Origin of the sequence: Lelliottia sp. CFBP8978 (assembly GCF_034046055.2) — a bacterium.
Taxonomy (GTDB): domain Bacteria; phylum Pseudomonadota; class Gammaproteobacteria; order Enterobacterales; family Enterobacteriaceae; genus Enterobacter.
This window is the reverse complement of the sequence record NZ_CM188253.1, coordinates 977,838-1,093,180: the sequence shown is the minus strand read 5'-3', so window position 1 is coordinate 1,093,180 and position 115,343 is coordinate 977,838. Positions and strand designations below refer to the sequence as shown.

The 115,343-nt window shown below is 53.3% G+C and carries 109 protein-coding genes and 1 other RNA gene (2 of these 110 cut by a window edge); 45 read left to right on the top strand and 65 right to left on the bottom strand.

Going from position 1 to position 115,343, the window contains the following annotated elements:
- Positions 1–949, bottom strand: the 5' portion of a protein-coding gene (locus SOM82_RS05065) for a PTS transporter subunit EIIC (RefSeq protein WP_320460158.1). Its footprint begins 431 nt before the window's first position; only the first 949 of its 1,380 coding nucleotides appear in the window; the start codon lies at positions 947–949; the stop codon falls past the left edge of the window.
- Positions 950–1,227: 278 nt separating this feature from the next.
- Between SOM82_RS05065 and SOM82_RS05060 the strand changes: the two genes are divergently transcribed.
- Entirely contained in the window at positions 1,228–2,427 is a 1,200-nt protein-coding gene (locus tag SOM82_RS05060; RefSeq protein WP_320460159.1) for an enolase C-terminal domain-like protein, read from the top strand.
- Here the strand turns inward: SOM82_RS05060 and SOM82_RS05055 are convergent.
- Complete coding sequence (locus SOM82_RS05055; RefSeq protein ID WP_154127662.1) at positions 2,415–3,134, bottom strand: GntR family transcriptional regulator; 720 nt, start codon at positions 3,132–3,134, stop codon at positions 2,415–2,417. The two genes, SOM82_RS05060 and SOM82_RS05055, sit on opposite strands and share 13 nt — an antisense overlap.
- A gap of 94 nt (positions 3,135–3,228) precedes the next feature.
- Here SOM82_RS05055 and pdeB point away from each other — a divergent pair, with 94 nt between their 5' ends.
- Entirely contained in the window at positions 3,229–4,788 is a 1,560-nt protein-coding gene (gene pdeB / locus SOM82_RS05050) for a cyclic di-3',5'-guanosine monophosphate phosphodiesterase PdeB (RefSeq protein WP_320460160.1), read from the top strand.
- Between the two features lie 30 nt (positions 4,789–4,818).
- On the opposite strand, the gene SOM82_RS05045 is transcribed toward pdeB, so the two are convergent.
- The 4 genes from SOM82_RS05045 to yczE form a co-directional block, all read right to left on the bottom strand.
- Positions 4,819–5,172: a DUF1428 domain-containing protein gene (locus SOM82_RS05045; protein ID WP_154127660.1), complete on the bottom strand. Its 354-nt coding sequence runs from the start codon at positions 5,170–5,172 to the stop codon at positions 4,819–4,821.
- Positions 5,173–5,234: 62 nt separating this feature from the next.
- Positions 5,235–8,321: a beta-galactosidase gene (locus SOM82_RS05040; RefSeq protein WP_320460161.1), complete on the bottom strand. Its 3,087-nt coding sequence runs from the start codon at positions 8,319–8,321 to the stop codon at positions 5,235–5,237.
- Between the two features lie 106 nt (positions 8,322–8,427).
- On the bottom strand, positions 8,428–9,492 hold the full coding sequence (locus tag SOM82_RS05035; RefSeq protein WP_320460162.1) for a LacI family DNA-binding transcriptional regulator: 1,065 nt from the start codon (positions 9,490–9,492) through the stop codon (positions 8,428–8,430).
- 76 nt (positions 9,493–9,568) lie between these two features.
- Positions 9,569–10,180: a membrane protein YczE gene (yczE, locus tag SOM82_RS05030; RefSeq protein ID WP_154127710.1), complete on the bottom strand. Its 612-nt coding sequence runs from the start codon at positions 10,178–10,180 to the stop codon at positions 9,569–9,571.
- Between the two features lie 84 nt (positions 10,181–10,264).
- Here yczE and yczR point away from each other — a divergent pair, with 84 nt between their 5' ends.
- Positions 10,265–11,686, top strand: a complete 1,422-nt coding sequence (gene yczR, locus SOM82_RS05025) for a MocR-like transcription factor YczR (RefSeq protein WP_320460163.1) — start codon at positions 10,265–10,267, stop codon at positions 11,684–11,686.
- Positions 11,687–11,749: 63 nt separating this feature from the next.
- Here yczR and SOM82_RS05020 read toward each other — a convergent pair whose 3' ends face one another.
- Together SOM82_RS05020 and SOM82_RS05015 are read right to left on the bottom strand one after the other, a co-directional pair.
- On the bottom strand, positions 11,750–11,965 hold the full coding sequence (locus SOM82_RS05020) for a hypothetical protein (protein ID WP_154127656.1): 216 nt from the start codon (positions 11,963–11,965) through the stop codon (positions 11,750–11,752).
- Positions 11,962–12,213, bottom strand: a complete 252-nt coding sequence (locus SOM82_RS05015; RefSeq protein ID WP_154127655.1) for a hypothetical protein — start codon at positions 12,211–12,213, stop codon at positions 11,962–11,964. The genes SOM82_RS05020 and SOM82_RS05015 overlap by 4 nt, the downstream gene beginning before the upstream one ends.
- A 228-nt stretch (positions 12,214–12,441) precedes the next feature.
- Here SOM82_RS05015 and SOM82_RS05010 point away from each other — a divergent pair, with 228 nt between their 5' ends.
- The 7 genes from SOM82_RS05010 to SOM82_RS04980 all read left to right on the top strand — a co-directional run bounded on the left by SOM82_RS05010 (position 12,442) and on the right by SOM82_RS04980 (position 19,565).
- Positions 12,442–12,831: a hypothetical protein gene (locus tag SOM82_RS05010; RefSeq protein ID WP_320460164.1), complete on the top strand. Its 390-nt coding sequence runs from the start codon at positions 12,442–12,444 to the stop codon at positions 12,829–12,831.
- Positions 12,832–13,000: 169 nt separating this feature from the next.
- On the top strand, positions 13,001–13,579 hold the full coding sequence (locus SOM82_RS05005; protein ID WP_320460165.1) for a fimbrial protein: 579 nt from the start codon (positions 13,001–13,003) through the stop codon (positions 13,577–13,579).
- The gene (locus SOM82_RS05000) at positions 13,566–14,150 is read left to right on the top strand and encodes a fimbrial protein (RefSeq protein ID WP_320460166.1); all 585 of its coding nucleotides are present in this window, start codon (positions 13,566–13,568) and stop codon (positions 14,148–14,150) included. The genes SOM82_RS05005 and SOM82_RS05000 overlap by 14 nt, the downstream gene beginning before the upstream one ends.
- A gap of 41 nt (positions 14,151–14,191) precedes the next feature.
- Positions 14,192–14,908 (top strand): fimbrial biogenesis chaperone, encoded by a 717-nt coding sequence (locus SOM82_RS04995; protein WP_320460167.1) that lies wholly within the window; start codon positions 14,192–14,194, stop codon positions 14,906–14,908.
- 7 nt (positions 14,909–14,915) lie between these two features.
- Positions 14,916–17,510: a fimbria/pilus outer membrane usher protein gene (locus SOM82_RS04990; protein WP_320460168.1), complete on the top strand. Its 2,595-nt coding sequence runs from the start codon at positions 14,916–14,918 to the stop codon at positions 17,508–17,510.
- Between the two features lies 1 nt (position 17,511).
- Positions 17,512–18,480, top strand: coding sequence for a fimbrial protein (locus tag SOM82_RS04985; RefSeq protein ID WP_501083554.1), 969 nt, complete (start codon positions 17,512–17,514; stop codon positions 18,478–18,480).
- Positions 18,481–18,758: 278 nt separating this feature from the next.
- On the top strand, positions 18,759–19,565 hold the full coding sequence (locus SOM82_RS04980) for a DUF4225 domain-containing protein (RefSeq protein ID WP_320460170.1): 807 nt from the start codon (positions 18,759–18,761) through the stop codon (positions 19,563–19,565).
- On the opposite strand, the gene SOM82_RS04975 is transcribed toward SOM82_RS04980, so the two are convergent.
- The 3 genes from SOM82_RS04975 to ffs form a co-directional block, all read right to left on the bottom strand.
- Entirely contained in the window at positions 19,562–19,876 is a 315-nt protein-coding gene (locus SOM82_RS04975) for a hypothetical protein (protein WP_320460171.1), read from the bottom strand. The two genes, SOM82_RS04980 and SOM82_RS04975, sit on opposite strands and share 4 nt — an antisense overlap.
- A 168-nt stretch (positions 19,877–20,044) precedes the next feature.
- Complete coding sequence (locus tag SOM82_RS04970) at positions 20,045–20,863, bottom strand: integrase (RefSeq protein WP_320460172.1); 819 nt, start codon at positions 20,861–20,863, stop codon at positions 20,045–20,047.
- Between the two features lie 107 nt (positions 20,864–20,970).
- An RNA gene (ffs, locus tag SOM82_RS04965) (signal recognition particle sRNA small type) lies at positions 20,971–21,067 on the bottom strand.
- A gap of 361 nt (positions 21,068–21,428) precedes the next feature.
- Here ffs and SOM82_RS04960 point away from each other — a divergent pair.
- Positions 21,429–21,740: an MGMT family protein gene (locus SOM82_RS04960; protein WP_320460173.1), complete on the top strand. Its 312-nt coding sequence runs from the start codon at positions 21,429–21,431 to the stop codon at positions 21,738–21,740.
- Positions 21,741–21,775: 35 nt separating this feature from the next.
- On the opposite strand, the gene SOM82_RS04955 is transcribed toward SOM82_RS04960, so the two are convergent.
- Positions 21,776–22,345: a YbaY family lipoprotein gene (locus SOM82_RS04955; RefSeq protein WP_154127645.1), complete on the bottom strand. Its 570-nt coding sequence runs from the start codon at positions 22,343–22,345 to the stop codon at positions 21,776–21,778.
- 205 nt (positions 22,346–22,550) lie between these two features.
- On the opposite strand from SOM82_RS04955, the gene tesB reads away from it, so the two are divergent.
- A complete protein-coding gene (gene tesB, locus SOM82_RS04950; RefSeq protein ID WP_320460174.1) occupies positions 22,551–23,411 on the top strand; it encodes an acyl-CoA thioesterase II in 861 nt (286 codons plus the stop codon).
- A gap of 104 nt (positions 23,412–23,515) precedes the next feature.
- Here tesB and amtB read toward each other — a convergent pair whose 3' ends face one another.
- The 5 genes from amtB to SOM82_RS04925 all read right to left on the bottom strand — a co-directional run bounded on the left by amtB (position 23,516) and on the right by SOM82_RS04925 (position 29,445).
- Positions 23,516–24,802, bottom strand: coding sequence for an ammonium transporter AmtB (gene amtB / locus SOM82_RS04945; RefSeq protein ID WP_154127643.1), 1,287 nt, complete (start codon positions 24,800–24,802; stop codon positions 23,516–23,518).
- A 35-nt stretch (positions 24,803–24,837) separates the two neighbouring features.
- Entirely contained in the window at positions 24,838–25,176 is a 339-nt protein-coding gene (glnK, locus tag SOM82_RS04940; RefSeq protein ID WP_012016323.1) for a P-II family nitrogen regulator, read from the bottom strand.
- Between the two features lie 221 nt (positions 25,177–25,397).
- On the bottom strand, positions 25,398–27,179 hold the full coding sequence (locus tag SOM82_RS04935; RefSeq protein ID WP_154127642.1) for a SmdB family multidrug efflux ABC transporter permease/ATP-binding protein: 1,782 nt from the start codon (positions 27,177–27,179) through the stop codon (positions 25,398–25,400).
- A complete protein-coding gene (locus SOM82_RS04930; RefSeq protein ID WP_320460175.1) occupies positions 27,172–28,944 on the bottom strand; it encodes a SmdA family multidrug ABC transporter permease/ATP-binding protein in 1,773 nt (590 codons plus the stop codon). The genes SOM82_RS04935 and SOM82_RS04930 overlap by 8 nt, the downstream gene beginning before the upstream one ends.
- A 42-nt stretch (positions 28,945–28,986) precedes the next feature.
- Positions 28,987–29,445 carry an Lrp/AsnC family transcriptional regulator gene (locus tag SOM82_RS04925; RefSeq protein WP_320460176.1) on the bottom strand — a complete coding sequence of 153 codons (459 nt, stop codon included), beginning with the start codon at positions 29,443–29,445 and terminating at the stop codon, positions 28,987–28,989.
- A 115-nt stretch (positions 29,446–29,560) separates the two neighbouring features.
- Here SOM82_RS04925 and SOM82_RS04920 point away from each other — a divergent pair, with 115 nt between their 5' ends.
- A complete protein-coding gene (locus tag SOM82_RS04920; protein WP_320460177.1) occupies positions 29,561–30,616 on the top strand; it encodes a PLP-dependent cysteine synthase family protein in 1,056 nt (351 codons plus the stop codon).
- A 72-nt stretch (positions 30,617–30,688) separates the two neighbouring features.
- Here the strand turns inward: SOM82_RS04920 and cof are convergent, their stop codons facing one another.
- A complete protein-coding gene (cof, locus tag SOM82_RS04915) occupies positions 30,689–31,507 on the bottom strand; it encodes an HMP-PP phosphatase (protein ID WP_320460178.1) in 819 nt (272 codons plus the stop codon).
- A 101-nt stretch (positions 31,508–31,608) separates the two neighbouring features.
- Here cof and SOM82_RS04910 point away from each other — a divergent pair, with 101 nt between their 5' ends.
- Together SOM82_RS04910 and queC are read left to right on the top strand one after the other, a co-directional pair.
- Positions 31,609–33,309, top strand: a complete 1,701-nt coding sequence (locus SOM82_RS04910; protein ID WP_320460179.1) for an SgrR family transcriptional regulator — start codon at positions 31,609–31,611, stop codon at positions 33,307–33,309.
- A 66-nt stretch (positions 33,310–33,375) separates the two neighbouring features.
- A complete protein-coding gene (gene queC / locus SOM82_RS04905) occupies positions 33,376–34,071 on the top strand; it encodes a 7-cyano-7-deazaguanine synthase QueC (protein ID WP_320460180.1) in 696 nt (231 codons plus the stop codon).
- Positions 34,072–34,178: 107 nt separating this feature from the next.
- Here queC and SOM82_RS04900 read toward each other — a convergent pair whose 3' ends face one another.
- The 9 genes from SOM82_RS04900 to bolA form a co-directional block, all read right to left on the bottom strand.
- The gene (locus SOM82_RS04900) at positions 34,179–34,577 is read right to left on the bottom strand and encodes a YbgC/FadM family acyl-CoA thioesterase (protein ID WP_320460181.1); all 399 of its coding nucleotides are present in this window, start codon (positions 34,575–34,577) and stop codon (positions 34,179–34,181) included.
- A 99-nt stretch (positions 34,578–34,676) separates the two neighbouring features.
- On the bottom strand, positions 34,677–35,063 hold the full coding sequence (locus SOM82_RS04895; RefSeq protein ID WP_320460182.1) for a helix-hairpin-helix domain-containing protein: 387 nt from the start codon (positions 35,061–35,063) through the stop codon (positions 34,677–34,679).
- 148 nt (positions 35,064–35,211) lie between these two features.
- The gene (gene ppiD, locus SOM82_RS04890; RefSeq protein WP_320460183.1) at positions 35,212–37,086 is read right to left on the bottom strand and encodes a peptidylprolyl isomerase; all 1,875 of its coding nucleotides are present in this window, start codon (positions 37,084–37,086) and stop codon (positions 35,212–35,214) included.
- A gap of 211 nt (positions 37,087–37,297) precedes the next feature.
- Entirely contained in the window at positions 37,298–37,570 is a 273-nt protein-coding gene (gene hupB / locus SOM82_RS04885) for a nucleoid-associated protein HU-beta (RefSeq protein WP_010428111.1), read from the bottom strand.
- A 210-nt stretch (positions 37,571–37,780) separates the two neighbouring features.
- The gene (gene lon / locus SOM82_RS04880) at positions 37,781–40,135 is read right to left on the bottom strand and encodes an endopeptidase La (protein ID WP_320460184.1); all 2,355 of its coding nucleotides are present in this window, start codon (positions 40,133–40,135) and stop codon (positions 37,781–37,783) included.
- 183 nt (positions 40,136–40,318) lie between these two features.
- Positions 40,319–41,593: an ATP-dependent protease ATP-binding subunit ClpX gene (gene clpX, locus SOM82_RS04875; protein WP_154127633.1), complete on the bottom strand. Its 1,275-nt coding sequence runs from the start codon at positions 41,591–41,593 to the stop codon at positions 40,319–40,321.
- Positions 41,594–41,720: 127 nt separating this feature from the next.
- Positions 41,721–42,344 carry an ATP-dependent Clp endopeptidase proteolytic subunit ClpP gene (gene clpP, locus SOM82_RS04870; RefSeq protein WP_154127632.1) on the bottom strand — a complete coding sequence of 208 codons (624 nt, stop codon included), beginning with the start codon at positions 42,342–42,344 and terminating at the stop codon, positions 41,721–41,723.
- Positions 42,345–42,603: 259 nt separating this feature from the next.
- Positions 42,604–43,902 carry a trigger factor gene (gene tig, locus SOM82_RS04865; protein ID WP_154127631.1) on the bottom strand — a complete coding sequence of 433 codons (1,299 nt, stop codon included), beginning with the start codon at positions 43,900–43,902 and terminating at the stop codon, positions 42,604–42,606.
- Positions 43,903–44,234: 332 nt separating this feature from the next.
- Positions 44,235–44,552 (bottom strand): transcriptional regulator BolA, encoded by a 318-nt coding sequence (gene bolA / locus SOM82_RS04860; RefSeq protein WP_154127630.1) that lies wholly within the window; start codon positions 44,550–44,552, stop codon positions 44,235–44,237.
- Positions 44,553–44,856: 304 nt separating this feature from the next.
- Here bolA and SOM82_RS04855 point away from each other — a divergent pair, with 304 nt between their 5' ends.
- The 8 genes from SOM82_RS04855 (at position 44,857) to SOM82_RS04820 (ending at position 53,732) form a co-directional block, all read left to right on the top strand.
- On the top strand, positions 44,857–45,435 hold the full coding sequence (locus SOM82_RS04855; protein ID WP_154127629.1) for a lipoprotein: 579 nt from the start codon (positions 44,857–44,859) through the stop codon (positions 45,433–45,435).
- 46 nt (positions 45,436–45,481) lie between these two features.
- Entirely contained in the window at positions 45,482–46,957 is a 1,476-nt protein-coding gene (ampG, locus tag SOM82_RS04850) for a muropeptide MFS transporter AmpG (protein ID WP_320460185.1), read from the top strand.
- A 479-nt stretch (positions 46,958–47,436) separates the two neighbouring features.
- Complete coding sequence (gene cyoA / locus SOM82_RS04845; RefSeq protein WP_154127627.1) at positions 47,437–48,384, top strand: cytochrome o ubiquinol oxidase subunit II; 948 nt, start codon at positions 47,437–47,439, stop codon at positions 48,382–48,384.
- Between the two features lie 16 nt (positions 48,385–48,400).
- Complete coding sequence (gene cyoB / locus SOM82_RS04840) at positions 48,401–50,392, top strand: cytochrome o ubiquinol oxidase subunit I (protein ID WP_100777409.1); 1,992 nt, start codon at positions 48,401–48,403, stop codon at positions 50,390–50,392.
- Complete coding sequence (locus SOM82_RS04835) at positions 50,382–50,996, top strand: cytochrome o ubiquinol oxidase subunit III (RefSeq protein WP_154127626.1); 615 nt, start codon at positions 50,382–50,384, stop codon at positions 50,994–50,996. The genes cyoB and SOM82_RS04835 overlap by 11 nt, the downstream gene beginning before the upstream one ends.
- Positions 50,996–51,322: a cytochrome o ubiquinol oxidase subunit IV gene (locus SOM82_RS04830; RefSeq protein ID WP_154127625.1), complete on the top strand. Its 327-nt coding sequence runs from the start codon at positions 50,996–50,998 to the stop codon at positions 51,320–51,322. The genes SOM82_RS04835 and SOM82_RS04830 overlap by 1 nt, the downstream gene beginning before the upstream one ends.
- Positions 51,323–51,333: 11 nt before the next feature.
- Positions 51,334–52,221, top strand: coding sequence for a heme o synthase (gene cyoE, locus SOM82_RS04825; protein ID WP_320460186.1), 888 nt, complete (start codon positions 51,334–51,336; stop codon positions 52,219–52,221).
- 149 nt (positions 52,222–52,370) lie between these two features.
- On the top strand, positions 52,371–53,732 hold the full coding sequence (locus SOM82_RS04820) for an MFS transporter (RefSeq protein WP_320460187.1): 1,362 nt from the start codon (positions 52,371–52,373) through the stop codon (positions 53,730–53,732).
- Between the two features lie 32 nt (positions 53,733–53,764).
- Here SOM82_RS04820 and SOM82_RS04815 read toward each other — a convergent pair whose 3' ends face one another.
- A complete protein-coding gene (locus tag SOM82_RS04815; protein ID WP_320460188.1) occupies positions 53,765–54,256 on the bottom strand; it encodes a YajQ family cyclic di-GMP-binding protein in 492 nt (163 codons plus the stop codon).
- 127 nt (positions 54,257–54,383) lie between these two features.
- On the opposite strand from SOM82_RS04815, the gene panE reads away from it, so the two are divergent.
- The 5 genes from panE to SOM82_RS04790 all read left to right on the top strand — a co-directional run bounded on the left by panE (position 54,384) and on the right by SOM82_RS04790 (position 59,489).
- Positions 54,384–55,295: a 2-dehydropantoate 2-reductase gene (gene panE / locus SOM82_RS04810; RefSeq protein ID WP_320460189.1), complete on the top strand. Its 912-nt coding sequence runs from the start codon at positions 54,384–54,386 to the stop codon at positions 55,293–55,295.
- Positions 55,258–55,851, top strand: a complete 594-nt coding sequence (gene yajL / locus SOM82_RS04805) for a protein deglycase YajL (protein WP_154127620.1) — start codon at positions 55,258–55,260, stop codon at positions 55,849–55,851. The genes panE and yajL overlap by 38 nt, the downstream gene beginning before the upstream one ends.
- Before the next feature lie 311 nt (positions 55,852–56,162).
- Complete coding sequence (locus SOM82_RS04800) at positions 56,163–57,431, top strand: PTS sugar transporter subunit IIC (protein WP_320460190.1); 1,269 nt, start codon at positions 56,163–56,165, stop codon at positions 57,429–57,431.
- A gap of 12 nt (positions 57,432–57,443) precedes the next feature.
- Positions 57,444–58,757, top strand: coding sequence for a 6-phospho-beta-glucosidase (locus SOM82_RS04795; RefSeq protein WP_320460191.1), 1,314 nt, complete (start codon positions 57,444–57,446; stop codon positions 58,755–58,757).
- Positions 58,758–58,766: 9 nt separating this feature from the next.
- Positions 58,767–59,489, top strand: a complete 723-nt coding sequence (locus SOM82_RS04790; RefSeq protein WP_320460192.1) for a glucosamine-6-phosphate deaminase — start codon at positions 58,767–58,769, stop codon at positions 59,487–59,489.
- Between the two features lie 27 nt (positions 59,490–59,516).
- Here SOM82_RS04790 and SOM82_RS04785 read toward each other — a convergent pair whose 3' ends face one another.
- Both SOM82_RS04785 and thiI read right to left on the bottom strand, forming a co-directional pair.
- Entirely contained in the window at positions 59,517–60,242 is a 726-nt protein-coding gene (locus SOM82_RS04785) for a GntR family transcriptional regulator (protein ID WP_320460193.1), read from the bottom strand.
- A gap of 128 nt (positions 60,243–60,370) precedes the next feature.
- Positions 60,371–61,819 carry a tRNA uracil 4-sulfurtransferase ThiI gene (gene thiI, locus SOM82_RS04780; RefSeq protein ID WP_154127616.1) on the bottom strand — a complete coding sequence of 483 codons (1,449 nt, stop codon included), beginning with the start codon at positions 61,817–61,819 and terminating at the stop codon, positions 60,371–60,373.
- Between the two features lie 193 nt (positions 61,820–62,012).
- Between thiI and xseB the strand changes: the two genes are divergently transcribed.
- The 4 genes from xseB (at position 62,013) to SOM82_RS04760 (ending at position 66,086) form a co-directional block, all read left to right on the top strand.
- Complete coding sequence (gene xseB, locus SOM82_RS04775; protein WP_320460194.1) at positions 62,013–62,255, top strand: exodeoxyribonuclease VII small subunit; 243 nt, start codon at positions 62,013–62,015, stop codon at positions 62,253–62,255.
- Entirely contained in the window at positions 62,256–63,155 is a 900-nt protein-coding gene (ispA, locus tag SOM82_RS04770) for a (2E,6E)-farnesyl diphosphate synthase (RefSeq protein WP_320460195.1), read from the top strand.
- Between the two features lie 24 nt (positions 63,156–63,179).
- A complete protein-coding gene (dxs, locus tag SOM82_RS04765; protein ID WP_320460196.1) occupies positions 63,180–65,042 on the top strand; it encodes a 1-deoxy-D-xylulose-5-phosphate synthase in 1,863 nt (620 codons plus the stop codon).
- Between the two features lie 69 nt (positions 65,043–65,111).
- Positions 65,112–66,086: an aldo/keto reductase gene (locus SOM82_RS04760; protein ID WP_320460197.1), complete on the top strand. Its 975-nt coding sequence runs from the start codon at positions 65,112–65,114 to the stop codon at positions 66,084–66,086.
- Positions 66,087–66,636: 550 nt separating this feature from the next.
- On the opposite strand, the gene thiL is transcribed toward SOM82_RS04760, so the two are convergent.
- The 5 genes from thiL to nrdR form a co-directional block, all read right to left on the bottom strand.
- The gene (thiL, locus tag SOM82_RS04755) at positions 66,637–67,608 is read right to left on the bottom strand and encodes a thiamine-phosphate kinase (protein WP_320460198.1); all 972 of its coding nucleotides are present in this window, start codon (positions 67,606–67,608) and stop codon (positions 66,637–66,639) included.
- A 75-nt stretch (positions 67,609–67,683) separates the two neighbouring features.
- On the bottom strand, positions 67,684–68,103 hold the full coding sequence (nusB, locus tag SOM82_RS04750) for a transcription antitermination factor NusB (RefSeq protein WP_100777425.1): 420 nt from the start codon (positions 68,101–68,103) through the stop codon (positions 67,684–67,686).
- A gap of 21 nt (positions 68,104–68,124) precedes the next feature.
- Positions 68,125–68,595 (bottom strand): 6,7-dimethyl-8-ribityllumazine synthase, encoded by a 471-nt coding sequence (gene ribH, locus SOM82_RS04745; RefSeq protein WP_154127610.1) that lies wholly within the window; start codon positions 68,593–68,595, stop codon positions 68,125–68,127.
- Positions 68,596–68,682: 87 nt separating this feature from the next.
- Positions 68,683–69,786, bottom strand: coding sequence for a bifunctional diaminohydroxyphosphoribosylaminopyrimidine deaminase/5-amino-6-(5-phosphoribosylamino)uracil reductase RibD (gene ribD, locus SOM82_RS04740; RefSeq protein ID WP_320460199.1), 1,104 nt, complete (start codon positions 69,784–69,786; stop codon positions 68,683–68,685).
- A 4-nt stretch (positions 69,787–69,790) separates the two neighbouring features.
- Positions 69,791–70,240 (bottom strand): transcriptional regulator NrdR, encoded by a 450-nt coding sequence (nrdR, locus tag SOM82_RS04735; protein WP_064325018.1) that lies wholly within the window; start codon positions 70,238–70,240, stop codon positions 69,791–69,793.
- 153 nt (positions 70,241–70,393) lie between these two features.
- Here nrdR and SOM82_RS04730 point away from each other — a divergent pair, with 153 nt between their 5' ends.
- Both SOM82_RS04730 and SOM82_RS04725 read left to right on the top strand, forming a co-directional pair.
- The gene (locus SOM82_RS04730; protein ID WP_320460200.1) at positions 70,394–70,933 is read left to right on the top strand and encodes a SadB/YajI family lipoprotein; all 540 of its coding nucleotides are present in this window, start codon (positions 70,394–70,396) and stop codon (positions 70,931–70,933) included.
- 266 nt (positions 70,934–71,199) lie between these two features.
- A complete protein-coding gene (locus tag SOM82_RS04725) occupies positions 71,200–72,078 on the top strand; it encodes a nucleoside-specific channel-forming protein Tsx (RefSeq protein ID WP_154127607.1) in 879 nt (292 codons plus the stop codon).
- Between the two features lie 49 nt (positions 72,079–72,127).
- Here the strand turns inward: SOM82_RS04725 and SOM82_RS04720 are convergent, their stop codons facing one another.
- The 6 genes from SOM82_RS04720 to queA all read right to left on the bottom strand — a co-directional run bounded on the left by SOM82_RS04720 (position 72,128) and on the right by queA (position 79,093).
- Positions 72,128–73,513 carry a M24 family metallopeptidase gene (locus SOM82_RS04720; RefSeq protein ID WP_320460201.1) on the bottom strand — a complete coding sequence of 462 codons (1,386 nt, stop codon included), beginning with the start codon at positions 73,511–73,513 and terminating at the stop codon, positions 72,128–72,130.
- 116 nt (positions 73,514–73,629) lie between these two features.
- Positions 73,630–74,601, bottom strand: a complete 972-nt coding sequence (secF, locus tag SOM82_RS04715) for a protein translocase subunit SecF (RefSeq protein ID WP_320460202.1) — start codon at positions 74,599–74,601, stop codon at positions 73,630–73,632.
- A gap of 10 nt (positions 74,602–74,611) precedes the next feature.
- Entirely contained in the window at positions 74,612–76,459 is a 1,848-nt protein-coding gene (gene secD / locus SOM82_RS04710) for a protein translocase subunit SecD (protein ID WP_320460203.1), read from the bottom strand.
- Positions 76,460–76,485: 26 nt separating this feature from the next.
- Positions 76,486–76,818 (bottom strand): preprotein translocase subunit YajC, encoded by a 333-nt coding sequence (gene yajC / locus SOM82_RS04705; protein WP_064325012.1) that lies wholly within the window; start codon positions 76,816–76,818, stop codon positions 76,486–76,488.
- A gap of 22 nt (positions 76,819–76,840) precedes the next feature.
- Positions 76,841–77,968: a tRNA guanosine(34) transglycosylase Tgt gene (gene tgt, locus SOM82_RS04700; RefSeq protein WP_154127604.1), complete on the bottom strand. Its 1,128-nt coding sequence runs from the start codon at positions 77,966–77,968 to the stop codon at positions 76,841–76,843.
- Between the two features lie 54 nt (positions 77,969–78,022).
- On the bottom strand, positions 78,023–79,093 hold the full coding sequence (gene queA / locus SOM82_RS04695; RefSeq protein ID WP_154127603.1) for a tRNA preQ1(34) S-adenosylmethionine ribosyltransferase-isomerase QueA: 1,071 nt from the start codon (positions 79,091–79,093) through the stop codon (positions 78,023–78,025).
- Between the two features lie 91 nt (positions 79,094–79,184).
- Here queA and acpH point away from each other — a divergent pair, with 91 nt between their 5' ends.
- Together acpH and SOM82_RS04685 are read left to right on the top strand one after the other, a co-directional pair.
- A complete protein-coding gene (gene acpH / locus SOM82_RS04690) occupies positions 79,185–79,766 on the top strand; it encodes an ACP phosphodiesterase (protein ID WP_320460204.1) in 582 nt (193 codons plus the stop codon).
- Between the two features lie 252 nt (positions 79,767–80,018).
- Positions 80,019–80,621, top strand: a complete 603-nt coding sequence (locus tag SOM82_RS04685) for a peroxiredoxin (RefSeq protein WP_282492647.1) — start codon at positions 80,019–80,021, stop codon at positions 80,619–80,621.
- A gap of 109 nt (positions 80,622–80,730) precedes the next feature.
- Here SOM82_RS04685 and malZ read toward each other — a convergent pair whose 3' ends face one another.
- From malZ to phoB, 5 genes are all read right to left on the bottom strand, one after another.
- Positions 80,731–82,545, bottom strand: a complete 1,815-nt coding sequence (malZ, locus tag SOM82_RS04680) for a maltodextrin glucosidase (protein WP_320460205.1) — start codon at positions 82,543–82,545, stop codon at positions 80,731–80,733.
- Between the two features lie 144 nt (positions 82,546–82,689).
- Positions 82,690–84,063 (bottom strand): proline-specific permease ProY, encoded by a 1,374-nt coding sequence (gene proY / locus SOM82_RS04675; RefSeq protein ID WP_154127600.1) that lies wholly within the window; start codon positions 84,061–84,063, stop codon positions 82,690–82,692.
- A 77-nt stretch (positions 84,064–84,140) separates the two neighbouring features.
- Positions 84,141–85,460: a branched-chain amino acid transporter carrier protein BrnQ gene (brnQ, locus tag SOM82_RS04670; protein ID WP_154127599.1), complete on the bottom strand. Its 1,320-nt coding sequence runs from the start codon at positions 85,458–85,460 to the stop codon at positions 84,141–84,143.
- A gap of 409 nt (positions 85,461–85,869) precedes the next feature.
- Complete coding sequence (phoR, locus tag SOM82_RS04665) at positions 85,870–87,165, bottom strand: phosphate regulon sensor histidine kinase PhoR (RefSeq protein WP_320460206.1); 1,296 nt, start codon at positions 87,163–87,165, stop codon at positions 85,870–85,872.
- Between the two features lie 21 nt (positions 87,166–87,186).
- Positions 87,187–87,876 carry a phosphate response regulator transcription factor PhoB gene (phoB, locus tag SOM82_RS04660; RefSeq protein ID WP_095280962.1) on the bottom strand — a complete coding sequence of 230 codons (690 nt, stop codon included), beginning with the start codon at positions 87,874–87,876 and terminating at the stop codon, positions 87,187–87,189.
- A gap of 304 nt (positions 87,877–88,180) precedes the next feature.
- On the opposite strand from phoB, the gene sbcD reads away from it, so the two are divergent.
- Together sbcD and sbcC are read left to right on the top strand one after the other, a co-directional pair.
- Positions 88,181–89,386, top strand: a complete 1,206-nt coding sequence (gene sbcD, locus SOM82_RS04655; RefSeq protein WP_320460207.1) for an exonuclease subunit SbcD — start codon at positions 88,181–88,183, stop codon at positions 89,384–89,386.
- Positions 89,383–92,520, top strand: coding sequence for an exonuclease subunit SbcC (gene sbcC, locus SOM82_RS04650; protein WP_320460208.1), 3,138 nt, complete (start codon positions 89,383–89,385; stop codon positions 92,518–92,520). The genes sbcD and sbcC overlap by 4 nt, the downstream gene beginning before the upstream one ends.
- Positions 92,521–92,621: 101 nt before the next feature.
- On the opposite strand, the gene mak is transcribed toward sbcC, so the two are convergent.
- Positions 92,622–93,527, bottom strand: coding sequence for a fructokinase (gene mak, locus SOM82_RS04645; RefSeq protein ID WP_320460209.1), 906 nt, complete (start codon positions 93,525–93,527; stop codon positions 92,622–92,624).
- A 123-nt stretch (positions 93,528–93,650) separates the two neighbouring features.
- Here mak and rdgC point away from each other — a divergent pair, with 123 nt between their 5' ends.
- A complete protein-coding gene (gene rdgC / locus SOM82_RS04640; RefSeq protein WP_320460210.1) occupies positions 93,651–94,565 on the top strand; it encodes a recombination-associated protein RdgC in 915 nt (304 codons plus the stop codon).
- 38 nt (positions 94,566–94,603) lie between these two features.
- Here the strand turns inward: rdgC and ppnP are convergent, their stop codons facing one another.
- The 5 genes from ppnP to SOM82_RS04615 all read right to left on the bottom strand — a co-directional run bounded on the left by ppnP (position 94,604) and on the right by SOM82_RS04615 (position 97,366).
- Entirely contained in the window at positions 94,604–94,888 is a 285-nt protein-coding gene (gene ppnP, locus SOM82_RS04635) for a pyrimidine/purine nucleoside phosphorylase (RefSeq protein WP_154127594.1), read from the bottom strand.
- A gap of 71 nt (positions 94,889–94,959) precedes the next feature.
- Positions 94,960–95,637 carry an AroM family protein gene (locus tag SOM82_RS04630; RefSeq protein ID WP_320460211.1) on the bottom strand — a complete coding sequence of 226 codons (678 nt, stop codon included), beginning with the start codon at positions 95,635–95,637 and terminating at the stop codon, positions 94,960–94,962.
- A gap of 238 nt (positions 95,638–95,875) precedes the next feature.
- A complete protein-coding gene (gene yaiA, locus SOM82_RS04625; protein WP_154127592.1) occupies positions 95,876–96,067 on the bottom strand; it encodes a protein YaiA in 192 nt (63 codons plus the stop codon).
- Positions 96,068–96,112: 45 nt separating this feature from the next.
- Positions 96,113–96,637 (bottom strand): shikimate kinase AroL, encoded by a 525-nt coding sequence (gene aroL / locus SOM82_RS04620; protein ID WP_320460212.1) that lies wholly within the window; start codon positions 96,635–96,637, stop codon positions 96,113–96,115.
- Positions 96,638–96,907: 270 nt separating this feature from the next.
- Positions 96,908–97,366: a YaiI/YqxD family protein gene (locus SOM82_RS04615; RefSeq protein ID WP_154127590.1), complete on the bottom strand. Its 459-nt coding sequence runs from the start codon at positions 97,364–97,366 to the stop codon at positions 96,908–96,910.
- Positions 97,367–97,522: 156 nt separating this feature from the next.
- Here SOM82_RS04615 and proC point away from each other — a divergent pair, with 156 nt between their 5' ends.
- Positions 97,523–98,332, top strand: a complete 810-nt coding sequence (proC, locus tag SOM82_RS04610; RefSeq protein ID WP_320460270.1) for a pyrroline-5-carboxylate reductase — start codon at positions 97,523–97,525, stop codon at positions 98,330–98,332.
- Between the two features lie 16 nt (positions 98,333–98,348).
- On the opposite strand, the gene adrA is transcribed toward proC, so the two are convergent.
- The 5 genes from adrA to SOM82_RS04585 form a co-directional block, all read right to left on the bottom strand.
- Entirely contained in the window at positions 98,349–99,464 is a 1,116-nt protein-coding gene (adrA, locus tag SOM82_RS04605) for a diguanylate cyclase AdrA (protein WP_320460213.1), read from the bottom strand.
- A gap of 89 nt (positions 99,465–99,553) precedes the next feature.
- Positions 99,554–99,874 (bottom strand): phosphate starvation-inducible protein PsiF, encoded by a 321-nt coding sequence (gene psiF, locus SOM82_RS04600; protein WP_320460214.1) that lies wholly within the window; start codon positions 99,872–99,874, stop codon positions 99,554–99,556.
- A 91-nt stretch (positions 99,875–99,965) separates the two neighbouring features.
- A complete protein-coding gene (phoA, locus tag SOM82_RS04595; protein WP_320460215.1) occupies positions 99,966–101,381 on the bottom strand; it encodes an alkaline phosphatase in 1,416 nt (471 codons plus the stop codon).
- Between the two features lie 98 nt (positions 101,382–101,479).
- Positions 101,480–101,740 (bottom strand): anti-adapter protein IraP, encoded by a 261-nt coding sequence (gene iraP / locus SOM82_RS04590; protein WP_154127587.1) that lies wholly within the window; start codon positions 101,738–101,740, stop codon positions 101,480–101,482.
- 247 nt (positions 101,741–101,987) lie between these two features.
- Positions 101,988–103,199, bottom strand: coding sequence for a multidrug efflux MFS transporter (locus tag SOM82_RS04585; protein ID WP_320460216.1), 1,212 nt, complete (start codon positions 103,197–103,199; stop codon positions 101,988–101,990).
- 283 nt (positions 103,200–103,482) lie between these two features.
- Between SOM82_RS04585 and SOM82_RS04580 the strand changes: the two genes are divergently transcribed.
- Both SOM82_RS04580 and SOM82_RS04575 read left to right on the top strand, forming a co-directional pair.
- A complete protein-coding gene (locus SOM82_RS04580; RefSeq protein WP_320460217.1) occupies positions 103,483–103,665 on the top strand; it encodes a hypothetical protein in 183 nt (60 codons plus the stop codon).
- Positions 103,666–103,951: 286 nt separating this feature from the next.
- A complete protein-coding gene (locus tag SOM82_RS04575) occupies positions 103,952–104,278 on the top strand; it encodes a hypothetical protein (RefSeq protein WP_320460218.1) in 327 nt (108 codons plus the stop codon).
- On the opposite strand, the gene SOM82_RS04570 is transcribed toward SOM82_RS04575, so the two are convergent.
- Together SOM82_RS04570 and SOM82_RS04565 are read right to left on the bottom strand one after the other, a co-directional pair.
- The gene (locus SOM82_RS04570) at positions 104,275–105,084 is read right to left on the bottom strand and encodes a DUF4225 domain-containing protein (RefSeq protein ID WP_320460219.1); all 810 of its coding nucleotides are present in this window, start codon (positions 105,082–105,084) and stop codon (positions 104,275–104,277) included. The genes SOM82_RS04575 and SOM82_RS04570 overlap by 4 nt on opposite strands.
- A gap of 361 nt (positions 105,085–105,445) precedes the next feature.
- Positions 105,446–106,129, bottom strand: a complete 684-nt coding sequence (locus SOM82_RS04565) for an extensin-like domain-containing protein (RefSeq protein WP_320460220.1) — start codon at positions 106,127–106,129, stop codon at positions 105,446–105,448.
- Between the two features lie 104 nt (positions 106,130–106,233).
- Between SOM82_RS04565 and ddlA the strand changes: the two genes are divergently transcribed.
- A complete protein-coding gene (ddlA, locus tag SOM82_RS04560) occupies positions 106,234–107,334 on the top strand; it encodes a D-alanine--D-alanine ligase (protein ID WP_154127585.1) in 1,101 nt (366 codons plus the stop codon).
- Here ddlA and SOM82_RS04555 read toward each other — a convergent pair.
- Complete coding sequence (locus tag SOM82_RS04555) at positions 107,331–107,567, bottom strand: DUF2754 domain-containing protein (RefSeq protein WP_154127584.1); 237 nt, start codon at positions 107,565–107,567, stop codon at positions 107,331–107,333. The two genes, ddlA and SOM82_RS04555, sit on opposite strands and share 4 nt — an antisense overlap.
- Positions 107,568–107,815: 248 nt before the next feature.
- Between SOM82_RS04555 and SOM82_RS04550 the strand changes: the two genes are divergently transcribed.
- On the top strand, positions 107,816–108,118 hold the full coding sequence (locus SOM82_RS04550) for a DUF2755 family protein (protein ID WP_154127583.1): 303 nt from the start codon (positions 107,816–107,818) through the stop codon (positions 108,116–108,118).
- A gap of 3 nt (positions 108,119–108,121) precedes the next feature.
- Here the strand turns inward: SOM82_RS04550 and SOM82_RS04545 are convergent, their stop codons facing one another.
- The 3 genes from SOM82_RS04545 to SOM82_RS04535 form a co-directional block, all read right to left on the bottom strand.
- Positions 108,122–109,222 (bottom strand): DUF1615 domain-containing protein, encoded by a 1,101-nt coding sequence (locus SOM82_RS04545; protein ID WP_320460221.1) that lies wholly within the window; start codon positions 109,220–109,222, stop codon positions 108,122–108,124.
- A 14-nt stretch (positions 109,223–109,236) separates the two neighbouring features.
- Positions 109,237–110,457, bottom strand: coding sequence for a peptide antibiotic transporter SbmA (gene sbmA, locus SOM82_RS04540; protein ID WP_320460222.1), 1,221 nt, complete (start codon positions 110,455–110,457; stop codon positions 109,237–109,239).
- A gap of 113 nt (positions 110,458–110,570) precedes the next feature.
- The gene (locus SOM82_RS04535) at positions 110,571–111,104 is read right to left on the bottom strand and encodes an isochorismatase family protein (protein WP_320460223.1); all 534 of its coding nucleotides are present in this window, start codon (positions 111,102–111,104) and stop codon (positions 110,571–110,573) included.
- A gap of 202 nt (positions 111,105–111,306) precedes the next feature.
- On the opposite strand from SOM82_RS04535, the gene ampH reads away from it, so the two are divergent.
- Positions 111,307–112,464, top strand: a complete 1,158-nt coding sequence (ampH, locus tag SOM82_RS04530; RefSeq protein WP_154127579.1) for a D-alanyl-D-alanine-carboxypeptidase/endopeptidase AmpH — start codon at positions 111,307–111,309, stop codon at positions 112,462–112,464.
- A 5-nt stretch (positions 112,465–112,469) separates the two neighbouring features.
- Here the strand turns inward: ampH and SOM82_RS04525 are convergent, their stop codons facing one another.
- Positions 112,470–113,096 (bottom strand): helix-turn-helix domain-containing protein, encoded by a 627-nt coding sequence (locus SOM82_RS04525; protein WP_154127578.1) that lies wholly within the window; start codon positions 113,094–113,096, stop codon positions 112,470–112,472.
- 92 nt (positions 113,097–113,188) lie between these two features.
- Positions 113,189–115,343, bottom strand: partial view of an autotransporter YaiT-related protein gene (locus SOM82_RS04520; protein WP_320460224.1) — the 3' portion only. The gene runs 620 nt beyond the window's last position; only the last 2,155 of its 2,775 coding nucleotides appear in the window; the start codon falls outside the window, past its right edge; its stop codon occupies positions 113,189–113,191.

Here is a 115,343-nt window from a genome sequence, read left to right as displayed (position 1 = left end):
GCGTCATCGCGTGGTGCATACCGGTCAGAATCGCGACCGGACGAATGGCACCGACCACCAGACCGGCAAAACTGGCCGACACGCTAAACAGCCCTTCGATAAATAGCGCCAGTCCTTTGCCTAACCAGATACCAATCGGGCCAATCACCACCAGCGCTGCCAGGGCGCCTAAAAACAGCGTTAGCGTTGGCGTAAAGACGGTTTTTAACACCTCAGGCATAATGCTATCCACCCAGCGATGGATATAGCTCAGAGCCAGAACAGAGAAGATCACCGGGATCACGCTGGAGGCGTAGTTAAACACCGACACCGGAATCACATCCAGTAACCAGATGGCGCTCACCGCGCCCTCCTGATGCGTGGCCAGCGCTTTGGCTGCCTCGATCAGTGACGGATACATCAGGCACGCCGCGACGGCCGCCGCCAGATATTCATTGGTTTTAAAGATCTTCGCCGCAGAGACCGCCAGGAAAAACGGCAGGAAATAAAACACGCCGCTGGCGATCAGATCGATCACCATCACCGTATCGCTTTTGGCGGAAACCACTTTTAGCGCAATCAGGCCGGCCAACAACCCTTTGATCATTCCCGCGCCCGCGATTGCCGGAACAATCGGACCAAACACGCCCGAAACGGTATCCATAAACAGTGATACCAGACTCTTGCGCCCTTTCGGCGCCACCGCTGCCGTCGCGTCGTCTTTGTCGCCCAACACGCTGAGCATTTGCTCATACCAGCTGTTTACTTTAGGTCCGATAATCACCTGAAACTGATCGCTCTGGAGCTGCGCGCCCAGCACGCCAGGCAGTTTTTTTATCTCCGTTTGATCAACTTTATTATCGTCAATTAAATCAAAGCGAAGTCGCGTCATGCAGTGCCAGACTTTATTAATATTCCCCTGGCCGCCAACCAGACGAATAATATTATTAATGGCTTCTTGCGTGCCCATAAATCTCCTGCCGAGTGATGTTGTCGTTTTAATGTTGCCATGAAGCATAATTAAACCCAGACCACAAAACAAACCAATAAAATTTGATATCGCTCACAGTTAGCCAACTATAAGGCGCTAAAAGGCGAGCGATAGTAAAATTGGTATGGTTTTTAATTACATTATCATGAAATAACTGACCAAAATAAATAGTAAAAAAAACGGTTTACCCGCCCCCTTTTTTAGGGCGATGATATTCGCCATAACCTATTCCCACAGTGCAGCAAAGGAGTTATTTCGTGACGCCTGTGATTATCAAAAATATCGAGTGTTTTATTACTCGCCCGGACCGACACAATCTGGTGACCGTCCGTGTCACGACTGAACAGGGCATCACCGGCCACGGCTGCGCCACTTTCCAGCAACGTCCGCTGGCGGTTAAAACGTTAGTCGATGAGTATCTCAAACCGTTGCTCATCGGGCGCGATGCCAACAACATTGAAGACCTGTGGCAGATGATGAACGTGAACGCCTACTGGCGTAACGGCCCGGTGATGAACAATGCGATATCGGGCGTCGATATGGCACTCTGGGACATTAAAGGCCAGCTCGCCGGAATGCCGCTGTATCAGCTGTTGGGCGGAAAATCCCGTGATGCGATTGCTGCCTACAGCCACGCCAGCGGCGAAACACTGGAGGAGCTGTTCGCCTCAGTGGATGCCCTCATTGCCCGGGGATATCGCCATATTCGCTGCCAGCTCGGCTTTTACGGCGGCACGCCGTCGGAGCTTCACTCGCCGGATAATCCAACGCCCGGCGCGTGGTTCGATCAGCATGAATACATGAATAATACCGTTGAGATGTTCCGCGCCCTGCGCGAAAAATATGGCTGGAAACTGCATATTCTTCACGACGTCCATGAGCGATTATTTCCCCAGCAAGCGCTTCAACTGGCTAAACAACTCGAACCCTTCCAGCCCTATTTCATCGAAGATATTTTGCCGCCCCAGCAAAGCGGCTGGCTGGAACAAATCCGTCAGCAAAGCTGTGTTCCGCTGGCGATGGGCGAATTATTCAATAATCCTGCCGAATGGCACGATCTGATCGTTAACCGCCGCATTGATTTTATTCGCTGCCACGTTTCACAGATCGGGGGGATTACACCGGCACTGAAGCTGGCGCATCTGTGTCAGGCCTTTGGGATCCGTCTGGCGTGGCATGGACCGGGCGATATGACCCCAATTGGCGTGGCGGTAAATACGCATCTGAATATTCATCTGCACAATGCCGCCATCCAGGAGTTTATTCCCCGCTCGGCCACCACGGATAGCGTCTTCCCGGGTGCGCCTGAAGTGAAAGAGGGATTTGTCTATCCACCCGCCGGGGCGGGAATTGGCGTCGGATTCAACGAAGCGTTGGCACTCGCGCATCCTGTTCTCTATCGCCCGCACGAATGGACGCAGAGCCGCCTGCCCGATGGCGCGATTCATACGCCCTGATTTTGCCGCCACGCCAGATTATCGCGGTTGTAGGGAATAACGTAGGTGCAGGTATAGTTGATGTCGATGATGTCACTCACTTCAAACACGCGTCCGCCGTCCAGAATACCGCGATTATTAATGTGCATTGCCGGGCTGCCCTTTTTGCAGCCCAGTATCACCGCCTGTTCACGGCTCACGCTTACGGCGCGATAGGTGGTCAACATATGCGAAATAGTTAACCCTTTACTCAGCACATATTGCTGGATCGAACGCTCAATCGCCTGTTGGTTGAGATCGGGAAAATCCGTTACCGGCATACTGGATACCTCAAGCTGCACCGGTACATCATCCACGTAGCGAAGACGGCAAAAGTGCCAGATAAAGCTCTCCTCCGGGATGCCAAAAATCTGCTGCGCAGCGCGGTCGGGACGTTTTTTATGCAGGCTGATCATCCGGTAGCGGATCTGATCGAAGCGTTTTTCCGTGATCGAGTTATAAACCAGAGGGTTATTACGCGCCTGCTCATTGATCCAGATCCCCGACCCCTGCACAATCCTCACCACACCAATGCTCACCAGCTTTTCCAGCGCCTGGCGAATGGTAAACCGCGACACACCGTACTCTTCGGCGAGCTGCCTTTCCGGCGACAGTTTACGCGGCCCCGGCGTGGTCTCCTGGTAAATTTTGCTCAGCAGATCTTGCGTAACAAATTCTTTTTTTTTCATTGGCCTTACCTGAATCAAATCAACCCTCGCCGCATGCTATAAGATTATCATTCTCCGATAATTTAATTCAGCACATCAGAAAGGAAACCGTAGCATGACAACTCGCCATCTGGTTAGCCTGGTGACTGGTGTTCTGATCTTTGCCGTGCTGATCCCGATATGTCTGAGCGTCTGGCTGGCGCATCGTCAGGCAGAAGACCGGTTTGTTCAGGATCTGGACCGCTATTCATCGCGGGTGCTGATTCGCACCAATATAGTGATTGCTCAGGCTAAAGAGGCGTTAGCCCAGATCGACGCCTGGAAAGGGGTTCCCTGTAGCCACGATCATCTGCTGGCGATGCGCCGTGTCTCGTTTTCTCATCGTTACGTGCAGGAAGTCACCTACATTGAAAACCAGAAGCCTGTTTGTTCCTCGCTCGAACAGGTCAGTAACGCCGCCCCCCTTCCACCGCCGATGCGCGTCACGCGTGAAGGCTATAACGCCTGGCTGACACAGCAGAACGATCTCGGTATTCATCGTTATATGATGGTGCTGGGGTCGGAGCATTACCTCGTCATGGTCGATCCGTCATCCCTCATTGACGTGATCCCGTTCGGTTCCTGGCCGATTGACGCTGCGCTGGTGGGCAATGACAGCAATTTTATTTTCGCCAGCAGCACTCCGCTCGCGCAATCCATCTGGACGCGATTACAGCAGCAAAATCTGGCCCCTTTGCAATACGAAGGTTCAATGTACGTGGCTAAAGAGGTGCCCGAACTGCGCTTCTCGGTTGTCGCCTGGGCCGCGCTCAAACCGCTGAAAGAGAGCTGGCATCAACAGCTGCTTTTCTGGCTACCGTTTGGCGCTCTGGTCAGCTTCCTTGCCGCGCTCTTCGTCCTGCGTATTCTGCATCGTCTGCAATCTCCGCGTAATCGCCTGCTGGACGCGATTAATGCGCGTGAATTCGTCGTCCATTATCAGCCCATTGTGGCACTGGACAGCGATAAAATAACCGGTGCCGAAGCCCTCGTCCGCTGGCCGCAGCCGGACGGTAGCCTGCTTTCACCGGAAATTTTTATCCCTCTCGCAGAGCAGACCGGGCTGATAACCCTCTTAACCAGACTGGTCATCGAAAAGGTATTTGAGGACATGGGAGAGTGGTTACACCATCATCCTGAACAGCATATTTCAGTGAACCTCTCGCCAGCAGATCTGTTTTGCGATGAGCTACCGCCGCTGCTGGGTCGCCTTCTGAATCAGTGGCAGATTCAGCCGCAGCAGATTGCACTGGAGTTAACCGAGCGAGGGTTTGCCGATCCGCAGTTCAGCGCACCGGCTATTGCCAGTTTCCGCCGCGCAGGGCATCCCGTTTATATCGACGATTTCGGCACCGGTTACTCAAGCCTCAGTTATCTGCAGGACCTTGATGTCGATACACTCAAGATTGATAAGTCGTTCGTGGATGCTCTGGAATACAAAAACGTGACGCCGCACATTATCGAAATGGCGAAATCGTTGAATATGGCGATGGTCGCGGAAGGGATTGAAACCGAAGGACAACTGGAGTGGCTGCGCCGCCACGGGGTCCAGTACGGGCAGGGCTGGCTTTACAGCAAGGCACTGCCCAAAGCGGAGTTTATCTTCTGGGCGGAGAATAATCTCGACCCGGATTAAGGCCCGGCCAGTCTCGCCGGGCGCGGATCGTCACTCGTCGAGCAGCGGAGAAAATCCGCCATAGATCATCCGTTTGCCATCAAAAGGCATCGACTCGCCAAACTCTTTCATGCGTGGATCGGACATCAGCTTTTGGTTGGCCGCATCGCGAACCTCTTTCGACGGGTACTCTATCCAGCTGAAGACGACCTGTTCCCCCTCTTCTGCTTTCACCGCCATGCGAAAGTCGGTGACTTTTCCATCCGGAACATCATCAGCCCAGCACTCGACAATGCGTAGCGCACCAAATTCTTTAAACAGCGGGGCCGCTTTTGCCGCCATTTCGCGATAAGCCTCCTTATTTTCCGCGGGAACGGCAACGACAAAACCATCGACATACTTCATGAGTCAAACCTCCGAAGTGAGCGTGCGGCCACCTGTTGTGACCGCATCTGACGAGGTTAAGTTTAGTCCTGACGCCAGCTAAACGCGTAACGCAGTTCTCTTTGCGGCAGGATAAACTCCGGCGATACGCTCGGACTCCACGAATCATCACCGCCGACCCCCATATGGAATGCGTCGATGTTCAGCCAGCAGCCCGGCTCTTCCTCCAGCAGATGATGATGCGTGGTATCACGCAGCTGCTGCTGGCTATAGCGGCTCAGGGAGAAGTGGAAATGCCCCTGCAACTGATGCGCATCAAACGTCAGCTCGCGGGTATCGCAACGCAGGCCGTTTTCGCCAGGGAAGATATACGGCGTGTGCAGCGCCTCCAGCGGTAGCGTCCAGCGCCCCTGTCGCGCCGCCAGTTTTCGGTCCGGGTAGTTCTCCTCCGGCCCCAGGCCCAGCCAGCTTGCCGATGCCGGGGCTTGCATTAACTGGCAGCTTAAGCCAATCCGCGCAGGCTCTGGGATATCGCCCGCAACCTGAACATGGATATCCCCCTGCAACACTCCGCAGGCGTCAACTGTCCACACCTTACGACTCAGGAACAACACTTTGCCGTTGAACTCCCACGCATGCAGGGTCGTGATCACGGCCGCTTGCGCAAGCTGTTCCCCTTCGCAGCTCAGCAAACGCGGCGAGAGATCATACAAACCAGCAGCTTTCCAGCGCTCAACCCAGGCATTTGGATCGATTCGCGTGGCTTCGCTGACGCCAATATCGTTATCGAGCGGTGCGCGGGTAAAGTTGTCGACAAGCGGCGAGCGCAGCGTTTGCGTCCCCTGATGCCACCACTGGGTCAGATTCCCGCTTATGCGATCAAAATGCCAGCGCTGCCCCTGATGACTCACTTCCAGCGCATCTTCTGTGACCGTCAGTTCCGGCTTTCCGCTACCGACAGCGGCTGGTGCAAGACAGAGCGGTGCAGGCAGGGGCCACTGATCCCAGGCGCAGCGATGATCGGCCTGCGACCATGCGGTTGCCGCTACCTGGAAGACGTCCACGTTCAGCCAGAGTTCACCCGCTGCCGCCACCAGCTCCGGCAGGCTGATTTCGATCCGTTGGGTTCCCTGTGGCGCAACCGACAGCGCCACTTCCCCACTCGCCAGCTGTTCGCCATCGCGAGCAACGGACCAGCGCAGCCGCTCATTATCACTCTGGCGGAACAGATAATCGCTGTGCACCTCGACCACCAGCGGTGAGGTGCTCACCAGCGTGAAGGTGAAAAATTGCTGCGCGCGCTGGGCTTCAAACAACGCCGGATGCGGTGTGCGATCCGGGAAGACCAGTCCGTTAAGACAAAACTGGCGGTCATTGGGTTTATCGCCAAAATCGCCGCCGTAGGCCCAGAACGGCTGGCCGTTTTCGTCCCGCTTTGTCAGCGCCTGATCCACCCAGTCCCAGACGAATCCGCCCTGCAAACGTGGATACTGGCGAAACGCCTGCCAGTATTTGGCAAATCCACCAAAGCTGTTGCCCATGGCGTGGGCGTATTCGCACAGGATCAGCGGACGCGTTTCGTCAGGCATACCAATCCACTTTTTAATCGACCATTTTGGCACGGCCGGGAAGGGCTGGTCCTGATCGACACGGGCATACATCGGGCAGACGATATCCGTCGCCACTGAGTTTGCCCCGCCGCCTTCATACTGCACCGGCCGCGTCGGATCGGTAGATTTTACCCAGCGATACAGCGCATCGTGGTTAGCCCCATGCCCGGATTCATTACCTAGCGACCAGATAATAATCGAGGGGTGATTGCGGTCGCGCAGCACCATGCGCGTCACGCGCTCACTCATCGCCGGCAGCCAGCGCGGATCGTCCGCCAGCCGACTCATCGGCACCATTCCGTGCGTTTCAATGTTCGCTTCATCCACCACATACAGACCGTAACGATCGCACAGGGTGTACCAGAGCGGGTGATTCGGGTAGTGAGAGCAACGCACGGCGTTAAAGTTATGCTGCTTCATCAGTTCGATATCGCGACGCATCGTCGCTTCGTCCATCACCTGCCCGCGCTCCGGATGATGTTCATGGCGGTTAACGCCGCGAATCAGCAGCGGCTTGCCGTTAACTTTCAGTAAACCGTTGCTGATTTCTACCCGACGGAACCCCACGTCGCAGGCTTCGACCTCCAGCACACTGCCCTGCGCATCACGCAGAGTAAGCGTTAAGCGATACAGCGCCGGAATCTCCGCGCTCCACAGCGCCGGGCGGTCAACCGCAAGCGTGACATTTAACCGTTCGGCCCAGCTGCCGCGTTCATCGACGGTCACAGAGCCTGGCCGGGCGGCGGCGCTCGCGACAGATTGGCTGCCTTGCCAGAGCGTGAGCTCAACTTCGCAGTCAGAGAAATGCTCTCCGCTCAGGGCGACCTCAACCTGCAATTTTGCCCGATCGTAATCGGCATTTAATTCGGTCACGATATGGTAATCGGCGATGTGCGTTTCGGGTTTATGCAGCAGCGACACGTCGCGGAAAATGCCGCTCATGCGCCACATGTCCTGGTCTTCGAGATAGCTCCCGTCGCACCAGCGCAGCACCAGCACCGCCAGGCGGTTACTGCCCGGTTGCAGCGCCCCGGTTAAATCGAACTCCGCAGGCAAGCGGCTGTCCTGGGAATAGCCGATCCACGTCCCGTTGCACCAGAGATAAAACGCCGAGTTTACCCCGTCAAACACGATGCGCGTTTGTCCGCTCTCCAGCCACTGCGCATCCACATCAAATGTGAGCGAGTAACAACCCGTGGGATTTTCGGCCGGAACGAACGGCGGGTTGACGGCTATCGGGTACGTCACGTTGGTATAAATCGGAGTGTCAAAACCCTGCATCTGCCAGTTTGACGGCACGGGCATGGCTGTCGCATCGCTGCAGTCTTGCGTTATCCAGTTATCAGGAACCTGCTCAGGTGCGGCGAAAAAGCTGAACATCCACTCCCCGTTAAGCAGTCGCTTCTGGGATGAAAGCGCCTCGCTGCGCGCCTGCTCTTCGTTGCGCCAGCTGTGAAAGGGGGCGTGGGCCGCCAGACGATGCCATTGGGTTACGCCGGGATTTTCCCAGTCACGGCGGGCGAGTAATTGACGGAGAGAGACAGCGGATACAACAGACATAATGACCTCTTTGCGAAGCGCTCACAATTTTAGTCACAATGCCCTGGAGAAGAAGCCGGGTAAAGGATCGTTCCCCCGCAAAGCGAGGGCGATCACAAAACCAGGATCATCGCGCCAGCTGTTCGGCCATCAGGGCGAGTGATTTAAGCTGCTGCGCCAGCGCTTCGCGATCGGCCTGAAACGGAGCGTGTCGGGCAGTGGAATGGCGATCCACCAGCGTCACGGGGAGCTGCATTTGCCAGCGTTCGTCGCTCGAAGGAGAGAGCAGCCACTCGACGCTGCGCTCACCGGCAGTCCGGAACGCCTGGCGAATGGTGGTCAGCGGCGGTGAAAACCAGGCGCTGTCAGCGGTATCATCAAATCCCACCACGGAGAGCTGTCCGGGTACGGCAATCCCCCGCTCGGCGCAGGCGCGCATTACGCCCAGCGCCATCTGATCGTTGGCGACCAGAATGGCATCGGGAAGTGTCGCGCCCGCCAGCAGCTGGTGCCCTTTTTCATAACCGGAAGCGGCGCTCCAGTCGCCCTGCGCGATGGCGCACGGAACGATATTGGCCTGCGCCAGATGCGCCTGCCAGCCCGCCAGACGCGCGCGTGACGAGACGGAACTTTCCGGGCCACTGAGCAACGCGATACGCCGGTGTCCGAGCGATGTCAGATGTTCCGCTCCCAGCCTCGCCCCCTGCTCCGCGTCAAACGCCAGACGGTGAACCTGAGCGGATGGCGACACATCAAAGAATAATACCGGGATCGGCGCGGCCAGCTGGCGAAGCTTTTCGGCTTCAGAATCGTCCAGAGGGACATTGACCAGCAAGCCTTCCACACGCTGCGCCAACAGCTCCTGCAGCGCGGCCTGACAAAGCTGCGGATGCTCAACCATTGAAATCAGCACACTTGCGCCGCACTCTCCCGCGCGGGATTTCACCGCCGAAGCGATCTGCGAGGGAGCATGCAGCGCCAGATCGGTGGTAATAAGCCCCAGCGTACGGGTGCGCTTACCGGCCAGCTGCTGGGCACCGCGATTGGGCACATAATGCAGCTCGGCCATCGCCTGCTGCACCTTTTCCCGGGTGCGTGAAGAGACGTGCTCCGCGTCGTTAATCACGCGGGAAACCGTCTGGTAAGATACGCCCGCCAGGCGGGCAACGTCATACAGGGTAATGGCTTTCATGCTTTTCACATCGCAACGGGAAAGAGAGATATTCTGGCACAGTGCGTCAGTGAAAGCATGTGAGCGCTTCGCCGTATTAGACAATTCGTTCCGGTTGCGGGGCAATATTGACCCGTGGTTTTTGACGGAACCACGGCAGACAAATCTGGATCAGCGGGCCGATGGTCAACGCATACAACACCGTGCCCACGCCAAAGGTTCCGCCAAGTACGCAACCAATCAGCAACACAGACACTTCAATTGCCGTACGCACGCTACGGACCGACCAGCCGGTGCGGGCGTGGATCCCGGTCATCAGGCCGTCACGCGGGCCGGAACCAAAGCCCGCCCCGATGTACATTCCCGTTGCCAGCGCATTCACCACCACCGCCGACAGCAGCAGCGCGCTGCGGGCCGCCAGTGAACTCAGCTCAGGCAACAGCGATAACGCCGCATCGGCGGCCAGGCCAATCACGATCACATTGCTTATCGTCCCAAGTCCGGGGCGCTGACGCAGCGGTATCCAGAACAGCAGAACCAGTGCGCCGGTCAGAATCATCACCGTACCAATATCCATCGCCAGCAGTCTGGCCACGCCAAGATGAAACACGTTCCACGGATCGGCGCCCAAATCAGCGCGCACGAACATCGCGGTAGAAAGCCCGTAGAATCCCAGCCCGACATAAAGTTGCAGTAAGCGACGCAGCATGATTTTTCTCCTGAAGTTTATGCTTTTATCTTCGCCGGAAATGGCCCTATGATTAATGTCCAGTTTTCAAATAGTGGACTGCATATGTCATCACGTCGATTTGGTAGCCAGTCTCTGGTACGCCTGCTGGGTCACTGGCAACAGCTCTCTTCTCGCACCCCGCTCTGGCGACAGCTGGCGGATGCGCTGCGTCTGCTGATCCTGGATGGCAGACTGGCGCTGGATACGCGCCTGCCCGGCGAGCGAGAACTGGCTACTGTGCTGAATGTCAGTCGGACCACGATCAGCAGCGCGCTGGCGCATCTGCGCGAAGAGGGGTATCTGGAGAGCCGCCACGGCAGCGGCTCGCGGGTGATTCTGCCGGACAGCCACGCGGTTCCGACCCGTGCGGCTACAAGCACAGCCCTGGATCTCTCTACCGCCGCACTTAGCGCCGGGCCGGAAATCCATCAGGCGTATACCCACGCGCTCACCGCCATGACGCAACACCTGTCGCAAACGGGTTATGATCAGCTGGGCCTGGCGGAATTGCGTGAAGCCATTGCCGCGCGTTACTGCTCGCGGGGGCTGCCAACGCGGGCAGACGAAGTGATGGTGGTGAATGGTGCGGTCAGCGGGTTCGCGCTGGTGCTGCGTCTGCTCACCGGCCCCGGGGATCGGGTGGTGGTCGATCATCCAACCTATCCGCTTGCGATAGCGGCGATCCAGGGGGCATCGTGTCGTCCTGTCGGCGTTTCATTGCCCGAATCAGGCTGGGACACCGATGGTTTTGCCGCCACGCTGGCGCAAACCGCCCCCCGACTGGCCTATCTGATGCCAGATTTTCATAATCCCACGGGACGCTGTATGGATGCTGCTACTCGCGCAGCGATGACCGATATCGCCGCTCGGACCCGAACCACGCTGGTGGTCGATGAAACCATGGTGGATCTGTGGTTTGACGCTCCGCCCCCACCACCGCTGGCCGCCTTTAACCCACAGGCCAGCGTGATTACGCTCGGGTCGGCAGGTAAAAGCTTCTGGGGAGGATTACGCCTGGGATGGATCCGCGCTTCATCACGCACCATTGCCTCGCTTGCTCAAACACGCGATACCCTCGATCTCGGCTCACCTTTACTGGAACAGCTGGCAACGCTGTGGCTTATTGAGAATTCCGCCGCTTTCCTGCCCGCACGGCGACAGAGGCTAAAAGAGCGCCGGGAGCGATGCAGCGCCTTGATGCAGACACATTTTCCTGAATGGCGCTTTTGCAAGCCGGAGGGGGGGCTTTCCTATTGGGTGGAGCTGCCGGGCATGGTGGCGACACAGTTTGCCGCGCGCGCTGAAACACTGGGGATTCATCTGGGAACGGGCACGCGATTTGGTCTTTCCGGCGCGTTTGATCGCTATTTGCGAATGCCGTTTTCAATTGAGTCAGCGGCGCTTGAAGATGCGCTGCTGCGAATTAAACCGCTGTGGGACACGCTGAACAAAACCGCGCCCCCGGTAAAACGTGGCGTCATCTGATACCGAAGAAATAAAACGGCTGAGTGCAACGGCATGCACTCAGCCACTTTACAAAAAGTGGCATCAGTGTTGAGGCGGAATCGGAAAACCTTTAAGAGAAATAACAAAATCTTCTCCCTCTTTCTTTATTTTTGCGCCGGTATCACACCAGTCAGACGCAATACGAAAGAACTCATCACTTCCGATATTCCAGCCAAGCCGGACGTGTTTCACGTAGCCTGAACGCAACAGGTCGCAGGCTTCTTTGTAGTCACTGGCGGTAGAGCGTTGTGGTTTCATTTTCTCTTCTTCAGAATTTTACGTAGTGCCTTGATTTCTTTAGGAGTTAACGGAGCTGCGCTCTCTTCTTCCGTATGCTGATTATCAATTTCCGCCTCCGATACTCCCGCCTCTTCTGCTGCTTCAAACGCCAGCAGCAGCAGTTTCTCTGTGGTCACGCTTAAATTCTCGTTATTAACTTCTGCGTAATGGCGAAGTTTTTCTTTTAGCGCTTCATCTATTTTAACGTTTAATACCGCAGTGCTCATGTGTGTGACATCCTTTCGGAATACGTTATTTAATTAATACACCAGGTTGGCAACCCAATCCACCGATATATTTTTTGCTTATGCCTTAAAAAAACAGCCAACAATAAAATGCCAGTCTATTCTTACAGGTTTATGACAAAAATATTTCAGCAAGATGAACAATATATTACATACCCTTACATAATATAATGCCAATACTTATCTGAGGGCGAGTAACGTCACACAGTGATGTTGATTCAGGCGCATGAGACGATAGCTCCGGCCTCTTCGCAGGCCGGGACACTCATCAAACCAGATGTCGATGCTCCCGTGTTCCAGGCGATTATCTCTCAAACCAGTCCGATTAAAGACATTTTCATCGGTTTCGTGGGCGGTTTTTGTGGCGTATTCTCACACCGTACCGTCGTCCGAGGGCATTTATTCCCGCCAAACCGCGTCGTACTATATAATATTAATTTTTTTGCAAAAAATATCCAAAATAACATCCCAGCGGCCATCACAAAGCATGGTCTAATTTTAGACCAAAAAACAAATGACAAAACAAATATAAAACACAATCATCAAAACAATTTTAATAATATCACCAAAAATTACCCACCAATAATTCATCAAAACTAAAGACATAATCAACCTGAATGAAAAAATCATTTCGTAACATTTTAAACCAATTAATAAATTTATTTCCCTAGGTGCAAACCTATATTATGACTATTCTCAACTGCGCAGTGACTGATAGGTTTTGCTCTATCAACTTTTCTTTATTTATTACATTTAATGGACTTAAAATATGTTAATCAAAAAAAGAATGTCTGGCGCCTTATGGCCCATGTTATGTCTCTCCCTTGCAGCAACCGTAAATATTGCGCATGCTGAATCCACCGAAGTAAAAGGCCTGTCCCAGACCCTGGTCATTGATGGAGAAGTGACCAGCGGAAGCTGTGACGTGGATTTCCCGGCTACCATCAACTTTGCCGATCAGGATATCACCGAGCTTAAAGATGCCGCACATGCCGTGAGTTACAATAGCCTAACGCCTCCAACGACGCAGCCTAATATTGTGTTAAGCGCCTGTTCTCCACAGCAAATGTTCACCGTCAAGCTGATCGGTACAGCTGATTCGAAAGACGCCACCGCACTTGCCAATGACGCGACGGATGATCCAGCACACGATGTGGCGATGCGTGTATTCGTTGGCGATTCCACTGACTCGGCTCAGCTGAAGCCGAACGTTGTCTCAAAAGTTTATAATGCCGATGCAGATGGAAAAATGACTCTGCCGTTCTGGCCTGGATTATTAAAAACGGACGACTCCGTTACTCCGGGCAACGTTCATGTGACCGGCCAGGTTGAAATTGACTACCTTTAATTTATTAGGGATGAATCTAAAAATGAAAAAATTGCCATGCGCTGCTGCACTTCTTTTTTTAAGTGTGTCCACCGCCCATGCTCTCGACCCCGACACCAAGGACTTTGAAGCGACCGGGAAGATTACCGAGAAAGGATGTATGTTAGAACCTTCTCAACCCGTCGCTATTACGTCGGTCTCTTTTAAAGAACTGGCATCATCGGGAACCGTGGAAACAGACGGCCCAGGGGCCAATGCCACAATGTTTACCCTGACCGCAACAAATTGTTCAGGAGGTCAGGTGCAAGCCAGCGTTGTAGGGACGCCGGATGCTACTGATTCCAAGCTCCTTGCTATCGACTCTACTGCAGGCGCTGCAGAAAACGTGGCTCTCGCGTTTGGCACTGAATCGCCGAGTACCGATGGTAACATATTTTTACCATTAAATGACGGATTGGCGGACCCAACGGACCCGGATCCGTACAAGACTGACCATGAATTCTTCTTCTTTGCTGAAGTGGTGAAAACGGCTCAAACAGCAGTTCCAGGAACTGTTCACGCCACGGCACAACTGCATATTACTTATCTTTAAATAATGACAGGCCGCCCAGGCGGCCTTTTCCGTTGAGCATTATGAAAAATTTACTTTATCCACTAATCGTCTTGTTACTCAGTACATTTAACGCCCAAGCCAGCATTAAGCTTAGCAGTAACCGATTAATATATGACGGTGCTAAACCCGAAGTTACTCTGTCGTTAATAAATGACGATACCCGCGCTTTTCTGGTACAGGCCTGGGCCGATGTGAAAGGAAATCCACTGCTGGAAGGTAAACCGATTCCCTTTATGATCACACCGCCTCTTTTCCAGATGGAGCCTGGTGCAGAAAATGTGGTACAGCTGGTTTATTTGGGCGGCGCGTTACCGACAGACAGAGAAAGTCTGCTGTGGCTAAATATTAAGTCGATTCCCTCCATTAAAGAAAGCGAAGAAAAAAGTACCAGTAAAATGCTTTTGGCAGTCAGTAATCGCATTAAAGTGTTTTACCGTCCAGCAGGTTTGAAAGCATTAACCGGCTCGGTTATTGAAAATTTAAAATGGAAGAAAGGTGACAACAATACGGTCGTCGTCACTAACGAATCTCCCTTTTATGTCGTGATGAATAAAGTCCTGATTAACGGCAATGCTGTCACGGTCTCTATTGATCAGAACAATACGGTTGTCCCACCTTTTGGGGATAAAACGTTTTCGGTTACAGGCTCACACGGCGCTACCCTTCCTGTGACCTGGAGCGCATTGAATGATTATAGTCTTCCCTCAAAAGACTACTCAGCAAAAGTAGCCTGGTAAATTCACAATGCGTAAGACGCGTATCGCCATGCTTTGCATGGCGTTATTTTCAGTTAAAAACGGCATGTCCATCGCCCATGCAGAGAACCACTACGATCCGGCTTTATTGAAAGTGATGGATGGTGCGCCTGAAATTAAAAATATTGATAAGGAGATCACCCAGCAGTTTAAAGAGGGAGATTACAAGCTGCATGTTTTTCTCAATGGCGATAAAGCTTTTAAGGTCATGTCCGTCACGTTAAAAGACCAGGATCAGGGAGCGCCCGTCCCCTGCTTTACGCGTGAAGACTATATTTCGTTTGGCATTGATATCTCATCATCTGGTGTGCATCTTCCTGAAGACGGTGACAAAACCTGCAAATTGCTCACCAAAGCGATACCAGAGGCAACTTATCAGCTCGATCCCTCTCAAATGGGATTAAGGCTGCAGTTCCCGCAAACCATGATGTTGCAGAATTTGGACGGCTATGTTCCGCCCTCGCAGTGGGATGAGGGAATACCCGCGATCATCGCGCAATATCAGTATACCGGCTCTAAAACGAAAGCGAATTCAGACTCCACCGGGACGAGTGAAACCAATCATTTTCTTAATCTTACCAGTGGCATTAACCTGGGGGCCTGGCGACTGCGCAATAACTCTACCTGGCAGAACCCGACCGACGGCGAAAAAGCCTGGAACAACATTAGCACCTACATTGAGCGAACCCTCCCGGGCCTGAAAAGTGAATTCATTGCCGGGGATACTTACACCTCTGCGGATACGTTTGACAGCATTCAGCTGCGCGGTGTCCAGATGACCACCGATACCGATATGTATCCGGGGCGCATCAACGGCTTTGCCCCCGTGATTCGCGGTATCGCCCGAAGCAATGCCACTGTGACGGTCAAAGAACACAATAACGTTATCTATCAGACCAACGTCACGCCAGGACCGTTTACCATCAAGGATCTCGCCCCGGTTTCCACGGGAGGCACGCTTGACGTGACCATCAAGGAGAGTGACGGTTCAGAAACCCATTTCCAACAAAACTACGCCACCATTACCAATCTTCAGCGACAGGGCTTTTTTAAATACTCCCTGGCGTTGGGCCGCTATAAACCCGATGAAGAAACGGATGACTCGTCCGATGATAGCGAGATCCTCCCTAATCCAGATGATGACACCGATGACAAAGTTCAGAGCAAAACGAAGAGTAAAGAGGCTTATGTTATCCAGTTCAATTCAGCGTGGGGATTGCCTTATAACCTTACGCTGACAGACGGTGTCCAGATTGCCGAATCCGACTATTATGCGGGCAATCTGGGTATTGGCGCCGATTTAGGATTTCTGGGGGCGCTGATGTTTGATACGACCTACTCTCAGGTCCGCATGGATGATGACGAGGTGCCTACAGGCGTCAAGGGCCACAGAAGCGGGGTCAGCGAACGCCTTGCCTATTCACGGCACATCGACACCACCGATACGGATATCCAGGCCAACGCCAGGCACTACACCCGGGATTACGCTTCCCTTGCCGATGCCATGGTGTTTGAGAGCAACAGCCAAAATAAGCAAAAGGAATATGAGTACACCGTCTCGATTAACCAGATGGTCATGGATTCCCAGAGCCTGTTTTTCTCGGCAAATAACACCCTTTACTATGATAACCAGTCCTCTCAGAGCTGGCAGGCGGGGTGGAATACCAGCATCGGCAGCGCGCAGATTTCACTCTCTCTCAGCCTGAATAAAAATGGAGATGACACAGAAAGTGCCGGCTGGGACAAACAGATTGCCGTGACGGCTTCGCTTCCGCTTAATCTTTTTGAGAAAAATAATTCAGGCACCTTATCCTCAACGCTCACCACGGATACCAAAGGAAACGACACCGTACAGAGTGGATATTCCGGTACGGCGTTGCAGGATCATCAGCTCAACTATTCAGTCCAGGTGGGGCGCAATTACAACCAGGATGGCGATGACACGAACAACGGCAATCTGGATCTGACATGGGAAGGCAGAGCGGGTGAAGCCCAGATAGGTTATGCCCATGAAAGTGCCCAGGATAAGACATCCTGGGGAATGAACGGCGGAATCGTTATTCATGCCAATGGCGTGACGCCAGGGAAATATTCCACCGGCGCCATTGCTCTGGTTAGCGCGCCAGGTGTTGCCGGATTACCGCTTGCCGGAAACACGGGGGTGAAAACCAATCATTGGGGATATGCCCTGGTGCCTGATATTCAGCCGTACACCCAGGATATCATTCAGTTTGATAGCCAGACCGGCGATGTTGCCGATATGGATTCGATCTCCCAGACGGTGACGCCAACCCGGGACGCCGTCGTGATGGCCAAATTTATCACCCACCCGGGGGAGAAAATGGTGGCGACATTATACCGTGGTGACGCCTTTATTCCTTATGGTTCAAGCGTCAAGGTCAATGACATCGATCGTGCTTTCTTTGTCGGCAACGACGGGCAAGTCTATTTGAGTGGTATTCCTGAACAGGGTGTTCTGACGATTTCCTTTGGTGAACACCAGACATGTCATGCTCGCTATGACGTCCTTCACAGCAAACGCTATCAGCAATTTAATATTGCGACATTGCACTGTTTGGATTGAGATGATGATGAGATATTTCTTTGTCCTGCTTTTAATTTTAGGTTTTTCATCGCACTCGTGGGCTTGCGAAGGTAATGGCGCGCGAGTCTCAACTATTCGACTTCAGTTTGCGATGAAGGATATTCTCGCGCAGAAAAAAATTGGCGATATTTTATATTCCCAACGCGCCACCCTCTCTGATTTAACAAAAAGCAGCGATGAACTGGCCTGTAGCGATAAATTGGGGGTTCTCAACGTAACGGGAATTCTGGCGGGAAGAGAAGTCGGGAAACGCGTCTATCAAACCTCTGTTCCAGGGATTGGCATCCGGATTTTTTATTACAATAATCAACCCGGAATTGGCAATACCTTAAAAGCCATACCGTTTAATGATATTAGCGTCGTCAATAAAAATAAGCCGCTACGCCCGGAAAACATTACGCTGAAAATTGAGCTGGTTAAAACCGGGCCGATTGCGTCGGTGCCGGTTCTGTTATTCCATCAGGCCGCGCTGCTTCGTTTCGCGGTTAAAAACGATACCACCATTGTTAATCTTCAGCTGATGGCAACATTGCCTGAAACGGTGTGTAATTTTGATTCGCAGCAGACTGTATTTCATCTTCCGGCGCAGCCCGCTGCAAGTATCAGCGAGCGAAAAACGCATTTCCGTTATCCCATTCCGGTTAAAATATCCTGTAACGGTGAACCTCATTTAATGACGGTGACGCTCAATGGCGATGCTTACGATGCATCTCAGGGGATATTCAATATTGAAAATGTGCAGGGTTCAGCGCAAGGCGTTGGCGTTCAGTTCTGGTATCGCGCGCTCCCCATCCGGACAGGAAAACCGCTACAGATTTTCTCACCTGGCAGGTTAACGGTGAACAATCAAATCATCCTTCCCTTTTTTGTCAGCTACGTCAGGACAAAAAACGACATCACGCCCGGTAGAATCAGCGTGGGGGCGGTGTTACACATTGATTATTTATAATGTAAACGTCACCTGGCCGCTGTGGTTCCATTTGTAAGACACAAAACCGCCCGGGTGGGCGGTTTCGCAAAATGATAACGGTTAGCTTTGGCTTACAGGGGGAATATTGCCGCTATTGGCTTCTTGCCTTTAGTCGTACAACCATTTTCCGGCTTTCGCTGACTCAGAGTTTGCCCATGTGTTCGTTCCGCTAAAATCAGACTCTGGGAAAGCATTTCTTGTTGCCCATGACCGTATTGCACATAAAATGACCATACACATTTGGGAAAGGAAGCTTTATGGATATCGCGCTGCTTAATAGGGGATGGAACAGAACATGGTCAGATACCATGGTGAATCTGGAAGCCCGGAAACTCGTCGAAACAGCAAATCGGCTGTCAGCATTTTATTTGCAAGATGGTCTTACACGTATCAAGTTTGTCGAAGAGGTAAGGCAGGTCGTAGAGAAAGAATTTGAAACTGCACGACGGGCCAAAACCGATGAAGAATGCATTGCATGCATCAAAAATCTGCGTGCCGAAACAGATAATCTACAAGAACAAGAACGCCTGTTAAGAACCAGAGCCGCCCAACTTTATGCAAAGGTCGAGTTTGTCAGGGAAAACAATAAAATCGTCGGATACGTGATTTCGGCAATCCATATAGTGGTATCTGGCACAGCATTATTTGGTGGTATGGTTATGATGTCCACTATGACCCCTGTCGGAGTTCTTGCAGGTGCAGTTTTATTCGTTGATGGTATTAACGGTATAACAAAAGAAGCAAGCCATCTTCGCTATGGTGAACAATCCAAATCGGAAGGGATTTTTGCTGATGGCGCAATAGAAGCCGCACAATTTATGTGGTTTAGCCAAAAAAATGGGTTAGCTCTTTATAATACGGTGACTCTGGGGGCTAGTGTCTATAGTATCTTCGGCTTAGCAAGGAAACCTGGAGCCTGGCGATTATTCCGTTGGCTGCCGCGTGATTACTACCGAAAAGTTGACATAATGAGCAAGCCTAAGCTTACGATGAAAATCGCTGGATATGGTGTCAAAGCGAAAGTCATTTTTGATCTTCTGGCTACTGATAACAGAACTGATTAAGATTTGTTCGTCCTACAGAATCGCCAAGATTTATAAGCAAGTACAGGCGGTTGTATAAAAATTGCAACCGCTGCTCCACAAGAAAGGCCAATAGCACCAGAGAAAACACTCTGCTCAGATGCGAATATCACAAGAAAAATCAATACAGCAAGGCAACCGGACACAACCCACACAGCAAGAATAAAACGCCTGGCCAGATCCCTGATAGCATTCCCCAACGTTCCACCATAGCTTTCAACGTTGTTCTTTATCTTCTTCAAATCCGATGGTGTAAAGCCAGTCCTCAACAAAGCCTCATCAGTAACATCCATATTGTCCTCTCCGTATTTCTTAACTGGCGATGGTACACATAATCATACTGATGAACTTTACAGCATTCCAGCCGAAACTGTTTCTCTAATTCTGGAAAACTACCGTTCCCAAAAAAGTCCTTACCGTTAAGTTCAGAAGGTTAGATCAGGGAACAGATGTCCTTTTCTTTATTTGATGAAATCAAGTAGACCAAGTGTCAGCAGTTGCGAATGGATCGGAACGAATCGGCGCGAACTGTCCGTTTTAAGCGTCTGATTCGGATTCAAGTTATCAACACGGAAGCACCAAATTCCATCAACTTTCATCACGTCATTGTGGTAAAGCTGGCAGATTTCATTCTGCCTCATCCCCGAATAGCGACCAATCAGAATGATCCACCGCTTCCAATCCTTCACGCCATGTAAAGCAATGTGCAATCGTTTCAGATCGTTGAGCGTGTATGCTGGACGGCGATCCATTGGTGCGGTTGTTTCCTTAACACCCATCCCCTCAAATGGGTTTCGAATCTCATCATCCGTGCGAGTTGCAAGCCATTTGAAAAACGCCGAGTTCTTTTTGATGTAACGGTTTCTGGTGGATGCTGAACCTTCAAGGCCATCAACAAACGCCGCCGCGCTTCGTTTGCTGAAAGGCTCTTTTGTGGAAGTCAGATAAGCATTCACGCATCTGTTGATCGTCTGTATTTCCCGTTCACCAATAGATCCGACTTTAGCTTTGGTGTACTTATCAAACTCGCTCTTCAGGCTCTTGAATGGCTTTTTCTGTTGTGGTTGTTGGAAGGAAGCAAACAGGGTTGCAGTGTGTGCCGGGATGGACTGCGGAACGCGGTTGAAAGGTTGTGAGGTGAGATATTTCTCCACACGGAGCAAGGCTTCACGCCTGGAACGTGTGCGAAGAGAAATACGAATTTCACGGCGTTTCCGAGGTGTCAGGTAGACCCTACAGTAGAACCAGATCCCGCGACAGGAAAGCATAAGATGCGCCATTGATTACCGTTTTGAATGATACACAAAGGTTGTATCACCGCCGTTTCAATGCACGAAAACAGGAGTTACATGATGGATATCATGCACTTAGCAGAAATGGGTGGGGGCCCTGCCAGCTACATCCCGGCACACACGTCATCTGCCTTGGCTGCTTCCTTCCGGATCTGACCTGGTAAACAGAGTAGTGTTGCGGGAGAACCAACAGAGCCCCCATTGAGAGCGTTGTTAACCAACGCGCTGGCGCATTATCCATGCACAGGATCGCAATTGCAAGGTCGCATCAACCAGATGATGGTTTATTGCGCAAACCTCGCGATTTATCCGCTATTATGCTCATCCACGAATGAAATGCGCCCAAGGATGAGTCACTATATCTCTACTAATTAGACCCGCCGTTCCTCATGATGTTCCCGGTTTATGCAATGTGCGCACGTCAGTGGCTGAAAAGTCTATGACCCGGAAAGAGATGCGCGCCGTCGGTTTCTATCGTCACGTCGGTAGAGGGAGCGAAACGGCCGTGAATCACGATGAGATTCGCTTAGAGAAACAGCGACAGGAGTAACCCATGGATGAGCACGACACATTCCCGCAGCGGGTGTGGCAAATAGTCGCCTCGATACCGCAAGGATATGTCACAACCTACGGCGATGTGGCCCGGCTGGCGGGCTCACCGCGAGCGGCGCGTCAGGTTGGCGGTGTCCTGAAACGTCTGCCTGAGGGCAGCACTTTGCCATGGTATCGGGTGGTCAATCGCCATGGGGAAATCTCGCTCACCGGCACGGACTTACAGCGTCAGCGGCAGGCATTGCTGTCTGAGGGCGTTCAGGTGTCGGGTAAAGGGAAGATTGATATGCAGAAGTATCGCTGGGTGTATTAACCGCCCTCCCCGCGAGGAGAGGGCAAAGGTCGTGCTTAGTACTGTGTCGGAGCGGGAACCGCTGAAGATGGGCTCACTTGCGTCGGCGACGTTGACGGAACCGTCGTGACGGCTCCACCGCCCTGCTGTAACGGCACGGCAGTTTGCTGAACAGGGACCAACGTCAGATCGGCTTTAGTCCCACCCTGGTTGATCACCGGCTGTACCGTGTCGGTGATAAACACCAGTTTGTCATTCACGGTAATCGCCGCACTCAGCAAGATACGCGCGTTTGGCTGAATGTCTGCCGGATTAAAGGGCAGTACAAAGCTGAACGGAGCCTGTTTACCTTCAGTACGGACCGCTTTCTGCGACAGCACTTTTGACGGCGCATCAGCCAGAGAAGCATCGGACAGGGTAACGGTCAGAACGGCGTCTGGCGGCAGAGCCACTTTCTGGCGGATCCAAACTGAACCAGAAACGTTAGGCTGCTGCATGGTTGGCTGTGTGGTCGCACCAGCGGCATTAGGGTTTGGCGCTGGCGTCTGGATGTCCGCACTTTTATCCGCACAGGCAGACAACGCAACCGCTACCGCTAAACCACTTAACATGTGCACGAGTTTCATTGAGTTCTCCTTATCTTCAATGCACCAGCGGGATCGATCCCGCCAGAGAGTGGTTAACAAAAACATAACGTGACTAAGTGTGGCACAAATCACTTATATCTGCCTGGTTTCCACCGATTATTCAGATTATTGCACCCATCGGACCACTTTCATTTCTGCGTTATAATCAACGTATCTTTCGCTGCGGCGTTTATTGAGGACGACTATGAGTCAGGCACTGAACAATCTGCTGACATTACTGAATCTGGAAAAAATTGAAGAAGGACTCTTCCGCGGACAGAGCGAAGATCTGGGCTTGCGCCAGGTCTTTGGCGGTCAGGTCGTGGGACAGGCGCTGTATGCTGCCAAAGAGACCGTGCCCGAAGATCGGCTGGTACACTCGTTTCACAGCTATTTTTTGCGCCCTGGCGATAGCAGCAAACCGATTATTTATGACGTTGAAGTGCTGCGCGATGGCAACAGTTTTAGCGCTCGCCGCGTAGCGGCCATCCAGAATGGCAAACCTATTTTTTATATGACGGCGTCGTTCCAGGCCCCGGAACCGGGTTATGAGCATCAAAAAGCGATGCCTTCCGCCCCTTCACCGGATGACCTGAAATCAGAAACAGACATTGCCCGCGCGCTGGCTCACCTGCTGCCACCGCAGGTTAAAGAGAAATTCCTGTGTGATAAACCGCTGGAGATCCGCCCGGTTGAATTCCATAACCCGATGAAGGGACACACCGCCGAACCGAAACGCCAGGTGTGGATGCGCGCTAACGGCACCCTGCCGGCCGATCTGCGCGTTCATCAGTATCTGCTGGGTTATGCTTCAGATTTCAACTTCTTGCCGGTGGCTTTACAGCCGCACGGCGTCGGCTTCCTCGAAAAAGGCATGCAGGTTGCGACGATTGACCACTCCATGTGGTTCCATCGCCCGTTTGATATGAACGACTGGCTGCTGTATAGCGTGGAAAGCACCTCGGCGTCGAGCGCTCGCGGGTTTGTTCGCGGGGAGTTTTATACTCAGGAGGGTGTTCTGGTCGCGTCTACCGTGCAGGAAGGGGTGATGCGCAATCGGGGATAGAAATTGGCTCCGAACGGTCCCCTCTCCCACAGGGAGAGGGAGAAAACATTAAAAAAGGCAACTTACGTTGCCTTTTTGCTTTTACATGGAGTCACTCAATCTTATCAGGCGTTGTAAGCGTTCTCGCCGTGGCTGTTCACGTCCAGGCCTTCACGCTCTTGCTCTTCTGGTACACGCAGGCCAACGGTCATGTCCGCCAGCTTGTAACCGATAAAGGCCACTACACCGGACCAGACGATGGTGATGCCGATACTTTCCAGCTGAACCAGAACCTGATGGCCCATGGTCACGCCTTCTGCGTAGCCCACACCGCCCAGAGACGTTGCCGCAAAGATACCGGTCATGATGCAACCCACGATGCCGCATACGCCGTGCACGCCGAACACATCACAAGGATCATCCACACGCAGCAGACGTTTCAGCGCCGTCACGCCCCACAGTCCAGCCAGACCGGCCACCAGGCCCACCAGCAGCGCACCGCCGACACCCACGAAACCGCAGGCCGGAGTGATACCTACCAGACCGGCAATCGCACCGGAACACGCGCCCAACAGAGACGGTTTGCCGCGAACGACCCACTCGCCAAATACCCAGGAGAGGATGGCACCCGCGGTGGCGACCACGGTGTTAACGAATGCCAGCGCCGCGATTTCGTTTGCAGCACTTGCTGAACCGGCGTTGAAGCCGAACCAGCCAAAGTAGAGGATCGCCGTACCGGTGAAGACCATCGGCAGGTTGTGCGGTTTGAATGCTTCTTTACCAAAGCCCACACGTTTGCCAATCAGGTATGCACCCACCAGGCCTGCTACCGCGGCGTTAATATGCACCACCGTGCCGCCAGCGAAGTCCAGCGCGCCATGTGAAGCCAGCAGACCGCCGCCCCAGACCATATGCGCGATAGGCACATAAGAAAGCGTCAGCCACACGACGACAAAGATCAGAACCGCTGAGAAGCGAATACGCTCAGCCAGCGCGCCGACAATCAGCCCCACCGTGATACAGGCGAACGATCCCTGGAACGCGACGTGGATGTACTGATAGAAGCTGCCCATCAAGGCAGTCAGTTCGATGTTTTTCAGCATCGCCCAGTTAAAGTTACCGAAGAAGGCATTCCCTTCGCCGAAGGCCAGAGAGTAGCCATATACCACCCACAGAACGCAGACCAGCGCGAACGTGACCGCAACCTGAGTCAGCATAGAGAGCACGTTTTTACCGCGGATCAGGCCGCCGTAAAACAGCGCAATACCCGGAATGGTCATGAACAGCACCAGCGCGGTGCAGATCATCATAAAGGCGTTATCAGCCTTATCCGCTACCGCAGGGGCAGCCATCGCCAGGCCCGGCAGCAGTGCCAGAGACCCCAGAGCCATTTTGATTGTTGCTTTCTTCATTTTCTCGATCCCTATCACTGTGTGCCAGGAGTTACTTACAGTGCTGCTTCGTCAGCTTCGCCCGTACGGATGCGAATGACGCGCTGCAATTCGGCAACGAAAATTTTGCCGTCGCCAATTTTTCCGGTGTAGGCCGCTTTGCTAACGACATCAATCACCTCATCGAGCTGATCGTCAGCGATCGCCACATCAATCTTCACTTTTGGCAGGAAGTTGACGCTGTATTCCGCTCCACGATAGAGCTCCGCGTGGCCCTTCTGACGACCAAAGCCTTTCACTTCGGTGACAGTCAGTCCCTGAATACCCATTGAAGACAACGCTTCACGCACGTCTTCAAGTTTGAATGGTTTGATGACAACCGTAACCAGCTTCATAGTTCCTCTCCAGTCAGAATTCGATAATGGCCGCAGCTAATACACAGGAGTTATTGCAAGCAGTGTGCCAGAGTTGGAAAAAAAGCAGAAATCAGGCTGGAGTAGCGGATACAGGCGAGACGCAACGCGTGGATAAAAAAAACGCACCATGACAGTGCAGGGTGCGTTTCTTTTTTGCACCAACAGAAATCCCTGTTAGCGCTATGCTTGTTTTTGGTGCATCAGGCGCTAAGCGTCTGATCCTCGCGCGTACTGGCCGCCAGCTCTTCGCCCGCCAGCTGCAGTTGATACATTTGCCAGTAGCGCCCTTTCGCTTCGAGAAGCTGACGATGCGTACCCCGTTCAACGGCCTGACCGCGATGCAGCACCAGAATAGTGTCGGCCTCGACAATCGTCGAAAGCCGGTGCGCAATCACGACCAGCGTCGTCTGTTCCCGCACAGCCGCCAGCGCCTGCTGGATAGCCTGCTCCGTACCGGAATCAATACTTGCGGTCGCTTCGTCGAGGATCAGCACCTGCGGCGTCTCAATCAGCACGCGCGCCAGGGCCAGCAGCTGTTTCTGCCCGACCGACAGATTATTTCCCTGCTCGCCGAGCCGGGTGTAAATCCCTTCACTCATCTCACGCGCCAGATCCGCCAGCTGGACTTTCTCCAGCACTGCCCAGACCTGTTCTTCACTGAACGGGCGACCCAGCGTGACATTGGCGTAGAAGGAATCGGCCATCACCACCGGATCCTGCTGGACCATCGCCACGCCCTTGCGCAGCGTGCTGTGGCTAAGGGTTGAGAGAGGACGACCATCGAGGCGAATTTCACCTTTTGTGAGCGGGTAGTAGCCCATCAGCAGGCTGGCGAGCGTGCTCTTTCCGCTGCCGGTATGCCCCACTAACGCCACAAAGCTGCGCGAGGGAATATCGAGGTCAATGTCCTGCAGCACCAGCCGATCATCGCGATAGGCAAAGGAGACGTTATCAATCGAAATGGCGCCGCTTTGCAGTTCCCGTTCGTCATCGCCATAGGTTTGTCGCGGCCTGTCCATCAACTCAAAGACGCGTTCCCCGGCGACCACCGCCTGTTGCAGCATGGATTGCTGCGTCGTCAGCTCAATCAGCGGTTCGTTAAGGCGTCCCAGATAGCTAATAAACGCATACAGCACACCGACCTCTATTGAGCTGCCCGAACCTAAGCCGAATAACATCAGCAGCCCGCACAAGACCAGGGCCGAAAAAAGGCTCAACAACGGGCGTAACAGAAAACCATCCAGCCGCAGCGTTTGCATACGCGCCATGTAGTGCGAGCGACTCGCTTCACCCATTCGTTCGCCAAAACGCGCCTGCTGACGGAACTGCTGAATGACGCTCATCCCGTTAATGACCTCGTTAAACCCGTCGTTGATATCAGCCAGATACCCACGCACGCGCCGAACGATAGGCGTGCTGTAGCGTTGATAAATCACCATCACGATTAGCACGGCCGGGAAGATAGTGATGGCCACCAGCGCCATCCGCCAGTCGAGGCTAAACATCGCCACCAGCATTGCCCCGATAAGCGCCGCGCTGCGCAATACCGTCGCCACCACGGTGACGTACAAATCGCGGATCACTTCGGTATCGTTGGTCACGCGGGAAATCACCTGACCGACGGGTTGAGTATCAAATTCACTTAACGGCTGGCGCAGCGCCGCATCCATAACGTCCGTTCGCAGCTGTTGCACCACTCCGACGGCCGCCTGGTTAAACAGGAGTGATTGCGCATAATGCAGCGACGCGGCAAGCAGTTGCAGGCCGACATACGCCACCGCCAGCCCGGTAACCAGCCCGAGCGGGAGATAGCTTTTGGCCACCATATTGTCGATAAAATAGCTGATTAACAGCGGCCCGCTGACTTCCGCAATCGCCGCAATCCACAGCATGATGACCGCAATCGAGAGCGGTTTACGCCACGGAGAGCCGTAGGCCAACAGGCGCTTCAGCGTGGGCCAGAGCTGGATAAACTTACGCATCGGCGGCCTCCTCACTCTGTTCAGGCGCATCATCCAGCGCAGCCTCAAGCTGTTGATAGCGATACATATCGCGATACCATCCCGGCTGTTCCGCAAGGTGATCGTGGTGACCACGCTGGGCGATATGCCCGTGCTGCATCACCAGAATTTCGTTCGCTTCAGTCAGGGCTGACAGACGATGGGCGCTAATAATCACCGTGCGCCCTTCTCCCCACTGACGCAGGTTATGCAGGATCTGGTGCTCCGTACGTCCATCGACGGCAGAAAGCGCGTCGTCGAGAATCAGGATTTCGGCATTCAGCAACAGGGCGCGAGCGATAGAAATACGCTGCTTCTGACCGCCAGAGAGCATCACGCCGCGCTCACCCACTTCGGTTTCATATCCCTGCGGCAGGCGCAGAATATCGTCATGGACGCTGGCAAGCCGCGCCACATGCTCGATCTCTTCCTGTGTCGCATTCGGGCGACCCAGCGCAATGTTATTCGCCACCGTATCAGAGAATAAAAATGGTGTCTGACTGACCACCGCCAGGCGACTGCGCCAGGCATCCAGCCGCAAACGCGTCAGCGGAATAGCGTGAAAACAAATCTCGCCCTGGGTGACATCAAAGTGACGCTGGATCAGTGACAGTACGGTACTTTTCCCGGCCCCGGTCGGGCCGCAGATTCCCAGCATTTGGCCGGGACGTAGCGCAAAGTTCACATTGCTCAGCGTCGGGCGTTCGGTTTGCGGATATGAAAACTCCGCAATTGCCACGTCCAGCACACCACGCCCTTCTGGCACGGATTCGCTGCCGTCGTTCACAACAGGCGCTTCTGCAAGCATTGAGCGAATGCGGCTGTAGGCGGCGCTTCCGCGCTCAACGATGTTAAACATCCACGCCAGCGCCAGCATCGGCCAAATCATTAGCCCGAGATACATGGCAAAGCTGGTCAACTGCCCGAGCGTCATGGAACCGTTGACGACCATCCAGCTCCCGCCGCCAATCGCTAGCAGGTTTGCGGTGCCAATGGCGATGTAAATGGTGGGGTCGAAGCGGGCATCAATACGCGCCACGCGCAAATTTTTAGCGCCCGTATCGGCGGCATCGGCGGCAAACAACGCCGACTGTCGGTCCTCAAGACCAAAGGCCTTAATCATACGGATACTGGTCATACTCTCCTGCGTTCTGTCATTCAGTGAGGAGAACGCCGCCTGCGCCAGTTTGAAACGCTCATGCAACTGTTCGCCGTAGCGGTTGATCGCCAGCGCCATCAGTGGCATCGGTAACAGCGCCAGCAGCGTCAGTTGCCAGCTGATTTGCGTCGACATCACGATCAGCACGGCGCAGCCCATCACCAGTGAATCCACCAGCGTTAACACCCCTTCCCCCGCGGCAAAAACCACGCGATCGACGTCGTTGGTGGCGCGAGCGATTAAATCGCCGGTACGATGACGGAGATAAAATTCAGGATGCTGGCGGCTGAGCTGCCGATAAAAATCTTCGCGCAATTCGACGGCAAGCTGATAGGAGGCGCCAAAAAGCAGGACGCGCCAGACGTAACGCAGCAGGTAGACAATCACCGCGGTGAGCACCAGCGTGCCGATCCACATCAACACCCGTGCGGTGGTGTAATGCTGTTCCGTGACACCATCCACCACGTATCCCACCACTTTGGGTGGGATCAGTTGCAGAATGGCAATAATAATAAGCAGGGCCACTGCGCCGAGATAGCGTCGCCATTCCCGGCGAAAGTACCAGCTTAATTGAGCAAATAATCGCACGCGGTAAATTCCTGAAGGTATTGTTCCGGCAAGGCCTGGAAGTTATTCAATGGGTAATGCGGTGGTGTATTTTATCTGTTCCATGGCGAAACTCGAGGTGACATCCGACAGGCCTGGAACGCTGTTCACCAGGCGTTTATAGAAGTCATCATACCGTTTCATATCCGCCACCTGAACGCGCATCAGATAGTCATATTCACCCGCCATGCGCCAGAAACCAAGCACCTCGGGCATTTCAGAGACCTCGGTAACGAACCGGCAATACCAGTCGCTGCTGTGGTGCTGCGTTTTTATCAGAACAAACGCGGTCAATCCAAGCCCCAGTTTTTCGGGATCGAGCAGTGCCACGCGTCCGAGTAAAATGCCCTCGTCTTCCAGACGCTTGAGGCGTTTCCAGCACGGCGTGGTGGTCAGATTAACGGCATCGGCGAGCGCCTGCAAAGAGAGGGTGCAATCCTTTTGCAGCAGTGAGAGCAGCTTACGGTCAATTTTATCTAACATACCCACCCCACAGAGAATATTTTTCTCCTGACATTCTATTTTAAAGGCCAGATAGCAACAATTTTTTCTGTGCTTTTCGCTATGCTGGGCACAAAATGACAAACGGATACACACGATGAATAGCACCTGGGTCAAACATGCAATCAGCGAAATCAATGCCGATTATCAACGCTCTGCCGACACGCATCTGATTCGCCTCGCCCTGCCGGGTTTTCCCGGAATTCAGCTCTACCTGAAAGATGAAAGCACTCACCCGACCGGCAGCCTGAAGCATCGCCTGGCGCGCTCGCTGTTTCTGTATGGTCTGTGCAACGGCTGGATTAAAGAAGGCACCACTATTATTGAGTCGTCATCCGGCTCAACCGCCGTGTCTGAAGCCTATTTTGCCCGTCTGCTGGGTTTGCCGTTTATCGCCGTTATGCCGTCATGCACCGCTAAACGTAAAATCGAACAGATCGCCTTTTACGGTGGTCGCTGCCACTTCGTGGAGAGCGCCTGCGAGATCTACGCCGCCTCAGAAATGCTCGCCCGCGAGTTAAACGGTCATTATATGGATCAGTTTACCTACGCCGAACGCGCAACCGACTGGCGCGGGAATAACAATATTGCCGACAGCATTTTCCGTCAGATGAGCCACGAACCACACCCGATACCTTCGCACATCGTGATGAGTGCCGGAACCGGCGGCACCTCAGCCACGATTGGTCGTTATATTCGTTGCCAGGGTTATGACACTCAACTGATGGTGGTCGATCCGCAGAACTCCGTATTCCTCGATTACTGGCAAAATCGCGATGCCAGCCTGCGCAGCAGCGTGGGCAGTAAAATCGAAGGGATTGGACGCCCTCGCGTTGAGCCGTCGTTCATTCCTGACGTGGTTGACGAGATGCTGCGCGTACCGGATGCAGCGAGCGTTGCCACCGCGCACTGGCTGGAGTCCCAGCTGGGCCGCAAAGTGGGCGCCTCGACGGGCACGAATATGTGGGGTGCTCTGCAGCTGGCGCACAGAATGCGCGACGAAGGCCGTACCGGTTCGATTGTGACTCTGCTCTGCGACAGCGGCGAACGCTATCTCGATACCTATTACAACGCAGATTGGGTGAAAGCCCACATCGGTGACATCGAGCCGTGGAAAGCGCAAATTGCGCAGATGACCGCCCTGACAAAGTAATCCCACTTGTCGTGCGACGTATCACAGGTAAAAAAAAGCCAGACCGAAGTCTGGCTTGCTGGAAGGGTCTCACTATTCGGGGGAATACGGGAGGTTTGGTTGATCCAGCCAATGAGTCAAAAAATGGGACACCGCTTCGTTGCGACAGTGTCCGATAACCGGGAGATGAGAAAGCTCGGCAATAAGTTGTGGCATCGCATTTCCCATAATCACACCGTGACCGACGCTGCCCAGCATCTCACGGTCGTTCATGGCGTCGCCAAACGCCATACAGTCTTTCATCGTTAAACCCAGGTGATTGCTTAGCACCGCCAGGGAAGACCCTTTGTTACATCCCACCGGCAAGACCTCCAGACAATCCACCGCCGAGAAGGTTAAATGCGCACGGTCGCCTAACGCTTCGTTAAGCTGAATACGCAGGCGGCAGAGATCGTGGTGATCGCCACAGAAACAGATCTTGGTGACCGAGTGAGCCGGCAGGCGACGCAAATCGGTTAACTGATAGTGAAAACCGCTATAAACGTGGGCCTCAAGCAAAGCCGGGATCGGCTTGTCCGTTAACCAACCGGTATCATTGAAAACGTGAAGACTGGCTTGCGTATCCCAGGTCGAGTGCAAAACCCGATCTGCGACTTCCGGATCCAGATCCTGACGGTGCAATACCTCACCTTCAACAGAATGAATACGTGTGCCATTGCCGGTAATCAGAAATGCATCCATTGAGAGCTTCCCGAGCAAATGACGCATTTCCAGCACATGGCGGCCCGTCGCAAAAGTCAGGGTGATATCACGCTCACGCAGACGCTTCAGCGTGCTCAGGGTTTTATCCCCCAGGCGGTGATCCGGCATTAAAAGCGTGCCGTCCATATCAAATGCTGCAAGCCGTGCCATGATGACTCCCGAAATGTGATGGGGTTAACTTGCGGATCAGTATTGCCTGAGATATACGGAAGTAATAGTGAATAGATGAAAATTATTGTTCCGGGTTTATCATGCGCCAGCTAAATCGCCTTAATCAGTATCAACGCCTGTGGCAACCCTCTGCGGGTGAGCCGCAGCAGGTGACCGTCAGCGAACTCGCCAGCCGCTGCTTTTGCAGTGAACGCCATGTGCGCACGTTGCTGCGCCAGGCTCAGGATGCCGGTTGGTTAAGCTGGCGTGCACAATCCGGGCGCGGTAAGCGCGGAGATCTGACCTTTCACGTTTCGCCGGAGTCACTGCGCAACGCAATGATGGAAGAGGCGCTGAAAAGCGGGCAGCAACATAACGCGCTGGAACTGGCGCAGCTTGCGCCGCAAGATCTGCGCGCGTTGCTGCATCCATTCCTGGGCGGACAGTGGCAAAACGATACGCCGACGTTGCGTATCCCTTACTATCGCTCTCTTGAGCCGCTGCATTCAGGCTTTTTACCAGGACGCGCGGAACAGCATCTCGTCGGGCAAGTCTTCTCTGGACTCACCCGATTCAATGGCAACAGCAGTGCGCCTGCCGGGGATCTTGCCCATCACTGGGATGTGTCAGCCGATGGGTTACGCTGGCATTTTTATATTCGCTCCACGCTGCACTGGCATAACGGGGATAAGATCGAAACCGGACAGCTGCAGGCCAGTCTGGTCAAACTTCTCGCCCTCCCCGCACTGCGCCGGCTCTTCAACAGCGTTTTGCGCATTGAGGTGACGCATCCCCAGTGTTTGACCTTTGTTTTGCATCAGCCGGACTACTGGCTGGCTCACCGTCTGGCCAGTTATTGCAGCCGTCTGGCGCATCCCGAGCTTTCACTGGTCGGGAGCGGCCCGTTTCGACTGACGGTATTTGAACGCGAACTGGTGCGTATCGAAAGTCACGAGCACTATCACCTTAGCCATCCCTTGCTTAAAGCCATCGAGTTCTGGATCACGCCACAACTTTTTGAGCAGGGGCTGGGAACAAGCTGTCGCCACCCCGTGCAAATTGCCATTGGTGAACCTGATGAGCTGGCAAACCTGCGTCTGGTAAGCAGCAGCACGAGTCTCGGATTCTGTTATCTGACGCTAAAACAGAGTTCCCGTCTGAGCAAAATCCAGGCACAGCGCTTAATCAATATCATCCATCAGACGACCCTTTTGCACACGCTACCGCTGGATGAAAATCTGATCACGCCTGCGCAGGAATTGCTGCCTGACTGGACCATTCCAGAGTGGCCCGCGACAGCAGACGTCGCACTCCCCGAGACGCTGACTCTGGTTTATCACTTACCAGTCGAACTCCATACGATGGCTGAACAGCTCAAAGTCTATCTGGCGGAACAGGGTTGCCATCTGACGGTGATTTTTCACGATGCCAAAACCTGGGATGGGTGTAGCCATCTTGCTCATGCCGACCTGATGATGGGAGATAGGCTGATAGGCGAAGCCCCTGGCTATACCCTTGAACAGTGGTTACGCTGCGATACTTTGTGGCCGCACCTGTTAAAGGCGCCACGGTATGCTCATCTGCAGGCAACGCTTGATGCCGTGCAGGCGCAGGCCAATGAAGAAGCGCGACATGCCGGGCTTAAATCGATCTTCGCTGAGCTGATGGAAAATGCGGTGCTGACGCCACTGTTTAATTATCAGTATCAAATCAGCGCCCCGCCGGGAGTCAATGGTATCCGCCTGAATACCCGCGGTTGGTTTGATTTTTCTGAGGCCTGGCTTCCGGCGCCAAATGCGTGAAGAAGCTGGTCGCTGGACTTGCCAGGCGTTACCATACCTTTTTTATCATGACTATTGAGACTATTTATGAAACGTGCCGTCGTCGTATTCAGCGGAGGACAAGATTCCACAACCTGCCTGGTTCAGGCCCTGCATCAATATGATGAAGTGCATTGCGTCACCTTTGATTACGGTCAGCGCCATCGCGCCGAGATCGACGTGGCCCGCGAACTAGCGTTAAAACTGGGTGCCCGTGCGCACAAGGACCTGGACGTCACGTTATTGAATGAACTGGCTGTGAGCAGCCTGACTCGCGACAGCATCCCTGTTCCCGACTATGAGCCTGATGCCAACGGGATCCCGAATACATTTGTCCCTGGCCGAAACATTCTGTTTCTGACCCTGACCGCCATTTATGCCTATCAGGTGAAAGCCGAAGCGATCATCACTGGCGTTTGTGAAACCGACTTCTCCGGCTACCCGGACTGCCGTGACGAGTTCGTGAAAGCGCTGAACCACGCCGTCGATCTGGGTATGGCAAAAGAGACGCGCTTCGAAACGCCGCTGATGTGGCTTGATAAAGCGGAAACCTGGGCCCTGGCCGATTACTGGGGCAAGCTTGAGTTGGTGCGTACAGAAACGCTGACCTGTTATAACGGCATTAAAGGTGACGGATGTGGCCAGTGCGCCGCCTGTCATCTGCGTGCCAATGGTTTGAATCACTATCTGGGCAATAAACAAGCGGTGATGGCTGCGATGAAGCAGAAAACCGAGCTGAACTAACCTCTGTCTGTCCGTGCTGACGGTGTCAGCACGGCTTTTAAAATGTTCCGCAAATTTATCCTTCCATGACCGTTGATCCTGGTTTTCCATATCCTGTAACCGTTACGTCAGACGATCATCTCTTCCAGCTTATCGCGTAATTCCCCTTCCAGCGGTAACGCCTTCTGCGTTTTGAGATCAATACAGACAAAAGTAATGAGCGCATCCGCAACGGTCTGCCCTTCAGGATCCAGTGTAACAACCTGACTCAATACACCGCTTTTGCCGTTTAGCTGTTGCACCTGACTGGTCACTGTCAGTCGGTCACCCAGCACCGCGGGACGGCGATAATTGATGTTGATATTGGCAACCACAAAGGCAATGTTATGTGCGGTGAGCCACTGGAAGCTTTCACTGTTTTCCAGCCCGTCCCAGCGCGCTTCTTCAAGAAACTCGAGATAGCGGGCATTATTAACATGCTGGTAAACATCAAGATGATAACCACGAACTTTAATCTGAGTCTGCATAGCGCAATAGCCTTCACTGTTGTTATAGGGTATGAGGTCATAACTGGTATGACCTCTTTATCCTGGCAAAATTTTGCCACTGTGCAAGTTATTGTGAGTTTACAACGTCAGGTGTGCGAGGTTGCGCTCAACCAGTGAACTGCCAATCCCCGGCACTTGTTTAAGATCGTCGAGCGTTTTAAAAGGACCGTATTCATCACGGTAACCGACTATTGCCTGCGCCTTTTTCAGCCCTACACCATTCATCGCCTGAGCCAGATCTTCTGCCGATGCCGTATTAATACTGACCCGACTACCGTCCTCATCCGTGCTTTTTGTACTCTCAGTTGCTTTTGCAGGTGTCGCCGCTGAAGCAGAGTTCGCTGTTTCTGCCGTCGTCTGTACCGCGTGGGTTTTCGAAGCCGGTGCCGCCGCCTGTGCGCTGCAACTCATCGCGGTGGTGGCGAGAGCAAGCGTGATGAAAAGTGCTTTGATTCCATGTTTCATGCTGTTTTCTCCTTGTTTGTTGACAGCGAGGTAACGATATTCCCACCGTGAAACAAGAACAAATAGCAGATTTCAGAAATGGAAAAGGCCGCGAAAGCGGCCTTTAAATATTGCATTGCGTTGCGAAAATCTGCGATCAGCGCCGTAATTATTGCTGCTGAGTAATGATGTCACCCAGCTTAATTTTGGCTTCTTTACGCAGATTGCTCATCAGTGCTTCGAAGGCGATCTGGGCATTGTTCTGAGTGATCCCCTGAACCATCGCCTTTTTCTGCTCTTCCGGCATCGAGCCTGCTTTAACGTCATCCAGCGCCAGAATAACAATGTTACCCTGCATATCAGAAGCCGTGCCGTAGCTCGGTTTATCCTTCGCTGGCAGACTCAGAGCAAACGCCGCCTGGCTAACAGGATCCTGCCCCGTACGGCTCAGCGTTTTAGCTTCGCCAAAGCTCAGACCCGCGGCTTTCAGCGCGGCATCACCTTTGCCTGCTTTCAACTCAGCCAGCAGTTTTTCAGCATCCAGCTTCGCTTGCTGTTCTGCTTTGGTGTGTTTCACCCGCGCAGCGATCTGATCTTTAACAGCTTCAAGCGGTTTGATGGCCTCGGCTTTATGCTCGGCAACACGCAGAACAAATGCACGATCGCCATCAACGGTAATGATGTCAGAGTTACTGCCCGGCGCGCCGTTCTCACCTACCAGCCCACCATTGAAAATGGCATCAGCAACAGGTTTGAAATTCAGCTCTTCCGGCAGACTGTCATGGCCGAACCAACCCGTTTCAACGGCTTTAACGCCTGATGCTTGTTCAGCACCCGCCAGAGATTCGTTGTCGTTGCTCGCGGCATCACTCACTTTCTGCTGCAGGGCATAGTAGGCGTCCAGCGCTTTTTCCTGCTTCACTTTCGCCGCGATGTCATCACGAACATCTGCCAGCGGTTTGGTTTTGGCAGGTTGCACGTCATCCAGTCGTACCACCAGGAAACCGACAGAAGACTTGATCACGCCAGACAGCTGGCCCTTGTCTTTCAGACCGGCGTTTTTCAGCTCCTCTGGGGTCGTGGCATCTTCCAGCCAGCCCATATCACCGCCGTTCTTCGCAGAGATGATGTCAGTGGATTTCTCTTTTGCCACAGCCGCAAAATCTGCGCCTTTGGTCAACTCATCCAGTGCCGTCTTTGCATCGGCTTCCGTTTTCGTCTGAATCACGCTGTAACGGTTACGCTGCGCCTGAGTGAACTGGTCCTGATGCTGGTCGTAGTAGGATTGAATTTCGCTGTCAGAAGCGGTTTCCTGCATACCCGCCGCGTCCAGTTTGATGTAGCTCACGCGGAACTGCTCTGGTGCGGTGAAGTTGTTTTTATTCTGCTCATAGTAAGCATTAACTTCTTCGTCGCTCACCTGCTGTTTAGCTGCCAGCGCATTCACGTCAATCGTGGTTTCGCGGACCACACGCTGCTGGGCAACCAGAGCGGCCAGTTCGTCGGTTTCGCCTTTCAGCATGAAATCAGTGCCGACAACGGCGTTGATAAGCTGCTGGGTTGTCAGTTGATTACGCAGCGCCTGCGCGTATTGGTCAGCCGTCATCCCCATCTGGCTAATGATGGCGTTGTAACGGGTATTATCGAATTTACCGTTAGACTGGAAAGCCTGGGTGGAAAAGATAGCTTTCTTGACCTGTTCATCGCTGATGCCCAGACCCAGCTGTTTGGCATACTGATCCAGCAGCGCTTCGTCGATAAGACGATTTACGGTCTGCTGGCGCAATGTTTTCATGTAGCCTTCGTTCGCTGCCAGCTCGGAAAACTGATCGCCCAGCTGTTGCTGCATGCGATTACGTTCTCCGGCAAAAGCATTTTCAAACTGCCCGCGGCTAATCTCCTGGCCATTCACTTTTGCGGCGTAGTTGCTGCTTCCGCCAATCAGGTATCCACTCACGCCGGTCAAAATAAACGACACGATAATGATACCGAAAATAATCTTGAGCACGAGACTGTTAGCAGCCGTGCGTAAGTTGTCCATCATGGTGTAACCACACTCCGCTGTAGGTGACTGGTGACCTCACGCTGGCGGAAATCCTGGCCGCAGCGCGTAAAGTCGTATTGTGACAAGAAACAGGGGCAATTGTCAGCCCACAACATGCATAAACTCACATAAAGTCGCACCTGACAAACAAAAAAGGCACATCAAATGATGCGCCCTTGTACTTTTCGGCTTCCCTTGAACGTGAAAGCGATCAGTTTACTGCGTCTTTCAGTGCTTTACCTGCACGGAAACCTGGCACTTTAGCGGCAGCGATGGTGATCTCTTTGCCAGTCTGAGGGTTGCGGCCAGTACGGGCAGCACGCTCTTTAACAGCAAAAGTACCAAAACCTACCAGCGCAACGTCATCCCCGGACTGCAGAGATTCGGTTACAGAGGCAATTAATGCATCTAACGCACGTCCAGCCGCAGCTTTAGAGATATCAGCACCCGCAGCAATTTTGTCAATCAGTTGAGATTTATTCACTGTTCTCTTCCTCTCTTTATAATTTATATCGCGCCTGAATCCTTCACAACGCGACCGCGCAGCAGTTATATCAGGCCTGCCATGACCTTACAACACCCGTTGTTGATGGCTAGTCCAATCAGCAATCTAAATTAGCTATACAAAAAAAGGCTGGCAAGTGCGAAATCACCTGCCAGCCTTGTTTTTATTGACGCTCTTTGCGCGAGGTCACTATTTTGCGGTTACAACCTGCATTCCAGACGGTTCATTCTGCAGTGCAAGGGTCAAAACTTCCTCAATACGCTTCACAGGATGAATATCCAGATCGGCGATAACATTATCAGGAATCTCTTCCAGATCACGTTTGTTCTCATGCGGAATCAATACGGTTTTGATGCCACCGCGGTGTGCAGCCAGCAGTTTTTCTTTCAAGCCGCCGATTGGCAAAACCAAACCACGCAAGGTGATTTCGCCCGTCATCGCCACATCTGCACGCACAGGGTTACCTGTCAGGCAGGAAACCAGCGCCGTGCACATGGCAATACCCGCACTTGGACCGTCTTTAGGGGTCGCCCCTTCCGGAACGTGGACGTGGATGTCGCGTTTTTCGTAAAAGTCTGGATTAATACCCAGTTTTTCCGCCCGCGCGCGCACCACTGTCAACGCCGCCTGGATCGACTCCTGCATCACTTCGCCCAGAGAACCGGTGTAGGTCAGTTTGCCTTTACCCGGTACACAGGCGGTTTCAATGGTCAGCAGATCGCCGCCCACTTCCGTCCATGCCAGACCCGTCACCTGGCCAACGCGGTTTTCATTATCGGCACGGCCATAATCAAAGCGCTGTACGCCCAGATATTCGTGCAAATTGTCGCCGTTAATCTCAATGTGCTTCAGGGTTTTATCCAGCAGAAGCTGTTTAACCGCCTTACGGCACAACTTGGAGATTTCACGCTCCAGACTACGGACACCCGCTTCACGCGTGTAGTAACGAATAATGCTGATAATCGCGCTATCGTCGACCGTAATTTCGCTCTCTTTCAGCGCATTACGCTCAATTTGTTTCGACAACAGATGGCGTTTAGCAATGTTCAGTTTTTCGTCTTCGGTATAGCCAGACAGACGAATCACTTCCATACGATCCAGCAGCGGAGCCGGGATGTTCATGGAGTTGGATGTCGCCACAAACATCACATCGCTAAGATCGTAGTCCACTTCCAGATAGTGATCGCTGAACGCGACGTTCTGTTCTGGATCAAGAACTTCCAGTAAAGCTGACGCCGGATCGCCACGCATGTCAGAAGACATTTTGTCGATCTCATCGAGCAGGAACAGCGGGTTTTTAACCCCCACTTTCGCCATTTTCTGGATCAGTTTACCCGGCATAGAGCCGATGTACGTCCGACGGTGGCCGCGAATTTCCGCTTCATCACGCACGCCGCCGAGCGCCATACGGATGTATTTACGTCCGGTGGCTTTGGCAATGGACTGACCAAGCGAGGTTTTACCCACACCAGGAGGCCCTACCAGGCACAGAATCGGGCCTTTCAGCTTGTTCACACGGCTCTGAACCGCGAGATACTCAAGAATACGGTCTTTAACGCGTTCCAGACCGTAATGGTCGGTATCGAGGATTTCTTGCGCCTGACGCAGGTCTTTCTTCACCTTGCTGCGGGCGTTCCACGGAACCTGAACCATCCATTCGATATAGCCGCGAACAACGGTCGCTTCAGCCGACATCGGAGACATCATTTTCAGCTTCTGCAGTTCTGCTTCGGCTTTCTCTTTTGCCTCTTTCGGCATTTTCGCCGCGTCGATCTTACGCTTCAGCGCTTCGTTTTCGTCTGGCGCGTCGTCCATCTCGCCGAGCTCTTTCTGAATGGCTTTCATTTGCTCGTTCAGATAGTACTCGCGCTGGGATTTCTCCATCTGCTTTTTAACGCGGTTGCGAATACGTTTCTCAACCTGCAGCAGATCGATTTCGGACTCCATCATCGCCATCAGATATTCCAGACGTTCATTGACGTCGGACATCTCCAGCACAGACTGCTTGTCAGCCAGCTTGAGCGGCATGTGTGCAGCGATGGTATCCGCCAGGCGCGCAGGGTCGTCGATGCTATTGAGCGACGTCAGCACTTCTGGTGGAATTTTCTTGTTCAGCTTGATATAGCCTTCAAACTGGCTAATCGCAGTGCGTACCAGCACTTCCTGCTCGCGCTCATCGAGTTGCGGGGACTCCAGATACTCCGCCTTAGCAGAGAAATGTTCGCCATCATCAGAAAGCGTAGTGATACGCGCACGCTGCAAGCCTTCTACCAGCACCTTAACGGTACCATCAGGCAGCTTCAGCATTTGTAAAATAGAGGCCACGGTCCCGACGGTGAAAAGATCATTTACACCCGGCTCATCCGTTGATGCTTCTTTCTGCGCAACCAGCATGATTTTTTTATCATGATCCATGGCGGCTTCAAGGCAACGGATAGATTTTTCCCGCCCTACAAATAAGGGTATGACCATGTGCGGATAAACCACCACATCGCGCAGCGGCAATACGGGGATTTCAATGCGTTCAGAACGCTCAGGATTCATAGAGCTCTCTCTTAGTTTAGTGTCCGCCAGGTAAGCAGGTCATGCAACTGTGCTTCACACAACCATTAACATGTAACCAGTATATGGGGATGTTTCCCACACATTCAACGCTATGAATACGGAAAAATAAAAGGGGAGATAAAATCCCCCCTTTTTGATTAACTGCTTGTATGATTTGGCGAATTATTCGCCAGATGCTTGTTGAGCTTCTGGTTTACCGTAAATCAGCAGTGGCTTGGTTTGGCCACTGATAACAGACTCGTCAATCACCACTTTCTCGACATCTTCCATGGACGGTAAATCGTACATGGTATCAAGCAGCGCAGCTTCAACGATTGAGCGCAAACCACGCGCCCCGGTTTTACGGATCATTGCTTTTTTGGCGATGGCGATTAACGCTTCGTCGCGGAATTCCAGATCAACGCCTTCCAGATTAAACAGCGCCTGATACTGCTTGGTCAGCGCATTTTTCGGCTCTTTCAGGATCTGAATCAGCGCGTCTTCACTCAGTTCGTTCAGGGTTGCCACGACTGGCAGACGGCCGATGAACTCAGGAATCAGACCAAACTTGATCAAATCTTCTGGCTCAACCTGAGACAGCAGTTCGCCTTCGTTCGCTTTTTCGGATTTCGCTTTCACCGTGGCGCCAAAACCAATGCCGGAGCCGGTTTCAACACGGTTAGCGATCACTTTGTCCAGCCCCGCAAACGCACCACCGCAGATGAACAGAATCTTAGAGGTATCAACCTGCAAGAATTCCTGCTGCGGATGTTTACGCCCGCCCTGAGGTGGAACAGCAGCAACCGTACCTTCGATAAGTTTCAACAGGGCCTGCTGCACACCTTCACCCGAGACGTCACGGGTGATAGACGGGTTATCGGATTTACGGGAGATCTTATCGATCTCATCAATATAAACGATACCGCGCTGGGCCTTCTGCACATCGTAATCGCATTTCTGCAGCAGTTTCTGGATGATGTTTTCAACGTCCTCACCCACATAACCTGCTTCGGTCAGCGTGGTGGCATCAGCCATGGTGAACGGGACATCCAGCAAGCGCGCCAGCGTTTCAGCCAGCAAGGTTTTACCAGAACCGGTTGGACCGATCAGCAAAATGTTACTTTTGCCCAGCTCCACACCGTTGCTGGTATCGCCATTACGCAGTCGTTTGTAGTGGTTGTACACCGCAACGGCCAGCACTTTTTTCGCCGGCTCCTGACCGATAACGTAATCATCAAGATGATGACGAATCTCGTGCGGAGTCGGCAACGCGCTGCGCTCACGATGAGGCGCTACTTCTTTAATCTCTTCGCGGATGATGTCGTTACATAAATCGACACATTCGTCGCAGATATACACGGACGGCCCGGCAATCAGTTTTCGCACTTCATGCTGGCTTTTGCCGCAAAAAGAGCAGTACAGCAATTTGCCCGAACCATCTTTGCGTTTATCTGTCATGAGTCCAAACCTCTTTTTAAGTTCTTTGTGCCGCACATGACGACGCAAATGCCATTCTCAGACGCAAGTCGCCATAAAGCAAAGTGCCGCCCTACATTATTATAGCGGCACACTCGCGCCGTGGGCATCAATTACGATGGGTCAAAATCGAGTCGACTAAGCCGTACTCTACTGCCTCTGATGCGGAGAGGAAGCGATCGCGCTCGGTATCACGCTCGATCTGCTCAAGTGATTGACCCGTGTGTTGCGCCATAAGTTCATTCATGCGCCCTTTCACCTTCAGGATTTCACGCGCATGGATCTCGATATCTGTCGCCTGGCCCTGGTATCCGCCCAGCGGCTGGTGAATCATCACGCGGGAATTCGGCAGGCAGAAACGCTTGCCCTTCGCGCCTGCAGTAAGCAGGAACGCCCCCATGGATGCCGCCTGCCCCATACAAATGGTGCTGACGTCAGGTTTAATGAACTGCATGGTGTCATAAATCGACATCCCGGCAGTGATCACACCGCCAGGGGAGTTAATATACAGGTAAATGTCTTTTTCCGGGTTTTCCGCTTCCAGAAACAGCATCTGCGCCACGATCAGGTTTGCCATGTGGTCTTCCACCTGGCCTGTCAGAAAGATAACGCGCTCCTTGAGCAGACGGGAATAGATATCAAAAGAACGTTCACCGCGAGAGGTCTGTTCAATAACCATTGGCACCAGAGCCATATGGGGTGCAAAGTTATCTCGTTCGCCACTGTATGACATTTCCGTCTCCTGGATAAAAATTGGAAAATACCTGCTGTACTGATTGTAACCTTATGGACGGATTATCAGCCAGTCTCATTCATGTGATTACACACTTATGGGGACGGCATCGCCATATTTCAAGCATAACAATCTTTTGCTGTTACGCTAACACTGAAAGGGCGTTTTAGCACTCTTCCTGGACTATTACTGTAATAAAAAAAACCCGTCACCAGAAGGCAACGGGTTTTCGTTCAAACTTTAAACCGTTGGGGCAGAATTACGCCTGCTGGTTCATCAGTTCGTTGAAAGAAGTGGCTTTTTCAGACACTTTTGCTTTAGCCAGAACCGCTTCAACAGCCTGCTCTTCCAGGGCTACGTTGCGCATGTTGTCCATCAGCTCTTTGTTGCTTCCGTAGAACTCAACAACTTCGCTTGGATCTTCGTATGCAGAAGCCATCTCTTCGATCAGGCCTTTAACGCGCTCTTCGTCAGCTTTCAGCTCGTGGGTACGAATCACTTCGCCCAACAGCAGACCAACAACAACGCGGCGTTTAGCCTGCTCTTCGAACAGCTCACGAGGCAGTTCCAGCGCTTGCTGCTGGTTGCCACCAAAGCGCTGCGCAGCCTGGCGACGCAGAACGTCGATTTCGCTGTCAATCAGTGCTGCTGGAACGTCGATTTCGTTCGCTTTTACCAGACCTTCGATAGCCTGAGACTTCACACGGTTACGCACAGCGCCGTTCAGCTCGCGTTCCATGTTTTTACGAACTTCAGCACGCAGACCCGCTACAGAACCATCTTCCACGCCGAAACGTTTGATGAATTCTTCAGTCAGTTCTGGCAGTTCGCGCTCTTCAACTTTTTTCAGGTTGATAACGAACTTCGCTGCTTTCCCTTTCAGGTTTTCAGCGTGGTATTCTTCCGGGAAGGTCACGTCGATAGTGAACTCTTCGCCCGCTTTGTGGCCTTTGATACCGTCTTCGAAGCCTGGGATCATACGACCCTGGCCCATCGCCAGTACGAAGTCAGAGGCTTTGCCGCCTTCGAACTCTTCGCCATCAACGGAGCCGGAGAAGTCGATGGTGACACGATCTTCTGCATCAACAGCGCCGTCTTTGTCTTTCCAGTTCGCCTGCTGCTTACGCAGGGTATCCAGCATGCCGTCAACGTCAGTGTCGGTCACTTCAACGATTGGTTTTTCAACTTCGATGGTTTCCAGACCTTTCAGCTCAACTTCCGGGTAAACTTCAAACTCTACAGAGTAGGTGAAGTCTTCGCCCAGTTTGTATTCGCCCGGAACGTAGGTCGGTGCGCCAGCTGGATTGATTTTTTCTTTGATGATGGCATCAATAAAGTTGCGGCTCATCAGGTCACCCAGCACGTCCTGGCGTACAGAAGCGCCATAACGCTGAGCAACGACATTCATCGGTACTTTTCCCTTACGGAAGCCGTCAATACGTACTTTTTTTGCTACGTTGACCAGCTCGCTTTTCACAGCAGTTTCGATGCTGTCAGCAGCGATAGTAATCGTTACACGGCGGCCAAGGCCTTGAGTGGTTTCAACTGAAACTTGCATCTTGTTACCTCAAAAAAATCACAGTGCTCGGTCAACTCTGAATTTGTCTCGCAATACCGGGATGCTCACTTATAGCAGATACACATTCCCTGTCGCCAGAATCATCCCGAAGACATTCATTAAGACGCGGCATTATAGCGGCATCACTTGGGTGAGTCGAGAACGGTTGGGGTATCAGGCTGCGGCTTTTTTCACAAATTTGGACCCTATTTGGTCTAAAATTCGCCCCACACGCTCAAAACGCAGACAAAACAAAACGGCCCGCAGGCCGTCTTGACGTCATTCTGTATGCAACATACTGGAAAAACTCCAGCGTTTGCAACCAGCAATGGTTATGCGATGCTTCCCGCACCTCGACAAGGTGGAGAGGCGAAAACGGTATCCTGTAGCCCTTCCCACTCCTTAATGGTGTAGGTGTGCAGAGCCAATGCGTGCACGGTGGTGGAGAGTTCTTCCGTCAGCGTTCCGTAGATCATACGGTGACGATTGAGAAAGCGTTCTCCCGCGAAGCGATCGCTCACTAACACCACTTTGAAGTGGCTTTCAGAGCCCGCCGGCACATTGTGACGGTAGCTCTCGTCGACAACTTCGAGGAACACGGGGTTAAACGCTGTCCTTAGTTTTTCTTCGATCTGTTCACGTATCATCATGAAATTACTCCTCCGACAACGCTGAGATGTCACCCATCCCTTTAAATATTAGCCGCTTTTACCGCTCCCATTACAACATGACAACAATTATTTAGCTTTCGTCTGATTTACTCATTCAAACGGATGAAGTCCACTCTCACACTCATGCGTTTTACCTCTTGTGTCCGGAGAAAACGTAAAGTGTGGTCAGATTTCAGACAAGACGATGAATTTACATGCGTTGACCACTTCCCCTTGCCGTTGGCGATGTTATGATGGCGGCAAATTTTGTCTATAAATGCTTACGACTCGTTGAGAATCTGAAATGTTAAAAAAACTCTTCTTTCCGTTGGTAGCGCTTTTCATGCTGGCTGGCTGTGCCACTCCACCCACCACCATTGATGTCTCCCCGAAAATTAGTCTGCCGCAGCAGGATCCAAGTCTGATGGGTGTCACCGTGAGTATTAACGGGGCCGATCAGCGTCAGGATCAAGCACTGGCAAAAGTCACTCGTGACAATCAACAGGTTACATTGACGGCATCCCGCGACCTGCGCTTCCTGCTGCAGGAAGTGCTGGAGAAACAGATGACTGCGCGTGGCTATATGGTTGGCCCAAGCGGTGCCGTTGATCTGCAAATCATCGTCAACAATCTGTACGCCGATGTTTCTCAGGGTAACGTGCGTTATAACATCGCCACGAAAGCGGATATTGCTATCATCGCGACAGCCAAAAACGGCAACAAGATGAACAAGAACTACCGCGCGAGCTACACGATTGAAGGCGCGTTCCAGGCGTCAAACAAAAACATTGCTGACGCCGTCAATAGCGTGCTGACCGATACCATCGCCGATATGGCGCAGGACACCAGCATTCACGAATTCATCAAGCAGAACGCACGTTAATTCTGCACGCTGACCCGGCACTTCGCCGGGTCAGTTTCAGACACTCATGTCCAGTCACTATTTACGCATTTTCCAGCAACCTAAATCAGCGATTCTGCTGATCCTGGGTTTCGCCTCCGGTTTACCTCTGGCCCTCACTTCCGGCACGCTTCAGGCGTGGATGACGGTTGAGAATATCGATCTCAAAACGATCGGTTTCTTCTCGCTGGTCGGTCAGGCTTACGTCTTTAAGTTTCTGTGGTCGCCGGTGATGGACCGCTATACCCCGCCGTTTTTAGGGCGTCGTCGGGGCTGGTTAGTCATGACCCAGGTGCTGCTGTTGCTGGCGATTGCCGCAATGGGCTTCCTGGAACCGGCATCACAATTGCGCTGGATGGCCGCGCTGGCCGTTGTCATTGCCTTTTGCTCTGCTTCGCAGGATATCGTTTTTGATGCCTGGAAAACGGACGTATTACCCGCTGAAGAACGGGGCGCGGGTGCTGCAATCAGCGTTCTGGGCTATCGGCTGGGGATGCTGGTTTCCGGCGGATTAGCCCTGTGGCTCGCCGACAGGTATCTCGGCTGGCAGGGGATGTACTGGCTAATGGCCGCCCTGCTGTTGCCATGTATTATCGCCACTTTTTTCGCCCCGGAACCCAGCGATGTCATCCCCGTACCACGCTCTCTGGAGCAGGCCGTTGCCGAACCGCTGCGGGACTTCTTCGGGCGCAATAATGCCTGGTTGATTTTATTGCTGATCGTCCTTTACAAGCTTGGCGATGCGTTTGCCATGAGCCTGACCACCACCTTCCTCATCAGGGGCGTCGGATTCGATGCCGGTGAAGTGGGCATGGTGAACAAAACGCTGGGCTTGTTTGCGACGATTATTGGCGCTCTCTATGGCGGTGTATTGATGCAGCGCCTGACGCTATTCCGCGCACTGCTGATCTTCGGTATTTTACAGGGCATTTCTAATGCCGGTTACTGGCTGCTGTCCATCACAGACAAACAGATGATCAGCATGGCCACTGCGGTATTTTTTGAAAACTTATGCGGGGGGATGGGGACGGCGGCGTTTGTGGCGTTGCTCATGACGCTCTGTAATAAGTCTTTCTCTGCCACTCAGTTTGCTCTGCTTTCCGCGCTTTCTGCCGTGGGGCGTGTCTATGTTGGTCCTATCGCGGGCTGGTTTGTCGAAGCGCACGGCTGGCCGACGTTTTATCTCTTCTCGGTCTTTGCTGCCGTTCCCGGAATATTACTCCTGCTGGTGTGTCGCCGGACGCTGGAATATACCCAGCAAACAGATCATTTTATGCCGCGTACGGAATTCCAGAGCGCCTACCGTTTTGCACTGCGTTTACTGATGGCGGGTTGTCTGATGCTGGCGCTGTGGCTGGTGATGCTCATTATCAGTGCATCGACATCTCTTGAGCTTCCCTTCGACGCCCTGTTACTGGATGTCGGCGGGCTGCTGGCTGTGAGCGGAATTGTCACCGGTGGCATCCTCGATTATCTGGCGCTGCGCAAAACCCGGATGACCTGAAGCAAAAACCGAACGGTTATTTTCCGTTGTAATCACGCTTGTAAATTATAACGTCAAAATAACGGGCTGCGATGAAAAAAAATATTTGTTGTTTTGTGCTGGATAGCTTCCGGAAATTATTGGAACCTACACTGCTTCGCTATTTTTCATTAAACGATTCAGCCTTACCAAGATTAAATTTCCGTTCTTTAATTGTCTTTTTATTGATGCTTAATTGTTAATTATTTGTGTATTTTTAGCAATGGTTATACCAATTGCCCCTTTTAGGGTATCCTTGTACGCCCTTTCGTTATAACTCGCGCCACATGGGGCTTCTGTCTTAAGAATAGACATAATTTGCAACACATGTGACACGTGCGGCAGAACCCGGTAACACCTTCCTGACACAGGGCTAATGATGTTTACAGTAATGTAACCTTCCCGTAAAATGCCCCCACACTTTAAACGCCACCAGGTCCCCGTGGAATTGAGGTCGTTAAATGACACTTAGGAAATACAATAAAGGTTTGGGATGGTTGTCGTTATTTGCAGGCACTTTTTTACTCAGTGGCTGTGATTCTGCGCTTCTGGACCCCAAAGGACAGATTGGACTGGAACAACGCTCGCTGATTCTGACGGCCTTTGGCCTGATGATGATCGTCGTCATTCCTGCCATTTTGATGGCTGTTGGTTTCGCCTGGAAGTACCGTGCGAGCAATAAAGATGCGAAGTATAGCCCTAACTGGTCACACTCCAATAAAGTGGAAGCTGTGGTCTGGACGGTTCCTATTCTGATCATCCTGTTCCTTGCCGTGCTGACATGGAAAACCACTCACGCACTTGAGCCTAGCAAACCGCTGGTTCACGATGAAAAACCGATTACCATCGAAGTGGTCTCCATGGACTGGAAATGGTTCTTCATCTATCCGGAACAGGGCATTGCTACCGTGAATGAAATCGCCTTCCCGGCGAACACTCCGGTGCAGTTCAAAGTGACCTCTAACTCCGTGATGAACTCCTTCTTTATTCCGCGTCTGGGCAGCCAGATCTACGCGATGGCCGGTATGCAGACTAACCTGCACCTGATCGCGAATGAAGCAGGCACCTACGATGGTATCTCCGCCAGCTATAGTGGCCCGGGCTTCTCTGGTATGAAGTTCAAAGCTATCGCAACGCCGGACCGCGCCGCATTCGACCAGTGGGTCGCTAAAGCGAAGCAGTCACAAAACACCATGTCTGACATGGCGGCATTCGATAAAGTGGCGACACCTAGCGAATACAACAAGGTGGAATACTTCTCTAACGTGAAACCCGATTTGTTCAAAGATGTTATTGGCAAATTTATGGACCACGGCAAGAGCATGAACATGACTCAACCAGAAGGTGAGCACAGCTCGCACGAAGGTATGGAAGGCATGGACATGAGCCACGCGGAAACCTCTCACTAAGGGGCCGAGGAAGAAAATGTTCGGAAAATTGACACTGGATGCAGTTCCGTACCATGAACCTATTATCGTGGTTACGATTGCTGCAATTATCATTGGTGGCGCGGCCTTACTCGGCCTGATTACTTACTTCGGTAAGTGGAGCTACCTGTGGAATGAGTGGCTGACTTCGGTTGACCACAAAAAACTCGGCATCATGTACTGCATCGTCGGTATCGTCATGTTAATTCGTGGCTTTGCCGATGCGATTATGATGCGTAGCCAGCAGGCACTTGCTTCGGCAGGTGAAGCGGGCTTCTTGCCGCCGCACCACTACGACCAGATCTTTACCGCGCACGGCGTGATCATGATCTTCTTCGTGGCGATGCCGCTGGTTATCGGTCTGATGAACGTGGTTGTGCCGCTGCAAATCGGCGCGCGCGACGTCGCGTTCCCGTTCCTGAACAACCTGAGCTTCTGGTTCACAGTTGTCGGCGTTATCCTGGTTAACCTGTCACTGGGTGTGGGCGAATTCGCACAGACCGGCTGGCTGGCTTATCCGCCGCTATCGGGAATTGAATACAGTCCAGGCGTAGGCGTCGATTACTGGATTTGGGCGATTCAGCTCTCCGGTATCGGTACGACCCTGACCGGTATTAACTTCTTCGTGACCATTATCAAGATGCGTGCCCCAGGCATGACCATGTTCAAGATGCCAGTATTTACCTGGGCATCTCTGTGCGCCAACATCCTGATTATCGCGTCATTCCCAATTCTGACGGTTACCGTCGCGTTGCTGACCCTGGATCGTTATCTGGGCACCCATTTCTTCACCAATGATATGGGCGGCAACATGATGATGTACATCAACCTGATTTGGGCATGGGGTCACCCGGAAGTGTACATCCTGGTTCTGCCGGTCTTCGGTGTGTTCTCCGAAATCGCCGCAACCTTCTCGCGTAAACGCCTGTTTGGTTACACCTCTCTGGTGTGGGCAACCGTGTGTATTACCGTCCTGTCGTTCATCGTTTGGCTGCACCACTTCTTCACCATGGGTGCGGGCGCGAACGTAAACGCCTTCTTCGGTATTACCACCATGATTATCGCCATCCCGACAGGGGTGAAGATCTTCAACTGGCTGTTCACCATGTACCAGGGCCGTATTGTGTTTCACTCAGCCATGCTGTGGACCATCGGCTTCATCGTCACCTTCTCTGTGGGTGGTATGACCGGCGTTCTGCTGGCGGTACCAGGTGCTGACTTTGTTCTGCACAACAGTCTGTTCCTGATTGCGCACTTCCATAACGTTATCATCGGCGGCGTCGTCTTCGGCTGCTTCGCTGGCGTAACCTACTGGTGGCCAAAAGCGTTTGGCTTCACGCTGAACGAAACCTGGGGTAAACGCGCATTCTGGCTGTGGATCGTTGGCTTCTTCGTCGCATTCATGCCGCTGTACGTGCTGGGCTTCATGGGGATGACCCGTCGCCTGAGCCAGCAGATTGATCCTCAGTTCCACCCGATGCTGGTTGTTGCAGCCTGTGGTGCGGTACTGATTGCAATGGGTATCGCATGTCAGCTGATTCAGTTCTACGTGTCTATTCGCGACCGCGAGCAGAACCGTGACCTGACCGGTGACCCATGGGGTGGCCGTACGCTGGAGTGGGCAACCTCTTCCCCGCCTCCGTTCTATAACTTTGCCATTGTGCCGCAGATCCATGAGCGCGACGCATTCTGGGAAATGAAAGAAAAAGGCGAAGCGTACAAGCAACCTGAGCATTACGAAGAGATCCACATGCCGAAAAACAGCGGCGCGGGCATTGTTATTGCCGCTTTCGCTACGGTATTTGGCTTCGCCATGATCTGGCACATCTGGTGGCTAGCGATCGCGAGCTTCGCTGGCGTGATCATTAGCTGGATTGTGAAGAGCTTTGACGAGGACGTGGACTACTACGTACCAGTCCGTGAAGTCGAAAAACTGGAAAACCAGCATTTCGATGAGATTTCTAAAGCGGGGCTGAAAAATGGCAACTGATACTTTGGCGCACTCAACTGCCCATGCGCATGACCACGCGCACCACGATACAGGACCGATGAAAGTCTTCGGTTTCTGGATCTACCTGATGAGCGACTGCATTCTGTTTTGCTGTCTGTTCGCGACCTATGCCGTTCTGGTGAACGGCACTGCAGGCGGCCCGACCGGCAAAGACATTTTCGAACTGCCGTTCGTTCTGGTAGAAACCGCACTGCTGCTGTTCAGCTCCATCACCTACGGCATGGCGGCTATCGCCATGTACAAGAACAACAAGAGCCAGGTTGTCTCCTGGCTGGCGTTGACCTGGCTGTTTGGTGCTGGCTTTATCGGGATGGAAATCTATGAATTCCATCACCTGATTGCTGAAGGCATGGGCCCGGATCGCAGTGGCTTCCTGTCGGCGTTCTTCGCGCTGGTCGGGACTCACGGTCTGCACGTGACATCGGGTCTTATCTGGATGGCAGTGCTGATGTTCCAGGTTTATCGTCGTGGCCTGACCAATACTAACCGCACCCGTATCATGTGTCTGAGCCTGTTCTGGCACTTCCTGGACGTGGTGTGGATCTGCGTGTTCTCGGTTGTCTATCTGATGGGGGCGATGTAATGAGTCACACTAACGATCATGGCGCTTCCCACGGTAGCGTAAAAACCTACATGACAGGTTTTATCCTGTCGATCATCCTGACGGTGATCCCGTTCTGGATGGTGATGAGCGGTTCTGCTTCTCACGCGGCTATTCTGGGTACTATCCTGGTGACCGCTGTGGTTCAGATTCTGGTGCATCTGGTTTGCTTCCTGCACATGAACACCAAATCCGATGAGGGCTGGAACATGACGGCCTTTATCTTTACCGTGATTATCATCGCTATCCTTGTAGTCGGTTCCATCTGGATCATGTGGAACCTGAACTACAACATGATGGTTCACTAAGAGCGGCGAGTATGTTTAAGCAATACCTGCAAGTAACGAAACCAGGCATCATCTTTGGCAACCTGATCTCCGTGATCGGAGGGTTCCTGCTGGCCTCTAAGGGCAGCATTGACTACACCCTCTTTGCATCCACGCTGATTGGGGTGTCACTGGTGGTTGCGTCCGGTTGTGTATTTAACAACTACATCGACATGGATATCGACAGGAAGATGGAAAGGACCAAGAATCGGGTGCTTGTCAAAGGCCTGATGTCTCCTGCCGTCTCGCTGGTGTACGCCACCTTGCTGGGCTTTGCTGGCTTTATGCTGCTGTGGTTTGGCGCCAATCCTCTGGCCTGCTGGCTGGGGGTGATGGGGTTTGTGGTCTATGTGGGCATTTACAGCCTGTATATGAAGCGCCACTCCGTCTACGGTACGCTGATTGGTTCTCTCTCCGGTGCTGCGCCGCCGGTGATTGGCTACTGCGCCGTCACGAATCAGTTCGACAGCGGTGCGCTTATCCTGCTGGCTATCTTTAGCCTGTGGCAGATGCCGCACTCCTACGCCATTGCGATTTTCCGCTTTAAGGATTATCAGGCAGCGAACATCCCGGTTCTGCCGGTTGTAAAAGGCATTTCAGTTGCCAAGAATCACATCACGCTGTACATCATCGCCTTTGCCGTGGCGACGCTGATGCTCTCTCTGGGTGGTTACGCCGGATATAAATATCTGGTCGTGGCTGCTGCGGTGAGCGTCTGGTGGCTCGGCATGGCGCTGCGCGGTTACAAAGTGGAAGATGACAAAGTCTGGGCACGTAAGCTGTTTGTGTTCTCCATTGTCGCCATCACTTCACTGTCCGTCATGATGTCCGTGGACTTTATGGTGCCGGATTCACATAGTCTGCTGACTTACGTCTGGTAAGAAATCACAGACCAAAAAAAGGGTGCTTCGGCACCCTTTTTTATTCGCTGAACTCATTAATCACGCATGTAATATTTGTTAAATAACCCTTTGTTTACCCCGTCCCCTCCCCACACTACACTAGTGTCTGCTTTTGAACTGAGGTGGTAATGAACGATTATAAAATGACACCAGGCGAACTGCGCGCGACCTGGGGTTTAGGGACTGTTTTCTCACTGCGCATGCTCGGCATGTTTATGGTCCTGCCTGTTCTGACCACGTATGGTATGGCTCTGCAGGGTGCCAGCGAAGCGCTTATCGGTCTGGCGATCGGGATTTACGGTCTGGCGCAGGCTATCTTTCAGATTCCCTTTGGCTTGCTCTCCGATCGCGTGGGCCGAAAGCCGCTGATTGTCGGCGGGTTGCTCATTTTTGTTCTCGGTAGCGTCATTGCTGCTCTGTCGGACTCTATCTGGGGCATTATTCTGGGCCGTGCCCTGCAAGGTTCTGGCGCCATTGCCGCTGCGGTGATGGCGCTGCTGTCCGATTTAACCCGCGAACAGAATCGCACCAAAGCGATGGCGTTTATTGGCGTCAGTTTCGGCGTCACCTTTGCTATCGCGATGGTGCTTGGGCCGATCATTACTCATAAACTGGGTCTCAATGCCCTGTTCTGGATGATTGCCGTGCTGGCGACGATCGGCATTGCGCTGACGATTTGGGTCGTGCCGGACAGCAAAAACCATGTGCTGAACCGCGAGTCAGGCATGGTCAAAGGCTGCTTTAGCAAGGTCATTGTCGAGCCGCGATTGCTGAAGCTGAACTTCGGCATTATGTGTTTGCACATCCTGTTGATGTCCACGTTCGTTGCCCTGCCCGGCCAACTGGCTGCTGCCGGATTCCCGGCTGCTGAGCACTGGAAAATTTATCTGGTGACGATGCTGATCTCTTTCGTCTCCGTCGTACCGTTTATCATCTACGCCGAAGTAAAACGCCGCATGAAGCGCGTATTCCTCGGCTGCGTGGCGCTGTTATTAATCGCAGAAATTGTGCTGTGGGGCTCCGGCCCGCACTTCTGGGAGCTGGTCCTGGGCGTACAGCTGTTCTTCCTTGCTTTCAACTTGATGGAAGCCCTGCTGCCGTCGCTGATCAGCAAAGAATCACCCGCGGGCTATAAAGGAACGGCGATGGGGATATACTCCACCAGCCAGTTTCTTGGCGTGGCCATTGGCGGTTCGCTCGGCGGCTGGGTCGACGGATTGTTTGATTCTCAAACCGTATTTTTGGCCGGCGCGCTGCTGGCGATGGTCTGGCTGCTGGTGGCCAGCACCATGAAAGAGCCGCGTTATGTCAGCAGTCTGCGGGTTGAAATCCCGGAGGATGTTGAAATCAGCGATGCACTGAAACAGCGCCTGGAAGCGACGGAGGGGATAAGCGAAGTGTTTATCGTACCGGAGGAGCGCAGCGCGTACGTCAAAATAGACAGCAAACTGACCAATCGCTTTGAAGTTGAGCAGGCGATAAAAGCCTGAAAAAATGCCCGGTTAAACCGGGCATTTTCGTATTAATCGCGGAAGTTTTTAAACTGGAACGGTTGTCCCAAATCGCCGCCACGTACCAGCGCCATAACAGACTGCAGGTCATCGCGCGCTTTGCCGGTGACACGAATCTCTTCACCCTGGATTTGCGCCTGCACTTTCAGCTTACTGTCTTTGATAAGCTTTACGATTTTCTTCTGCATCGCGCTCTCAATGCCCTGCTTGAGTTTCGCTTCCACAAACCAGGTTTTGCCGCTGTGTACAAACTCTTCCGGCACATCGAGGGAAGTCCCTTCAATGCCGCGTTTTAACAGCTTCGCGCGCAGAATATCAAGCAGCTGGTTGACCTGGAAATCAGACTCACTCAACACCTTAATGGTCTTATTTGCGTCGTTCAGCTCAAAACTAGCCTCAACGCCACGAAAATCGAAACGTGACTCAACTTCACGGCTTGCGTTATCAACGCCGTTACGGACTTCCTGGATATCAACTTCTGAAACAATATCGAAAGATGGCATCTTTTCTTCTCCCTTCACTTTTGTTGCGTTGCATAATACCCGCAACGAAGCATAACTCAACAGAAGCTTAGCTGACGGCGCTATACTTAAGCGATACGCCTGGCGCAGTTGCAGGTGAGGAGGAACAATGAAAATTACTGTGCTCGGATGCGGAGCCCTTGGCCAACTTTGGCTCACCGCATTGTGCAAACATGGACACGAGGTACAAGGCTGGCTGCGCGTTGCCCAGCCGTATTGCAGTGTAAACCTGATTAATGAAGATGGCAGTCTCTTTAACGAATCGCTCACCGCCAACGACCCGGATTTTCTGGCGAAGAGCGATCTGCTGCTGGTCACACTAAAGGCCTGGCAGGTCTCTGATGCGGTCAAATCGCTGGCGGCTATCCTTCCTCGCACCACGCCAATTTTGCTGTTGCATAACGGCATGGGAACTATCGACGAACTAAAATCCATCCATCAGCCCCTGCTGATGGCCACCACCACTCAGGCGGCCCGTCGCGACGGTAACATCATTGTTCACGTCGCCAGCGGTGTCACCCATATTGGTCCGGCGCGCGAGCAGGACGGCGACTATAGCTACCTGGCAGACGTTCTGCAAAAAGTGCTTCCTGACGTCGCCTGGCACAATAATATCCGTCCACAGCTGTGGCGTAAGCTGGCGGTGAGCTGTGTTATCAACCCGCTAACGGCGCTGTGGAATTGCCCGAATGGCGAGCTTAAAAACCATCCCGTGGAAGTGGCGGCCCTGTGTGCCGAACTGGCCGCAGTGATTGAGCGCGAAGGCATACATACCTCCACGGAAGATGTACGCTATTATGTCGAGCAGGTCATTGAAAGCACGGCAGAAAATATGTCGTCGATGCTGCAGGATATCCGCGCACTGCGGCATACCGAAATCGACTACATCACGGGCTATCTGCTCAGACGAGCCAGAACGCACGGCATCAGCGTACCGGAAAATGCCCGCCTGTATGACATGGTAAAACGTAAGGAGAATGAGTATGAGCGCGTCGGCACTGGTATGCCTCGCCCCTGGTAGCGAAGAGACTGAAGCCGTCACCACCATTGATTTACTGGTGCGCGGCGGAATTAACGTCACCACGGCCAGCGTGGCAAGCGACGGCAATCTGGCGATCACCTGCTCGCGCGGCGTGAAAATTCTGGCTGATGCACCGCTGGTAGAAGTGGCTGATGGCGATTACGACGTCATCGTACTGCCGGGCGGCCTGAAAGGCGCAGAGTGTTTTCGCGACAGTCCGCTGCTGGTCGAAACCGTCAGGCAGTTTCATCTTTCCGGGCGTCTGGTCGCCACTATTTGCGCCGCGGCGGGAACCGTGCTGATTCCTCATCAGATTTTCCCGATCGGCAATATGACCGGTTTCCCCGCCCTGAAAGACCGCATTCCTCCGGATCAATGGGTCGATAAACGCGTGGTCTGGGACCCGCGAGTCAACCTGCTCACCAGCCAGGGGCCAGGGACATCCATTGATTTCGCCCTCAAAATTATCGATTTGCTCGTGGGGCGCGAAAAAGCCTATGAAGTCGCATCATCGCTGGTGATCGCGGCGGGGATCTATAACTACTACGAAGCGTAAACTCGCACTGATTTTCCCCTCAGGCTGGCCCCGCGCCGGCCTTTATTTTCTCTGCCGATAATTGCGGCGGCAATCACACTTCTTATCTTTCTTTCTGACACTGATTATCATCGCGCCCTTTTTCACGAATTAAACCTGTGTATTTTCATCTAGATACGAATTCCCCTCATCCATTCCCCCCGGTTTGACAGCCGTAGGCTTCCGTGAAAGACTCACCTCAACTGGCATATACCAGTTAAACACTTCGCCCACTAAAGCGGTCTGGAAACGAATAATGGCGAAGAACAGAAATCTCTTCTGGAGTAAGCAATGTGATTACATTTCTTGAGAACAGAGTCATTCCTGTCCTGATTCGCGTCGGTGAAAATAAAATCCTGGTGGCAGTGCGTAACGGCATCGCCCTGACGCTCCCCTTTACCATTACCGGCAGTCTGTTTCTGATCCTCGCGAATTTACCGATTCCGGGCTGGATCGACTGGCTTGGCCCCTATGCCGAGAAGCTCAGCGCGCCGGTTGCCGTGACCTTCGGCGCTATCGGGCTGATTTCGGCCATCGGCATCAGCTACAACCTGGCGAAAGAGTACAGTCTCAACGCCTTAACCTGCGCCATCGTTACGATGGTGGTCTTTTTACTGGCCCAGCTTAACGATAAGTACCAGCTCAATGTCGATAATCTGGGCGCCGCCGGGCTTTTCTCCGCCATTATCCTGTCGATTCTGACGGTGCAAATTGTCCGTTTCTTTATTCATCATAATGTGGTGATTAAACTGCCCGATGGCGTTCCCCCTGCCGTCGCGCAGTCTTTTGCAAGCCTGATCCCGGCGGCGGTGGCGATCGCGCTTATCTGGTTCGTCCGGGTCATTCTTAACTTCGATATTAATCACTTCTTTACGCTGATTCTCAGCCCGCTGGTCACCGGCTTAGGATCGCTCCCCGGTATGCTGGTGTTAATCTTCTTGATCTCGCTGCTGTGGTGTTGCGGTATTCACGGCGACAACGTGCTCTCTGGTATCACCGCGCCCATCTTCCTGAAATATATCGCCGAAAATACCCAGGCCTATTTGCACCACCAGCCTATTCCGCACATTACCGCCGACGGATTTTATATCGTCTTTATGTGTCTCGGCGGCACAGGCGCGACGCTGGGGTTAGTGATGGCGATGATGCGCTCGCGCAGCAAGCTGTATAAATCGGTCGGCAAACTCTCTTTGCCCTCTGCGGTATTTTGCATCAATGAGCCGGTGATATTTGGCTGCCCGATTGTCTTTAACCCGTTACTGATGATCCCCTTCACCCTCACCCCGATGATTCTCTGTATTTCGACCTATGCGCTGATGTATTTCGACATTATTGGCCGCCCGGTACTGCAAATTCCCTGGACCATGCCGCCGATTTTGGCCGCCTGGTTTGTCACCGGAGGCAATATTCCTGCCGTGATTTGGTCGGCCTGCACGATTGTCATTTCAGTCCTCGTCTGGCTGCCGTTTTTTAAACTCGCAGAACGCAAACAGCTAGAAACAGAAGCGGCGGAAGAACACTCCCGCCGTGAAGCCGAAAAACTCCCCGATCCCATCTTGTAAAAAGGATTCACGATGAAAAAGCTCAAAATTGTCACGATTGGTGGTGGCTCAAGCTATACGCCGGAATTGATCGATGGATTTATCAAACGCTACGACGAACTCCCGGTCACCGATTTTTACCTGCTGGATATTGAAGAAGGGAGAGAGAAGCTGGAAATTGTCGGCAAGCTCGCCCAGCGCATGGTGGCACAAGCGTGTATTCCGATGAATATTCACCTGACGCTGGATCGCGAAGCGGCGCTGAAAGATGCCGATTTTGTGACCACCCAGCTGCGCGTCGGCTTCCTGGATGCGCGCATTAACGATGAGAAAATCCCGCTGAAATACGGTGTGCTGGGTCAGGAAACCACGGGGCCAGGCGGTTTTATGAAAGCGCAGCGCACCATTCCCTTGCTGCTGGATATCTGCAAGGCGATGGAAAAATGGTGTCCGAACGCGTGGCTGATCAACTTCACTAACCCGGCGGGTATCGTGACCGAAGCCATCACTCGCCACTCCGCAATTAAAACCATCGGGATTTGCAGCGGCGCGAACAGCATGATGATGGACATCGCCAAAGCCTACGACGTCAGCAAAGCGGATATTTACGCGCGTATCATCGGCCTCAACCATCTGATCTTTGCCGATAAAATTTACGTAAAGGGTGACGATTGCACCGATGATTTTATTGAAAAACTGGCTGTCGGCAGCGCCAACAACTCGCTGAAAAATATCCCGGATATCGGCTTTACCGCGCGCTTCGCCCGCGCGCTGCACATGTATCCGATCTCCTATCTGAAGTATTACTTCCTGACCCGCGAAATGACGGAAACGGCTATCCGCGATTCGGCGAATAAAGGCACGCGCGGCGAGCAAACGCGTGAAATCGAGCGCAAACTGTTTGAGCTTTATCAGGATCCGAATCTGAACCACAAGCCGAAAGAGCTGGAGCAGCGCGGCGGCGCGTGGTACTCCGACACGGCTTGCTCCATCATCAGCTCGATTTTCAACGATAAAAAAGAAGTGCACGTGGTCAACACGGTCAACAATGGCGCGACGCCAGATCTGCCGGATCACGTCACCCTGGAAACCAATGCCGTCATTGATAAAAACGGCGCTCATCCGCTGGCCTACGGCCGACTGCCGGTGAAAATTCGCGGATTGATCCAGAGCGTCAAAGCCTACGAAGAACTGACCGTCGAGGCCGCCGTCACCGGAGACTATGCCACCGCCCTGCTGGCGTTGAGCATCAACCCCATTGTGCCCTCCGCCGCCATTGCCGAGCAGATCCTCGATGAGTATCTGGAAGTCAACCACGCCTATTTACCGCAATACACAAAACGCTAAGGAACTGCGATGAACGTTGAAATTGTTGAAGATTATCGGACGCTCAGCGCCACTGTGGCCCAGCGTGTGATCGACGCCGTTACGCGCAAACCGGATGCCCTGATCTGCATTGCCGGGGGCGATACGCCGCTGGGGGTGTTTGATGCTCTCGTTCGTGCCAGCGAAGAAGGGAAAGTGGATTTTTCCCGCGCGGCGTTTGTCGGTCTGGACGAATGGCTGGGGCTGGGAAAAGCCGATAAGGGCAGCTGTCGTGAGATGGTCTGGGGGCATTTCTTCAGCCGCCTGACGTTGCGGGATGAACAAATCTGCTTCTTTGACGGCTTAACAGCCGATCCGGCGCAGGAGTGCCGCCGGGTCGATCGTTTTATCGCGGGCCACGGGGGCATTGATATCATCGTGCTGGGCATCGGTATGAATGGTCATATCGGCTTTAATGAGCCAGGCGCGGCGCGGGATACGGAGTGTCACGTAGTCGATCTGGATGACGTCACCCGCTCTGTTTCTGTGAAATACTTTGGTCAGGCGCGCGACGTGAAACAAGGGATTTCCCTGGGGATGAAAACGATTCTGGCAGCGAAATCAGTGGTAGTGATGGCAAGCGGGGAGAAAAAGGCTCCTGTGTTAGCGCAAATCCTGCGCTCAGATATTGACGCGAATATCCCGGCGACCCTGTTGAAAGCCCATCCGCAGGTGCAAATGCTGGTAGATAAAGCCGCTGCGGCTCAGATTTAACCGCTCCGACAGGCGCGCTTGCGCCTGTCATCTCTCAATACGTAGATTCTTGACCCGGAACAGATCCGCACGGTTGTAGCTAATCGAATAGTTAAAGGCTTTTTTATCACTCAGGCGGGTGACTTCCGTAATTTTCAGCATCGCCTGCCCCGGTGTAATCTCCAGCAGCGCGGCCAGTTCGCGGTCGAAGAGTGCCGCTTCGATTAACGAATCCGCATCGCTAATTTTTTTTCCGGTGTACTCTTCGATATAGCCATACAGCGATCCCTTTTCCAGAACGGACTGGGGAATCGCCGCGATCGTTTGCACCGGAATATTAGTGTCTTCGACCAGAACGGGTTGACCATCCAGAAGACGCACACGGCGGATAAACCAGACGTCGTCGCCGGGCTTAATCTCAAGGTGTTGCGCCAGCGAGGGATCGGCCTGAATAGTCGTGAAGGTGATTAAGCGGCTGGTGACATTCACCCGTCCCTGGAATTCGCGAGAAAACCCCAGAATGCTGTCGCTCTTTTCATTATTGAGAATATAAATATTGCTGGCGGTATTTTTCAGCACAAACATGCCCTTGCCATGAATGCGCTCGATGTACCCTTCCTGAACCAGATTCGCCATCGCCTTTTGCACCGTCACCCGCGTCACGTGATACACGCTGGCAAGATCGCGCTCGGACGGAATGCTTTCCCCGATTTTATATTTCTGCTCGAGAATATCCTTTTTTATCTTCTCTTTGATTTCCAGGTATTTATGCATGCTACCCTCGCGGCTTCCTGACGGATCGTTACTTTACCATTACTCACTGATTTGCAGATAAAAAAAAGCCGGGTGGCGACTTCGCCCTACCCGGCCTGATTTGCGCAGCGCGCGCCGTTGGACATGTCTTACGGGCGATAAACCTTCACGTTGGTAAAGCCCTGTTCGCGCAGATAGAGCGCCTGCAGGCGACTCATCACCCCGCGCTCACACCACAGCAGCCAGGTTTTGCTCTGATCCAGGTCGCCAAATTGGGTGCTCAACTTGTAGAACGGCAGAGAAACCACCTCCACGCCCTCAACCTTCAGCGGTTTGTCATCCTGTTCATCGCCAGAACGAATATCCAGAATGACGTCGTTAGCGCCAAAACCGGTGACCGTTTCAACTTCAACCACTTCCTGATCGGTTTGCTGAGCGATTTCACGAATATCCACGTTCGACGCTTCCGCGACCACTTTTTCCAGAATATCGAAATCGAAGTTTTGTTCTTCCGCTTCGATCTTCGCCTTCACCGCTTTCACGGTTGGGCTTTTCGAGATCACGCCGCAATATTCCGGCATGGTCCGGGCAAAATCTTCCGTTCCGATTTTACGCGCCAGATCGATGATGTGCTCTTTATCGTGAGAAATCAGCGGACGCAGGATCAGCGTGTCGGTCACGTTGTCAATAAGACGCAGGTTGGTCAGCGTCTGGCTGGAAACCTGGCCCAGCGCTTCACCGGTCACCAGCGCCTGCACGCCGTAGCGTTCAGCCACTTTGGAAGCGGCGCGCATCATCATGCGTTTAAGCACCACGCCCATCTGGCCGTCGTCCACTTTTTCGAGGATTTCGCCGACCACTGGCTCAAAGTTGATCGCCACAAAACGCACGCGGTGTGAGCTGCCGAAGCGATTCCACAGATAATGCGCCACCTGGCGAACACCGATTTCGTGCGCCGCACCGCCCAGATTAAAGAAGCAGTAATGTACGCGGCAGCCGCGGCGCATCAACATATAGCTGGACACACCAGAATCGAAACCGCCGGAGATCAGCGACAGCACATCTTCCTGCGTCCCGATCGGATAACCGCCGATGCCTTCATAGCGGCCTTTGACCAGCAGCAGACGATCGTTTTCAATTTCCAGATTGACGGTCACGTCCGGGTTGGTCAGCTTCACGCGCGCCGTCTCAACGTGCTGATTCAGCCCGCCACCCACGTAGCGTTCGGCTTCAATCGAGCTGAATTCATGCTTACCGCGACGCTTTACGCGCACACAGAATGATTTGCCTTCGATCTGATCGCGATACTGTACCAGCGCTTTCTCGAAGATATCGTGCAGGGAAGTGAACGGAACATCTTCAACTTCCAGAATGTGGTGGATCCCGGGAATACGGGTCAGGGCATCACGGATATCCAGACGCTTGTTTTCGTCTTTCGCGCGCACTTCAACGTGATCCCAGTGACGAACAACGGCAAGCGTTTCGTCGTAATGCTTAAGAACGTTACGAATGTTTCCGGTCAGAATTTTAATAAAGCGCAAACGCACAGATTGGCTTTTGATGGTGATTTCCGGGAACAATTTAATGATAAACTTCATGGCGGCAATGTTTCGTTGGCAAGCTGGTAAAGGCTTGTGATGGAAAAGAGTACAGCAGCCCACACCCGCGGCTGCATCCAGGCGCGGAAGTATACCACTATAGCGGTGCTCCTGTGCACATTGCGCGTTATTTGCTTATCCGCCCGAGTCCGCTACCATGACGGGGCTGAAAATATGAGAGTCAATATTCACTATGCCGAAGAAAAATGACGCACCAGCCAGCTTCGAAACTGCGCTGAGTGAGCTGGAGCACATTGTCACTCGTCTGGAAAGTGGCGATTTGCCGCTGGAAGACGCGCTCAATGAATTCGAACGCGGTGTGCAGCTTGCGCGCCAGGGGCAAGTTAAATTGCAGCAGGCGGAACAGCGTGTGCAGATCCTACTCTCCGACAGCGAAGACGCTGCCACCACCCCTTTCACACCGGACACTGAGTAAATGGATTTCGCCAAAGAGCTTCAGGAATGTGTGGATCGTGCCAACGACGCGCTGCGGCGTTTTATCGAACCGCAGCCTTTTCAGAACACTCCACTGGTTGAAGCCATGCACTATGGCGCACTCTTGGGTGGAAAACGCCTGCGCCCGTTCCTGGTGTATGCCACCGGGAAGATGTTTGGCGTCAGCGATAGCACGCTGGACGCCCCCGCGGCGGCCGTGGAATGTATCCACGCCTACTCGCTGATCCACGACGATTTACCGGCGATGGACGACGACGATTTACGCCGCGGTCAGCCAACCTGCCATATCAAATTTGGCGAAGCAAACGCCATTCTGGCGGGCGATGCGCTGCAGACGCTGGCGTTCTCTATCCTGAGTGATGCGCCCATGGCGGAAGTCGCCGATCGCGATCGTCTGGCGATGGTTTCTGAGCTGGCGCGGGCCAGCGGTGTCGCGGGAATGTGCGGCGGACAAGCGCTGGATCTTGAGGCGGAAGGCCGTCAGGTTAATCTGGAACAGCTGGAGCGCATTCACCGTCATAAAACCGGTGCGCTGATTCGTGCAGCCGTTCGTATTGGCGCGCTAAGCGCGGGTGAACAAGGCCGTAAAGCCCTGCCAGTTCTGGATCGTTACGCCGAAAGTATCGGCCTGGCGTTCCAGGTTCAGGATGACATTCTGGATATCGTGGGCGATACTGCAACATTGGGAAAACGTCAGGGTGCGGATCAGCAACTTGGCAAAAGTACCTACCCCGCCCTGCTGGGCCTTGAGCAAGCCCAACGTAAAGCCCGGGATCTGATTGATGATGCCCGTCAGTCTCTGAATGAGCTGGCCGCGCAGTCACTGGATACCTCGGCACTGGAAGCGCTAGCGGACTATATAATCCAGCGTGATAAATAAACACACTATCTCGATGAGCCTTTGATGAGTTTTGATATTGCCAAATACCCGACACTGGCGTTGGTTGACTCCACCCAGGAGTTACGTCTGTTGCCGAAAGAGAGCCTGCCGAAGCTGAGCGACGAGTTACGTCGTTATCTGCTCGACAGCGTCAGCCGTTCCAGCGGACATTTCGCCTCCGGGCTTGGCACGGTGGAACTGACCGTGGCGCTGCATTACGTCTATAACACCCCGTTCGATCAGCTGATCTGGGATGTCGGGCACCAGGCTTATCCGCACAAAATTCTGACCGGGCGTCGCGATAAAATTGGCACTATTCGCCAGAAAGGCGGACTGCACCCCTTCCCGTGGCGCGGTGAGAGCGAATTTGATGTCCTGAGCGTCGGCCACTCGTCCACATCTATCTCTGCGGGTATCGGGATTGCCGTTGCGGCAGAGAAAGAGAATAAACAGCGCCGCACCGTTTGTGTGATTGGCGACGGGGCAATCACCGCGGGCATGGCGTTTGAGGCGATGAACCACGCCGGCGATATCAAGCCTGATATGCTGGTTATCCTCAATGATAACGAAATGTCGATCTCCGAGAACGTGGGCGCGCTGAACAATCACCTGGCGCAACTGCTCTCCGGCAAGCTCTACTCCACCCTGCGCGAAGGCGGGAAAAAAGTGTTCTCCGGCGTACCGCCGATCAAAGAACTGCTGAAGCGCACGGAAGAACATATTAAAGGCATGGTGGTGCCTGGCACATTATTTGAAGAGCTGGGCTTTAACTACATTGGCCCGGTGGATGGCCACGATGTACTAGGGCTGGTCAGCACGCTGAAAAACATGCGTGACCTGAAAGGCCCGCAGTTCCTGCACATCATGACCAAGAAAGGGCGTGGCTACGAGCCTGCCGAAAAAGATCCCATTACCTTCCACGCCGTACCGAAATTCGATCCTACCAGCGGTTGTCTGCCAAAAAGCAGCGGCGGAATGCCGAGCTACTCAAAAATCTTTGGCGACTGGCTGTGCGAAACCGCAGCCAAAGACAACAAGCTGATGGCGGTGACACCCGCGATGCGCGAAGGCTCCGGTATGGTCGAGTTTTCGAGAAAATATCCGGACCAGTATTTTGACGTTGCCATCGCGGAACAGCACGCCGTTACCTTTGCAGCAGGGCTGGCGATTGGTGGATACAAGCCCGTTGTGGCGATCTACTCCACCTTCCTCCAGCGTGCTTACGATCAGGTGATCCACGACGTCGCTATCCAGAAGCTGCCGGTCCTGTTTGCGATTGACCGCGCGGGTATCGTCGGGGCCGATGGTCAGACGCACCAGGGGGCTTTCGATCTCTCGTTCCTGCGCTGTATCCCGGATATGGTGGTGATGACGCCCAGCGACGAAAACGAATGTCGCCAGATGCTCTACACCGGCTATCACTATCAGGATGGTCCAACCGCTGTGCGCTATCCGCGCGGTAACGCTGTCGGCGTTGAACTGCAACCGCTGGCAAAACTGCCTGTCGGTAAGGGTATCGTTAAGCGTCAGGGCGAAAAGCTGGCCATTCTCAACTTCGGCACGCTGATGCCTGAAGCTGCAAAAGTTGCAGAATCACTGAATGCGACGCTGGTGGATATGCGTTTTGTGAAACCGCTCGACGAAGCGTTGATTCTGGAAATGGCAAGCCGCCACGATGCGCTGGTGACGCTGGAAGAAAACGCCATTATGGGCGGCGCAGGCAGCGGTGTGAACGAAGTGCTGATGGCGAAGCGCAAAGTCGTGCCGGTGCTTAATCTCGGTCTGCCTGACCACTTTATTGCGCAGGGGACGCAGGACGAAGCCCGCGCTGAAATCGGTCTCGATGCCGCTGGCATTGAAGCTAAAATTCGCCACTGGCTCGCCTGATCCTTTCCCCTCTTTCCGCTCCTGCTATGCTTAAAGTGACTGTTTTAAGCAATCAGCAGGAGCGGAACCATGCAATACAATACATTAGGAAAGACAGACCTTAAGATTTCCCGACTTTGTCTTGGCTGTATGACATTTGGCGAGCCTGACCGGGGGAATCACGCCTGGACGCTGCCGGAAGAGAGCAGCCGTCTGGTCATCAAACACGCCCTCGACGGCGGCATTAACTTCTTTGATACCGCCAACAGCTACTCCGACGGCAGCAGCGAGGAGATCGTTGGCCGCGCATTGCGTGATTTTGCCCGCCGCGATGAAGTGGTCGTCGCTACGAAGGTTTACTATCCGTCTGGCGATCTCACCGAAGGCCTCTCCCGCGCACAAATCCTGCGCTCCATTGATGACAGCCTCAAACGCCTCAATATGGACTATGTCGATCTACTGCAAATCCACCGCTGGGATTACAACACCCCGATTGAAGAAACCCTCGAAGCCCTGAACGACGTGGTCAAAGCAGGTAAAGCGCGTTATATCGGCGCGTCGTCGATGCATGCCTCGCAGTTTGCCGAAGCGCTAAATCTGCAGGCGCAGCACGGATGGGCGCGCTTTGTCACCATGCAGGATCACTACAACCTTATCTATCGCGAAGAAGAGCGCGATATGCTGCCGCTGTGCTATCAGGAAGGCGTGGCGGTGATCCCCTGGAGCCCGCTGGCGCGCGGGCGCTTAACCCGCCCGTGGGGAGAAACCACGGCGCGTTCGGTTTCCGACGAAGTCGGTAAAAAGCTCTACAACGATACCGAAGCCAGCGATGCGCTTATCGCCGAGCGGCTGGCGGGAATCGCCGATGAGACGGGCGCTACGCGTGCGCAGGTGGCTCTGGCGTGGCTACTCAGTAAGCGCGGCGTTGCGGCACCGATTATCGGTACTTCGCGTGAAGAGCAGCTTGATGAGCTGTTAAATGCTGTTGATTTAACGCTGACGCCGGAACAGATCGCTGAACTGGAAACGCCTTATCAGCAGCATCCGGTGGTGGGATTCAAATAGTCAGGGTTGCGCGGTCTGATGCCCTCACCCCGACCCTCTCCCACGGGGAGAGGGAGCAGACACTAAAAACGGCAACAACGCGGTTGCCGTTTTGTTTTTACCTTGTGCGGCCTGATGCCCTCACCCCGGCCCTCTCCCACGGGGAGAGGGAGAAAACACTAAAAACGGCAACACTGTTGCCGTTTTGCTTTTACCTTGTGCGGCCTGATGCCCTCACCCCGGCCCTCTCCCACAGGGAGAGAGAGCAGACACTAAAAACGGCAACGCGGTTGCCGTTTTGTTTTTACCTTGTGTGGCCTGACGCCCTCACCCCGATCCTCTCCCACAGGGAGAGGGAGAAAACACTAAAAACGGCAACGCGGTTGCCGTTTTGCTTTTACTCTGTGCGGTCTGATGCCCTCACCCCGGCCCTCTCCCACGGGGAGAGGGAGAAAACACTAAAAACGGCAACGCTGTTGCCGTTTTGCTTTTACCTTGTGCGGTCTGATGCCCTCACCCCGGCACACTCCCACAGGGAGAGGGAGCAGACACTAAAAACGGCAACGCAACGTCACGCGAAGTGGTCGTAACCCTTCCAGTCTAACCTCACCGGAGCACCGTTTTGCACAAACTGCATGCCTTCGCTCTCAGGCAAAATCTGGCCGATACAGGTAAACGGCGCACCGAGATTGCCCAGCGCCACGTCCAACGTACCGCGATTCAGTTCCGGGACGGTAAAGCACAGCTCGTAATCTTCGCCGCCGGACAGCGCCCAGCGCAGGGCCTGTTCAGGTTCGACATGCCTGCGGATCGGCTCCGAGAGTGGGAACGTGTCCAGGTCAACACGCGCCCCAACGCCGCTGGCCTTAAGGATATGGCCCAGATCGGAAATCAAACCATCCGAGAGATCAATCGCCGAACTGGCGCGATCGCGCAGCGCCTGACCATGCAGAATCCGTGGCGTCGGGCGCAGGTGACGCTTCACCAGATATGCTGCGTCATCGGCGTCGCTCACGGTCAAACGTTCCTGCAAAATTGCCAGCCCCGCCGCGCTATCGCCCGGAGTGCCAGTCACATAAATCCAGTCACCCGGCTTCGCGCCAGAGCGTTTTAGCGCGCGGCCTGCGGGCACGTAGCCGTGAATAGCCAGCGTCATGGAGAGTGGCCCGGCCGTGGTGTCGCCGCCAATGAGCTGCATATCGTAGTAATTGAGTTGTTCAAACAGCGCATCGCTGAAGGCTTCAAGCCACTTTTCATCGACGTTCGGCAGCGTCAGCGCCAGAGTCAGCCATGCGGGATCGGCCCCCATCGCCGCCAGATCGCTGACGTTGACGGCCAGTGCTTTATAGGCCAGATCGGCAGGATCAATATCTGCCAGAAAATGACGACCGCACACTAACGTGTCGGTGCTGATTGCGAGAGTCTGTTTTTCAGGAATATTGAGAAGTGCGCAGTCATCGCCAATGCCGGTTTCAACATCAAGACGAGAGGTTCGGACACGGTCAAAATAACGGGCAATCAGGGAGAATTCGCCGCATGCCATACGTTATGCCTCAGCAAATAAAATAAAAAACCGGAGCCGCACTGCCGGGCGGCAATGCAAACTCCGGCTTACGGATTACTTTTTGTGGGGACGGATCGCAGGTGCGGCTTTATCCAGCACGCCATTCACAAATTTGTGACTGTCTTCAGCACCGAAGGTTTTCGCCAGTTCGATAGCTTCGTTGATGGCTACTTTGTAAGGCACATCCTGACGTTTAGACAGCTCAAACAGCGCAATGCGCAGCACTGCTTTCTCGACCTGGCCCAGCTCTTCAAGCAGACGAGACAGGTACGGCTTCATCAGGCCGTCGAGATACGCGCTATTAGTCGCCACTCCCGACAGCAGTTCACGGAAGTACAGAACGTCAACGTCTTTGACGTCTTGTTCCGCCAGGAACTGGTATTCAACATCAGCGATGTCGTTCTGGGACAACTGCCAGGAGTAGAGCGCCTGGACGGCACACTCACGGGCGCGGCGACGAGCAGCAGGTTTCACGGAATTCCCCTTACAAAAAAATCAGGCCTTAATGGCTTTCAATACGTTGATCATTTCAAGCGCGGTCAGTGCAGCTTCTGCACCTTTGTTACCGGCTTTGGTGCCAGCGCGTTCGATGGCTTGTTCAATACTTTCAGTAGTCAGTACGCCGAAAGCGACAGGAATTTCAGCATCCTGTGCCACGTGCGCCAGACCCGTGCTTGCACCACCCGCAACGTATTCGAAGTGAGCAGTGCCGCCACGAATAACCGTACCCAGCGCAATAACCGCGTCGTATTTACCGGTTTTCGCCAACGCGCCTGCTGCCAACGGCAGTTCGTAGGCACCTGGAACCCAAACAACGGTAATATTTTCATCTTTCACCTGGCCAATACGTTTCAAGGCGTCAATCGCACCGTCCAGCAGGCTGTCGTTGATGAAGTTGTTGAAACGCGCAATGGTGATGGCGACGCGAGCGTCCGGGGTAGCAACAGCAGCTTCAATAATGTTCATACTCTTCCTTTACGGGTTCATTTAGCCCCGCAGGGGGGCGGATTTTATCATAATACTTTGCGCACCGCTTCCAAATTTCAGAAGCAATTACGCGGGAGTCAAATGCAGGCACACATCCGGGCCAACCTGACGAATTTCACTAAATTTGAGTTGCGGCGCATCAGCCAGTTTTTCAAGGCCAGGCAGCACGAATAAGCCGCGCGCAGCGTCGCCTAACAGCTTAGGCGCCACGTAAACAATCAGTTCATCGACCAGACCTGCGCGCAATAACGCACCGGCTAACGTGGGGCCAGCTTCAACCCAGATACTGTTGACCTGCTGTTTACCGAGCAACATCATGAGCACGACTAAATCGAGATGCCCGTTGTGTTCCGGCACCATAATACTGCGCACACCGTCAGGCCAAATCTGGCTGTCTTCTTGCGTACGCGCAAACCAGGTCTCACCGGGTTGCTGAACAATACGATGGGAAGGGGTTACGCGATTCTGGCGGTCGAGGACAATTCGCACCGGCTGGCGCAGATTCTCTTCTGGATAAAGCGCCTGCGTATCGGCATCAAGTTCTTCCCAGCGCACGGTCATCGCCGGATCGTCGGCCAGCACCGTTTCACTACTGGTCAGAATAGCATGGCTTTGCGCGCGCAGACGTTGCACATCGCGCCTTGACTGCGGCGAAGTGATCCACTGGCTTTCTCCGTTTGCCATCGCCGTTCGGCCATCAAGTGAGGCCCCCAGCTTTAACTGGATATACGGAAACCCCGTACGCATACGCTTGAGAAAGCCTTTATTCAGCCGCTCGGCATCATTCATCATCAGACCGTGGCTGACATCAATGCCTTCCTGTTGCAGACGATACAGCCCGCGCCCCGCCACTTGTGGATTAGGATCCTGCATGGATGTAACTACGCGCGCGACCCCAGCGGCAATCAGCGCTTCGCAGCACGGCGGCGTTCGCCCATGATGGCTACAGGGTTCAAGCGTCACATACGCTGTTGCGCCGCGAGCCTTCTCCCCCGCCATGCGCAGCGCATGAACTTCGGCGTGCGGCTCGCCGGCGCGATAGTGAAAACCTTCGCCGACGATTTCGCCCTCTTTGACAATCACGCAGCCGACATTTGGGTTGGGATGGGTAGTAAATCGTCCCCGCTGCGCCAGCTTAAGCGCTCGCGCCATGTACATCTCATCCTGCATCAGCTTAGTCCTGTAGACGGGCGATCTCTTCGCCAAATTCTTTGATATCTTCGAAGCTGCGATACACAGAGGCGAAGCGAATATAAGCCACTTTATCGAGCTTCTTTAGCTGCTCCATTACCAGGTTACCGATCATTTTGCTGGGCACCTCGCGCTCACCGGTCCCCCGTAAGTGCGATTTGATATGGTTAAGCGCCATTTCGACGTCATCTGCGCTCACTGGCCGTTTTTCCAGTGCTTTTAGCATCCCTCTACGCAGTTTTTCTTCGTTGAACGGCTCGCGCACATCGTTACTTTTCACTACACGCGGCATCACCAGCTCTGCCACTTCGAAGGTGGTGAAACGTTCGTTGCACACCAGACACTGCCGACGACGGCGGACGGAAGAGCCTTCACCTACGAGACGAGAGTCGATTACTTTGGTATCCACGGCGGAACAGAATGGGCAATGCATACGGTGTCCTGACTATCTGGTTAACTGAACTCTATTTTACCCCGAACTGGGTCCACAACAAAGGAAGAGCGCTTTTGAGACAAAGGATCTATACCAGACGGCATCATACTGGCTACCATTAGGACAATCCGTTATTTCATGGAAATAAACGCAATGACAAGACGTTACCTAAGAATACTTGTGGTGGGAAGTCTCTTCACCCTTAGCGCCTGCGCACAGCAAAGCGAAGTCCGCCAGATGAAACAGAGCGTCAATACGCTGAATACGGCGATGGAGAAGCTAAACCAGGAGACCGTGAAAATCACCCAGCAGAATGCGCTGAATGCAAAATCGAGCAGCGGTGTTTATCTGCTACCAGGGGCTAACACGCCGGCACTGCTGAAAAGCCAGATCGGCACCCTGAAAATGTCACTGGTTAATATCGCCCAAAATGCAGACGGGACGGCGGCTACCCTGCGTATCAAAGGAGAATCGACCGATCCGCTGCCCGCTTTTAGCGGCACGGTTGAGTGGGGTCAGATTCAGGGTACAACCGACAGCTATCAGGAAGTGAACGTGAAGAATCAGCTGATCAACGCCCCGGCAAGCGTGCTTGCCCCCAGCGATGTCGATATCCCGCTTCAGTTGAGCGGCGTCACTCCAGACCAGTTAGGTTTCGTTCGCATCCACGACATCCAGCCTGCCGCGCAGTAATCTTTTCAGCGGAACGGAAATCCCGTTCCGCCCTTTCTTACATCTCGCAAATATTGGCAACATAAATCATTGCCGTTACAATCCCTGCCGTTTAAAGTACGCAAACGTGAACGCAATCGATTACGTGAATGAGAGATATGTGAAACAACACATATTTTTGTGAACAAGGATTCCTATAATAGGCTCCGCAGAAACACGAAATATTTAGAAACGCAATTCGCGCATTTTTCACATCCCGGAAGGGATTTTCAATCAGTGGCATGATTATGAAAAAAACATTACTTGCAGCCGGTGCAGTGTTAGCACTTTCTTCCTCTTTCGCTGTTAACGCAGCTGAAAATACTAAACCAGAATATGTCTCCGACTGGTGGCATCAGAGCGTTAACGTGGTGGGCAGCTACCACACACGTTTCGGACCACAGATCCGTAACGATACATACCTGGAGTACGAAGCTTTCGCCAAGAAAGACTGGTTTGACTTCTATGGCTACATGGATGCTCCGGTATTCTTCGGTGGTAACACCGATGCGAAAGGTATCTGGAACCACGGTTCTCCGCTGTTCATGGAAATCGAGCCACGCTTCTCTATCGACAAACTGACAGGCGCAGACCTGAGCTTTGGTCCATTCAAAGAGTGGTATTTCGCCAACAACTACATCTACGACATGGGCCGTAACGCGTCCGGTCGTCAGAGCACCTGGTACATGGGTCTGGGTACGGACATCGACACCGGTTTGCCGATGAGTCTGTCCATGAACGTGTATGCAAAATACCAGTGGCAGAACTACCAGGCTGAAAACGAAAACGAGTGGGATGGCTACCGCTTCAAAGTGAAGTATTTCGTCCCAATCACTCAGCTGTGGGGCGGTAACCTGAGCTATATCGGCTTTACCAACTTCGACTGGGGTTCAGACCTGGGCGATAAGAGCCAGTATGCAGAAAACGGCATCAAGCAACGCACCAATGACTCCATCGCTTCGAGCCACATTCTGGCGCTGAACTACGATCACTGGCATTACTCTGTCGTAGCCCGTTACTGGCATAACGGCGGTCAGTGGAATGACGATGCTGACCTGGTCTGGATGAAAGAGAACGTCCGTTCTACCGGCTGGGGTGGCTATCTGGTTGTCGGTTATAATTTCTAACCGAATCTACCCTGTTGAAAAGCCAGCGAAATGCTGGCTTTTTTATTTGTCATTTACAAATCAACGCCCGCGTGGGGTCCAGCAGCCAGGGACGTAAATAACCGACGGTGTTAGAAAACGGCAACACTTCTGCGGGCAACCGGATACCGATGTATTTATCAATATAAGCCCGACGCTCAACAATACGCTGCCAAAGTGCCGGATACTGTGCTTTCAGTTCATCTCGTAACGCCTCATCGGCCAGCGCCACGGTATCTTCAATACTGGCGCCCGCATAACCCGGGCGGGAAGGAATAATATCGATCTGCAAAATCATGCCGCTTTGCAATCTGGCGCTCGAATCGGGGCCGACTGGCGAGCAGAGCCACTCTTCATCTGCCACCAGGTGGCCTGGATTGAGGTGCCAGTGATAATCGGCTTTCGGCAGAACCTGTTCAATCAGCCCATACATCTCACCGCCGCGCATACCGATGCGTAAATTCTCAAGCCAGGTCACGACAGCGCGAAAATAGGGTTTCGCCACGACATCAAGATAATCCGCCACTTCTGGCGCCAGCTCCGACTCGTCAGCAACGACATAGGCCGCACGGCTGCTTAACCCCCCTTTATAGCTGGTCGTCAGAGAGAATTTGTCGCCACGCTGAATAACCTTATCGCCGGGATAGAGATTAGCGTGCGCAAAGCGATCGCCCGTCGCGGCGATCATGACCACATTATTCGGCTGCCCTTCTGCTGCCAGCAAAGCGGCAATCTGTTTTTCAGTTTTGCCGGGCTCTATGGCGTTTAATGCCCCGAGGATCGCCGTTGATGCCAGGTTTGCGCCGTATTCATAATGCGCCAGTTCGTTGGCGTTATTCACGGTGCGAGCGCCGCCGTCTGGATCGATAAAAAGGCCTGTCGCATTGAGTAACTGCGACTTATCCTCCGTTGTCTGACGGATCGCATCGACGATAAAAGCGGGTAAATCGAACATTTGCTTCACATCATCGCAGGCCCCTGTAAACAGCTTCCAACCCGCCAGACCGATAGTTTTGCCCGCCGTCAGCCCTGCTTCCCGGAGCAATTCTGGCAACGACTTCACGTTATCCATCGGTTGATTTGGCAACGAGAACCACGGCGCATGGATCACCCGATTTTCGAGCCGCGCATGCGCTGCCAGCTTCAGGTTTTCATTGCCTAACACCAGAACAGCCTCACCCGATGACTGGAGCACCAACAGCGCCTCTTCAAAGCGGGGAATAAATCCGCTGAGATACTCAAAGTTTCCGCCATGCTCTTTGTCCGCGTAGATGACGAGCGTATCCAGCTGCTGCTTTCGCATGCCGCTCAGAATCTTCGTTTTGCGCTGGCGCAGCGTTTCATCACTAAGCGTAACGGAAGGGACATCGTGCCAGACGACAGGTTGGGGAACGGCAGAGAGGGTTACAGCGGGCATCAGCATTACTCCATGTCATAGCGATTCACCACACGAGAGTAACCAACTTTCAGACGGCTGTAATAAAAAAATCCCGGCCTTGCGACCGGGATTCCGTTATCAGAACGCTGTTGCCGTTAAGGCAGGATGGACGGCTGATCCGCCCCTTCCTTTTCGACCTTCTGCTGGAGCAGGTGCTCGCGCTTCATGCCCAGTTTCAACGCCAGCGCGGACGCGACGTAAATAGAAGACGCCGTACCGATGGTCACACCGATCAGCATGGTCAGCGAGAAGCCTTCCAGAACCGGGCCGCCGAAGAGGAACAGCATCAGGATAACCATCAAGGTCGTCCCGGATGTGATCAACGTACGGTGCAACGTTTGGGTCAACGACACGTTAAAGATTTCGTACGGCGTACCGCGACGGATCTTACGGAAGTTTTCACGAATACGGTCAGAGACCACGATGCTGTCGTTCAGTGAGTAACCGATAACCGACATCAGGGATGCCACGATGGTCAGGTCAACCTCAATCTGGAACAGTGACAGCACGCCCATCGTGATAACCACGTCGTGCGCAAGGGAGATAACAACCCCTGCCGCCAGTCGCCACTCAAAGCGGAAACCGACGTAAACCAGAATGGAGATCAGCGCAACCAGCAGCGCCATTGCCCCCGTCTGAGCAAGATCGGCACCTACGCTAGGGCCAACAAACTCAATACGTTTAACGGTCGCATCCTGGCTGGTGGTTTCGTTGATAACCTTAACAACCTTGCTGCCCAGCTCCTGGCTGCCGTTGGCATCGTGCACCGGCGGCATACGCACCATGATGTCACGGCTGCTGCCAAAGTTCTGCAACAGCGGCTCTTCGAAGCCCGCCTTCTGGAGGGATTCGCGCATCTGGTCCATATCGACCGGTTTTTCCAGCGAGATCTCAATGACCGTACCACCGGTAAAATCGAGACCCCAGTTAAACCCGCGGACACCGATAATGGCGATAGACACAATCAGCAGAAAACCTGAAATGCCAAAGGCCCAGTAGTCCCAGCGCATAAAGTCCCAGACTTTACGGCCGTGGTTCAATTGTTCAACAGTATATTCCTGTGCCACAACGCACTCCTCAGATTGACAGCTTTTTGACGCGCTTGCCGCCATACAGCAGGTTCACGATGGCACGGGTGCCGACAATAGCGGTAAACATTGACGTTGCCACACCAATACCGGTGGTGATAGCAAAGCCTTTGATTGCGCCAGTACCCACTGCATACAGGATCAGAACCTTAATCAGTGTTGTCACGTTCGCATCGAAGATAGAGCTGAACGCGCCTTTATAGCCTTCATCGATCGCCTGCTGTACCGAGCGACCGTTACTCAACTCTTCTTTGATACGTTCGTTTATCAATACGTTGGCATCAACGGCCACCGCAAGGGTGAGAACGATACCCGCAATGCCCGGCATCGTCAGCGTCGCCCCTGGCAGCAGAGACATAATCCCGATGATCAGAATCAGGTTTGCCAGCAGCGCGGAGGTCGCAATCAGGCCAAACTTCTTATAGAAGAACAGCATGAAGATGATGGAAACCGCCAGACCGGCCAGACAGGCTTCCAGGCCCTGAGTGATGTTTTGCATACCCAGAGTTGGACCAATGGTACGCTCTTCAACAATCTGAATCGGTGCAATCAGCGCACCGGCACGCAGCAGCAGAGAGAGCTGACGCGCTTCGTTCGGGTTGTTGATACCGGTGATACGGAAACTGTTCCCCAGGCGAGACTGGATATTGGCGATGTTAATCACCTCTTCCTCTTTCACCAGAACAGCACGACCAGTGGCATCTTTCTTACCGCTGTCTTTATACTCCACGAAGAGTGTTGCCATCGGTTTGCCGATGTTATCTTTTGTGAAGTTAGACATGATGTTACCACCCGCGCTATCAAGCGAGATGTTAACCTGCGGCTGATTGTATTCGTCCTGATTTGAAGTGGAATCGGTAATGTGGTCACCGGTCAGAATCACGCGTTTGTACAGCACAACCGGCTGCCCTTCACGAGTCTGTTTCACTTCGGAGTCACCAGGAACACGCCCGGAAGCCGCTGCAGACTGGTCAACGTTGGTGTTCACCAGACGGAATTCCAGCGTCGCTGTCGCGCCCAAAATCTCTTTGGCTCGCGCAGTATCCTGAATACCCGGCAGTTCAACCACGATACGGTCAGCGCCCTGACGCTGTACCAGCGGTTCTGCGACACCCAGTTGGTTGACACGGTTACGCAGAATGTTGATGTTCTGTTGGACCGCATATTCACGCGCTTCGCTCAGACGCACATCGGTCATCACGGCACGAAGCTGGTTGCTACCCTGACGAGAAATCACCAGATCGCGGTGACGGGTGGTCAGATAATCAATTGCCTGGTCGCGTGCCGTAGCGTCACGGAAGGTGATGCTCAGGCCATAGTTATCTTCCTTACGCACGGTGGTGTAAGGGATATTTTTCTCACGCAGATCGCTGCGCAGACCATCAATATTCTGTTCCTGCAACTTGCCCAGCGCAGTATCCATATCCACTTCCATCAGGAAGTGAACGCCGCCACGCAGATCAAGACCGAGTTTCATCGGTTCTGCATTGATGGAGGCTAACCAACGCGGGGTAGCAGGAGCAAGGTTCAGCGCCACGACATATTTATCACCCAGCACGCCCATCAGCGCTTCACGGGCGCGGAGCTGCGTGTCGGTGGTGTCGAAGCGAGCAAGAATTGCGCCCTCTTCCAGTGCCACAGACTTAGCGGTAATTTTTTCTTCTTGTAACGTTTTCTGGACCTGGATCAGCGTTTGCTCACTGGCGGCGACACCGCGCGCGCCAGTGATTTGAACAGCCGGATCCTCACCATACAGGTTGGGAAGCGCGTACAGCAGGCCGACGATTAGCACGACGACCAGCATGATGTACTTCCACAAAGGATAACGGTTTAACACGGCAGTTCCCTTTGGGAAAAGTTAGATTACAGCGCTTTCATAGTGCCTTTCGGCAGTACGGCAGCTACGAAGTCACGTTTGATAACCACTTCAGTGGTGTCGTTCAGCGCAATAGAGATATAACCTGTTTCCGCAACTTTCGTTACGCGACCAACCAGACCGCCGTTAGTCAGCACTTCATCGCCTTTCGCGATGGAGTTCATCAGGTTTTTATGTTCTTTAGTACGTTTCTGCTGTGGGCGCAGGATCATGAAGTAGAAAATCAGACCAAACACCACCAGCATCAGAATCAGAGACATTGGGCTGCCCTGCGATGGAGCGCCTGTTGCTGCTACCGCATCAGAAATAAAAAAGCTCATTCAAATTCCCTCATTTATTAAATTAGTCAACGTTCAAAGGTGGAACAGCGCGACCCTGACGTTGGTAAAAATCAGTCACGAAGCTCTCTAATTTACCCTCTTCGATAGCCTTACGTAAACCAGCCATTAAACGCTGATAATAACGAAGGTTATGAATGGTATTGAGACGCGCGCCTAAAATCTCATTGCAACGATCGAGATGATAGAGATACGCACGAGAATAATGACGACAGGTATAGCAATCACACTCGGCATCGAGCGTGCTGGTGTCGTTTTTATGCTTCGCATTACGGATTTTCACCACACCATCGGTCACGAAAAGATGCCCGTTACGCGCGTTACGGGTAGGCATCACGCAGTCGAACATATCAATGCCGCGACGCACGCCTTCAACCAGATCTTCTGGTTTGCCCACGCCCATCAGGTATCGTGGTTTATCCGCAGGGATTTGCGGGCAAACATGCTCCAGAATACGGTGCATATCTTCCTTCGGCTCACCTACAGCCAAACCGCCGACAGCGTAGCCATCAAAACCTATCTCTACCAGACCTTTAACAGAGATATCGCGTAAATCTTCGTAAACGCTACCCTGAATAATGCCGAACAGCGCATTTTTGTTTTCCAGCGAGTTAAAACGGTCGCGGCTACGCTGCGCCCAGCGCAGAGACATCTCCATGGAACGTTTCGCGTAATCCCAGTCCGCCGGATAGGGCGTGCATTCGTCGAAGATCATCACGATGTCAGAGCCGAGATCGTACTGAATCTCCATCGATTTTTCAGGATCGAGGAAGATCGGATCGCCGTTGATAGGATTACGGAAGTGAACGCCCTTTTCGGTGATTTTGCGAATATCTCCGAGGCTGAACACCTGGAAACCGCCGGAGTCGGTCAGGATTGGGCCTTTCCACTGCATGAAATCATGCAGATCGCCGTGCAGTTTCATCACTTCCTGACCCGGGCGCAGCCACAGGTGGAAAGTGTTACCGAGGATAATCTGCGCGCCAGTGGCTTCGACTTCTTCCGGCGTCATTCCTTTTACGGTGCCGTAAGTGCCCACGGGCATAAAAGCAGGCGTTTCAACTACGCCGCGATCAAACACCAGGCGGCCACGGCGAGCGCGTCCGTCGGTGGTATCGAGTTCAAATTTCATTTTATCTCCAACGTCAGAAAAACAGTCCAACGTATAAATCTTGCGCTGCAGAGCTTATTCCCCAACGCGTTCCTGAATGGCCTGCGGATTGTACGTGATAAACATCGCGTCACCGTAGCTAAAAAAGCGATAATTTTGTTCCACCGCAGCCTTGTAAGCCGTCATGGTATTCTGATAACCCGCAAATGCCGAAACCAGCATAATCAATGTCGACTCAGGCAGATGGAAGTTGGTCACCAGCGCATCAATGATTTTGTATTGATAGCCGGGATAGATGAAGATTTGCGTATCGCCAAAGAACGGCTCAATCAGGTCGGTTTTGGCCGCCTGCGCCGCGCTTTCCAGCGAGCGAACGGAGGTTGTGCCAACCGCAATCACGCGGCTGTTACGGGCTTTCGCTGCCAGTACCGCATCCACCACATCCTGCGGCACTTCGGCGTATTCGGAGTGCATGATGTGATCTTCAATGCTGTCCACGCGCACCGGCTGGAATGTCCCCGCGCCGACGTGCAGCGTAACAAACGCCATTTCGATGCCTTTGGCGCGCAGTTTTTCCAGCAGCGGTTCGTCAAAATGCAGACCCGCCGTCGGGGCGGCGACTGCACCAGGCTTCTGGCTGTACACCGTCTGATAAAGTTCGCGATCGGCGTCTTCGTCCGGGCGGTCAATATAGGGCGGCAGCGGCATATGACCGATAGCATTCAAAATATCCAGCACCGGGCGTTCGTCATTAAACTCCACTTCGAACAGCGCGCCGTGGCGGGCGGTCATGGTGGCATTGATGCTTTCATCATCGCCCAGCAGCAGCTCGGCGCCCGGTTTCGGGGCCTTGGACGCGCGAATATGTGCCAGAATGCGCTTATCATCAAGCATACGTTCGACCAGCACTTCAATCTTGCCGCCGCTGGCTTTACGGCCAAAAAGACGCGCCGGGATCACGCGGGTATTATTAAAGACCAGCAGATCGCCGGGGTTGAGCTTGTCGAGCAAATCGGTGAAAGTACCATGCGTCAGCGCGCCCGTAGGCCCGTCCAGCGACAGTAAGCGGCAACCACTGCGCTCCGGTTGCGGATAGTGGGCAATCAGGGATTCAGGTAATTCAAAGGAGAAATCGGCGACGCGCATGACTTATACTCGTGACTTAAAAACAGGCGGCTTAGTCTAGTGCTCACACCTCTTTGCTGCAACAACTAGCCGTCCCCGGATACCAAAACGCATGAATTTTCTCGCCCACCTGCACCTCGCCCATCTCGCTGAAAGCTCCCTCTCCGGCAATTTGCTGGCAGATTTCGTACGCGGCAACCCGACAGAGGCGTATTCTCCCGACGTGGTTGACGGTATTTTCATGCATCGCCGCATTGATGTGCTGACCGATAATTTGCCTGAAGTAAAAGAAGCCAAAGAGTGGTTTCGCCCCGAGACGCGCCGCGTCGCGCCCATTACGCTGGATGTGATGTGGGATCATTTTCTGTCTCGCCACTGGGCGCAGCTTTCCCCCGAAATGCCGCTGGCCGAATTTGTCCGTTACGCGCACTCGCAGGTTGCGTTGATTTTACCGGACTCGCCGCCGCGCTTTGTCAATCTGAATGACTATCTGTGGTCTGAACGCTGGCTGGAACGGTATCGCGACATGGAATTTATTCAGCGCGTGCTGAACGGCATGGCCAGCCGCCGCCCGCGTCTTGATGCATTGCGCGACTCCTGGCAGGATCTGGACACCCACTACGAGGCGCTGGAGACGCGCTTCTGGCAGTTTTATCCACGTATGATGGCCCAGGCGAAAAACAAACAGCTTTGAATACGCTTCATCCTTCAAGCTGCCTCTGCGTTGGCTACGTCTGCTTACCCCCGTCACTTACTTAAGTAAGCTCCCGGGGATTCCCAGACTTGCCGCCGTGATGCAACTTGAATGATTTTGTGTATAAAAATGACATTGATAGGTAAAAGCTGGCGGAACGATTGTCACCACCTCTTTGTCTTATCCATGAACACTCTCTATACTGGCCCGCGTTGCGTTCCAAAATAACCTTAGTAACTACAGGAGAATCACATGGTTCTGGTCACTCGTCCGGCTCCGGATTTTACAGCTGCAGCAGTACTGGGCAACGGTGAAATCGTTGAAAACTTCAATTTCAAACAGCACACCAACGGTAAAGCTACCGTCCTGTTCTTCTGGCCAATGGACTTCACCTTCGTTTGCCCTTCAGAACTGATCGCATTCGACAAACGTTACGAAGAGTTCCAGAAACGTGGCGTTGAAGTGGTCGGTGTTTCCTTCGACTCTGAGTTTGTACACAACGCATGGCGTAACACCCCTGTCGACAAAGGCGGCATCGGTGCAGTGAAATACGCAATGGTTGCGGACATCAAACGCGAAATCCAGCAGGCTTACGGTATCGAACATCCGGACGCTGGCGTTGCGCTGCGCGGTTCCTTCCTGATCGACGCTAACGGCATCGTGCGTCACCAGGTGGTTAACGATCTGCCGCTGGGTCGTAACATCGACGAAATGCTGCGTATGGTTGACGCACTGCAGTTCCACGAAGAGCACGGCGAAGTGTGCCCGGCTCAGTGGGAAAAAGGTAAAGAAGGTATGAACGCGTCTCCGGACGGCGTGGCTAAATACCTGACCGAGAACGTCTCCAGCCTGTAATCGGCATGGATAGTCAAAAGGCTCGCTTACGCGGGCCTTTTTTGTTTTTACGCAAACTGATCGCCAGTGTTAAACGACCAGGACGGGTGATAACCGTGACGAACGCAGCTTAACCGAACCAGACCGAAGCTGAAATCGCAGGCAGCGAAAGCACGCCTTCTTGCAGTTCGCCTTTCCCCTCCTTCAACTGCCAGCGTTGGCGATTGAGCAGCGGTGAATCATCCAGCACCACTTCACACGCTTCGCCGCGGTTAATCGCCACCAGCACGCGCTGTTGGTTATAGACACGGGCAAACACCACCACATTATTGTGCGCATACACCACCTGGCAGCCGCCGTAGCGCAGCGCCTGATTTTGCTTACGCAGCCTCGCCAGACGTTGATACAACGCCTGCAAATTTTTGTCCTGACGGTCAGCTTCCCACGGGAACGTCTTGCGACAAAACGGATCGTTATTCCCGTCCAGCCCCACTTCATCGCCATAGTAAATACAGGGCACACCCGGCCAGGTAAAGAGCCAGGTTACCGCCAGCGGCAGACGCGCCACGTCTTTGCCTAACAGCGATTTAAAACGCGCGGTATCGTGGCTGTCGAGCTGGTTAAACATTCGCAACTGCTGCTGATGCGAAAGGCTGGCGCGATAGTTGTCCATCCACGCCATACAGGTTTCTGCGTCGATCTGTTGCGGATCGTAAGAGATATCGGTATTGGCGAGGAATCCCCAAATCGGGAACGTAAATCCGCGATAGTTCATCGCCGCATCTTCGGCGTCGGCCTGCAGCCACTGGCGCGCATCGCCAAAATGCTCGCCAAACACAAAGGCATCTGGCTGAGCCGCTTTGGCTGCCTGCGTGATCCCGGCAACATGCTGAAGATTGTTGCGCGCGCCGCCCGCTTCACCCAGCATATGCACCACATCCAGACGCCAGCCATCCATATTCCACGGCGCTTTTAGCCAGTGGCGAACGATACTGTCCTCTGCGCCGTAGATCTCTTCCACAAGCGTCGGCGACTGGAAATCCAGCTTCGGCAGACTGGCGTAGCCGAGCCAGTCCAGCGCGCGCCCTTCCTCGTTAAAACTGTACCAGTCGCGCTGCGCGGACTCCGGGTTATGACACGCTCCGCCGGTCGCGCGATTATGGCGATCAAACCAGGCATGTGAATCACCGCTATGGTTAAACACGCCGTCCAGAATCAGACGCATCCCTTCCCGACGCGTATTCTCCCGCAGCCGCAGCAAGGCGTCGTCTCCGCCAAATTGCTCATCGACGTGGCGATAATCTTCCGTGTCATATTTATGCACGCTCGGCGCTTTAAACACGGGATTGAGATACAGCGCCGTGACGCCCAGCTTTTTCAGATACGGCAGTTTTTCGCTGATACCATCGAGATCGCCCCCGTAAAACGTTGAACCACCGGCCTGGGCGGTCAGCGGCTCATCCCACGCTTTACGGATAATGTCATGCCCCGCCGCGTGGTGATAATAGACTGAATCCTGCTGTGCGGTTCGTCGCTGGCTGCGGGCAAAGCGATCGGGGAAAATTTGATAAAAGATCTGCTCATTCACCCACTGCGGGCCATTGTCCGGGTAATCGACGGCAAACTGCTCAAGGCGCGCAGGTGGAAAACGGCTGAATCCCTGCGGGGTAAACCACAGCTGGCGGTTATTCCACAGCAGCTTAAAGCTGTAGCGGCGACGCGGTTGCCCCTGCGACAGGTCGATTGTCGCCCGCCAGGCGGTGACGCCAGGCTGCGGCTGACTGCGCTGTTTATGCATGGGCAGCGTCGTTTCTTCGTTATCGATCTCTGCGCGTAGTGTGACGCGCTGGGGCTGATTTTCTCCACTCAGCCACAGCGTAATCAAGAGATTGTCTTTGTTTTGCTTAACAAATGGGGCAACCGGAAGGTGCCAGGCGTTCAACATCACGTATCCCCTTTGATGAAATTGAGGCCACCTTGCCACAGCGTAGTGGAGGATCACTCATCATGAAAAGGTTTATTGGGGGAGGAGGACGAGGGAGGAGTCGTTTTGCCCGGCAGCATGATGCGTGCCGGGCAAGCATTCACATTACTGCGCTTCGGCTAACTGGCGCTCGCGGCGGCGTTTAAACACCCAGCCAATCAGCAGCACGGCCACCCAGCCGAGTCCCACGTACAGTGAGATTCGGGTATCCGGATGATAGCCAATCAGACCGATGATAAAGACCAGGAAAATCAACCCGACTACGGTGGTTGCTATACCTCCTGGCACCTTAAACTTCAGCGCTTTGACCTCTTCTGGCGGCAGACGGCGGCGGAACGCAATCTGCGACAGCAGAATCATGATCCACACCCACACGGTGGCAAAGGTCGCCAGCGAGGCGATCACCAGGAAGACATTTTCCGGCATGATGTAGTTCAGATACACCGAGAACAGCAGCGCAATGGTCATCACCAGAACGGTCACCCACGGCGTGCCGCGACGAGACGTTTTGGCGAACACTTTCGGCGCGCTGCCCTGCTCTGCCATACCGTGCAGCATACGCCCCACGCCAAATACGTCGCTGTTAATGGCGGATAAAGAGGCTGTCAGAACCACAAAGTTCAGAATGCTGGCAGCAAAGGCAATGCCCAAATGCTGAAAGGTGAGCACGAATGGGCTACCGTTCGTCCCGACCTGATTCCATGGATAGATCGACATAATCACAAACAGCGTGCCGACATAGAAGACCAGAATGCGCAGCGGTACAGAGTTAATCGCGCGCGGAATGGACTTCTCAGGGTCTTTCGCTTCACCTGCGGTGATACCGATAATCTCAATACCGCCGTAGGCAAACATCACCATTTGCAGCGACATCACCATGCCGAGCCAGCCGTTGCTGAAGAACCCGCCGTTGCTCCACAGATTATGGATGCCGGTCGGCTGACCGCCGTTGCCAATTCCCCAGATAATGATGCCAAAGCCCGCCACAATCATGATGATGATCGTCGCCACTTTGAAGAAGGAGAACCAGAACTCCAGCTCACCAAAGACTCTCACGCTCATCAGGTTGACGGCACAAATGATCAGCACCACGCTCAGCACCCAAATCCAGTGCGGTACGAGAGGGAACCAGACGCCCATATAGATGCCAAACGCGGTTACGTCGGCGATGGCTACGATCAGGATTTCGAAGCAGTACGTCCAGCCGGTAATGTACCCCGCCAGCGGACCTAAGTTTTCCTGCGCATAGCGCGAGAAAGAGCTGGCTGACGGATTGTGTACCGACATTTCGCCCAGCGCGCGCATGATGATGTAGGCCGCAACGCCGCCAATAATGTAGGCCAGCAGGACGCTTGGCCCCGCCATTTTAATGGCATCTGCCGAGCCATAAAAAAGACCGGTCCCGATTGCCGAACCCAGGGCCATAAAACGAATATGGCGGGTGCTGAGTCCACGTTTTAGTTTGTTAGTGCTTTCCATTTAAGTCTTGCCATTTAACTCAAAAAAACAAAAAACCACGGGGCCTTAAGCCCCGTGGTTAAACAATTTGTATTTGATTAATGCGCGTTTGATGCGACCTGACGCCCTGCTGCCCGGTCCCAGATAATCGCCAGAACCATTGCAACAACGGTTGGCATCAACCAGGCCAGACCCTGTTCTGACAGCGGCAGACGCTGCGTCCAGGCTGGCAGCATTTCACCAAATGCCGATGCTTTAATCCCGTCAAGGATACCAAAAAGCAGGCTGATAAACATGGTCGGAGCGATAATTCGTGAGGAATTATTCCACCACGGACGGGTGAAGCTCAGCACCACCAGCACAATACACGGCGGATAAATGGCTGTCAGAACCGGAATAGAGAACTGAATCAGGTGGCTCAGCCCCAGGTTCGATACCGCCATAGAGAAGCCGCCGAGGATAAACACCAGCGTGCGATAGGAGAGCGGAACGTACTGAGCGAAGAACTCTGCGCAGGCACAGGTCAGGCCAACCGCCGTCACCAGGCACGCCAGGAAAATCAGCACCGCCAGCAGGAAGCTGCCCGCGCCGCCAAAGGTGTGCTGGACGTAAGCATGCAGAATGGCAGCACCGTTGGCATTCTGGTCAACCAGCGTTGCGCTATCGGAACCCAGACGGAACAGCGCCAGGTAAAGCAACGTCAGACCCACGCCCGCCATCAGGCCAGCCCAGATGGTATAACGGGTCAGCAGACGAGCTTCCGTCACGCCACGCGAGCGCGCAGCATTCACAATCACGATACCAAACACCATCGCGCCTAAGGTATCCATGGTCAGATAGCCGTTCACGAAGCCGTTGGAGAACGCCGCATTTTTATAGGCATCCATCGCATTGCTAATCGGACCGGCAGGCCAGATGATGGCCGCAATGGCAAGGGCGATCAGCGCAACAATTTTCATCGGCGCCAGGAAATTACCCACCGTATCCAGCAGTTTGCCCGGATAGAGAGAAACCAGAATCACCAGCGCGAAGTAAACGATGCTGTAGATCAGCAGCGGCAGCGCGCCGTCGCCGGTCAGTGGCGCAATCCCGACTTCAAAGGAAACGGTAGCCGTACGCGGGGTCGCAAACAGAGGCCCGACCGCCAGATAACAGACGGTAGCCAGCAGCACACCTGCCACTTTGCCAATGGGGGTGCTCAGGCTGTCGACACCGCCGCCGACTTTTGCCAGTGCCACCACGGTCAGCACCGGTAGCCCCACAGCCGTAATCAGGAAGCCAATCGCAGCAGTCCAGACATGTTCACCTGCCTGCAAGCCAACCATTGGAGGAAAAATGATGTTACCTGCGCCGACGAACAGCGCAAAAGTCATAAAGCCCAGCGCGATGATGTCACGCGATTTTAAGTGATGGGTCATAGAACCTTACTGCCTGTGGATGTGGTGTTGAAAACGTTGAGATTTTCGCCATCCCAAATGGGACGATACAGCGGAAAATTGACTCAATTTCAGCGGGATATGCTCCCGTCCTGGCGTGGCGAAGAATAGTTTTTCGATTTACCACGCAAATACAGTCGGTATGACAGTATATGGGGCGCAATTTAAACGCTTATAACGTTTAAAGGCAAGGAGGGATCTTAAAACCAGAACAATATGCCAGCATGAAAATTCAGACCAGAACAATCCTCTAAGTATAAGAAAAACTCATGGCTAATCATGCGAACAAAAAAGCAACAACCGTATAAAATTCACCCGCGTTTCGCTTGACTGCAAAGCAAACAGGCCAGCAAAGGCTGGCCTGTGGAAAGTTAAACTGACACCGTCGCTATCAGAGACTTTTTTTGGCAATTAATCGTTGCGGGATAACAAAACTGAAACGCGTGCCCTGACCCGGCGTACTTTGAATATCGAGACGACTTTCGTGATGATGAACGGCATGCTTCACAATCGCCAGCCCCAGACCGCTACCGCCCGTCTGGCGTGAACGGGCTTTATCTACGCGATAAAATCGTTCTGTCAGACGAGGAATGTGTTCAGGGCCAATGCCCGGCCCGTTATCCTCGACGCTAAATTCCGCTCCCGTCGGAACGGCCTGCCAGCGCACCACGATGTGCGTCCCTTCCGGCGTATGGTTAACGGCGTTGTAGACCAGGTTTGAGATCGCGCTGCGCAGTTCATCTTCGCTGCCAAGCACTTTCAGGCCATTGTCCACCTCGAACGTGAATTCATGCTTTTTATGGCTCAACGTCTGAGCTTCACGCTCAACGACCCGTAGCATCATCGGCACGTCAATGGTTTCATTCAGGGCCAGCGTCGGCGCGGCCTCAATTTTCGACAGGGTAAGCAACTGCTTCACCAGCCCTTCCATGCGATGGGTCTGCTCGCGCATGGTATGCAACGCTTTATCACGCGGCGCGCCTTCCAGCGTCTGCTCCTGCATCATCTCCAGATACCCCTGAAGCACGGTCAGCGGGGTACGCAACTCATGGCTGACATTGGCAAAGAAGTTCCGTCTTGCCCCTTCAAGCTGGTGCATTTGGGTAACGTCCCGCGCCACCATCAGCCACTGCTTATCGCTGTAAGGCATGACGCGGATCTCAAGATGACGGCTATTGTTCAGTATCAGATTATGGGGGCGAGTAAAGTCACGCTTTTTCAAATAATGCGTGAATTCAGGGTAACGCAGAAGGTTAAGGATATTTTGCCCGTTGTCGTCCGGCCAGCGAAGCCCAAGCAGCTGTTGTGCCAGTCCATTACACCAGAAAATGGTCCCTTCTTCGGTGGTCAGAATCACCGCATCCGGCAGTGATTCCGCCCCGCTACGAAAGCGTTTAATCAGGCTTCCAAGCTCACGACGGCGCTTTTTATTACGCATCTGCATCTGATGCAAGCCGTACAGCAACGGCTCCCAGCTGCCGCTTCCGGGCGGCGGTGTCATACTGCGATCAACCCACAGCCACCAGGAAAGACGCAGTAAATTCCAGAAATGCCAGATCAGTAGCCCGGTCACTGCCGCCAGTAAAAACCACGGCAGATAACCAAAAACAGCCCCCAAAATGAAGGCCGGGATACAGCTTAAAATCAGTTCAAAAACGAGCCTTTTCCATGACAGACGTTCCAGCACGCGTCACACTCCTGTCATTGTTCAGAAACGGGTCGAAAAACGATAACCCGTGCCGCGAACCGTTTGCACCATGCGATCGTGGCCGCTGTGTTCCAGCGCTTTGCGCAAGCGGCGAATATGCACATCTACCGTCCGGTCTTCGACATAGACGTTGGTTCCCCAGACGTTATTCAGCAGCTGCTCGCGGCTGTACACGCGTTCCGGGTGAGTCATAAAGAAGTGCAACAGTTTAAATTCGGTCGGTCCCATATCGAGAGGATTTTCGCCCGTCATCACGCGATGTGACGTCGGGTCAAGGCTCAGGCCCTGCATTTCGATCACCTCTTCCACCGCCATCGGTGAAATACGGCGCATGACGGCTTTAATACGCGCCACCAGTTCTTTCGGTGAGAAAGGCTTGGTGATGTAATCATCTGCCCCCGTTTCCAGACCGCGAACGCGATCCTCTTCTTCACCACGGGCGGTCAACATGACAACCGGGATATCGCGGGTCATCGCCTCACGCTTAATGTGCTTGATAAATTGCAGTCCGGATCCGCCTGGCAACATCCAGTCCAGCAAAATCAAATCGGGCCAGGGTTCGTTCAGTTGATTCACCGCGCTGTCATAATCTTCGGCTTCAACCGGCTGGAAACCATTTTGTTCCAGCACGAAGCACACCATTTCGCGAATCGGAGCTTCATCTTCTACGACCAGAATACGTCTCGCCATACTTTGCCCTGTCTGATTAAGGTATGAGTGGGTAATGCGGCGTCATTATGCGTCAGATTTATGACAGATTTATGAAAAACATTACCACCATCAATGGCAAACTGTTGTTTTATTACAGCAGTTAATTTCTGCCTCTCCACGTCCATACGTCCAAAATCATTCAACTTGTCTCAAAGCGGCAAGTCCCGGGGTAGTGATTGCCGGTCTGAGCCTGAGACTCGAATGAACAGAAGCAGCCAACGCAGAGGCAGCGTGATGGATGAAGTGTATAATCCACTCCATCTTTTTTTGCCATGGAACTGTTATGCGCATACTCCACACCTCGGACTGGCATCTGGGTCAAAACTTTTACAGTAAAAGTCGCGCTGCCGAACACGAAGCGTTTCTGAACTGGCTGCTGGAAACGGCGCAGTCTCAGCAGGTGGATACGATTATCGTTGCCGGAGATATTTTCGATACCGGATCGCCGCCGAGTTATGCGCGAGAACTCTATAACCGCTTCGTGGTCAATTTACAGCAAACCGGCTGCCATCTGGTGATCGTCGCGGGCAACCATGACTCGGTTGCCACGCTCAATGAGTCCCGCGACATTCTTGCCTTTCTGAATACCACTGTAGTGGCAAATGCCGGACATGCACCGCAAATCCTCAAAAAACGCGATGGCACGCCGGGGGCGGTGCTATGCCCCATCCCGTTCCTGCGCCCGCGCGATATCGTCCAGAGCCAGGCTGGCCTGTCAGGCGGCGAAAAGCAGCAGGTCCTGCTGCAGGCCATCACCGACTATTATCACCAACAGTACACGGATGCCTGCGCCCTGCGCGGTGACGCCGCTCTGCCAGTCATCGCTACCGGCCATCTGACCACCGTAGGCGCCAGCAAAAGTGACGCCGTGCGCGATATCTATATTGGTACGCTGGATGCTTTTCCGGCGCAAAATTTCCCGCCTGCCGACTACATCGCCCTCGGCCATATTCACCGCGCGCAAATCATTGGCGGCTGCGAACACATTCGCTACTGCGGCTCACCGATCTCCTTAAGCTTTGATGAGACCGGAAAGGCAAAAAGCGTCCATCTGGTGAGTTTTACCGACGGCAAACTCAGCGCAGTAGAGACGCTGAACGTGCCCGTCACCCAGCCTCTGGCGGTATTAAAAGGGGATCTGGCGAGCCTCTCACAGCAGCTTGAACAGTGGCGTGATGTGCAACAAACGCCTCCTGTCTGGCTGGATATCGAAATCACGACCGATGGCTATCTCCACGATATGCAGCGCAAGATTCAGGCGCTGACGGAAGATCTGCCGGTGGAAGTATTGCTGGTACGCCGCAGCCGGGAACAGCGCGAGAAAATTCTTCTCAGCGCACAACGAGAAACCCTGAGCGAGCTGAAAGTCGAAGAGGTGTTTGAACGCCGGCTGGCGCAAGAGGAGATCGACGACGCTCAACGTACCCGACTCAACGAACTGTTTACCGATACGTTGCACGCGCTCACTCACGAGGAAGAAAACGCATGAAAATTCTCAGCTTGCGTCTCAAAAACCTCAACTCCCTGAAGGGTGAATGGAAAATCGACTTTACCGCTGAACCGTTCGCCAGCAATGGACTCTTTGCCATTACAGGGGCTACTGGCGCGGGGAAAACCACTCTGCTCGATGCGATTTGCCTGGCGCTTTATCACGAGACGCCGCGGCTGGAGAAAGTCTCGCAGGCCCAAAATGACTTAATGACGCGCGACACCGCCGAGTGTCTGGCGGAAGTGGAATTCGAAGTAAAAGGCATCGCTTATCGCGCATTCTGGAGCCAGAATCGCGCGCGGAATCAGCCAGACGGAAATCTACAGGCGCCCCGTGTGGAACTAGCTCGCTGCGAAGATGGCAAGATTCTCGCCGACAAGGTGACCGACAAACTTGAGCAGACCGCCGCGCTGACCGGGCTGGATTACGGCCGCTTTACCCGTTCCATGCTACTTTCTCAGGGACAATTTGCGGCGTTTTTAAACGCCAAACCCAAAGAACGCGCCGAGCTGCTGGAAGAGCTGACCGGTACAGAGATCTACGGCCAAATTTCCGCCATGGTGTTTGAGAAACATAAAGCCGCGCGCAGTGAGCTTGAGATGCGCGAGGCGCAGGCCGCAGGCGTCGTCTTGCTGGGTGAAGAGCAGCAACAGCAGTTGCAGCAAAGTTTGCAGGCACTTACTGACGAAGAAAAAAGAGATCTGGCGGAGCAGCAACATCGGCAGGCCCAGCACCAGTGGCTGGTACGCCACGAGGAGCTGACCCGCGAGCAACAGCGCGCGCAGGCCGCTCATCAGCAAGCCTTGCAGGCGCAGGTGGATGCACAATCAGAGCTGGAAAAATGGCAGCGGGCGCAACCTGCACTCGCGCTGAGGCCGCTGTGGGACCGACAACAGGAACACGCGGCAACGCTCACCCGCACTCAACACCAGATAGCTGAAGTAAACACTCGCTTACAGGACCGCAAGGCGCAGCGAACGCGGATCCGCAACGGCGCGGTACGCCACCTCGGGCAGTTACAAACGCAGCATAAACAGCTGGCGGTCTGGCTGGAAGAACACAGCCGGTTTGGGCTCTGGAGTCAGCATATCGCTGGCTGGCGCGCACTGTTTTCCCAGCAGCAGCGCGATAAAATACAGTCCGCGACGCTGGTTAAACGTCTGACTGAACTCCAGCAAAAACAGGCCGCGCTGCCGGTGAGCACGCTGACCTTATCCGCTGAAGAAGCGTCGGCGGAGATGGAACGTCAGGTACAGTTGCGCCCGATGCTCCAGCGCCTGGCAACGCTGCATGCCCGCTATCAGCCGCTGCAAAAACGCCTTGCACACACTCACGATGCGCAGCAAAAAAGCCAGGTTACGCAGGCCAGCCTCGAACAAACGCTCGCTGCCCGTCGCCAACAGTACAAAGAGAAAAATCAGCACTATCTCGATCTCAACACTCTGTGCGTACAGGAAGAACAGATAAAGAAACTGGAGGCTTATCGCGCAGACCTGGAGGCAGGAAAGCCTTGTCCGCTGTGCGGTTCGACCGAGCATCCTGCCGTTGAACAGTATCAGGCGCTGGAGTTATCCGCCAACCAGCGCCGCCGCGACGCGTTACACAAAGAGGTGAAACAGCTCGAAGAAGAGGGTTTGCTGCTGCGCGGACAACTTCAGGCGCTGGTTGAGCAACGCCAGCGTGAAGCCGCAGAGGCGCAGACGCTCGTTCAGGAAGAGCAAGCGCTCACGGCAGAGTGGCAGGAGGTATGCGCCTCGTTAACCATCAGCCTGAACATTCAGGAAGATATTACGTCCTGGCTGAACGAGCAGGAGCAATATGAGCGCCAGCTTTATCAGCTGAGCCAGCGCCTGACGTTACAGAGTCAGCTCGCCGATGTGGAGCAGCAGGCGCAACAGATTCAGCAGCAAATGGCGTCACAACATCAGCTATTAGTGCATACGTTGGCTGAAATGACACTGACGCCCCCCGCGGAGGGAGAAGAGTCCACCTGGCTTACACAGCGTGAGTCCGAGTCAAATGACTGGCAGTCCAGACAGAAACAGCTTGCGGCTGTTCAGGAGCAAGTCAACGCCCTGACGCCGCTGCTGGATACCCTTCCGCCGTCGACTGACGATACCGCTGACGAGCCTGTTCCCGCCGACTGGCGCGATATTCACAACGCGTGTATTTCGCTGCAAAGCCAGCTCGCCACCCTGCAACAACAGGAAAAAAGCGACAGTGAAAGACTCACGCAGCTACAAACCCAGTTCGCCACCGCTCTGAAGGCGAGCAGCTTTGCCAGTGAAGCGGACTTTCTCGCAGCGCTGCTGGATGATGAAACCGCGCGCAAGCTGGAACAGCTTAAACGCACGCTGGAACAACAGCTCCAGCAATCGTCTGCCCTCGCCGTTCAGGCGGAGCAGCATCTGCGCGAACAGGGAGAACGTCGACCGGAGGGATTACCCGACGATCAGCCGCTGCAAACGTTGCAGGAGCAGTTACAGCGCCTGGCAGAGCGACTGCGTGAAAACACTACCCGTCAGGGTGAGATCCGCCAGCAGCTCAAGCAGGACAACGACAACCGTTTGCATCAGCAGGGTTTAATGCAGCAAATTGAGGCGGCAACGCGACTGGCAGATGACTGGGGTTATCTGAATTCACTGATCGGCTCCAGCACGGGCGACCGATTCCGTAAATTTGCCCAGGGCCTGACGCTGGACAATCTGGTGTGGCTCGCAAACCAGCAGCTCAATCGCCTGCATGGCCGCTATCTGCTGCAGCGCAAGGCCAGCGACGCGCTGGAGCTGGAGGTGGTTGATACGTGGCAAGCGGACGCAGTGCGTGATACGCGCACTCTGTCCGGCGGCGAAAGCTTCCTGGTGAGTCTCGCGCTGGCGCTGGCGCTTTCCGATCTTGTGAGCCATAAAACGCGGATTGATTCTCTGTTCCTCGACGAAGGGTTTGGCACGCTGGACAGCGAAACGCTGGATACGGCGCTGGACGCCCTGGATGCGCTGAATGCCACCGGGAAAACCATCGGGGTGATCAGCCACGTGGAAGCCATGAAAGAGCGCATTCCGGTCCAGATCAAAGTGAAAAAAATAAACGGGCTGGGGTATAGCAAGCTGGACAGGGAGTTTGCCGTGGAGTGAGTGTATTAAGATTTGCGCGGTCTGGTGCCCTCACTCTGGCCCTCTCCCACAGGGAGAGGGAATAAATCCTAAATACGGCAACATGCGTTGCCACTTTGCTTTTATTCCGGCCACAGCCACGCCGCTCCGCGCACGCCGCTGGAATCACCGTGAACGGCCTTGCGGATCGGCGTTTCACATTCGCCGCCAAAGACCCACTGTTTCATCAGCTGTGGCACGGTGGTGTAGATCCGGTCCACATTGCTCATTCCTCCCCCCAGCACGATCACGTCCGGGTCGAGAATATTCACCACATGCGCCAGTGATTTCGCCAGCCGCATTTCGTAACGGCTCAGCGCCAGCTCGGCTACTGCATCCTGCGCTTCCACCAGACGCATAATCTCATTGCCCTTGAGCGGCTGCCCACTCAAACGACGATAGTCGGTGGCAAATCCGGTCCCGGAGATAAACGTCTCGATACACCCCTGTTTGCCGCAATAACACGGCACTTCAGCGCGATAGTGCAGTTCATCTTCATCCATCCACGGCAGCGGGTTGTGCCCCCACTCGCCCGCCGTCCCGTTGCCGCCAATATGTGCCCGACCGTTAAAAGCCACGCCCGCCCCGCATCCGGTGCCGATAATGACAGCGAACACGGTCTGCGCACCGGCCGCCGCGCCGTCAATCGCTTCGGAGACCGCAAGACAGTTGGCGTCATTTGCCAGACGGACTTCGCGGTTGAGTCGCGCGCTCAGATCTTTATCAAACGGCTGACCGTTGAGCCATGTGGAGTTGGCATTTTTTACCACCCCGGTATACGGCGAAATCGAGCCGGGGATCCCCATCCCAACCGAACCGGTCTGCCCTGTGGCTTTTTCCGCCATTTCGACCAGCCGCGCGATGGTTTCAATGGTTTGTGAGTAGTCGTCACGTGGTGTCGGCAGGCGATGGCGAAACAACTGCTCGCCCTGTTCACTTAGCGCAATGACTTCCGTTTTAGTGCCGCCCAAATCAATACCAATACGCACAGGATTCTCCTCATTATTTTGATTATCAACAGAGTAGAAGTCGGCTACCCGATTAGCAATGCAAGCATGGCGACAATTCGTTATTATGCCCGCTGATTTAACGACAAGGCCGTGGAAATTATCATGCTGTGGTTCAAAAATTTGATGGTTTACCGTCTCAGCCGCGACGTTTCGCTGCGTGCGGAAGAGATGGAAAAACAGTTAGCCGCTTACACCTTTACCCCTTGCGGTAGCCAGGATATGGCCAAAACCGGTTGGGTTTCTCCGATGGGTTCTCAAAGCGATGCGCTGACCCACTCGACAACCAATGGTCAAATTATTCTTTGCGCGCGTCAGGAACAGAAAATCCTGCCATCACCGGTGGTGAAGCAAGCGCTGGAAGCGAAGATCTTCAAGCTGGAGGCAGAACAGGGCCGCAAGCTGAAAAAAACCGAAAAAGACTCGCTGAAGGATGAAGTGCTGCACTCCCTGCTGCCGCGCGCCTTTAGCCGTTTCAGCCAGACGATGATGTGGATCGACACGGTAAACGGTTTGATCATGGTTGACTGCGCCAGCGCCAAGAAAGCAGAAGATACGCTGGCCCTGCTGCGTAAAAGCCTGGGTTCACTGCCGGTGGTTCCGCTGGCGATGGAGAACCCGATTGAACTGACGATGACCGAATGGGTTCGCAGCGGCAGCGCCGCGCAGGGTTTCCAGCTGCTGGATGAAGCAGAATTAAAAGCGATCCTCGAAGATGGCGGTGTGATCCGCGCGAAGAAACAGGATCTGGTGTGCGACGAGATCGCTGTACATATCGAAGCCGGAAAACTGGTGACCAAACTGGCGCTCGACTGGCAGCAGCGCATTCAGTTTGTGATGTGTGACGATGGCTCGATTAAACGCCTGAAGTTCTGCGATGAGTTACGCGATCAAAACGAAGATATCGACCGCGAAGATTTCGCCCAGCGTTTTGATGCCGATTTCATTCTGATGACGGGTGAACTGGCGGCGTTGATTCAGAATCTGGTCGAAGGGCTAGGCGGCGAAGCTCAGCGTTAACGGAATGCCCCCTCTCCGAAAGAGAGGGGGCGTACTGCTTACAGATAACGGCACAGATAAGAGGTCGGCTCAGCAACCTGCAGATGGAACTCGCTGTGGCCAGGTACGTTGAAAACTTGCCCGGCGGTATAGGCTTTCCACTCCGTCTCACCTGGCAGTAACACGTTCAGCGCCCCGCTGATGACCGTCATCTCTTCAGGCTCTGCGGTACCAAAGGTATATTCCCCTTCAGCCATCACGCCGACACTGGCGCGGCCAGTGCTGCTACTGGTAAAACCAATGGATTTCACTTTACCGGAAAAGTATTCGTTACTCGAAAGCATGAACTGGCCCTTATGTCTTTGGATAAAAATCCACTATAGGGGCCATCCTCCGTGCCTGTCACGCAAAATCATTACGCCAGTAATTCAGACGCCAGACGCGTCACAAGGACGTTCGATAACAGTACCGGAACATCGAGTGCTTTCTGCAAGAGATCGCGGTGGCGCTGATGAAAACCGAGACAATCCAGCATTAAGACGTCGGCCCCCTGATCGAGCAACTCCCGCCCGGCCGCGATGAGCTTCTCCTCGCTATCCCAGATCGGATTTGCCAGCGCGAACAGAGGCCGTTTTTCCAGCACTTTCCATTTCGCGGCCTGCCCGTCCAGCAGCTCTTCGATCGGCACGATCACTCCCACCTGGTGACCATCCACAATCGACGCAACCAGTGGTGGAATGATGCGCATCGGTTCAAGCAAGATGGATTTGCGGGCGACTAATCCGGAAATCGGCGCCGTGCTCATCAACAGGATGACGTCATATTCTTGATTATCGAGCACTTCGATGACCCCTTGCAGGGCGCGCTCAATTTTCTGATGCGACACGTGCGCCAGTTTACCGTCGCTTAATAATGTCGGCAGCGACTCCTCTCCGGGCTCAATCGCGTAGTCTTCCATGACCTCTTCCCGACTCATCTTGCCCAGCAGGCTAAGATGGGTGATCTGTTGTTCAGAGACATGCTCCGTTAAGAGCGGTAATACTTCGCTCACAGGGACTACCCCGATGGTGAGGATCGCCAATGTCGCCTTCATCTTCGTCGCCTTTCTTCTACAACCACTTCGATCATACAGGCACAAGCACACTACGCTGCGCGGCTCTTGTTTAGGTTAAACAGCTCAAAAGCGTAGCAGCAGATCTTCACACCGAAATGTAAAGATCGAACGCCGTTTACGAATCTAACTGTAATAACTAAATATTAACCCTGAGTTAACATTCCTGTTGAGCCAAAAGTGTGATTCAGGCACGGTTAAAACGGATTTAGGATAAGTATCAGGACTTATCAGGATCCTCGTAACGGCGCTTTGCATCCAGCGCTTCCTGTTCAGTCTCATGCTCGCTGATAAGCGAATCGGGCTTGGGGTGATCTGCACGCAATTGATACCAGGTTACAGTCTGCGTGCCGTTACCTTTCTCAACGGTGACAATGCGTGCTTCGCGTGGATACGGCGGTTGGGTTGGCATAGTTCATCCTTTTTTTGTTGGCTAAACTATGAGTATAGACACCTGTTAGCTGGCGCAAGCCAGTCGCAGGGAAGTCACGATATGCTGGACCACCTGTTCAGGTGACAGCGATGCATCAACAACGTGGTGCGCGGCTTCGCGGTACAACGCATCGCGTTCGGCAAGAATCTCACTCACCTCTTCGTCGAGCGGCTTAGCGGTGAGCGCAGGCCGTTGCCCCTCTTCCGGGTAGGCCTCAAGGCGCGCGACCAGGGTGGAGACCGGCGCGCAAAGATAAATCACGATGCCTTTCTCGCGCATAAAGCGACGATTATATTCTGCCAGGATAATGCCGCCACCGGTCGCAATGACGGTCGACGGAGCGGTAACCGCTTCCAGGGTTTCGGTTTCACGCGCACGGAAACTTTCCCATCCCTCTTTTTCGACCATATCCGCGATGGTTTGGCGGGCATGCGTTTGCAACCAGTGATCGGTATCTACAAACTGACTTTGACACACGCGCGCCAGTTCGAGGCCGACGGTCGTTTTGCCGCAGCCACGGGGGCCAACTAAAAAGATGGGTTGGGTCATAGCCTGATGTTCCCCTTGATGCCGCGAGGTTGCGGTGTGTGATGTCGAAAAACGAGCAATAATACCACTAAACTAGTACATAAGTTAATTGTAAAAATTGGATTACAACAAGAATATGTTTGCATGACAGAGCGCGTTGAGCCTGAATATACTCATCGCCTTCTGTAAAGAAATCATTGCAAAAGTAGGTAAGTTAACTTTACTGCAAAGCCGCTAATGATGACAACCCTGCGGTTGCCACACTATATCACAATACAGCAATGCTTATCATTACGCTGTACGGCGCTTCACTTCCAGCAGCCACTTATCCAGCTCGGCGGCAAATTGCTGTCGATCGCGCTGGGATAACGAATCCGGCCCTCCCGTTTGCACGCCGCTTGCCCGCAGGGTATCCATAAAATCACGCATAGTGAGTTTTTGCCGGATGGTTGAGGGCGAGTAACGTTCACCGCGCGGATTCAGCGCCGCCGCGCCTTTCTCCAGCACTTCTGCCGCCAGCGGAATATCAGCGGTAATCACCAAATCCTCCGGGCTGCACAGGCGAACAATTTCATTATCCGCCACGTCAAAACCCGCCGGCACGCGCAGCGATCGAATGAACTTTGACGGCGGGATCCGCAGATTTTGGTTCGCCACCAGCGTTAACGGCATCTGCACGCGTTCGGCTGCGCGAAATAATATCTCTTTGATAACATTCGGACACGCATCCGCATCCACCCAAATCGCCATAGTTTCTCCCCGGTAAGACATTGGTGGCTATTGTCGCCTGCTTTTCGTTGTTAATCTATATAGCCGTCATACTTCAGGCTGCTGGTGAGTTTCCCCCAGCCTAGACTATTCAGGCTTACAATCAGCACTCACGACGCATAATAACGGAGAGACATGATGGACAAAAAAATCGGTTTTATCGGCTGCGGCAATATGGGAAAAGCCATTCTTGGCGGGCTGATCGCCAGCGGCCAGGTGTTGCCAGGGCAGATTTGGGTCTATACCCCGTCGCCGGATAAAGTCGCCGCTCTGCGCGATGAGTACGGAATTAACGCTGCCGAAAGCGCCCAGGAAGTGGCTCAGGTAGCGGACATTGTCTTTGGTGCCGTGAAGCCTAACATCATGATTAAAGTGCTCAGCGACATCACCTCCAGCCTGAACAAAGAGACGCTGGTGGTCTCTATCGCCGCCGGTATCACTCTCGATCAACTGGCACGCGCCCTGGGGCACGACCGTAAAATTGTCCGCGCCATGCCGAATACGCCGTCGCTGGTGAATGCGGGGATGACGTCCGTCACGCCAAATGCGCTGGTGACTTCCGGGGACGTAGCCGACGTACTGAATATTTTCCGCTGCTTTGGCGAAGCCGAAACGATCGCCGAGCCAATGATCCACCCGGTGGTCGGGGTCAGCGGTTCTGCTCCGGCGTATGTCTTTATGTTTATTGAGGCGATGGCCGATGCGGCTGTGCTCGGCGGAATGCCGCGCGCGCAAGCCTACAAATTTGCCGCGCAGGCGGTGATGGGCTCCGCGAAAATGGTACTGGAAACCGGTAAACATCCGGGTGAGCTGAAAGATATGGTCTGTTCACCTGGGGGAACCACCATTGAAGCCGTGCGCGTTCTTGAAGAGCGTGGGTTCCGTTCTGCGGTCATTGAAGCCATGAGCAAGTGCATGGAAAAATCAGAAAAGCTCAGTAAATCCTGATAAAAACAGCCGGGCGTCAGGCGGCCACTTCGGTGCGATTGCGTCCGGCATTTTTAGCCTTGTAAAGAGCCACATCCGCGGCTTTAAGCCATTCACGATAGTGGCCAAACTCTGGCGTTAAGGGCGCAACGCCAACGCTTATTCTCAGTCGCACCTGCGGGGCGCACGGTAGCGTTAAGGCGGCCAGTCGCTCATGCACCCGGGACATTGCCGATATCGCATTCTCGGCTGGCGTACCGCTCATAATGACCGCAAACTCATCGCCGCCAAAACGGCCTATCAAATCCCCGGCGCGCAGCGTCAGCTGCAGCTGACGGGTGACGGCAATAATGGCCTCATCGCCGACGTCATGTCCCCAGGTGTCGTTAATGGTCTTAAAATGATCGATATCAATAATCAGAATAGCGGCCTCGCAATGGCCGCGCCGACACTTTTCGTATTCATTGCGTAACAAGATTTCCCAGTGTCGGCGGTTGAACACCCCCGTCATCCCGTCCCGGGTGCTCATTAACTCCAGGCGGCGCTTGTGTTCCGCCAGTCGAATCGCCGTTTGATAGCTCACCCACGCAAACACCACCGGATAAAGCACGATCACCGGCAGCGTCAGCCATAATTCCAGAGGCGTGAACGTAAAGGCGGGCGCGATGCCGGTCAGCTGTAGCGTCACCAGCGCAGCAATGGCGGTGATGACCGCGCCAGCACTCAATAACTTTATGCCCCCTGCCCCTGTCAGGTTCATCGCTATCATCATCACCAGCGCCGCGGTAGGCAGCACATCCACGCCCATCAGGCCAATCCAGATACCGGCCACGATGGCATCGGCTTTCAGACTGAGAATCTCACAGCTGCGCGGATCGGCGGAACGATTCGCCAGCTGCCAGGCCAGATGTGGCCAGACAAATGCCCAGCCCACCAATAATAACCACCAGCCGCCGGACGGCGTTTGCGCGACCAGTGCGCCAGCAATAGGGAAAAACATGGCGGCCAGGCCGAACAGGCGCGGCAGTCGCACTCGCCGGGCAAAGCGGATGCCGGAGCGGTGATAGTCATCCTGAGAAAGGCTGTGCTCCCACTCTTCTCGTGTGACGTCTTTATTGTAAAAATTTTCGTCATTCATAATTTTTGGGAACATTCTGAAACATTTCCCAAATTATAGAGAGGGTGGTTGCGATGAAAGTATGAAATTTCGGGTGAGTCAGTGCCACCGCTCACCCGTTAGGACTACGAGGATTTCTTCAGGCACGCGCTCATAAACTTATTACGATCGTCGCCTTTCAGCGATTGTTCCGTGGCCGTGACGTTGCATTCGCGCATCTTTTGCTGCTGCGGCGTCAGGCTCTTTTCACCGGGCTTAGAGGCACCATTTTTCAGGCAGTCGCTCATGTACGTTTTCCGGGCATCGCCTTTCAGCGTCTGGGCCGTAGCCTGTTGATTACAGGTGGTCATTCGTTGTTGCTGAGGAGTGAGGGTTTTCTCGGCCGCCGATGCCGCAGACATCAGGATCAGGGAAGAGAGCAGGGTTACAACCAGAGTCAGTTTCATAGCACCATCCTGTTGTGAAGGTTCACACTAAGTCTGGTTCGTGACGGGGAAAAAACCACCCGACGGAAGGGATTTCCGCCGGGTGACGTTTTTATTTCAGGCCAAGCGCGGCCTTCATGGTGTAGAACAGATCGGTTTGATCGGTCAGTCCCACCACATTCGCTGCATGCGGACCATACGCGGCGATACGCAGCTGCGTGCCGGTATGTTCCATCGACTCTTCTTCCGAGTTGCCATAGCTCATCACCATCACCGCACCGTCTTTGGTGTTCAGTGCCTGAGTCAGGCCCGGGGCTTTGGTATCCGGGGCAACAATCTGGCTGGCGTGAGCGTGGTCAGCGGTGACAATCACCAGGGTGTTGCCATCCTGTCTGGCGAAGTCCAGTGCCTTCTGCACCGCTTCATCCAGATCGACCGTTTCGCCAATTTGACCACACGGATTAGCAGCGTGGTCCTGCTTATCAATAGACGCCCCTTCCACCTGCAGGAAGAAGCCTTTCTCACCCTTGCTTAACAAGGAGATGGCTTTGTCGGTCATCTGCGCCAGCGTCGGGATGCTGTCGTCACGTTTCGGGTTTGGCGTACAGGTGACCGCAGGCTTATCAATATTGCCGTGATAAGAGGCTTTTGGCCCCTCCCAGCGCACCGGCATGTTGCCTTCAGAGAACAGGCCCAGCAGCGGTTTATCCTGATTCGCTTCGGTAATGGCCGCCAGCGAGGTCGCATCATTCACCATTTGATAGCCGCGCGCCTGCGCCTGTTCGCGCAGGGTTTTGCCCTGCCACTCGCCCGCCGTAGCGGACTCTGCGAAGGTTTTCGCCCCGCCGCCCAGCGTCACATCAGCGCGCGCGTTAAGCAGTTGCTCAGTGATAGAGCCTTTACCGCCTTTTTCCAGCGCATTGGACGCGCATTTTTCGCTGGTCACGGACGGGCCATAGCATTTACGTGAGGTGACATGGGAAACCAGCGCCGCAGGCGTTGCATCCTGCAGTTCAGCGGTTGAGACATTGCCCGTTGCCAGCCCAGCCGCTTTCGCCATCTCCAGAATGGTCTGGTGATCTTTTTCGTGAATATCGACCCCTAACGCACCGTTATAGGTTTTGACACCGGTGGTCCACGCCGTGGCGGAGGCCGCGGAGTCGGTCACGTAATCCGGTTTGCCGGTTTTTTTATCCAGCGCGTAATGAGTGTATTGTCCGGTCAACGGAAGCGCATCGATCCCTTTAAAAAAGCCGCCTGCACCTTCGGCATAATTTCGCGCTGCGGTAATTTCGGAATCCCCCATTCCATCACCGATCAGCAAAATAATATTTTTCGCCGGTTTGTCATTCAATGACGCTCGCAGCGCAGCGGTTTGATCTTCCGACAGGCGACGTGCGCCACCCGGTTGCGTGATATCGCCCTGTGCAGCACGATTATCCAGTACGCGGGTGGTTGTGGTTTCAGCATGAATAACAGGGGTCATTAAAAGGGGCATTAATGCGATGAAAATTGCGCTCTGTTTCACTTATTTTCTCCATGTACAAATACATAAAAAATAAAACAGAGCGACTATAAGTATCTCACATGACAACCCGATGACAGATGTTTTGAATGTGTAACGGATTAACTACGGGGGTGGCGCAGCAGCTTTTTTACATATTGCTGTAGCATTTCGCTATCCTGAACCGGCACTTGAGAGTCGGGCCTGGCATCCTCCAGTGCGACTTCGATACTGCGAATGAGCGTCTGTTGGTCGCTCTGTTCCATATGCCTCAACAGGGCGGTAACGACGATCTCCAGCGCTTCAACCTGGGCAACCAGTTCTTTTGACTCTTCTTCCTTTTGGGCAAGCTTAACCAGCAACTCTGCAATGAGATTTTTCATCGTGCTATTTCCTTATCAGGTGTGTGCTGAACTTATCACTCCGTTTGAATATTGCAAAGAGGCGAAAAGTATTATCTTTATGAAAAAACACGCTATGTCGCAAATAACGATGATTCCGCCTCAGCGAAACGTTTTGCTATTCTAAAAACCAATTACGCGCAGGATAATAATTAGTGATTGCACCTGACTTTTCCATCCCGTAATTGACGTTTCAATCAATACATAATATATCCTGAGTGCGTAAACCTCAGATCCGGTTAATCTCCGCCAGCTGACGACGACGGCGTAATGCCAGGGCAAGCTGAATAATATTCAGTAAAACCACCACGGCCGTTGCCGCAAATACCCAGCGGAATCCCGCCATCGCCGAGACGGACGCCCCAATCAGCGGGCCCGCAACATTTCCCAGATACATAAACGACTGGTTATAGCCAAAGATCCGCCCGGTCACCTGATCGCTTGAATACTTCACCAGCAGGGTTTGCACCGCAGGGAGCATGGCGCCATCGGCGAAACCGAGTAAAAAGCGCAGCACCCCCAGCTGGAAGGGCGAAGTGACGAATGACATGGCGAAAAACAGCACCAACGCAATAATGAGCGTCGCCATCAGGATCCGCGCCGTGCCGATCCGATCGCCGAGTTTACCCAGACGCGGCGCCGAGATAAGCGCCGACACGCCGGGCACGGCGGCAATCATCCCGCTAAGAAAAGCGATATTGTTGCTGTCCGGAGCCATGGATTTAATAAACAGAGCGAGGATCGGACCAATCGAGCCGTTACACAGCTGAATGACCATGGTGGTAACGAAAAGGCTGATCATCAGTCCGGGATAAGGCAGCGTGGCGAACACCGCTTTACCGCTCAAGCGGTCGGCCTTACTGACAGAAGGCCGCACACCCTCTTTAATCAGGAAAAACGTGACCAGAAAGCTCACCATCAGCAGCATCGCGGTGATGAAAAAGACCGCGCGCAGCCCGACGTGGTCAGCTAAAAAACCGCCCATCAGCGGGCCGCCAATCACACCGCTAATCTGCGCCGTTGACAGCGTGCTAATAGCCCAGCCGCTCCGCTCGCGCGGAACCTGCGAGGCCACCAGCGCCATTGCGTTTGGAATATAGCCGGATGTCAGCCCCATCAGCCCGCGCAGTAAAAAGAGCTGCCAGACGTTAGTGGCGTAAGCCTGAAGTAAAATCGCAATCGCCATCCCCAGCGAGGCGCGCAGCAGCATCAGTTTGCGCCCTTTGCGATCCGCAAGGCTGCCCCACATTGGCGAAACAATGGCCGACACCAGAAAGGTGATACTGAACGTCAACCCTGACCACATCGACAACGCCTCGTGCGACGACACACCAAGCTGGGACACATACAGCGGCAGGAACGGCAAAATCTGGCTGATAGCAAGGCCAGTGAAAAAACAGCCAAACCATACCGAGATAAGATTTACTTTCCAGGATTCCATAACAGGCAATATCTTCATTTTTAGGCGAATACACCGACAGATTAGCAAGTTACGAGCGATTACGAGGGACCAGAGATGCGACGCCGATGAGTTTGGTGTTTTATCTCCCCAGTCATCATATTTGTGAAATAAGTCACAATTTATTCAGTTTGGGCTGGTGGATTATGCTTTACCGACACAGCCCAAATCCGCTCACCCAGTTCCTATTTATCATTTATGTGAGACGCAAGCTCAATCATCACCCGCGTCTCGCGTTCGTCTTTAAAATAGGGATCTTTATACAGTGCTGCAAGGCGGCGCAGCCCAGGGCCATCATCTGGTATTTGAGCGGGGGGTTCCACAATTCCAGATCATCAATCACAACATTCGCAGTTTTAATGAACGCGGTTTTGTCGTAACAGACTTTCAGGATCTTGATGTGCTGACCGATCGGCTGATTGTCATTTTCAATGTAACGATTAAATAGGTTGTACTGTTCGGGGGTTGACGGCCAATGATATAAAAACTCACGATGATAATTTAAATTATTGATATTTAATCATAAAACAATTTATTTCCTTTACCGGTGGTGAGGGTTCAGTTTTGTCAGTTTGTTCCGTATACTTGTTGAGGAGTCTATAATTCTATGGATGAAAGGTGGAAACACTGTGAAAATTAGTGAATCTACGCTATTTAAGTCAGGATTAAACCGTAGCAGCGCTACAAAAATTGAAGTGCAAGTGTCAGGTTGATTAGATAAGGAAGTTGATGAAATGACTACAGATTTCAATAAAGATCGTCTTCTGGTATCGGGTTTTACGGTGAAGGAATTACAGAAACTTCAGAATAATATCAATAACTTTGGCGGTACGTTTGAGGAAGTTATCAGAGATTTAGCCAAAAGGTTTAAAATTTTTCTGTGGGTTTTTTGTTGTTGTGTTGCGTGTTTTTTGTTTCTTATTTATTCAAAAATTGATGACATGGGATATGTTTTTGGTGGTGGTATTTCGTTACTTGTTGCTGTATTTATAATTGGATTTTCTCAACCGCCAATCATTTCATTTAAATGCTGGCGGTTTTGTCGTGTAAATAAAAATTAGTTATTATCCGTGCTGATAAGGTCAAATATCACTTTGGCCTTAATCCCATATCCGGCTATCTTCATGGTTAGCTTTGGTTTACTTATCGTATTTACTTTCCTGTAAAAGTCACCAGGCAGGTAACGGAAAAGCCGCCACGCCTCCGGTCTTCTGGATAACCCAACGATACTGTAAACACTGGCCGCCAGTGATATAGAGTTGTAGACCATCAGTCCAGACTCAGGTTTGAAACCCATAAACTTTGCTATTTCCATCGTCTGATCTGCAATTATACCCTCTGATTTTGAATCAGAAATTTTCGATAAGTTTATTGCCTCTTTCGATATTTGATTTATTCCATCGGTAATAAGAATTGCGCCAGAAATTATTCCAAGAGGGGTTCCTGTCGCTATCATCACCCCACCGCCGAAAATAGCCATTCCGGAAACAACAATCTTAACGGCACTGATTACGTACCCGACGATTTTGTTATTTTCCCGGACGAACTCCACTTTGGCATAAAGTTTCGCTGCTTTCGTGCGCAGCATTCGCCCCTGCTCTTCAAGATTTTCGGTCTCTGCCCTGAGGTTTTTTACGCAGGCCATGCATTCTTCATCAGACTTTGCTCGTCGTGCGGCTGCAAACTGCTGCTCAACAACCTCTTTTATTTCCCGGACGAACTCCATCCGGGTCAGACCAGCCCGAAGATGGAAGGAGGACAGCATATTCGCTGTATTAATCAGCTTTCTGGCCTCAAGATTAACCATTGTTTCTGCCCAGTTTTTATTCCTGCCTGAGCGCATCATATCAAGTAATGCAGCATCCATTTATGTTCTCCCTGTATATTACATCCTGTATATTACATCGCCGATAATACCCCTTTATTTTCAGCTGTAAATAACCGTCGTTTCAGCCGAAAATATGTTGGTCTCGATATGCCTGTTTTCTCCGATACGGCATTAAATGAGACTCCCGGCCTAATCAGCGCAGTAGCTGAAGCAGGATGTAGTAGTCAAATTTACTGTGCCACTACACGGCTTTTGAAAGCATGCAGGATCCTGATAGAGCAGACGGTATCTGTGTCAGTGTGCCGGTAACGGTGTAGTCGCGACCCTTCTCCTGATGAGGTAAGGGTAATACAGTCATTGAGTATGCTCTATGTTCCACTTTAGGCTGGTGGATTATGCTTTACCGACACAGCCCAAATCCGCGCATCCCCAGATGAAAATGGTTGGCATGAGCCGCATTGTATTCCGGTCCCAGCCCGTTGCCGTAGTAGTCGCAGCTCGCACTCAGCAGCGCCTTTAGCCAGGGCTGAGTGGTGTCATTGCGCCAGCCGCGCAAAACGGTGACTCGCTCTCCGTCGGCCAGCTGAAATGCGCTGATATCCAGCGCTTCGGCGCTGGCGTGTTCGCTGCGGCGTGCATCAGGACGATGATAAATATTCCGACAGGCAAAACTCCCCAGATGCTCAATGCGCACCAGTTCGCTGCCCATCATCGTTTTGCTTAGCGGTCGCGCCTGCTGATGAACAAACAGCGCCGAGCTTAACGCCAGCGGACAGCTGGCGATAAAACTGCTGCTCAGCGAGACGGGACCAAAGCGACGTACCCGCACTACATCCTTCAGCGGGCACTCCCCGGCGCTATCCGCTAACGCCTGCGTCTCGATAAGCTGTTTCTGATTGGCCTGCGAAAGCAGATTGGCACACGCCTCCGGGCTTAGCCGACGCAGTTTGTACTGGGTGATTTTCCCGGGCCGATCGTCGAGTTTAAGAGGCACAAAAGGGTTGTAATAAGACGGCAGCCAGCGATACCCCACCGCAGCCACACCCGCAATCACAAGACAGATAAGCAGACTTTTCCCTCTCACAATCCCTCCTTTTTAAGGTGTCAAAACATTATGGCAGAAGGCGGCGAATCCCACTGTTCATCGTGGTATGTTATAGGCTTTTAGTCAGACTGGAAGAAAGTGAGATGGCGAAGCAGCGGGTAGGAATTGTCTTTGGGGGAAAATCAGCAGAACACGAAGTGTCGCTGCAATCGGCCAAAAATATCGTTGATGCGATTGATAAGAGCCGTTTCGAGGTTGTCCTGCTGGGCATTGATAAACAGGGCCAATGGCATGTGAATGATGCGAATCAGTATCTGTTAAATGCGCACGATCCGGCCCATATCGCGCTCAATCCGTCCGAAATCAGCGTGGCGACCGTTCCGGGTGTAGAGCAAGGGCAGCTGATCGATGCGGTCAACGCGCAAGCCTTACCACAGCTTGATGTCGTCTTCCCGATTGTCCACGGCACGCTGGGCGAAGACGGCTCTCTGCAAGGGATGCTGCGCATGGCCAATCTGCCCTTTGTCGGCTCGGATGTGCTCGGCTCTGCCGCCTGCATGGACAAGGACATCACCAAACGCTTGCTGCGCGATGCCGGGTTAAACATCGCTCCGTTTGTGACCCTCACCCGCGCCAATCGCACTCAATACAGCTTCGCGCAAATCACCTCACAGCTTGGGTTGCCACTGTTCGTCAAACCGGCGAATCAGGGCTCTTCCGTGGGTGTCAGCAAAGTCACCAGCGAAACCCAGTTCGCAGAAGCGGTACGTCTGGCCTTTGAGTTTGATCATAAAGTGGTGGTAGAACAAGGCATTAAAGGACGAGAAATTGAGTGCGCCGTACTGGGCAACGATTTTCCACAGGCCAGTACCTGTGGTGAAGTGGTTCTGAACAGCGACTTTTATTCCTACGACACCAAATATATTGATGATAAGGGTGCGCAAGTGGTGGTTCCGGCTGCGCTGGATCCTGCGATCAATGACAAGATCAGGGCGATCGCCGTGCAAGCCTATCAGGCGCTTGGCTGCGGCGGTATGGCGCGCGTCGATGTGTTCCTGACGGCAGACAATGACGTTATCATCAACGAAATCAACACGCTGCCAGGTTTCACGAACATCAGTATGTATCCGAAACTCTGGCAGGCGAGTGGTCTGAGCTATTCCGATTTGATTACCCGTCTGATCGAACTGGCGCTGGAGCGACATGCCGCAGACAGCGCCCTGAAATGCTCCGTGAACGGTTAATCCGCTTTTTCTGAGTGCTCCACCTTTTCCGCCGCCGGCTCTTCAGGTCGCCGGCGGATAATGAATCCCGCCAGCCAGAAACTGATCACCCACGTCACCAGGCCTACCGCATAGGTTTGCCAGCCTTTCGCCTCAAATCCCAGTAGCCCAACAATACCGTTAAGAATAAAGATCAGCCCAATCGCAAAGGCGTAATAATGCCAGTCACGGCGTAGTTTGGCAGACAGGTTCATGGCAACTCCGGCAGAGAAAAAGACATCCTCTCACAGTTTTATCACGCGGTCTGTGGCAGATGCGGAAATTCTTAAATGTGAATCAATTTACGTTAAGTCACGAAAATGTGATGCGATACAGAAATCGGCAATTCAGGAGAAATCCTTAGGGAAAATTACCACGATTCTGATATTGACAAATGCTATGACCTGTCAAACTCACATTGTATGACTGGCACAAGGCCAGAGTGAGATATCGGGAGGTCTATATGGCAGACTTTACATTGGCAAAGCCGATTTTTGGCGGCAAACAACCCAAAACCTCCACGCCGGGTAACATTGCTTATGCCCTGTTTGTGCTGTTCTGTTTTTGGGCGGGGTCGCAACTCCTGAACGTACTGGTCCACGCGCCAGGCGTTTATGAACACCTGATGCAGGTTCAGGATAGCGGTCGACCGCGTGTCGATATCGGCCTGGGCGTCAGCACCGTCTTCGGAGTGATTCCGTTCCTGGTGGGTTGCGTTATTCTCGGTGCAATTGCACTTGTCCTGCGCTGGCGCCGCTACCACTAAGCGTTAGTTTAGCGCCATGCAGCGTGCCCGACGATCGTCAACGCGTTTAGCGAACCACGCCGTCGTCAGATTACGTGTGATCTTCGGGCTTTCGAGCTGAATACCCGGCAAAATCTCTCTCGGTAACGGTTTTCCGCTTTTCTGTTCCGCAATCTTATAGACCTGCTGATAAAGCGTCGTTTTCTCGAACGCCAGGCTGTCCCCTTTTTCCAGCTGCTGACGAATTTCACTGTTACTCATATCGAGCTTAATCGCCAGCTGACGTACCGCGAGCTCGGTCGTTCCGGCCTCGCTGCTTCCGTATGCAATCAGATCGCCATCCAATGCCAGCCGGGTACCGGTGGCACGACTCACCGCATTCTGGAACGCAGCGTTTCGGCTGGCATACCAGCCCGCATTGAAATCGGCAAAGCGATACAGCGGTTCGCTGTAGTTCACCGGATAGTTCAGCAGATGCCAGGTGCCAAACCACAATCCGCCGCGCAGGGAGAACACTTCCTGACGCACGGTTCCGTCGATTTTCCACGGATAGCCTTTCGCGTGTTTCTCGGCAAAATCAATGCTGACCTGCATCGGCCCGCCGGTATGCACCGGGTTAAGCGAGCCAAACAGGGTCTGCCCCATCGGAACCATATTGATGAAATCATCGAAAATGGCACTCAGCTGTTTCTCGGTTTTTACCGTATCCAGCCGTTCGCTGTAGCTTTTGCCGTTTGGCGAGGTGATTTTAAGCGCGGTATGCACCAGGAATACCGGGATGTGCATTTTCTCGGCCCGTCGGTCGATCTCTTTCCAGGCAATTTTATTGAGCCCGGGAACGGCCGGATCGGACTGATACATCGACTCTTGCTGCGCAACCGCCAGCACCGAGCAGATATTCTCCTCGGTGGGCGCTATTTTCTGACTGTCGAAGGTTTTGGCCAGCACAATTGCCCAGTCATCCCGGTCTTTCACGCTGGCCGGGATTTTTTGGCGCACCACGCTTGCCACATCGACAGGCTTCTCGCCTTTTTTCAGTGGAGCCGGGCTTTGATCGGCGCATCCGGCAAGCACTAAGGCACTGAGCAGCGATAAAGGTAACGCGCGCGATACGGCAAATGGCATAGCAACTCCCTGTATTAGCTTAAGGTATTTGTCACTTCCTGAAGATTCTGATCGTCAAGCTCACGTTCAAAGCTGCGTAAACGTTTATAGATGGACATCAGCTCAACAAGCGTAGTCCACGACGCGATCAGATACTGGAACGAACCGCGAACCTGACCGAAAACGTTGGTGATTTGCGTCATCAGTCCCAGCGTAATCGTACCGGCGACAATCGACGGAAACAGCAGGAACAAACCGAAAACGTTATCCACCTGCAAATATAAAATACGGGCGATGTTGAAATACATGTAGTGGAAATAGAGACGGAAATAGTTACGGCGTACCGCACCAAACAGCTCACGAACGGTTGGCGGCGAGGCGCGGTTAGCGTCGTCTTCACCGTAGACCAACTCCTTACGATAGGCGGCTTCTACGCGCTGGTTTTTGAATTCCAGGCCCGGCAGTTTGATCCCGACGACGGCCAACAGACCGGTACCCACCAGCGACCAGACAAGCGCGGCAATCACCAGACCATAAGGCAGATGACCGACAATCGGCAGTTCAGGAACGTGCGCCGAGAGCGTGACCAGAACCGGAAGAAACGCGATAAGTGTCATGATGGCGTTGATAAAACTGACGCCCATATCTTCCAGCGTGGAGGCAAAACGCATCGTATCTTCCTGCACACGCTGTGCCGCACCTTCGATATGACGCAGCTGCTGCCAGTGCGCCATATAGTGTTCGTTCATTGCCGTGCGCCAGCGGAATACGTAGTGGCTGACAAAAAAGTTATTCATGACGCCGATAATGACCGCAATCAGCGCGATACCGAGGAACACGCCCACTTCATGATAGAACTGACCGATCGTGACTTTGTGCGGTGAGCTGAGCGCAGTCTGAATCAGATCATAAAACGGCGCATACCATGCGTTGACGGCCACCCCCACTTCCACCAGGAACCAGGTGACAAAAACGATCAGCGAGGTGCCCAGAATCGACCAGTACTGCCAGCGATGTGGAGAATAAGTGAACCAAAAAAGGGCAAACGCGCCCACGCACAAACCGTAGTAGGCATAAAATAGCAAATAGCTCATCGACCAAAAACGCGCGGCGCTAATCGGTACATCTCCCGTTGCGCCGGTCAGACGCTCAAGCCATGCGCCGCCACCGGCCTGCCAAAAAATGACGGCGACCAGTGCCCAAATAAACGCCGAGATAAAAAAGGGTCCCGGCTTTGGAAAAAATGACTTAAACATGCTGCTTCCTTCTTGTTGTTATGGCGTTGCTGTGCTCAACAAATTACCACACGAAAATACCTTCCCGAGCCGCCTGGTGGCTCGGCAGGAAAAATAGACCTAAGGTTTGTGGGTTAGTTCGCTTTCCAGTCTGTAAGAATTGTTTCGGTGGGTTTCACAACGGGCGGATTATCAGGTGCGGTAAAGGTTCGCCAGACATCATTATAGTGATTGATCAGTACCTGCGCCTGTGCCGCCGGACGATTTGCCGTCGTGTGCGCATCCTCAGCAACGGTGATGTGATAACCCCGGCTGACGCCATTTTTCAGGGTGGAATCGACGCAATAATCGGTTGCACATCCGCAGATAACAAACTGCTCAATCCCCTGCTCGCTCAGTAAGTCGCTCAGCGTCGTCTTGTAGAAGGCGTCGCAGGCGGTCTTGGTCACGTAAAACGCCCCCGCAGGCTGGTCGAGTTCAGGCAACAGACGATAGCCGTCGCTCCCCTCTTCCAGTCCACCGGCTTCTGTATGCTGAATAAAAATGACCGTATCGGCGGCGTGCGTGAGTTGATTGATACGTGAAACGCATTGTTCACGTTGAAAACGGGGCGTGGCAAATACCCCCAGCTGCATATCGACAACCATGACTACGCGCTTAACAGACATCTTCTTCTCCGGAATTGAGCGACACAGTCCTCTATCATAAGCCTGATGTCACAAAATGGGAGACAGAGTGCAACGAAATTGTTCTTATTTACCCGCGGTTACGTTTTTCCCGCTATCGTTATGCCATTCACCCCATTGCACCGCGGCGTTAAGTAGTATAAATACGCATTAATTCCTTTATTCACATCATGGATGCTTTTCGTTGAAACGTTGTCTGCTTTATTTCGCCGCGCTGTGTGCGGTGAGCATATCCACTGCTCAGGCTGCCCAGCCACTGACTGCTCCCGTTTTTGCCTCCGATATTGCGGATCGCTACGCCAATCTTATTTATTACGGCAGCGGCGCAACCGGTATGGCTCTGGTGGTGATTGACGGCAACCAGCGCGTATTCCGCAGTTTTGGCGAAACGCGCCCGGGTAGTAACGTCCACCCACAGCTGGACTCGGTTATTCGCATTGCGTCCTTAACAAAACTGATGACCAGTGAAATGCTGGTGAAGCTGCTCGATCAGGGCGTGGTCAAACTGAACGATCCGTTAAGCAAATATGCGCCGCCAGGGTCGCACGTCCCGACGTATCAGGGTGCGCCGATTACGCTGGTGAATTTGGCGACCCATACCAGCGCCCTGCCGCGCGAACAGCCGGGTGGCGCTGCCCACCGGCCTGTTTTCGTCTGGCCGACGCGTGAACAGCGCTGGACCTACCTGAACAATGCCACGCTTAAAGCCGCGCCTGGCGCACAGGCGGCCTATTCCAACCTGGCATTTGATCTGTTAGCCGACGCGCTGGCCAACGCAGCAGGGAAACCCTATACCCAGCTGTTTGAAGAAAAAATCACGCGTCCGCTGGGGATGAAGGACACCACCTTTACGCCGTCACCGGATCAGTGCAAGCGCCTGATGGTGGCAGAGAAAGGGGCCAGCCCGTGCAACAACACGCTTGCGGCGATTGGTAGCGGAGGCGTGTACTCGACCCCTGGCGATATGATGCGCTGGATGCAACAGTTCCTGTCTTCTGATTTCTACGCACGTAGCAATCAGGCCGATCGGATGCAGACGCTCATTTATAAACGCAATCAGCTCCATCGGGTTATCGGTATGGACGTGCCCGGTAAAGCGGATGCGCTTGGCCTGGGTTGGGTCTATATGGCGCCAAAAGACGGGCGTCCGGGGATTATTCAGAAAACGGGCGGCGGCGGCGGATTTATTACCTATATGGCGATGATCCCACAGTCTAATGTTGGTGCATTCGTGGTCGTGACTCGCTCCCCGAATACCCGATTCATTAATATGAGTGATGGGATCAATAATTTGGTTACCGAACTGAGCGGGAATAAAGCTCAGGTCGTCCCCGCCTCCTGAACACCTTAATACTCCGAGGGCAAACGGTTGATACTGACCAGTTTGCCCCGGTTCATATTAATATAATTCCCCTGGCGCAGCGCAGCGAGAACCTCCGCGACCACTGACCGGGAAATACGCGTGCTTTTCTGGATATGATTCATAACGCCAATTTTTGAGCGCAGCGTTTCATCCCATTCAGCCATCTCCAGCAACATGGCGCGGATTTGACTATAGGAATTATTACCGACCAACTGCATATCCCGCTTGACCATGATCTTATTTATCCATGACAGCCAGCAGAAAGCATCCCGCCAAAGATACGATTGCTGAATAAGATGGTAACTTGTCGCGGTGGGCAGATAAAAACCGGTGCAGGGCGTTTGTGATATCAAGGTATATTTCTGACGACTTTCAATCATGCCAGCCGCCAGGCCAAAGATGAAAGGCGTGGTGACGATGCCGATGAGTAATTCATCAGATTGACGATGAACCTCGGCTATACCCGTTTGCAAAACAATGGTGTAGTGCTCCTGATTAATACTATTACTAAAAAACGCGTGCTGCTGAGCGACTTTAAAGGGTGTACTTTCGGCTTTCAGACATTGTTCTAGCCGCTTAAATTCAGAAATTGGTTTCGCATCAGGATTCATGCAGACCTCAAGTCATCCATACTTATCGGTTCTGTTTATCTATTGTCACTATCAATAAAAAAACGGGGAGAACATTCCCCCCGTTTCCGGCATTACCAGGAGTATTTCACGCCCAGATTTGCTCCCCAGTTTTGGTCAACATCACCGCCACCAAGATAGTTTGCACCCGTATAAGTGCTGAAGTTTTTCGTGAAGCTAAACTGCGTACCCAAACCGACACGAACGGCAGACCCTTTCACACCATTGTCGATGTTGTCGCCGTTAATATCCGCATCGTTACCCGCATCGTCGTAGACGTACGCCAGTTTGAAGTACGGAGTCAGCGCTTGCTCACCGCCATAGTTGAAGGTGTAACCCGCATCCAGACCCGCTTCATAACGCATGCTGTCGTAAGACTGGCTGCCGACCTGCATGTCATTACTCAACTGATAATCGTCACCCGACTGGAACAGACCAGATACCGCCGCATACGGAGTCACATAACCCGAGGTGTTTGGCTTCCAGTCGTAACCCAGTTTCAGACCAAAGCCCCAGGCGTCGGTCGTCGTGTTACCGTCGACGTACTGGCCGTTGCTCATGGTGGCGGAGAGATCGTTATTGAAGCGAGAATAGTTCAGAGAGCTGTCGATAAAGATATCATTCGCGAAATGAGCGGATGAGTAGATCATCGCCGTCTGGCTATCCTGATCAACCTGACCGGAATGATCGCTCATATCGCCTTTTGCAAAGCCCGCCGCACCACCGACGATCCATTTGGCGTTATTGCCATCAATCTGAGTATCCAGACCGACCATAATGCCATTCACGTCTTGATCGTAACTGATGCTGCCGTTATCGCCGTCGAAGTTGCCACCGAAGTAGCTCACCCAGGCGCCGCCGTTATCAGTCAGGCCGTGACGGCTGTTAGACAGTCGAGCGCCCACTGCGTCTTGTTGCAGGTTCCAGATGTTGGTGTTCGCAGAAGGAATGCTCAACGCCATATTGGCATAGTCAGTCAGCTCTTCCTGATGCAGAACAACGGTGTCTCCCTGCTGTTGCGCCTGATAGGTATAGGCGCCCAAATCAGCTTTGTTTGCCGCGGTGAAGCTGGCCTGAGTGTCCGCATTGTTGTCATAAACACGAATGATTTCGTTGTTTTTGTAATCAGCAACCGAGCCTGCGCCCGTCGCATCGTCAATACGAACTTTGTAGTTGCCCGCAACGTCACCGTTTACAGACAGATGGCCATCAGAGTTGAGCGCGACGACGCCGTAGTCGTAATCCGTGCTGCTCTTGTCATTGGTGATATAACGCGCATTGTTCAAATCTGAATTCAGCACGTAATCACGACTCGCGACATTCAGCACGCCGCCATCCGTCAGCACCATATTGTGCGTATCCACCTGACCCAGCCCCAGAGCCAGTTCAGCACCGTTATCCACGGTAATGGTGTTCGCGTACAGCGCTGCGGTTTCTTCGGTCAGCGTCGCCTGGCTATAGCTGTCCAGATAGAGGCTGTCCGTGGCGACCTGGCCGCTGTCACCGATGTTCAGCGATGAGCCATTCGTCAGGGTGATGCTGTCAGCCAGAAGGCCGGAGTTTTCCACATTGACCTGCGACTGGTTGTTCACCGCCAGCTTATCAATGTTAGAGACTTTACGCGTGTCCCACTCTGAGCCGCTATCCAGCGTCACGTTGAACAGCCCGCTCTGATAAACCTCTTCGCCAGAAACATGGCCGTTATCATCATAGGTAGAGTCCGGCCAGATGCTGTTAGGAGACAACGTGCTCCAGTCAACGTCTGTGTAGCCCATACCGTACATTTGCGCGGTGCCGATAGTCTCCACGCTGGACTGCGCGGCCCCTACCCACTTACTGCCGTTGGTTAAGGTGACATCGAGCTTATCGGTGCCGTCCCAGCCGTTGGTCGTCGGGTTATAGACGCCATCGTCCGTGGTATCGGTCGCCGGATCGCCGTTTTCGTAGAAGTTATTATCAAAGGTACTGGAGAAGAGAATATCCCCGGTGATCGTTGAGTGGTCAAACGTCGCGGTGGTCTGCATAGCGTTATCCGAGTCGCCGGAAGCAACAATTAACGCTGCGTCATCTGCCGCAGTGGCGTTGGTTTCGCCGTAATCACTCGGTTTCGCACTTTGACCATAGAAGCCGCTAGTGCCCAGGTCGCTATAAGCGCCGGACGTCAGGACAGAATCTTTCACCACCAGCGTATCTGTAAAGACGTTACTGCTATTGGCCACGCCCTCGACG

Coding starts and splice junctions, on each gene's coding strand:
- SOM82_RS05055 (WP_154127662.1), bottom strand. CDS start 3,134: ATGAAAAAAAAAGAATTTGTTACGCAAGATCTGCTGAGCAAAATTTAC.
- pdeB (WP_320460160.1), top strand. CDS start 3,229: ATGACAACTCGCCATCTGGTTAGCCTGGTGACTGGTGTTCTGATCTTT.
- SOM82_RS05045 (WP_154127660.1), bottom strand. CDS start 5,172: ATGAAGTATGTCGATGGTTTTGTCGTTGCCGTTCCCGCGGAAAATAAG.
- SOM82_RS05040 (WP_320460161.1), bottom strand. CDS start 8,321: ATGTCTGTTGTATCCGCTGTCTCTCTCCGTCAATTACTCGCCCGCCGT.
- SOM82_RS05035 (WP_320460162.1), bottom strand. CDS start 9,492: ATGAAAGCCATTACCCTGTATGACGTTGCCCGCCTGGCGGGCGTATCT.
- yczE (WP_154127710.1), bottom strand. CDS start 10,180: ATGCTGCGTCGCTTACTGCAACTTTATGTCGGGCTGGGATTCTACGGG.
- yczR (WP_320460163.1), top strand. CDS start 10,265: ATGTCATCACGTCGATTTGGTAGCCAGTCTCTGGTACGCCTGCTGGGT.
- SOM82_RS05020 (WP_154127656.1), bottom strand. CDS start 11,965: ATGAAACCACAACGCTCTACCGCCAGTGACTACAAAGAAGCCTGCGAC.
- SOM82_RS05015 (WP_154127655.1), bottom strand. CDS start 12,213: ATGAGCACTGCGGTATTAAACGTTAAAATAGATGAAGCGCTAAAAGAA.
- SOM82_RS05010 (WP_320460164.1), top strand. CDS start 12,442: ATGTTGATTCAGGCGCATGAGACGATAGCTCCGGCCTCTTCGCAGGCC.
- SOM82_RS05005 (WP_320460165.1), top strand. CDS start 13,001: ATGTTAATCAAAAAAAGAATGTCTGGCGCCTTATGGCCCATGTTATGT.
- SOM82_RS04995 (WP_320460167.1), top strand. CDS start 14,192: ATGAAAAATTTACTTTATCCACTAATCGTCTTGTTACTCAGTACATTT.
- SOM82_RS04990 (WP_320460168.1), top strand. CDS start 14,916: ATGCGTAAGACGCGTATCGCCATGCTTTGCATGGCGTTATTTTCAGTT.
- SOM82_RS04985 (WP_501083554.1), top strand. CDS start 17,512: ATGATGATGAGATATTTCTTTGTCCTGCTTTTAATTTTAGGTTTTTCA.
- SOM82_RS04980 (WP_320460170.1), top strand. CDS start 18,759: ATGGATATCGCGCTGCTTAATAGGGGATGGAACAGAACATGGTCAGAT.
- SOM82_RS04975 (WP_320460171.1), bottom strand. CDS start 19,876: ATGGATGTTACTGATGAGGCTTTGTTGAGGACTGGCTTTACACCATCG.
- SOM82_RS04970 (WP_320460172.1), bottom strand. CDS start 20,863: ATGGCGCATCTTATGCTTTCCTGTCGCGGGATCTGGTTCTACTGTAGG.
- SOM82_RS04960 (WP_320460173.1), top strand. CDS start 21,429: ATGGATGAGCACGACACATTCCCGCAGCGGGTGTGGCAAATAGTCGCC.
- SOM82_RS04955 (WP_154127645.1), bottom strand. CDS start 22,345: ATGAAACTCGTGCACATGTTAAGTGGTTTAGCGGTAGCGGTTGCGTTG.
- tesB (WP_320460174.1), top strand. CDS start 22,551: ATGAGTCAGGCACTGAACAATCTGCTGACATTACTGAATCTGGAAAAA.
- amtB (WP_154127643.1), bottom strand. CDS start 24,802: ATGAAGAAAGCAACAATCAAAATGGCTCTGGGGTCTCTGGCACTGCTG.
- glnK (WP_012016323.1), bottom strand. CDS start 25,176: ATGAAGCTGGTTACGGTTGTCATCAAACCATTCAAACTTGAAGACGTG.
- SOM82_RS04935 (WP_154127642.1), bottom strand. CDS start 27,179: ATGCGTAAGTTTATCCAGCTCTGGCCCACGCTGAAGCGCCTGTTGGCC.
- SOM82_RS04925 (WP_320460176.1), bottom strand. CDS start 29,445: ATGTTAGATAAAATTGACCGTAAGCTGCTCTCACTGCTGCAAAAGGAT.
- SOM82_RS04920 (WP_320460177.1), top strand. CDS start 29,561: ATGAATAGCACCTGGGTCAAACATGCAATCAGCGAAATCAATGCCGAT.
- cof (WP_320460178.1), bottom strand. CDS start 31,507: ATGGCACGGCTTGCAGCATTTGATATGGACGGCACGCTTTTAATGCCG.
- SOM82_RS04910 (WP_320460179.1), top strand. CDS start 31,609: ATGCGCCAGCTAAATCGCCTTAATCAGTATCAACGCCTGTGGCAACCC.
- queC (WP_320460180.1), top strand. CDS start 33,376: ATGAAACGTGCCGTCGTCGTATTCAGCGGAGGACAAGATTCCACAACC.
- SOM82_RS04900 (WP_320460181.1), bottom strand. CDS start 34,577: ATGCAGACTCAGATTAAAGTTCGTGGTTATCATCTTGATGTTTACCAG.
- SOM82_RS04895 (WP_320460182.1), bottom strand. CDS start 35,063: ATGAAACATGGAATCAAAGCACTTTTCATCACGCTTGCTCTCGCCACC.
- ppiD (WP_320460183.1), bottom strand. CDS start 37,086: ATGATGGACAACTTACGCACGGCTGCTAACAGTCTCGTGCTCAAGATT.
- lon (WP_320460184.1), bottom strand. CDS start 40,135: ATGAATCCTGAGCGTTCTGAACGCATTGAAATCCCCGTATTGCCGCTG.
- clpX (WP_154127633.1), bottom strand. CDS start 41,593: ATGACAGATAAACGCAAAGATGGTTCGGGCAAATTGCTGTACTGCTCT.
- clpP (WP_154127632.1), bottom strand. CDS start 42,344: ATGTCATACAGTGGCGAACGAGATAACTTTGCACCCCATATGGCTCTG.
- tig (WP_154127631.1), bottom strand. CDS start 43,902: ATGCAAGTTTCAGTTGAAACCACTCAAGGCCTTGGCCGCCGTGTAACG.
- bolA (WP_154127630.1), bottom strand. CDS start 44,552: ATGATGATACGTGAACAGATCGAAGAAAAACTAAGGACAGCGTTTAAC.
- SOM82_RS04855 (WP_154127629.1), top strand. CDS start 44,857: ATGTTAAAAAAACTCTTCTTTCCGTTGGTAGCGCTTTTCATGCTGGCT.
- ampG (WP_320460185.1), top strand. CDS start 45,482: ATGTCCAGTCACTATTTACGCATTTTCCAGCAACCTAAATCAGCGATT.
- cyoA (WP_154127627.1), top strand. CDS start 47,437: ATGACACTTAGGAAATACAATAAAGGTTTGGGATGGTTGTCGTTATTT.
- cyoB (WP_100777409.1), top strand. CDS start 48,401: ATGTTCGGAAAATTGACACTGGATGCAGTTCCGTACCATGAACCTATT.
- SOM82_RS04835 (WP_154127626.1), top strand. CDS start 50,382: ATGGCAACTGATACTTTGGCGCACTCAACTGCCCATGCGCATGACCAC.
- SOM82_RS04830 (WP_154127625.1), top strand. CDS start 50,996: ATGAGTCACACTAACGATCATGGCGCTTCCCACGGTAGCGTAAAAACC.
- cyoE (WP_320460186.1), top strand. CDS start 51,334: ATGTTTAAGCAATACCTGCAAGTAACGAAACCAGGCATCATCTTTGGC.
- SOM82_RS04820 (WP_320460187.1), top strand. CDS start 52,371: ATGAACGATTATAAAATGACACCAGGCGAACTGCGCGCGACCTGGGGT.
- SOM82_RS04815 (WP_320460188.1), bottom strand. CDS start 54,256: ATGCCATCTTTCGATATTGTTTCAGAAGTTGATATCCAGGAAGTCCGT.
- panE (WP_320460189.1), top strand. CDS start 54,384: ATGAAAATTACTGTGCTCGGATGCGGAGCCCTTGGCCAACTTTGGCTC.
- yajL (WP_154127620.1), top strand. CDS start 55,258: ATGAGCGCGTCGGCACTGGTATGCCTCGCCCCTGGTAGCGAAGAGACT.
- SOM82_RS04795 (WP_320460191.1), top strand. CDS start 57,444: ATGAAAAAGCTCAAAATTGTCACGATTGGTGGTGGCTCAAGCTATACG.
- SOM82_RS04790 (WP_320460192.1), top strand. CDS start 58,767: ATGAACGTTGAAATTGTTGAAGATTATCGGACGCTCAGCGCCACTGTG.
- SOM82_RS04785 (WP_320460193.1), bottom strand. CDS start 60,242: ATGCATAAATACCTGGAAATCAAAGAGAAGATAAAAAAGGATATTCTC.
- thiI (WP_154127616.1), bottom strand. CDS start 61,819: ATGAAGTTTATCATTAAATTGTTCCCGGAAATCACCATCAAAAGCCAA.
- xseB (WP_320460194.1), top strand. CDS start 62,013: ATGCCGAAGAAAAATGACGCACCAGCCAGCTTCGAAACTGCGCTGAGT.
- ispA (WP_320460195.1), top strand. CDS start 62,256: ATGGATTTCGCCAAAGAGCTTCAGGAATGTGTGGATCGTGCCAACGAC.
- dxs (WP_320460196.1), top strand. CDS start 63,180: ATGAGTTTTGATATTGCCAAATACCCGACACTGGCGTTGGTTGACTCC.
- SOM82_RS04760 (WP_320460197.1), top strand. CDS start 65,112: ATGCAATACAATACATTAGGAAAGACAGACCTTAAGATTTCCCGACTT.
- thiL (WP_320460198.1), bottom strand. CDS start 67,608: ATGGCATGCGGCGAATTCTCCCTGATTGCCCGTTATTTTGACCGTGTC.
- ribH (WP_154127610.1), bottom strand. CDS start 68,595: ATGAACATTATTGAAGCTGCTGTTGCTACCCCGGACGCTCGCGTCGCC.
- ribD (WP_320460199.1), bottom strand. CDS start 69,786: ATGCAGGATGAGATGTACATGGCGCGAGCGCTTAAGCTGGCGCAGCGG.
- nrdR (WP_064325018.1), bottom strand. CDS start 70,240: ATGCATTGCCCATTCTGTTCCGCCGTGGATACCAAAGTAATCGACTCT.
- SOM82_RS04730 (WP_320460200.1), top strand. CDS start 70,394: ATGACAAGACGTTACCTAAGAATACTTGTGGTGGGAAGTCTCTTCACC.
- SOM82_RS04725 (WP_154127607.1), top strand. CDS start 71,200: ATGAAAAAAACATTACTTGCAGCCGGTGCAGTGTTAGCACTTTCTTCC.
- SOM82_RS04720 (WP_320460201.1), bottom strand. CDS start 73,513: ATGCCCGCTGTAACCCTCTCTGCCGTTCCCCAACCTGTCGTCTGGCAC.
- yajC (WP_064325012.1), bottom strand. CDS start 76,818: ATGAGCTTTTTTATTTCTGATGCGGTAGCAGCAACAGGCGCTCCATCG.
- tgt (WP_154127604.1), bottom strand. CDS start 77,968: ATGAAATTTGAACTCGATACCACCGACGGACGCGCTCGCCGTGGCCGC.
- queA (WP_154127603.1), bottom strand. CDS start 79,093: ATGCGCGTCGCCGATTTCTCCTTTGAATTACCTGAATCCCTGATTGCC.
- acpH (WP_320460204.1), top strand. CDS start 79,185: ATGAATTTTCTCGCCCACCTGCACCTCGCCCATCTCGCTGAAAGCTCC.
- SOM82_RS04685 (WP_282492647.1), top strand. CDS start 80,019: ATGGTTCTGGTCACTCGTCCGGCTCCGGATTTTACAGCTGCAGCAGTA.
- malZ (WP_320460205.1), bottom strand. CDS start 82,545: ATGTTGAACGCCTGGCACCTTCCGGTTGCCCCATTTGTTAAGCAAAAC.
- proY (WP_154127600.1), bottom strand. CDS start 84,063: ATGGAAAGCACTAACAAACTAAAACGTGGACTCAGCACCCGCCATATT.
- brnQ (WP_154127599.1), bottom strand. CDS start 85,460: ATGACCCATCACTTAAAATCGCGTGACATCATCGCGCTGGGCTTTATG.
- phoB (WP_095280962.1), bottom strand. CDS start 87,876: ATGGCGAGACGTATTCTGGTCGTAGAAGATGAAGCTCCGATTCGCGAA.
- sbcD (WP_320460207.1), top strand. CDS start 88,181: ATGCGCATACTCCACACCTCGGACTGGCATCTGGGTCAAAACTTTTAC.
- sbcC (WP_320460208.1), top strand. CDS start 89,383: ATGAAAATTCTCAGCTTGCGTCTCAAAAACCTCAACTCCCTGAAGGGT.
- rdgC (WP_320460210.1), top strand. CDS start 93,651: ATGCTGTGGTTCAAAAATTTGATGGTTTACCGTCTCAGCCGCGACGTT.
- ppnP (WP_154127594.1), bottom strand. CDS start 94,888: ATGCTTTCGAGTAACGAATACTTTTCCGGTAAAGTGAAATCCATTGGT.
- SOM82_RS04630 (WP_320460211.1), bottom strand. CDS start 95,637: ATGAAGGCGACATTGGCGATCCTCACCATCGGGGTAGTCCCTGTGAGC.
- yaiA (WP_154127592.1), bottom strand. CDS start 96,067: ATGCCAACCCAACCGCCGTATCCACGCGAAGCACGCATTGTCACCGTT.
- aroL (WP_320460212.1), bottom strand. CDS start 96,637: ATGACCCAACCCATCTTTTTAGTTGGCCCCCGTGGCTGCGGCAAAACG.
- SOM82_RS04615 (WP_154127590.1), bottom strand. CDS start 97,366: ATGGCGATTTGGGTGGATGCGGATGCGTGTCCGAATGTTATCAAAGAG.
- proC (WP_320460270.1), top strand. CDS start 97,523: ATGGACAAAAAAATCGGTTTTATCGGCTGCGGCAATATGGGAAAAGCC.
- adrA (WP_320460213.1), bottom strand. CDS start 99,464: ATGTTCCCAAAAATTATGAATGACGAAAATTTTTACAATAAAGACGTC.
- psiF (WP_320460214.1), bottom strand. CDS start 99,874: ATGAAACTGACTCTGGTTGTAACCCTGCTCTCTTCCCTGATCCTGATG.
- iraP (WP_154127587.1), bottom strand. CDS start 101,740: ATGAAAAATCTCATTGCAGAGTTGCTGGTTAAGCTTGCCCAAAAGGAA.
- SOM82_RS04585 (WP_320460216.1), bottom strand. CDS start 103,199: ATGGAATCCTGGAAAGTAAATCTTATCTCGGTATGGTTTGGCTGTTTT.
- SOM82_RS04575 (WP_320460218.1), top strand. CDS start 103,952: ATGACTACAGATTTCAATAAAGATCGTCTTCTGGTATCGGGTTTTACG.
- SOM82_RS04570 (WP_320460219.1), bottom strand. CDS start 105,084: ATGGATGCTGCATTACTTGATATGATGCGCTCAGGCAGGAATAAAAAC.
- ddlA (WP_154127585.1), top strand. CDS start 106,234: ATGGCGAAGCAGCGGGTAGGAATTGTCTTTGGGGGAAAATCAGCAGAA.
- SOM82_RS04555 (WP_154127584.1), bottom strand. CDS start 107,567: ATGAACCTGTCTGCCAAACTACGCCGTGACTGGCATTATTACGCCTTT.
- SOM82_RS04550 (WP_154127583.1), top strand. CDS start 107,816: ATGGCAGACTTTACATTGGCAAAGCCGATTTTTGGCGGCAAACAACCC.
- SOM82_RS04545 (WP_320460221.1), bottom strand. CDS start 109,222: ATGCCATTTGCCGTATCGCGCGCGTTACCTTTATCGCTGCTCAGTGCC.
- sbmA (WP_320460222.1), bottom strand. CDS start 110,457: ATGTTTAAGTCATTTTTTCCAAAGCCGGGACCCTTTTTTATCTCGGCG.
- SOM82_RS04535 (WP_320460223.1), bottom strand. CDS start 111,104: ATGTCTGTTAAGCGCGTAGTCATGGTTGTCGATATGCAGCTGGGGGTA.
- SOM82_RS04525 (WP_154127578.1), bottom strand. CDS start 113,096: ATGAATCCTGATGCGAAACCAATTTCTGAATTTAAGCGGCTAGAACAA.